107 protein-coding genes and 2 pseudogenes (1 of these 109 cut by a window edge) are annotated in these 112381 nt (G+C 65.1%); 51 read left to right on the top strand and 58 right to left on the bottom strand.

Annotation, left to right across the window (positions count from 1 at the left end; all coding sequences use genetic code 11):
- Together hpnD and VL15_RS31545 are read right to left on the bottom strand one after the other, a co-directional pair.
- A protein-coding gene (gene hpnD, locus VL15_RS31550) for a presqualene diphosphate synthase HpnD (protein ID WP_048250681.1) crosses the window boundary here: on the bottom strand, window positions 1-404 show its beginning. 445 nt of this gene lie to the left of the window's left edge; the window shows 404 of its 849 coding nt (coding positions 1-404); the start codon lies at window positions 402-404; the stop codon falls past the left edge of the window.
- A gap of 269 nt (window positions 405-673) precedes the next feature.
- Window positions 674-1006: a hypothetical protein gene (locus VL15_RS31545; RefSeq protein ID WP_048250680.1), complete on the bottom strand. Its 333-nt coding sequence runs from the start codon at window positions 1004-1006 to the stop codon at window positions 674-676.
- A gap of 190 nt (window positions 1007-1196) precedes the next feature.
- Here VL15_RS31545 and VL15_RS31540 point away from each other — a divergent pair, with 190 nt between their 5' ends.
- Entirely contained in the window at window positions 1197-2081 is an 885-nt protein-coding gene (locus tag VL15_RS31540; RefSeq protein WP_048250678.1) for an alpha/beta fold hydrolase, read from the top strand.
- A 50-nt stretch (window positions 2082-2131) separates the two neighbouring features.
- On the opposite strand, the gene VL15_RS31535 is transcribed toward VL15_RS31540, so the two are convergent.
- From VL15_RS31535 to VL15_RS31525, 3 genes are read right to left on the bottom strand one after another with little or no spacing between them, the layout of a single operon-like run.
- Window positions 2132-3070 carry a GGDEF domain-containing protein gene (locus tag VL15_RS31535; protein WP_048250677.1) on the bottom strand — a complete coding sequence of 313 codons (939 nt, stop codon included), beginning with the start codon at window positions 3068-3070 and terminating at the stop codon, window positions 2132-2134.
- The gene (locus VL15_RS31530) at window positions 3067-3693 is read right to left on the bottom strand and encodes a chemotaxis protein CheC (RefSeq protein WP_048250676.1); all 627 of its coding nucleotides are present in this window, start codon (window positions 3691-3693) and stop codon (window positions 3067-3069) included. Before VL15_RS31530 ends, VL15_RS31535 begins: the two co-directional genes overlap by 4 nt.
- Window positions 3686-4054 (bottom strand): response regulator, encoded by a 369-nt coding sequence (locus VL15_RS31525; RefSeq protein ID WP_048250675.1) that lies wholly within the window; start codon window positions 4052-4054, stop codon window positions 3686-3688. Before VL15_RS31525 ends, VL15_RS31530 begins: the two co-directional genes overlap by 8 nt.
- 469 nt (window positions 4055-4523) lie before the next feature.
- Here VL15_RS31525 and VL15_RS31520 point away from each other — a divergent pair, with 469 nt between their 5' ends.
- On the top strand, window positions 4524-6770 hold the full coding sequence (locus VL15_RS31520; protein ID WP_048250674.1) for a hybrid sensor histidine kinase/response regulator: 2247 nt from the start codon (window positions 4524-4526) through the stop codon (window positions 6768-6770).
- A 60-nt stretch (window positions 6771-6830) separates the two neighbouring features.
- Here the strand turns inward: VL15_RS31520 and VL15_RS31515 are convergent, their stop codons facing one another.
- Complete coding sequence (locus VL15_RS31515; RefSeq protein ID WP_048250672.1) at window positions 6831-7385, bottom strand: NADPH-dependent FMN reductase; 555 nt, start codon at window positions 7383-7385, stop codon at window positions 6831-6833.
- Between the two features lie 367 nt (window positions 7386-7752).
- On the opposite strand from VL15_RS31515, the gene VL15_RS31510 reads away from it, so the two are divergent.
- Window positions 7753-8352: an RNA polymerase factor sigma-70 gene (locus tag VL15_RS31510; protein ID WP_048250671.1), complete on the top strand. Its 600-nt coding sequence runs from the start codon at window positions 7753-7755 to the stop codon at window positions 8350-8352.
- Window positions 8330-8545 (top strand): zf-HC2 domain-containing protein, encoded by a 216-nt coding sequence (locus VL15_RS40925; RefSeq protein WP_080971015.1) that lies wholly within the window; start codon window positions 8330-8332, stop codon window positions 8543-8545. The genes VL15_RS31510 and VL15_RS40925 overlap by 23 nt, the downstream gene beginning before the upstream one ends.
- A 118-nt stretch (window positions 8546-8663) precedes the next feature.
- Here the strand turns inward: VL15_RS40925 and arsC are convergent, their stop codons facing one another.
- Window positions 8664-9023 carry an arsenate reductase (glutaredoxin) gene (gene arsC, locus VL15_RS31505; RefSeq protein ID WP_048250670.1) on the bottom strand — a complete coding sequence of 120 codons (360 nt, stop codon included), beginning with the start codon at window positions 9021-9023 and terminating at the stop codon, window positions 8664-8666.
- Window positions 9024-9993: 970 nt separating this feature from the next.
- Between arsC and parA the strand changes: the two genes are divergently transcribed.
- Both parA and VL15_RS31495 read left to right on the top strand, forming a co-directional pair.
- Entirely contained in the window at window positions 9994-10656 is a 663-nt protein-coding gene (gene parA, locus VL15_RS31500) for a ParA family partition ATPase (RefSeq protein ID WP_048250668.1), read from the top strand.
- 23 nt (window positions 10657-10679) lie between these two features.
- Window positions 10680-11741: a ParB/RepB/Spo0J family partition protein gene (locus tag VL15_RS31495; protein WP_048250667.1), complete on the top strand. Its 1062-nt coding sequence runs from the start codon at window positions 10680-10682 to the stop codon at window positions 11739-11741.
- 90 nt (window positions 11742-11831) lie between these two features.
- Here VL15_RS31495 and VL15_RS31490 read toward each other — a convergent pair whose 3' ends face one another.
- Window positions 11832-13199, bottom strand: coding sequence for a replication initiation protein (locus VL15_RS31490; RefSeq protein WP_048250666.1), 1368 nt, complete (start codon window positions 13197-13199; stop codon window positions 11832-11834).
- Window positions 13200-15021: 1822 nt separating this feature from the next.
- Between VL15_RS31490 and VL15_RS31485 the strand changes: the two genes are divergently transcribed.
- A complete protein-coding gene (locus tag VL15_RS31485; protein ID WP_048250664.1) occupies window positions 15022-16203 on the top strand; it encodes a DNA-binding protein in 1182 nt (393 codons plus the stop codon).
- Between the two features lie 136 nt (window positions 16204-16339).
- Here the strand turns inward: VL15_RS31485 and VL15_RS31480 are convergent, their stop codons facing one another.
- The 3 genes from VL15_RS31480 to VL15_RS31470 form a co-directional block, all read right to left on the bottom strand.
- Entirely contained in the window at window positions 16340-17353 is a 1014-nt protein-coding gene (locus tag VL15_RS31480; protein ID WP_048250663.1) for a tyrosine-type recombinase/integrase, read from the bottom strand.
- 101 nt (window positions 17354-17454) lie between these two features.
- On the bottom strand, window positions 17455-17832 hold the full coding sequence (locus tag VL15_RS31475; RefSeq protein ID WP_048250662.1) for a DUF2471 family protein: 378 nt from the start codon (window positions 17830-17832) through the stop codon (window positions 17455-17457).
- 130 nt (window positions 17833-17962) lie between these two features.
- Complete coding sequence (locus tag VL15_RS31470) at window positions 17963-18574, bottom strand: helix-turn-helix domain-containing protein (protein WP_048250660.1); 612 nt, start codon at window positions 18572-18574, stop codon at window positions 17963-17965.
- A gap of 161 nt (window positions 18575-18735) precedes the next feature.
- On the opposite strand from VL15_RS31470, the gene VL15_RS31465 reads away from it, so the two are divergent.
- Both VL15_RS31465 and tdh read left to right on the top strand, forming a co-directional pair.
- Entirely contained in the window at window positions 18736-19935 is a 1200-nt protein-coding gene (locus VL15_RS31465; RefSeq protein WP_048250658.1) for a glycine C-acetyltransferase, read from the top strand.
- Between the two features lie 13 nt (window positions 19936-19948).
- Window positions 19949-20977 (top strand): L-threonine 3-dehydrogenase, encoded by a 1029-nt coding sequence (gene tdh, locus VL15_RS31460; RefSeq protein WP_021163717.1) that lies wholly within the window; start codon window positions 19949-19951, stop codon window positions 20975-20977.
- Between the two features lie 398 nt (window positions 20978-21375).
- Here the strand turns inward: tdh and VL15_RS31455 are convergent, their stop codons facing one another.
- Entirely contained in the window at window positions 21376-21792 is a 417-nt protein-coding gene (locus VL15_RS31455) for a hypothetical protein (RefSeq protein WP_048250657.1), read from the bottom strand.
- Window positions 21789-22427 carry a GNAT family N-acetyltransferase gene (locus tag VL15_RS31450; RefSeq protein ID WP_048250655.1) on the bottom strand — a complete coding sequence of 213 codons (639 nt, stop codon included), beginning with the start codon at window positions 22425-22427 and terminating at the stop codon, window positions 21789-21791. Before VL15_RS31450 ends, VL15_RS31455 begins: the two co-directional genes overlap by 4 nt.
- A 182-nt stretch (window positions 22428-22609) precedes the next feature.
- On the opposite strand from VL15_RS31450, the gene VL15_RS31445 reads away from it, so the two are divergent.
- Window positions 22610-23215 carry a TetR/AcrR family transcriptional regulator gene (locus VL15_RS31445; protein WP_048250654.1) on the top strand — a complete coding sequence of 202 codons (606 nt, stop codon included), beginning with the start codon at window positions 22610-22612 and terminating at the stop codon, window positions 23213-23215.
- A gap of 64 nt (window positions 23216-23279) precedes the next feature.
- Window positions 23280-23759: a DUF1348 family protein gene (locus VL15_RS31440; RefSeq protein WP_048250652.1), complete on the top strand. Its 480-nt coding sequence runs from the start codon at window positions 23280-23282 to the stop codon at window positions 23757-23759.
- A 489-nt stretch (window positions 23760-24248) separates the two neighbouring features.
- On the opposite strand, the gene VL15_RS31435 is transcribed toward VL15_RS31440, so the two are convergent.
- On the bottom strand, window positions 24249-25334 hold the full coding sequence (locus VL15_RS31435) for a tartrate dehydrogenase (RefSeq protein WP_048250651.1): 1086 nt from the start codon (window positions 25332-25334) through the stop codon (window positions 24249-24251).
- 117 nt (window positions 25335-25451) lie between these two features.
- Here VL15_RS31435 and VL15_RS31430 point away from each other — a divergent pair, with 117 nt between their 5' ends.
- A complete protein-coding gene (locus tag VL15_RS31430) occupies window positions 25452-26375 on the top strand; it encodes a LysR substrate-binding domain-containing protein (RefSeq protein WP_048250650.1) in 924 nt (307 codons plus the stop codon).
- 138 nt (window positions 26376-26513) lie between these two features.
- Here the strand turns inward: VL15_RS31430 and VL15_RS31425 are convergent, their stop codons facing one another.
- From VL15_RS31425 to VL15_RS31410, 4 genes are all read right to left on the bottom strand, one after another.
- A complete protein-coding gene (locus VL15_RS31425) occupies window positions 26514-26978 on the bottom strand; it encodes a hypothetical protein (RefSeq protein WP_048250649.1) in 465 nt (154 codons plus the stop codon).
- Window positions 26979-27038: 60 nt separating this feature from the next.
- A complete protein-coding gene (locus tag VL15_RS31420; RefSeq protein ID WP_048250647.1) occupies window positions 27039-28256 on the bottom strand; it encodes a patatin-like phospholipase family protein in 1218 nt (405 codons plus the stop codon).
- A gap of 84 nt (window positions 28257-28340) precedes the next feature.
- The gene (locus tag VL15_RS31415; protein WP_048250646.1) at window positions 28341-29126 is read right to left on the bottom strand and encodes a 3-hydroxybutyrate dehydrogenase; all 786 of its coding nucleotides are present in this window, start codon (window positions 29124-29126) and stop codon (window positions 28341-28343) included.
- Between the two features lie 51 nt (window positions 29127-29177).
- Complete coding sequence (locus VL15_RS31410; RefSeq protein ID WP_048250644.1) at window positions 29178-29918, bottom strand: acetoacetate decarboxylase; 741 nt, start codon at window positions 29916-29918, stop codon at window positions 29178-29180.
- A gap of 440 nt (window positions 29919-30358) precedes the next feature.
- Between VL15_RS31410 and VL15_RS31405 the strand changes: the two genes are divergently transcribed.
- On the top strand, window positions 30359-30940 hold the full coding sequence (locus VL15_RS31405) for an undecaprenyl-diphosphatase (RefSeq protein WP_048250643.1): 582 nt from the start codon (window positions 30359-30361) through the stop codon (window positions 30938-30940).
- Between the two features lie 26 nt (window positions 30941-30966).
- Here the strand turns inward: VL15_RS31405 and VL15_RS31400 are convergent, their stop codons facing one another.
- The 3 genes from VL15_RS31400 to VL15_RS31390 all read right to left on the bottom strand — a co-directional run bounded on the left by VL15_RS31400 (window position 30967) and on the right by VL15_RS31390 (window position 32937).
- Window positions 30967-31200 carry a hypothetical protein gene (locus VL15_RS31400; RefSeq protein WP_048250642.1) on the bottom strand — a complete coding sequence of 78 codons (234 nt, stop codon included), beginning with the start codon at window positions 31198-31200 and terminating at the stop codon, window positions 30967-30969.
- 167 nt (window positions 31201-31367) lie between these two features.
- Window positions 31368-32189 carry a siderophore-interacting protein gene (locus tag VL15_RS31395; protein WP_048250640.1) on the bottom strand — a complete coding sequence of 274 codons (822 nt, stop codon included), beginning with the start codon at window positions 32187-32189 and terminating at the stop codon, window positions 31368-31370.
- 13 nt (window positions 32190-32202) lie between these two features.
- Window positions 32203-32937 (bottom strand): PadR family transcriptional regulator, encoded by a 735-nt coding sequence (locus VL15_RS31390; RefSeq protein ID WP_048250702.1) that lies wholly within the window; start codon window positions 32935-32937, stop codon window positions 32203-32205.
- A gap of 855 nt (window positions 32938-33792) precedes the next feature.
- Between VL15_RS31390 and VL15_RS31385 the strand changes: the two genes are divergently transcribed.
- The 17 genes from VL15_RS31385 (at window position 33793) to ansP (ending at window position 57885) form a co-directional block, all read left to right on the top strand.
- Window positions 33793-34794 (top strand): FHA domain-containing protein, encoded by a 1002-nt coding sequence (locus VL15_RS31385; RefSeq protein WP_048250638.1) that lies wholly within the window; start codon window positions 33793-33795, stop codon window positions 34792-34794.
- Window positions 34791-38828 carry a TOMM system kinase/cyclase fusion protein gene (locus VL15_RS31380; RefSeq protein WP_048250636.1) on the top strand — a complete coding sequence of 1346 codons (4038 nt, stop codon included), beginning with the start codon at window positions 34791-34793 and terminating at the stop codon, window positions 38826-38828. The genes VL15_RS31385 and VL15_RS31380 overlap by 4 nt, the downstream gene beginning before the upstream one ends.
- A 33-nt stretch (window positions 38829-38861) precedes the next feature.
- Entirely contained in the window at window positions 38862-39206 is a 345-nt protein-coding gene (locus VL15_RS31375; protein ID WP_048250635.1) for a BMA_0021/BMA_0022 family TOMM bacteriocin, read from the top strand.
- Between the two features lie 17 nt (window positions 39207-39223).
- Window positions 39224-39589: a BMA_0021/BMA_0022 family TOMM bacteriocin gene (locus VL15_RS31370; RefSeq protein ID WP_048250634.1), complete on the top strand. Its 366-nt coding sequence runs from the start codon at window positions 39224-39226 to the stop codon at window positions 39587-39589.
- Between the two features lie 75 nt (window positions 39590-39664).
- Window positions 39665-41902 (top strand): TOMM precursor leader peptide-binding protein, encoded by a 2238-nt coding sequence (locus VL15_RS31365; RefSeq protein WP_048250633.1) that lies wholly within the window; start codon window positions 39665-39667, stop codon window positions 41900-41902.
- A gap of 1071 nt (window positions 41903-42973) precedes the next feature.
- The gene (locus VL15_RS42250) at window positions 42974-43243 is read left to right on the top strand and encodes a hypothetical protein (RefSeq protein WP_155420334.1); all 270 of its coding nucleotides are present in this window, start codon (window positions 42974-42976) and stop codon (window positions 43241-43243) included.
- Window positions 43244-43314: 71 nt separating this feature from the next.
- Window positions 43315-44637 (top strand): 3-dehydroquinate synthase II, encoded by a 1323-nt coding sequence (locus tag VL15_RS31360; RefSeq protein ID WP_080971017.1) that lies wholly within the window; start codon window positions 43315-43317, stop codon window positions 44635-44637.
- Between the two features lie 9 nt (window positions 44638-44646).
- Entirely contained in the window at window positions 44647-45447 is an 801-nt protein-coding gene (locus VL15_RS31355; RefSeq protein ID WP_048250631.1) for a class I fructose-bisphosphate aldolase, read from the top strand.
- An 85-nt stretch (window positions 45448-45532) separates the two neighbouring features.
- On the top strand, window positions 45533-47923 hold the full coding sequence (locus tag VL15_RS31350) for an AMP-binding protein (protein WP_053077748.1): 2391 nt from the start codon (window positions 45533-45535) through the stop codon (window positions 47921-47923).
- Window positions 47924-47941: 18 nt separating this feature from the next.
- The gene (locus VL15_RS31345) at window positions 47942-48661 is read left to right on the top strand and encodes a methyltransferase (RefSeq protein WP_053077747.1); all 720 of its coding nucleotides are present in this window, start codon (window positions 47942-47944) and stop codon (window positions 48659-48661) included.
- 70 nt (window positions 48662-48731) lie between these two features.
- Complete coding sequence (locus VL15_RS31340) at window positions 48732-50507, top strand: FAD-dependent monooxygenase (protein WP_230684566.1); 1776 nt, start codon at window positions 48732-48734, stop codon at window positions 50505-50507.
- Window positions 50500-51258, top strand: coding sequence for a cupin domain-containing protein (locus VL15_RS31335; protein ID WP_155420333.1), 759 nt, complete (start codon window positions 50500-50502; stop codon window positions 51256-51258). The genes VL15_RS31340 and VL15_RS31335 overlap by 8 nt, the downstream gene beginning before the upstream one ends.
- A gap of 66 nt (window positions 51259-51324) precedes the next feature.
- Window positions 51325-52089, top strand: a complete 765-nt coding sequence (locus VL15_RS31330; RefSeq protein WP_048250630.1) for an SDR family oxidoreductase — start codon at window positions 51325-51327, stop codon at window positions 52087-52089.
- Between the two features lie 77 nt (window positions 52090-52166).
- On the top strand, window positions 52167-53882 hold the full coding sequence (locus tag VL15_RS31325; protein WP_048250628.1) for a GMC family oxidoreductase: 1716 nt from the start codon (window positions 52167-52169) through the stop codon (window positions 53880-53882).
- Between the two features lie 114 nt (window positions 53883-53996).
- On the top strand, window positions 53997-54746 hold the full coding sequence (locus tag VL15_RS31320) for an SDR family NAD(P)-dependent oxidoreductase (RefSeq protein WP_048250627.1): 750 nt from the start codon (window positions 53997-53999) through the stop codon (window positions 54744-54746).
- A gap of 67 nt (window positions 54747-54813) precedes the next feature.
- Window positions 54814-56049, top strand: coding sequence for an acyltransferase family protein (locus VL15_RS31315; RefSeq protein ID WP_048250626.1), 1236 nt, complete (start codon window positions 54814-54816; stop codon window positions 56047-56049).
- A 345-nt stretch (window positions 56050-56394) separates the two neighbouring features.
- A complete protein-coding gene (gene ansP, locus VL15_RS31310; protein WP_048250625.1) occupies window positions 56395-57885 on the top strand; it encodes an L-asparagine permease in 1491 nt (496 codons plus the stop codon).
- Between the two features lie 54 nt (window positions 57886-57939).
- On the opposite strand, the gene VL15_RS31305 is transcribed toward ansP, so the two are convergent.
- Together VL15_RS31305 and VL15_RS31300 are read right to left on the bottom strand one after the other, a co-directional pair.
- Entirely contained in the window at window positions 57940-58479 is a 540-nt protein-coding gene (locus tag VL15_RS31305; RefSeq protein ID WP_048250624.1) for a cytochrome b, read from the bottom strand.
- A gap of 190 nt (window positions 58480-58669) precedes the next feature.
- Window positions 58670-59620, bottom strand: coding sequence for a helix-turn-helix domain-containing protein (locus VL15_RS31300; protein WP_048250623.1), 951 nt, complete (start codon window positions 59618-59620; stop codon window positions 58670-58672).
- A gap of 345 nt (window positions 59621-59965) precedes the next feature.
- Between VL15_RS31300 and VL15_RS31295 the strand changes: the two genes are divergently transcribed.
- Entirely contained in the window at window positions 59966-61564 is a 1599-nt protein-coding gene (locus VL15_RS31295; RefSeq protein WP_048250622.1) for a GMC family oxidoreductase, read from the top strand.
- A gap of 48 nt (window positions 61565-61612) precedes the next feature.
- Window positions 61613-63103 carry an aldehyde dehydrogenase family protein gene (locus tag VL15_RS31290; protein WP_048250621.1) on the top strand — a complete coding sequence of 497 codons (1491 nt, stop codon included), beginning with the start codon at window positions 61613-61615 and terminating at the stop codon, window positions 63101-63103.
- Window positions 63104-63188: 85 nt separating this feature from the next.
- Here the strand turns inward: VL15_RS31290 and VL15_RS31285 are convergent, their stop codons facing one another.
- The 5 genes from VL15_RS31285 to VL15_RS31265 form a co-directional block, all read right to left on the bottom strand.
- Window positions 63189-64280: a porin gene (locus VL15_RS31285; RefSeq protein WP_048250620.1), complete on the bottom strand. Its 1092-nt coding sequence runs from the start codon at window positions 64278-64280 to the stop codon at window positions 63189-63191.
- 178 nt (window positions 64281-64458) lie between these two features.
- Window positions 64459-65181, bottom strand: a complete 723-nt coding sequence (locus VL15_RS31280) for an SDR family NAD(P)-dependent oxidoreductase (protein ID WP_048250618.1) — start codon at window positions 65179-65181, stop codon at window positions 64459-64461.
- Window positions 65159-66280: a 2,3-butanediol dehydrogenase gene (locus VL15_RS31275; protein WP_048250617.1), complete on the bottom strand. Its 1122-nt coding sequence runs from the start codon at window positions 66278-66280 to the stop codon at window positions 65159-65161. The genes VL15_RS31280 and VL15_RS31275 overlap by 23 nt, the downstream gene beginning before the upstream one ends.
- 1 nt (window position 66281) lies before the next feature.
- Window positions 66282-67586, bottom strand: coding sequence for an MFS transporter (locus VL15_RS31270; RefSeq protein ID WP_048250616.1), 1305 nt, complete (start codon window positions 67584-67586; stop codon window positions 66282-66284).
- 18 nt (window positions 67587-67604) lie between these two features.
- Entirely contained in the window at window positions 67605-68138 is a 534-nt protein-coding gene (locus VL15_RS31265) for a 2,4'-dihydroxyacetophenone dioxygenase family protein (RefSeq protein WP_048250615.1), read from the bottom strand.
- 176 nt (window positions 68139-68314) lie between these two features.
- Between VL15_RS31265 and VL15_RS31260 the strand changes: the two genes are divergently transcribed.
- A complete protein-coding gene (locus VL15_RS31260) occupies window positions 68315-69295 on the top strand; it encodes a helix-turn-helix domain-containing protein (RefSeq protein WP_048250614.1) in 981 nt (326 codons plus the stop codon).
- 87 nt (window positions 69296-69382) lie between these two features.
- Here the strand turns inward: VL15_RS31260 and VL15_RS31255 are convergent, their stop codons facing one another.
- From VL15_RS31255 to VL15_RS31235, 5 genes are all read right to left on the bottom strand, one after another.
- Window positions 69383-70948 carry a GMC family oxidoreductase gene (locus VL15_RS31255; protein WP_048250613.1) on the bottom strand — a complete coding sequence of 522 codons (1566 nt, stop codon included), beginning with the start codon at window positions 70946-70948 and terminating at the stop codon, window positions 69383-69385.
- 129 nt (window positions 70949-71077) lie between these two features.
- On the bottom strand, window positions 71078-72046 hold the full coding sequence (locus VL15_RS31250; protein WP_048250612.1) for a helix-turn-helix domain-containing protein: 969 nt from the start codon (window positions 72044-72046) through the stop codon (window positions 71078-71080).
- 235 nt (window positions 72047-72281) lie between these two features.
- Complete coding sequence (locus tag VL15_RS31245) at window positions 72282-73070, bottom strand: hypothetical protein (protein WP_048250611.1); 789 nt, start codon at window positions 73068-73070, stop codon at window positions 72282-72284.
- 215 nt (window positions 73071-73285) lie between these two features.
- Window positions 73286-74233 carry an aldo/keto reductase gene (locus tag VL15_RS31240; protein WP_048250610.1) on the bottom strand — a complete coding sequence of 316 codons (948 nt, stop codon included), beginning with the start codon at window positions 74231-74233 and terminating at the stop codon, window positions 73286-73288.
- Window positions 74234-74586: 353 nt separating this feature from the next.
- The gene (locus tag VL15_RS31235; protein WP_048250609.1) at window positions 74587-75207 is read right to left on the bottom strand and encodes a LysE/ArgO family amino acid transporter; all 621 of its coding nucleotides are present in this window, start codon (window positions 75205-75207) and stop codon (window positions 74587-74589) included.
- A gap of 106 nt (window positions 75208-75313) precedes the next feature.
- On the opposite strand from VL15_RS31235, the gene VL15_RS31230 reads away from it, so the two are divergent.
- Window positions 75314-76207 carry a LysR family transcriptional regulator ArgP gene (locus VL15_RS31230; RefSeq protein WP_048250607.1) on the top strand — a complete coding sequence of 298 codons (894 nt, stop codon included), beginning with the start codon at window positions 75314-75316 and terminating at the stop codon, window positions 76205-76207.
- 60 nt (window positions 76208-76267) lie between these two features.
- Here the strand turns inward: VL15_RS31230 and fnr are convergent, their stop codons facing one another.
- From fnr to VL15_RS31215, 3 genes are all read right to left on the bottom strand, one after another.
- Window positions 76268-77014, bottom strand: a complete 747-nt coding sequence (fnr, locus tag VL15_RS31225) for a fumarate/nitrate reduction transcriptional regulator Fnr (protein ID WP_048250606.1) — start codon at window positions 77012-77014, stop codon at window positions 76268-76270.
- Between the two features lie 103 nt (window positions 77015-77117).
- Window positions 77118-77585 carry a universal stress protein gene (locus VL15_RS31220; RefSeq protein WP_048250605.1) on the bottom strand — a complete coding sequence of 156 codons (468 nt, stop codon included), beginning with the start codon at window positions 77583-77585 and terminating at the stop codon, window positions 77118-77120.
- Window positions 77586-78193: 608 nt separating this feature from the next.
- Window positions 78194-78604 carry a DUF3005 domain-containing protein gene (locus VL15_RS31215; protein WP_048250604.1) on the bottom strand — a complete coding sequence of 137 codons (411 nt, stop codon included), beginning with the start codon at window positions 78602-78604 and terminating at the stop codon, window positions 78194-78196.
- 278 nt (window positions 78605-78882) lie between these two features.
- Between VL15_RS31215 and VL15_RS31210 the strand changes: the two genes are divergently transcribed.
- The gene (locus VL15_RS31210; protein ID WP_048250603.1) at window positions 78883-79116 is read left to right on the top strand and encodes a hypothetical protein; all 234 of its coding nucleotides are present in this window, start codon (window positions 78883-78885) and stop codon (window positions 79114-79116) included.
- A gap of 152 nt (window positions 79117-79268) precedes the next feature.
- Window positions 79269-80189, top strand: coding sequence for a serine O-acetyltransferase EpsC (gene epsC, locus VL15_RS31205; RefSeq protein WP_048250602.1), 921 nt, complete (start codon window positions 79269-79271; stop codon window positions 80187-80189).
- 44 nt (window positions 80190-80233) lie between these two features.
- Here the strand turns inward: epsC and VL15_RS31200 are convergent, their stop codons facing one another.
- From VL15_RS31200 to VL15_RS31190, 3 genes are all read right to left on the bottom strand, one after another.
- A complete protein-coding gene (locus tag VL15_RS31200; RefSeq protein ID WP_048250601.1) occupies window positions 80234-81037 on the bottom strand; it encodes an SDR family oxidoreductase in 804 nt (267 codons plus the stop codon).
- Window positions 81037-81666, bottom strand: coding sequence for a GTP cyclohydrolase I FolE (gene folE, locus VL15_RS31195; protein WP_048250599.1), 630 nt, complete (start codon window positions 81664-81666; stop codon window positions 81037-81039). The genes VL15_RS31200 and folE overlap by 1 nt, the downstream gene beginning before the upstream one ends.
- A 103-nt stretch (window positions 81667-81769) precedes the next feature.
- Window positions 81770-82696: a LysR family transcriptional regulator gene (locus VL15_RS31190; protein ID WP_048250695.1), complete on the bottom strand. Its 927-nt coding sequence runs from the start codon at window positions 82694-82696 to the stop codon at window positions 81770-81772.
- Window positions 82697-82812: 116 nt separating this feature from the next.
- Here VL15_RS31190 and pobA point away from each other — a divergent pair, with 116 nt between their 5' ends.
- The 7 genes from pobA (at window position 82813) to VL15_RS31155 (ending at window position 89744) form a co-directional block, all read left to right on the top strand.
- Window positions 82813-84045, top strand: coding sequence for a 4-hydroxybenzoate 3-monooxygenase (gene pobA, locus VL15_RS31185; RefSeq protein ID WP_048250597.1), 1233 nt, complete (start codon window positions 82813-82815; stop codon window positions 84043-84045).
- Between the two features lie 143 nt (window positions 84046-84188).
- Window positions 84189-84908, top strand: coding sequence for a 3-oxoacid CoA-transferase subunit A (locus VL15_RS31180; RefSeq protein WP_048250596.1), 720 nt, complete (start codon window positions 84189-84191; stop codon window positions 84906-84908).
- Between the two features lie 12 nt (window positions 84909-84920).
- Window positions 84921-85577 (top strand): CoA transferase subunit B, encoded by a 657-nt coding sequence (locus VL15_RS31175; protein ID WP_048250594.1) that lies wholly within the window; start codon window positions 84921-84923, stop codon window positions 85575-85577.
- Window positions 85578-85665: 88 nt separating this feature from the next.
- Window positions 85666-87039, top strand: a complete 1374-nt coding sequence (locus tag VL15_RS31170; protein ID WP_048250592.1) for a 3-carboxy-cis,cis-muconate cycloisomerase — start codon at window positions 85666-85668, stop codon at window positions 87037-87039.
- Complete coding sequence (gene pcaD, locus VL15_RS31165; protein ID WP_048250591.1) at window positions 87039-87824, top strand: 3-oxoadipate enol-lactonase; 786 nt, start codon at window positions 87039-87041, stop codon at window positions 87822-87824. The genes VL15_RS31170 and pcaD overlap by 1 nt, the downstream gene beginning before the upstream one ends.
- A gap of 10 nt (window positions 87825-87834) precedes the next feature.
- On the top strand, window positions 87835-88221 hold the full coding sequence (pcaC, locus tag VL15_RS31160) for a 4-carboxymuconolactone decarboxylase (protein WP_048250590.1): 387 nt from the start codon (window positions 87835-87837) through the stop codon (window positions 88219-88221).
- Window positions 88222-88385: 164 nt separating this feature from the next.
- Window positions 88386-89744, top strand: a complete 1359-nt coding sequence (locus VL15_RS31155; RefSeq protein ID WP_048250589.1) for an MFS transporter — start codon at window positions 88386-88388, stop codon at window positions 89742-89744.
- A 57-nt stretch (window positions 89745-89801) separates the two neighbouring features.
- On the opposite strand, the gene VL15_RS31150 is transcribed toward VL15_RS31155, so the two are convergent.
- Entirely contained in the window at window positions 89802-90050 is a 249-nt protein-coding gene (locus VL15_RS31150; protein WP_048250588.1) for a hypothetical protein, read from the bottom strand.
- A gap of 108 nt (window positions 90051-90158) precedes the next feature.
- On the bottom strand, window positions 90159-90776 hold the full coding sequence (locus tag VL15_RS31145) for a LysE family translocator (RefSeq protein WP_048250586.1): 618 nt from the start codon (window positions 90774-90776) through the stop codon (window positions 90159-90161).
- Window positions 90777-92121: 1345 nt separating this feature from the next.
- On the opposite strand from VL15_RS31145, the gene VL15_RS43345 reads away from it, so the two are divergent.
- A complete protein-coding gene (locus tag VL15_RS43345; RefSeq protein WP_230684565.1) occupies window positions 92122-92757 on the top strand; it encodes a Tn7 transposase TnsA N-terminal domain-containing protein in 636 nt (211 codons plus the stop codon).
- A gap of 266 nt (window positions 92758-93023) precedes the next feature.
- On the opposite strand, the pseudogene VL15_RS31140 reads toward VL15_RS43345, so the two are convergent.
- From VL15_RS31140 to VL15_RS31120, 5 genes and pseudogenes are all read right to left on the bottom strand, one after another.
- Window positions 93024-93653 (bottom strand): annotated as a pseudogene (locus VL15_RS31140) (IS110 family transposase); the annotation flags it as partial.
- 196 nt (window positions 93654-93849) lie between these two features.
- Entirely contained in the window at window positions 93850-97761 is a 3912-nt protein-coding gene (locus VL15_RS31135) for a Dyp-type peroxidase (RefSeq protein WP_048250585.1), read from the bottom strand.
- Between the two features lie 380 nt (window positions 97762-98141).
- Window positions 98142-98315 (bottom strand): annotated as a pseudogene (locus VL15_RS40900) (ISNCY family transposase); the annotation flags it as partial.
- Between the two features lie 64 nt (window positions 98316-98379).
- The gene (locus tag VL15_RS31130; protein WP_419188705.1) at window positions 98380-98850 is read right to left on the bottom strand and encodes a DDE-type integrase/transposase/recombinase; all 471 of its coding nucleotides are present in this window, start codon (window positions 98848-98850) and stop codon (window positions 98380-98382) included.
- Between the two features lie 1767 nt (window positions 98851-100617).
- Complete coding sequence (locus tag VL15_RS31120) at window positions 100618-101241, bottom strand: trimeric intracellular cation channel family protein (protein WP_048250583.1); 624 nt, start codon at window positions 101239-101241, stop codon at window positions 100618-100620.
- A gap of 578 nt (window positions 101242-101819) precedes the next feature.
- Here VL15_RS31120 and VL15_RS42900 point away from each other — a divergent pair.
- From VL15_RS42900 to VL15_RS31110, 3 genes are all read left to right on the top strand, one after another.
- Complete coding sequence (locus VL15_RS42900) at window positions 101820-101975, top strand: hypothetical protein (protein WP_164992070.1); 156 nt, start codon at window positions 101820-101822, stop codon at window positions 101973-101975.
- Window positions 101976-102507: 532 nt separating this feature from the next.
- The gene (locus VL15_RS31115) at window positions 102508-102693 is read left to right on the top strand and encodes a hypothetical protein (RefSeq protein WP_048250581.1); all 186 of its coding nucleotides are present in this window, start codon (window positions 102508-102510) and stop codon (window positions 102691-102693) included.
- The gene (locus VL15_RS31110) at window positions 102694-102960 is read left to right on the top strand and encodes a DUF1488 domain-containing protein (protein WP_048250580.1); all 267 of its coding nucleotides are present in this window, start codon (window positions 102694-102696) and stop codon (window positions 102958-102960) included.
- A 12-nt stretch (window positions 102961-102972) separates the two neighbouring features.
- Here the strand turns inward: VL15_RS31110 and VL15_RS31105 are convergent, their stop codons facing one another.
- The 9 genes from VL15_RS31105 to VL15_RS31070 all read right to left on the bottom strand — a co-directional run bounded on the left by VL15_RS31105 (window position 102973) and on the right by VL15_RS31070 (window position 106322).
- Complete coding sequence (locus tag VL15_RS31105; RefSeq protein WP_053077745.1) at window positions 102973-103314, bottom strand: hypothetical protein; 342 nt, start codon at window positions 103312-103314, stop codon at window positions 102973-102975.
- 47 nt (window positions 103315-103361) lie between these two features.
- Window positions 103362-103568 (bottom strand): hypothetical protein, encoded by a 207-nt coding sequence (locus tag VL15_RS31100; RefSeq protein ID WP_048250578.1) that lies wholly within the window; start codon window positions 103566-103568, stop codon window positions 103362-103364.
- Window positions 103569-103577: 9 nt separating this feature from the next.
- Entirely contained in the window at window positions 103578-103790 is a 213-nt protein-coding gene (gene rpsU / locus VL15_RS40895; RefSeq protein ID WP_080971012.1) for a 30S ribosomal protein S21, read from the bottom strand.
- A gap of 33 nt (window positions 103791-103823) precedes the next feature.
- Window positions 103824-104033 carry a hypothetical protein gene (locus tag VL15_RS31095; protein ID WP_048250577.1) on the bottom strand — a complete coding sequence of 70 codons (210 nt, stop codon included), beginning with the start codon at window positions 104031-104033 and terminating at the stop codon, window positions 103824-103826.
- A gap of 47 nt (window positions 104034-104080) precedes the next feature.
- Window positions 104081-104365, bottom strand: coding sequence for a hypothetical protein (locus VL15_RS31090; RefSeq protein ID WP_048250576.1), 285 nt, complete (start codon window positions 104363-104365; stop codon window positions 104081-104083).
- Between the two features lie 325 nt (window positions 104366-104690).
- Window positions 104691-104954, bottom strand: a complete 264-nt coding sequence (infA, locus tag VL15_RS31085; protein ID WP_048250574.1) for a translation initiation factor IF-1 — start codon at window positions 104952-104954, stop codon at window positions 104691-104693.
- A gap of 135 nt (window positions 104955-105089) precedes the next feature.
- A complete protein-coding gene (locus VL15_RS42895) occupies window positions 105090-105242 on the bottom strand; it encodes a hypothetical protein (RefSeq protein WP_196319646.1) in 153 nt (50 codons plus the stop codon).
- Window positions 105243-105493: 251 nt separating this feature from the next.
- The gene (locus VL15_RS31075) at window positions 105494-105697 is read right to left on the bottom strand and encodes a cold-shock protein (protein WP_048250570.1); all 204 of its coding nucleotides are present in this window, start codon (window positions 105695-105697) and stop codon (window positions 105494-105496) included.
- Window positions 105698-106037: 340 nt separating this feature from the next.
- Entirely contained in the window at window positions 106038-106322 is a 285-nt protein-coding gene (locus VL15_RS31070) for a hypothetical protein (protein WP_048250568.1), read from the bottom strand.
- A 746-nt stretch (window positions 106323-107068) separates the two neighbouring features.
- Here VL15_RS31070 and VL15_RS40890 point away from each other — a divergent pair.
- From VL15_RS40890 to VL15_RS31055, 4 genes are all read left to right on the top strand, one after another.
- Window positions 107069-107284, top strand: coding sequence for a hypothetical protein (locus VL15_RS40890; protein WP_080971011.1), 216 nt, complete (start codon window positions 107069-107071; stop codon window positions 107282-107284).
- 187 nt (window positions 107285-107471) lie between these two features.
- Window positions 107472-107744 carry a metal/formaldehyde-sensitive transcriptional repressor gene (locus VL15_RS31065; protein ID WP_048250566.1) on the top strand — a complete coding sequence of 91 codons (273 nt, stop codon included), beginning with the start codon at window positions 107472-107474 and terminating at the stop codon, window positions 107742-107744.
- A gap of 12 nt (window positions 107745-107756) precedes the next feature.
- Window positions 107757-109043: a CDF family Co(II)/Ni(II) efflux transporter DmeF gene (gene dmeF / locus VL15_RS31060; RefSeq protein WP_048250565.1), complete on the top strand. Its 1287-nt coding sequence runs from the start codon at window positions 107757-107759 to the stop codon at window positions 109041-109043.
- A gap of 2 nt (window positions 109044-109045) precedes the next feature.
- On the top strand, window positions 109046-109231 hold the full coding sequence (locus VL15_RS31055) for a DUF1289 domain-containing protein (RefSeq protein ID WP_196319645.1): 186 nt from the start codon (window positions 109046-109048) through the stop codon (window positions 109229-109231).
- An 88-nt stretch (window positions 109232-109319) separates the two neighbouring features.
- On the opposite strand, the gene VL15_RS31050 is transcribed toward VL15_RS31055, so the two are convergent.
- From VL15_RS31050 to VL15_RS31040, 3 genes are read right to left on the bottom strand one after another with little or no spacing between them, the layout of a single operon-like run.
- Window positions 109320-110054 carry a polysaccharide deacetylase family protein gene (locus VL15_RS31050; RefSeq protein ID WP_048250564.1) on the bottom strand — a complete coding sequence of 245 codons (735 nt, stop codon included), beginning with the start codon at window positions 110052-110054 and terminating at the stop codon, window positions 109320-109322.
- Window positions 110055-110077: 23 nt separating this feature from the next.
- Window positions 110078-110644: a hypothetical protein gene (locus tag VL15_RS31045; protein ID WP_230684564.1), complete on the bottom strand. Its 567-nt coding sequence runs from the start codon at window positions 110642-110644 to the stop codon at window positions 110078-110080.
- Complete coding sequence (locus VL15_RS31040) at window positions 110644-111789, bottom strand: glycosyltransferase (RefSeq protein WP_048250562.1); 1146 nt, start codon at window positions 111787-111789, stop codon at window positions 110644-110646. Before VL15_RS31040 ends, VL15_RS31045 begins: the two co-directional genes overlap by 1 nt.
- Between the last annotated feature and the right edge of the window lie 592 nt (window positions 111790-112381).

Below are 112381 nucleotides of genomic sequence, written 5' to 3'. Positions count from 1 at the left end.
GCGCTCGCCACGCGATCGCAGAACAGGTCGAGCGTCGGCTCGTCGGGCGCGCAGATATCCTCGACCGCGTCCATCGCCATCCCGTCGATCATCGCGTGGAAATCGTCGCGCTGCAGGTTGAACGCGCGGATCTCGCGGTCGAGCGCGGCCAGATGGCGCGGCGGCCGGCCCGCGAAGCACGCATCGATGTCCGCGCGCCAGCGATCGAGGCCTGCGGTGCGCTCGGCGCGCGGCAGGTCGCTGTCGGCAATGTCGTCGACCGCGCGGCAGAACGCGTAGACCTGGAACATCGCATCGCGCTGCACCGCCGGCAGGATGCGCATCGCAAGATAGAAAGAACTGCCCGATGTGACGGCAGCGGCGTCGGTTTCTTGTTCGTCCACGACGGAATTGGAAACGGCCAAGACAAGCTCCACGGAGACACCCACGCGGGGCGATTGAAGAAGCCATGCCCGGCTGGGATGGTCAGGGTGTCAAATGCGTGCGAGATATGCGAACGTTCGACGCAGACAGGCACAAAATACCGGCCGGAAGCCGGAATTGGGCGAAAGTATAGCAATCTTTGAAGTTCGATGGCGGACACGCGCCACGCTCGGCGGAGCGCCGGGAACCGCCGGCAGGCCGGCGCGGCCGACTTCGGCGGAAATGGACGCCGCGTGGCGCCGCTGGCCGGTCAGCCGTAAACGATGTCGCGCTGCAGATCGAGCGCGATGAGCCCCATTTCGCGCGTCAGCTGCAGCATCGAACGGCGTTCGAGGCGCGAGCCCATGAAACTCGTCACGCCGCCGTCGGGCTCCGCGGTGAACTGGAATACCGCGCCGCCGGTGCCGAACCACGCGCCCGGTACGTCGGGCGATTCCTGCCAGTCGATCTGCTCGAATATGCGCGCGATCCCCGCGCGCACCAGGTCGCCGGGGCCGATCGGCGGCGCGATCTCGCCCAGGTCGTCGAGCGAATAGGGGCCGGGTTTGTTCGGCTTCCGATAGAAGAGATAGTCGACGTTCATGGGGAGCAATCGGGGCAAAGCATCAAATTAGCGCGCTTCGGCACAAATTCATATCGGATCCGGACGAAATGTGGCCTGCACGAGACAAGAGGGACGGATCGTGGCCGGCCGCGCGATCGCACCGTGCGTTCGCGTTTGATTGCGTGCGGGTTCGTCTAAGATGGGACCTTTCTCAAAGCACACGGACACCATGGAGACGAACGTAAGCGCCACCCCGCAGTCCGACCATCCCGTTTTCGTGCTCGTGCACGGCGCCTGGCACGGCGCGTGGTGCTACGCGCACCTCGCCGCGGCACTGGCCGCGCGCGGCTACCTGTCGATCGCGCGCGACCTGCCCGCACACGGCATCAATGCCCGCTTTCCCGCGTCCTACCTCGAACGGCCGCTCGACAAGGACGCGTTCGGCGCCGAGCCGTCGCCGGTCGCGAACACGACACTCGACGATTACGCGACGCAGGTGATGCAGGCCGTCGACGACGCGTACGCGCTCGGCCACGGCAAGGTCGTGCTCGTCGGGCACAGCATGGGTGGCCTCGCGATCACGGCGGCCGCCGAACGCGCGCCGGACAAGATCGCGAAGATCGTCTATCTCGCGGCATTCATGCCCGCATCGGGCGTACCGGGCCTCGACTACGTGCGCGCGCCGGAAAACAAGGGCGAGCTGCTCGGCCCGCTGATGCTCGCGAGCCCGCGCGTCGCCGGCGCGCTGCGCATCGATCCGCGCAGCGGCGACGCCGCGTATCGCGACCTGGCGAAGCGCGCGCTGTATGACGACGTGTCGCAAGCCGACTTCGAGGCCGTCGCGAACCTGATGACCTGCGATGTGCCGGCCGCGCCGTTCGCGACCGCGATTCCGACGACCACCTCACGGTGGGGCGCGATCGATCGCCACTACATCAAGTGTCTGCAGGATCGCGTGATCCTGCCTGCGCTGCAGCAGCGCTTCATCGACGAAGCCGACGCGTTCGCGCCCGGCAATCCGACCCACGTCCACCAGCTCGACAGCAGCCATTCGCCGTTCGTGTCGCAGCCGGCCGTGCTGGCCGGTGTGCTCGCCGATATCGCAAAAAGCTGAACGCGGCGTGGCGCGCCGCAGCCGCTCCGCGCAATGCGGGGCGGGCGCGCCTACGCGTAGGCGACCGAGCGGTCGCGCCCGAGCCGCTTCGCGCGATAGAGCGCCGCGTCGGCCTCGTTGACGAGCACGTCGCTGGTCGGCGCACCCGTCTTCGCGCACGCGCCGCCGACGCTCGCCGTCACCGGCACGCTGACGCCCTCCGCATCGACCGGCTCGCTGCCGATCGCGTCTCGCACCTTGTCGGCCACCCGCATCGCCTCGTCGAGACTCGTGCACGGCAGCAGCAGCGCGAATTCCTCGCCGCCGAAACGGCCGAACGTATCCTGCGCGCGCACGATCGACGCGACGCGGCGCGCCGTCTCGCGCAGCACGGCGTCGCCGGCCGCATGCCCGAAGCGGTCGTTGATCGTCTTGAAATGGTCGAGGTCGAACAGCAGCACCGACATGTCGCCGCCGTAGCGCTGCCAGCGCGCGAATTCGTCGCCGAGCCGCGCCTCGAAGAAGCGCCGGTTCGCGATGCCGGTCAGCCCGTCGCGATTCGCGTGTTCGCGCAGCTTCGCAACCGCTTCCTCGCGCTCGCGCTGCATCACGCTCACGTGCGTGACGTCCGAGATCGTCACGCACACGGCCTCGACGTCGCGGCCGCGCGTGAGCGGCATGAACGTGCAGTCCTGCTGCATGTAGTCGACGCCGCCGGTGATCGGCCGGTCGTGCTCGAAGCGGAACAGGTAGGGCCGCTGCTCCCACGAGCTGAATGCAAAGCTGCCGAGCTGGAACACGCTCTCGAGCTTGCGCGACAGCCACGCGAGCGGCAGCTCCGGAAAGCAGTCGAACAGGTTGCGGCCGATCACGTCGGCGGCCGGGATGCCGCTGTGGTCCTGCATGAAGCGATTCCACATCAGCACGGTCATCGAGCGGTCGAGCACGAACAGGCCGAAGCCCACCCGCTCGATCACGAGGTCGCTCAGCGACGGGGCGGCGGCCGTCATAGCGCGGACAGCAACGCGTCGAGCGCGTCGCCCATCAGGCGCATCGAATCCTCGGCCATCAGCATCACGAAGTGGGCACGGAACGCATGATCCTCGAGCCCGAAGTTCACCTCGAGCAGCAGCGCGACGCTCCACGCGAGCACGGTCGGCTGGAAGACGTCGTCGAACGACACGTTCGACCCGAGCAGCCCCGGCGGAAAGAATACGGGCTTGCGGCCGAGCTCGTCGAGGATCGACGCGACGCATGCGCCCATCAGCACGTTCGCGACGTCGAGCACGACTTCGTCGGGCGTCGCCATCCCGCCGTACACGCCGTCGCCGAACGTGCGGTCGACGACCGTCGTGAGTCGCGCGACGCTTGCGGTGCGGCACAGCACGATCGCCTCGCCCTTGATGTCGGAGCGAAAGCCCTGGCGCACGGCGGTCACGTTGTCGTGAATGCCCGTCATCTCGCGCAGCGCGTCGCCCGCATCGGCCGCTTTCACGACGCGCACGCGCGGCACCGACAGCTCGATGAAGCGCCCGAGCAACAATGCAAGCCGCGCGGCGGCGCGGCCCATCGCAAGGTTGGCGATCTCCTGCAACGCGTCGCGTTGCTCCGCCGTGAACACCGATTCAGGCATACAACCCATACTCCTTGAGAATGGGCAGCAATGCCTCCGACGTCACGGGCTTGGCAACGAATGCGATCGCGCCCAATTCGCGCACGCGTGCTTGCGCCTGCGGCTGGATATCGGCGGATACCACGATCACGAACGTGTTCAGATCTTCGTGGCGCAGTGTCTCCAGGACCTGATATCCGCTCATGTCGGGCATCGTCAGATCCAGAAACATCACGGAAGCTTTGCCGTCACGATAGAGCGCCAAGGCCTCGCGACCATTCGTTGCATACGCGACGTCGACGTCCCAGCCTCCCGGCAGCGCCTTTGTCAGAAGTTTGCGAGCGAGCAGGGAATCGTCGGCAATTACAATCGGCAAAGGCATGGAGCGAAGCGGTATACGGAATGGTCTCTCTCGCGTTAACGACCGCGCGGCGCACTTCTTGAGGCGTCATGCGTTCGGGCGCAGGCAACCGCCTTGCGGCCGCGCGCGGGCGCCGCGAGCGGGTGCGCGCGACGCACCACGCGGCGAACGCCGGCGGGCGCATATTTCTGTCATTGGGAAAGCAAGGCGCGATTCTCGGAGTAAACCGAAGGCGATGCAACTCGCCATATTCACCATTTCGAACAGAATCGATCCGATCGCGCGTCATTCCGAAAACAGCCGCGACCATTTTTGAGATATGTACGCAAAATTTTTCCTTGTGTACGTTTGCGCTGCCGGATTCGTCGCGTTTTCAATCTGACAGTTGCCCCCTGTCGAAATCGACAGGATCGCGCGCGTACGGGGCCGCGCAGCGGGCCATCGCAACTCGTTTATGATGGCAGACACCTCCGCCTCACCCGCTTCCTCGATGACGTCCGAACGGCCTGCCGACTCCCGCGCCCCCGCCTCCACTCCCGCCGACGACTGGCAGGACGACGGAAGCTACGCGGCCGGCGCGCCCGAGCACGATTTCGCGGTCCGCCGCGTGACGCTGATCGTGCTGCTCGTCGCGGCGATCGTACTGCCCTGCATCTACGTGATGGTGATGGCGTACAACGACCTGCAGGCGCGCGAGGCCGCCGCGAGCGACGTGACGATGCGCACCGTGCGCGTCGCCGAGGAGCACGCGCTCAAGGTGTTCGACCTGAGCGAAACGCTCGATGCGCGCATCGTCGACCTCGTGCAGGACATGGACGACGCCACCGTGCGCAGCAAGGAATCCGACATCCACGAAGCGCTGAACACGATCGGCGGCGGTTATCCGCAGGTGGCCGCCGTGTCGATCTTCGGCGCGAGCGGGATGCTGCTCGCCAACAGCCTCTACTATCCGGCGCCGTATGCGTCGATCGCGAACCGCGACGACTTCGCCGGCATCCGCGACGGCAAGGTCATCGAACACATCTCGCGGCTGATGATGGGGCCGCTCAAGCTCGAGAACATTCCGGTGTTCAACACGGGCGTCGCGCGGCGCCATAGCGACGGTTCGTTCGCCGGGATGGTGTCGATCGCGCTGAAGTCGTCGTATTTCAATGCGTTCTATCGCGACCTGCTCGGCGGCGCGAGCACGCCGATGACGATGGCGCTCGCGCGCTCCGACGGCGCGGTGATCGCGTCGTATCCGCCGCCGCCGTCGCTCGCGCACACCGATCGCACCGTCACGTTCGGCGACACGCGCAACGATCCGCGTGCCGGCGTCGTGCGTGTGCGCCACGACGGCGCGAGCAGCGAGATCGTCGCGTACCGCCAGGTCGGCAGCTATCCCGTCTACGTGACGTGCGCTTACCGCACGTCGGCGATCTGGCATGAATGGTACGAACACCTGAGCGTGCTGTTCATCTCGATGTTCGCGCCGTCGGTCGCGCTGTGGTCCGTGATCTGGCTGTCGCTCAAGCGGCTGAAGGCGGAAGAGGAGGCGTGGGACCGCTGGCAGGCGGAAGCGTCGATGCGGCGCTCGATCGAATCGGCGTACCGGCAGTCGCGCAAGATGCAGGCGCTCGGCAACCTCGTCGGCAGCGTCGCGCACGACTTCAACAACCTGCTGATGATCATCTCGAGCAACGTGCAGATCGCGCGGCGGCGCGGCGTCCAGCATCTCGACAAGGAACTCGGCGCGATCGAACGCGCGCTGAAGAACGGGCAGTCGCTCACGCGCCAGCTCCTCGGCGTCGCACGCAAGCAGCCGCTGCACAACGAGACGATCGACGTCGGCCAATGGGTCGGCACGTGCCGCGAACTGCTGAAGACGTCGCTCGGTTCGAAATCGTCGCTGGTCGTCGCGATCGAGCCCGGCGTCTGGCCGATCCGCGTCGACGTCGCGGAGCTCGAACTCGCGGTGATCAACCTCGCGGTCAACGCGCGCGACGCGATGACGACCGGCGGCCGCTTCACGGTCGGCGCGCGCAACGTGACGCTGCGCCGCGAGGACGGCTTTCCGCTGACCGGCGATTTCGTGCAGATCTCGCTCGACGATACGGGCTCGGGCATGGCGCCCGACGTGCTCGCGCGCGCGTTCGAACCGCTGTTCACGACGAAGGCGCAGGGAATGGGAACGGGGCTCGGCCTGCCGCAGGTGTTCGCGTTCTGCGAACGCTCGGGCGGCCTCGCGACGATCGACAGCGCGGTCGGCGCCGGCACGTCGGTGCGCCTCTATCTGCCGCGCGCGCATGCCGAGGACGTCGTTGCGCGACCGCAGGCCGCCGTCGTCCACGACACCAGCGCGCTCGCCGGCCTGCACGTGCTGCTCGTCGAGGACAACAGCGAAGTCGCGGCCGGCACGGAAGCGCTGCTTTCGCTGCTCGGGCACCGCGTGACCTATGCGCCCACCGCCGACGACGCATTGCGCCTGATCGAGGGCGCGGCCGCGAACGACGCGTTCGACCTCGTGATTTCGGATATCCACATGCCGGGCAGCCTGAACGGCATCGACCTCGCCGAGGCGATCGACAAGCGGCCGGGGAAGCTGCCCGTGATTCTCGTCACCGGTTATGCGGAGGAGCTCGACCGCACGCGCACCGTCAACGTCCGCGTGCTGTCGAAACCGTTCGACATTGCGCTGCTCGACGAGATCCTGCTGGGCTTCCGCGAAGCGCGCGACGCGCGGCACGCCGGTGCGTGACCCGCGGTGTGCGGGCCGGCGCCGGCTGCGTGAACGGGCGCGACGATCGGGCTGACGCCGTCAGGCCGACTTCAGCAGGCGCACCCAGCCCGCGTAACGATCGACGAAGCCCTGCAGGAACTTGCGGGTGTCCTCGCTGACGATCTGGCCCTGCTCGTCGATGCGCGCCGCGTCGTGCTTGATGAACATCTCGGGCTGGCCGAGCGTCTTCACGTCGAGATACGCGAGCACGTTGCGCAGGTGCTGTTGCGCCAGCGCGGTGCCCGTCGCGCCCGGCGATGTGCCGAGCACCGCGCCCGGCTTGCCCGACCACGAGTTGGAACCCCACGGGCGCGAGCCCCAGTCGAGTGCGTTCTTCAGCACGCCCGGAATCGACCGGTTGTACTCGGGCGTGACGAACAGCAGCGCGTCGGCGGCTTCGATCGACTGCTTGAAACGCTTCGCGACTTCCGGGAAATCCGCGTCGTAGTCCTGGCTGTACAGCGGCAGTTCGCCGATCTCGACGAACTCGAATGAAAAATCGGCGGGGGCGAGCGAGATCACGGCGTGCGCGAGCGCGCGGTTCCAGGAAGCGCGGCGCAGACTGCCGACGACGACCGCAATACGATAGGACATGGAATTCTCCTTCCGGTGAGTGAGGAATCGAATCGATTGCTTCCGAACAGGCGACAAAGGTCTGTTTATAGGCAAGCCAGCCCGCGAACCGCCCGACGGGGCCGTCAGGCCGACTTTCCACAAGGTTTTCCACAGAAATTGTGGATAACTCGACCGTTATGTTCTGATGTTACAGATTGCCCGCCGCGCGGCGCCGTCGACGCGCGATACGGGTTTCGGCAAGCATAACGCAGCGCGCCGGCCGGTTTCGTGAATGCGTGACGGAACATCCGTTGCAGGCCGGCACCGTGACCAGTAAGCTGCTCGCACCACGACGCGCCCGCTCTTTGGCGCAAGCGCGATCGCTTCGAGACACTGCCACCCAGACATGCCGTCCGCGTACGACGACCCCGACTATCTCGCGCAACTGCGGCGCGACCTGCTGCGCTTCGCGCGACTCCAGCTCCGCGATACCGACGCGGCCGAAGACGCCGTGCAGGAAGCACTGACCGCCGCGTGGTCGCACGCGGGCGATTTCGCGGGACTGTCGGCCCATAAGACCTGGGTGTTCGGCATCCTGCGCAACAAGCTGATCGACGTGCTGCGTGCGCGGCAGCGGACGGTGAGCCTGTCCGCGCTCGACGCCGAGCTCGACGGCGAATCCGTGCTCGATCGCGAACTGTTCAAGGAAAACGGGCACTGGGCCCCGCATACGAAACCGCACCCGTGGCCGCGCCCCGAAACGCTGCTGCAGCAGCAGCAATTCTGGACGCTGTTCCAGGTTTGCCTCGACCACCTTCCGGAGCAGATCGGGCGCGTGTTCATGATGCGAGAATTTCTCGATGTCGAGATTACGGACATCTGCAACGAATTGACGCTGACGACGAATCATTGCAGCGTGCTGCTGTATCGAGCGCGCACGCGCCTGCGAACCTGCTTGAGCGAAAAAGGACTGACGACCGAAGATGCTGCCGGGGAAATGTACTGACGTGACGCGCCTGCTGTCGGATGCGCTCGACCGCCATCTGACCCTGCATGAGCGCCTGCAGGTGCGCGTGCACCTGCCGACCTGCAGCGGATGCAGAGCCTATCGTGGGCAGATTGCGCTGCTGCGGACAGCCGCGAAAGCGGCGGCAGGGCGGGGGCCTGGCGATGATGGCACGTCGTCAGGAAAGGACTAGACGCGCGTTGCGACTATCGTCCGGACGGTGGGTGGTATGCTGCCCGGCGATCGCGCCGGCTTCGATTGCCGATGCATGCGCCGGGCCGATGCAATAAGAAAAATACGCCGGGCAAGAATTATTCGAACAGCGCTTGCACCGCTTCGGGCGGACGACCGATGGCCGCCTTCCCGCGATAGACGACGATGGGGCGCTGCAGCAGGATCGGGTGAGCGACGATCGCCGCGTAGGCTTGCGCATCGGTCAGATCCGCGCGGGCCAGATTCAGCATCTTGTACGGTTCCTCGCCGTCGCGGAGCATGTCGCGAACCGGGCGGCCAAGCTGCCGATGCAGCGTTTCCAGTTCCTCGATCGTCGGCGGCGTCTTCAGGTACTCGACGACGTTCAACGGCGTACCGGCGGTATTCAGCGACTCGACCAACGCAAGCGTCTCGCGCGACTTCGAGCATCGGGGGTTGTGGTAGATCGTGATCATCATTCAGGCCTGGATGGAAGAGCCCTGTATTGTAGCCAGTCTGTATCGGGTGTCTCGGCGAGGCGGCCGCGGCGAGATCGGGTGCGGATTCGATGCTTCGCTGGAGCGGAGTGGCAACGCTTGCGGTGTTGGGGTGAGCCACGAGAGGGGAGAGCCATCGGGGTGCGCGTCAATGCATTGATGTGTTTATGCGCATAAAGTCGGGGGGCCCGTTATCCGGGATGACGGATGTGGGCCGGCGAGCGAACGCATCGCGATCGTCGTGTCGGGCCTTGAGGGAAGCAGACGGCAAGTGGGTACGTCGGTGGGTTTATGCGCATAAAGCGTGTGATGGCCGAGTGAGGTACGTCGCGGATTCATGGTGTGCCTGAGTGCCGAGGCTTCTTCGGTATCGACGCGATCACTGCGCCGATAGGCTACCTCGTCAGTGCATCGCTTCGTACCGGACTTGAGGAGGTCGGCACGTGATCCGTCGTCCCTCGTGATCCATCGCCCCGGTTTATGCGCATAAACGTAGCGTCCCAACAGCCCGTTGTGCTGAGGCATACGGGTTCGATGGCGCACCTCGAAGCTGCGTACATGGCTAGGGCACGCAGCTCATAGTCCACGCTCGTGAATGCCAGACCGTCCCTGCACGCGGTTGAACGCCTCGATCTCCGCTGAGTTTATGCGCACAAACTCACCAGCTCCGAGCCCAAACAGCCCACCTCCCGCCGAAAGGGCAGAGCACTCCGATATCGCAGCAACCCGCCGCGCGCGTCGACGATGCGCCTCGTGATGACCAACGATCGAGTGGCGCATCGACGCCTCCCGGCATCGGCTACGCGATTCGATCGCGCCACCAACCACCGCCGGTTCGTTTATGCGCATAAACCGATAGCCCGAACGGCTAACGCATAGTTGCCGAACGACAATTTCATTGAAATATAAATATCGTCCTGTAGAATTCCAACGACCAAAATAGGAGTGAAAATTGGCCGCGGAAATCATTGCAGTCACTCAACAAAAAGGTGGCGTCGGCAAAAGTACGATTGCCATGCACCTCGGCGCCGCGTTCCATGAAAAAGGGAAGCGCGTCCTCGTCATCGACGCAGACCGTCAAAACACGCTGGTTCACTGGTCGAGCGCATCCGGTGACAGCGACAACGGCATTCCGTTTCCGGTCGTCAACCTTGCCGAAGCCGACGGCCAGATCCATCGCGAGATCAAGAAGTTCATCAACGACTACGACATCATCGTCGTGGACTGCCCGCCGTCGATCACCGAGAAGGTATCCGGCGTCGTCCTGCTCGCCGCATCGATTGCCGTGATCCCGACTTCATCGTCGCCGGCCGATTACTGGTCGAGCGTCGGGCTGGTCAAGCTGATCCAGCAAGCGCAGGTCATGAACGAAGACCTCCGCGCCGTCTTCCTGCTGAACAAGACCGAAGAGAAGCGCATGCTGACCCGCGAGCTCAAGCGCGCGCTCGAGGAGCTCGGTTTCCCGCTGCTGAAAACGCAGATCCCGACCCGGGAAGCGTACAAGCAGGCGATGGCGCTCGGTCAGACCGTCCTGCAGATGAACGATCGCGGCGGCAAGCTGGCCGCCACCGAAATTCGCGCATGTGCCGACGAAATCGTCGCCATGCTGCCCTGACTTTATGCGCACAAAGGAGTCACATGAAACCTTCCCAATTTGCAAAAGGATTCCAAGCGCGCCCGGATATCACGACGAGCGAGAAGCGCACGGCGCTCGATCGACTCAATGCGATTGACGGCATCGTCAAATCCGAGACGCCCACTCCGGCTCCGACCAAGTCCGCAAAGAAAGACATCGCGCCGCCGCCCGCTCCGGAACTCACGTTCGATCCGTCGATCGACGAGTCGCCGCAATATCGCGCGTGGCGCCTCGAGAACCGCTATGCGCCGGGACAGGTCATCGAGCTGGCGCTGAAGGCGATCAAACATAGCCCGTTCAACCCGCGGCACTTCTATCTGAAGTCGTCGATTGCCGAACTCGCGGTCAACCTCGCGAAACAAGGGCAACAGCAGGCGATCCACGTGATCCCGGATTACGACAACCCGGGCACATATTTCGTCAGCGATGGCGGCCGCCGCGTGCGGGCGCTGAAAGAGGCGAACAAGGAATCGGTCAAGGCGATCGTGATCGACGTGCCGATCGGCATCCAGAGCTACAAGCTCGGTTACGACCTCAACGTCCAGCGCGATTCGCAGACGGTGTTCGACAATGCCGTCGTGTGGCGCCGCTTCCTCGACGACAAGCATTTCCAGAGCCAGAAGGAGCTCTCCGAGCATCTCGGCCTCGACGAGTCGACGGTGGCGGTCGCGCTGTCGATCGGCAAGTTGCCGGAAGCGATCATGCAGGAAATGGTCTCGCGTCCCGATCGCTTCGGTTCGAACATGGCGTATCAGGTCGGCCGCTATCACAATGCGCGCGGCACCGAGGCCACGCTGCGGCTGATCAACAAGATCGTGTCGGACGATCTCAGCACGCGCCAGGTGTCGGACATCGTCAAGGGCCGCGTCGCGGCGCAGGAAACGCCGAAGGTCGTGGGCCGTCAGCGCTACGCGCAGCGTCTCGAGATCAAGCTCGGCGGCAAGTCGGTCGGCGACCTGAAGTCGTATGGGGAAGACCGCATCGAATTGCGCCTGCGCGGGCTCCCGAAGGACAAGCGCGACGCGATCCTCGAGCAACTCGAGCGGATGCTGTTGTCGGAGTGATGGAAGCGGCCGGCAGGGCCTGGTGAGACGCCGGGCCCGCCCGATCGAGCGGGCGGCCGGCGGCGGCCCGTCAGCGGGCCTGAGCGGGCGTCAGGCGGCCCGCGACTGGTTCAGCGTGAACGACAGCAGGTCGCCGTCTGTCGGCTCGCCCCAGGTCTTCTGGGCCAGCCAGTCGAAAAAGGCCGTCTCGGCCAGCTTGGAATCGAGGCCGCGCTTGCGCCAGTCATCGCGCAGATGCGTGCCCATCGTCGGCAGCGCCTCCGATTCGAACGACTCGCGCGCCACATCGCGTTCGGCGTCGCCCTGCTCTTCGTACAGCACCTTCGCTTCCTTGCGGCGGAACGCCGCGAATTCGCTCAGCAGGCGTGCCTTCAGATCGTCCGGCTGGGCCGCTGCGACTTTCGCGGACGGCGTGCCGGCAGGCAGCGCGTCGACGGACTCGACCGGCGGCGCATAACCCTTCTTCAACGCATCCTTGAACAACGCCGGCGCGCTGCGCACCGGCGGCAGCGTCGTGCTGCGCATCCGCTGCTCGGTCATCTGCAGCGCGGCGCGAATCCGGTTTTCCTCGCTGTCCGCGTACAGCGTCTGCGCTTCCTTCAGCGGGATCCCGAGCTTCACCATCCGGTCGACCAGCGTGCTGTCGAACACGTTCGGGTGTTCGTCGAGCGCGAGCATCGGCTGCTTGCGCTCGGTCACGCGGAACTGGATCTCCGCGACCCGGCGCCCTTCGCGGTGCTCGATCAGCTCGACGAAGATATTGGTGACTGCGTTGACTTCCGCGATCGCGGGACGCAGATAGTCGCGCTTGAAGTACTTGTACTCGCGCTTCGCCTCGTCGCCGGCTTCGGTATCGGGCGTGCCCGACAGGATCGGCCGCCACCATTCCCACTGCTCGCGCATCGTCAGGTGGCTCGGGTTCGTCAGATAGCGCACGCAGATTTCGTACAGCGCGAGACCGGCGCTGCTGCGGAGCTGGCTCTGGAACTGCAGGCTCAGGCGCGCGTACTGGACCGGGTCGAGCAGCTTCTTCTTGATCTTGGGCGCGAACGAGAATTCGACCCACACGCGGCGGGTCGTCGGATCCTCGAGAATTTCCGCGTCGGCGATCAGCGTCGAGATCCCCCACTTGCGGCCCGGCTTCTGGCTCGACGTGCCCGTGCTCCATTCGACCTGCACCGACACCATGCGGCGCAGGTGTTCCTTCACCAGCGCGGTGTCGTTCGAATCGAAGGCTGAGTTGGCGACGATATCCGACAGCAGCGCGCGATACGTATCGCCCGAGTCGTCGGCCTGCTGCGCGACTGCCAGCAGGACGTTGAACAGCTTGCGGGTCAGGAGCGTGATCTTGCCGCTCTTCGGCTGAATTGCGATCGCCTCGACGGCCTTGCGCAATTCGGCTGAGCTGGCACTCACCACATCCACATCGGTTTTCTTGGCGCGCTTCGTCGTGGCCATGCGTCGGGTCGGAGAGGAAGTTTTCCGGAAGGATAGCGCCTGTGGTGATGTGCGTCCAGAACGACATGCTCACCATAGCCGGTGAAGCGCGCGTGCAAAACGGCACTCACCCCAAGCGCTCCCGAAAACGCTCACCGGTCCGGAATTGCAGCGTTCCGGACTCGTCCAGACGTGCTGCGGGATGCGCCGATTCACAGAATTTCACCTGTGCGCGACACGTGCGGAACACGCTCCCGTATCGGCTCACCTTTCTATTTGTCGTAATTTTGCGACTGCCCAGCCGTGAGTTCGGCACAGGGTTGCGATTGCACCTCGCCATGCGTCCCCGATCGCCCCGCATCGGGCTGTATGCATGTACAGGCACGGCTCGCCGGGAGATCGTCATCCGCTCCGGCATCCGGAAAGACGCCTTCGAAGCCGGCCTGTGCCGCTCGCCCAGGCATGCTTTGCCGGCCCGGGCGCGCATTGTACAGCGCACCAATCCTATCGGGTCCCGAAAATACTCACCTTGAGCACAGCTTGTTGTTTCGATCGGATGGCGACAAACGCCCGGCGCACGCGGGATTCGCTACCAGAGCCTCCCGAAAAGCCTCACCTTATTGAAAAAATGCGGCACAGCAACGCCCACGAGAACGACTCCCGAAAAACCTCACCGTAACCGCCTCGGTATCAAAAACCCCAATGCCTTCCGATACTTATGCGCAGAAGGCATTTGGCTGTGCGTCGCTGGGATCCCCCGAAAAGCCTCACCTTTCGACGGAAATCCTTCATACGACAACCGCGTGTCGCCCCCCGAAAAATCTCACCTGTGCCAAAAAGTGGCACAGCAAAAACGAGAATTCTTCCAGTCCTGGCGGGCTTTTCGGCGAATCCGGCCGTTCACATGTCCCGAAAAGCCTCACCTTTGACCATTTTTCGAGCAAATACCGTTCCCGAAAACGCTCACCTGTGACCGGGATCTCAGGCTGTGATAGATGCCCCGAAAAAGCTCACCTCAACAGGATAGGGGCAGGAAAACCCGGATTTTCCTCCCGAAAAGTCTCACCTTTAGTGCATCACAGGCCCCGGAGAGCACTTTTGCTGTGCAAAATGGCGTCCGGCTCCCGGAAATCCTCACACCCAATTCCCGTGGAGTCCCGTGAAACCTCACCTTTCGTAAAAACTGCCCAAAAGATGGGCAGAATCGGGGCGCAAAGAGGGTCCCGCAAATTCTCACCTATGTCTGCACAGGCAGAAAACTGTGCAGGCAGGCACAGCGCGGGTTCTGTGGCTGTGCGGCCCCGAAAACTCTCACCTTTGGGAAATCTCGTGTTTCACTGTGATCCCGAATCCCCTCACGACCTTTCCTGCAACGGCTCACGCAGCTCCCCGAACCCAATCACTTCAGCTCCCGCAGAAGATCACCTTGGCTCCCGTAAAACTTCACCTTGCCGGCCGGAAACCCTTGCTACATAAGGATGTGCCGTGGCGTTAACGTTTTTAACTAAGGGTTCAAGGGTGTTTACTTCTAATACTCTCAAGACATGGGCCGACGAGTTTTCCACAGATACCCCAAACCCTGAACACCCACAGGCAATCGGTTCCGTTGTCATGTGAAACAAATGCCGGATTTCTGGGTCTGCTGGAAAATGCTTGTGCTACAAGGACTTGGCTGACTTTCTTCGCTTTGTTTCACGGAATCCTGGACCACGTTCATCCGGATTGGCTCACAGATCCGATTTCTGTGCACAGCGACGTAAATTCACAACGTCGATCCGAAATAGGTATCAAAGAATACGTATTTCGTTATGATTGACACAATTCAATGTCTGTGAGCTCTGCCATGACCCTGGACGAAATGCGCCAAGTCATTCGGGACGAACTGGAATCGCTGCGTGCAAGCGGCGCGCGGCGCCAGGAATTGTCGCTGCACGCATGCAAGCGCCTGTTCTTCGATCTCGGCATCCGGCCGTCCGCCGCCAACGTCCGCGATCTCACCCAAACCGGCAGCGCCAGCGACATCCCGAAAGACATCGACCATTTCTGGGAGCGCATCCGTTCCGCGTCCAAGATCAGGCTTGACGGTGCGGCGATCCCGAAGGCCGTCGAGGAAAAGGCCGGCGCGTTGCTCGGCGCACTATATGAAGAAGCGTTGAAAGCGGCCCGCGACAGTCTCGATGGCGATCGCGAGCAAGTTCGCGCCGGCATCGCCGACGCCGAACAACGGTTGCGCGACGCGACGGTGCGCCAGGAGACGCTCGAAGGCGCGCTCGCCCGCGGCGAAACCCGGAACGAGCAATTGCAGGCGCGCGTGACCGAACTCGAGGTTCAGCTCGCGTCGCAGACGACGCACGGTTCGACAAACGAAGCGACGTTGCTCACCACAGTCGCCCGACTGGAGAAGGAGCTGACCGCGGCCGCCGGCCGTATCGACGCCGAGCAGGCGCAGAACGCCACGCTGCGCGATCGCATCGATGCGCTGCAAGCCGAATTGCAGCAACGCACCGAGCACTACGCGCAGCAAATCAAGGACGCGGTGGCCGAAGCCGAACGCCGCGTGAAGCCGATGCTGGTCGAGCTGGATTCGCTGCGCAGCATGGCGTCGACCTACCAGAGCGGTTTGCGCGACGTTCAGCGCAAGGAATTCGATTTCCTGCAGCAATTGAGCTCGGCCAAGGCTCGCGCCGATCGGCTCGAAGAACAGTTGCGCACGCAGAGCGATGAACTGGAACGGGCGACGCGCGACGTGAGTTCGTTGCGCGCGAGCCGTGAAATGAATCCGGAAATCGCCGTGCTGATCCGGCGCCTGGCCGATGCCGGGCAACTGGATGCGGACGCGTTTTCCGCGATCGGGACCTCACTGGATTCCGAGATTACGGTGCCGACTCAGTGCCCGCATTGCGATGGCGAGCCGGAACTGTCGCATGGTGAAGAGGGTTTTGAAGTGGCGTGCCCCGAGTGCGAGCACGCTTCAGGCGCATGGCCGTCTCGATTCGAAGCCGTCGCGCGCTTTACGCATACCTGACCCGCGGATCGGCAGCACCGCACAGGCAAGACGGTCCGGCGCGCTTGAGGTGAGGTTTTTCGGGAGAGGTGGAACGGTGAGGCAGCGCCACGCAAGGCTGCTCACGGATCGCTTCGCGTGAGCAGCCGTTTCCGGATCAGTGAGTTTCATCGCTGTCGGACGCGTCACCGTCAACCAGCCCGTCGCGCCAGTTTTTCCAGGCGCGATGCAGGCGGTTCGACGAGATCGGCCGCATGAAGCCCAGCCATTTGCCGACCCGTTCGGGCGGCACATCGTTTTCGAATAGTTCGGCCGCGTAGGTATTACGCAGCGTCTGCGGGCTCGCGCGAGCGGTGCGTGACGACGTGAGCCCGGCCGATTCGACGATCGCGTCGATGGCGCGCAGCATCGTCGCCTTGTGCATCGGCCGCCCGGCATGCGATGCCGGGAACACGAGTTCCCCCGGAATTTCCTGGCGCTTGCGTTCGGTGAGCCATGCCTCGAGCAGCGCGATCGCGAACGAGGCGAGATGGGTTTCGCGCGCGAAATCCGGATGCGTCGCCTGGATCTGCAGCGACGTGTTGCTTGTATTGATGCAACTAATCGTAAGTGCGCGCGCTTCGCCGGTTTTAATGCCGGCGCCGAGAAATGCCGCCACGAGCGCGCGATCGCGGCGCTCCTTCCAGTATGCGGAACCCGATACGCCGATCGGCGAAAACAGATACGCGAGCAACTTCGCGCGTTCGGCCGGCGTCAGGAAACCGGTCGGTTCGTTGTCGCGCGCCTTGCGCCAGCTTGCTTCGCCATCCTGAGCGATGAAGCGGGCCGGGTTGGTCGATGCGTATTCGGTGCGGCGGATGTGATCGAGCACCCGTTCGATCAGCCGAAGATAGCGCATTTTCTGGGTTTTCCGGATCGGCAACTCACCGACGAAGTTCGCGATCGTTGCCGTATCGACCGTGGCCAGATTCTTTTGATGCGTGCGCAGCCACGTGAGAAACGCGCCCCATTGGGTGCGATAGACGTCGGCCGACGAGCGGCGATAGTCCTGCATGGCCAGCCACGCGTCGAATGCGGCTTCGGGTGAGGCGATCCAGTCGGATGCGCCGCGATCGAACAGATCCTTTTCTTCCGGGCGTGCGGGGGTGTCGGGAGAGGCGGGAAGGGACATGTGATTTATTCCGTTAGTTGCGTATATAGTAGCCCTTTCCGCAACGTCTCGGGCAGCAAGAGGCTGGACAAGCCGCCATGCGCGGCGGCCCGGGTTGGCGGTCAGTCGCCCCACGCCTTGGACGGACGGTGAGCGCGCTCGCGAGACGCGGTGTCGTGCGACGTTGCCGCGGCTTCGTACGCGAGCACCGCGAACGAAAAAACGGCAGGCAGCGCATTCGAGCGCCCGAAGTCGATCGGATCGTCCGTTTCGGGAAACGTCATGTCCGACGGCCGTTCGAACAATTGACGCATGCCGGCCTCGTGGCGGCTGGCAAAGCCGAGATCGGCGAGCGCCTCGGCTTCGATGGCGTGCAGCAGGCGCCACGTCAGCGGCACGCGCTGACGGATGTAGCGCCCGGCAATATGGCGGACGATCAGCTCGAGGTCGTGCGCGGCAGCCTTGAAGCTGAGCGCGGCCAAATCTTGTTCTTCTGTCATTGCAGGCTCCTGTCGACCGGGGCGGGCGCCTCGGTGCGCCAGCTCCGGCCCATGCATGGCGGAATGTCCGTATACTGTACAAATATACAGTCTTTTCCGCAACTGGCCCTTTGGCCAGCTATACGCGCCGTCAGCGGTGTATCACGATCAACAGTGCCCGCGCTTCGGCCTTGCCGGGGTTGCGGATCGCGTGCGGCTCGTCGGCCGGGTAGCGCGCGGTGTCGCCGGCCTTCAGGCGCCGGCTTGCCGCGGCGGCCTCGATCTCCATCGCGCCTTGCAGCACGGTGAGGTGCTCGCGCGTGCCGGGTTCGTGTGCGTTCGATACCAGCGCGCCGCCGCCCGGCAGCGTCAGCTCGTACCACTCGAACTTGCCGGCGAGGTCGATCGGGCCCCACACGCGCAACTGGTACCGGCCGTCGTGGCCGGCGAGCGTCGGAATGTCGTGCGGGCCGTCTACGCGGATCGTCTCGGGCGCCTTCGGCTGCGAGAACAGCTCGTCGAGTGTGATGCCGAGCGCGTTCGTCAGCCGCCAGGCCACGGCGATGGTCGGATTGGCCTTGTCGCGTTCGATCTCGGAGAGCATCGATTTCGATACGCCGGCCGCGCGCGACAGGTCGTCGAGGGTCAGCTTGCGCTCGTTGCGCAGCCGCTGGATCTGCTCGCCGACACGCGGCGGCGTGGCGGCCGGCTGCGGAGGTGCGGCGCTGGCAGGCGTGCGCCGCGATCCGGAGGAACTTGCCATTTGGATTCCGTTCGCTTAGAGTTGTTCGGTATTTCGAATTCTAGTTCGGAATATCGGATAAATGCGGTCAACCGAACGACCGACTATAACAGTAGCAGGCCGTTGCGCCGCCGCCACGAGCGGCGCGCCGCGGAATGCGAATCCCTGTCAGGAGCTTTGCGATGCGTGATGCTTTTCTCGCCCAGGTGCGCGGGACGCTCGACCAGATCCGCGCGGACGGTTTTTACAAGACCGAGCGCGAGATCGCGAGTCCCCAGGCGGCGGCCGTGCGGCTCGCCGGCGGTGCCGGCGTGCTCAATTTCTGCGCGAACAACTATCTGGGGCTGGCGAACGATCCGCGCCTGATCGGCGCGGCGAAGGCCGGCCTCGACCAGGACGGCTTCGGCATGGCATCGGTGCGCTTCATCTGTGGCACGCAATCCGTGCACAAGCAGCTGGAAAGCGCGCTGGCCGCGTTTCTCGGCACCGAGGACAGCATCCTCTATTCGAGCTGCTTCGATGCGAACGGCGGGCTGTTCGAGACGCTGCTCGACGAGAACGATGCGGTGATCAGCGATGAACTGAACCACGCGAGCATCATCGACGGCATCCGCCTGTGCAAGGCGAAGCGCTTTCGCTACCGGAACAACGACCTGTCCGACCTCGAGGCGAAGCTCAAGGAAGCCGATGCGGCGGGCGCGCGCCACAAGCTGATCGCGACCGACGGCGTGTTCTCGATGGACGGCATCATCGCCGACCTGAAAGGCATCTGCGATCTCGCCGATCGCTACGGCGCGCTCGTGATGGTCGACGATTCGCACGCGGTCGGCTTCATCGGCGCGAACGGTCGCGGCACGCCCGAGCACTGCGGCGTCGAAGGCCGCGTCGACATCATCACGGGCACGCTCGGCAAGGCGCTCGGCGGCGCATCGGGCGGCTATGTCGCCGCGCGCCGCGAGGTCGTCGAACTGCTGCGCCAGCGCTCGCGTCCGTATCTGTTCTCGAACACGCTCACACCGAGCATCGCCGCGGCATCGCTGAAAGTGCTGGAACTGCTCGGCAGCGACGAAGGCGCGAAGCTGCGCGAGCGCGTGCGCGAGAACGGCGCGCGTTTCCGCGAGCAGATGACCGAAGCCGGCTTCACGCTCGTGCCCGGCGCGCATCCGATCATCCCGGTGATGCTCGGCGACGCGCAGCTCGCGACGAACATGGCCGACCAACTGCTCGGCGAAGGCGTCTACGTGATCGGCTTCTCGTTCCCCGTCGTGCCGCGCGGCCGCGCGCGCATCCGCACGCAGATGAGCGCCGCGCATACGCCCGAACAGATCGACCAGACGGTCGCCGCGTTCGTGCGCGTCGGCAAGTCGCTCGGCATCATCTGACGGAGGCTCGACCATGAAAGCACTGGCAAAGCTCGAGCGCGGCCCCGGCCTTACGCTCACCCGCGTGAAGCGTCCCGAAGTCGGCCACAACGACGTGCTGATCAAGATCCGCCGTACGGCGATCTGCGGCACCGACATCCATATCTGGAAGTGGGACGACTGGGCGCAGAAGACGATTCCCGTGCCGATGCACGTCGGTCACGAATATGTCGGCGAGATCGTCGAGATGGGCCAGGAAGTGCGCGGCTTCGCGATCGGCGATCGCGTGTCCGGCGAAGGCCACATCACGTGCGGTTTCTGCCGCAACTGTCGCGCGGGGCGCCGGCATCTGTGCCGCAACACGGTCGGCGTCGGCGTGAACCGCGAAGGCGCGTTCGCCGAGTATCTGGCGATTCCGGCGTTCAACGCGTTCAAGATTCCGCCCGAGATCTCCGACGATCTCGCGTCGATCTTCGATCCGTTCGGCAATGCGACGCACACGGCGCTGTCGTTCAACCTCGTCGGCGAAGACGTGCTGATCACCGGCGCGGGCCCGATCGGCATCATGGCCGTCGCGATCGCAAAGCACGTCGGTGCGCGCAACGTCGTCATCACCGACATCAACGACTACCGGCTGGAGCTCGCGCGCAAGATGGGTGCGACGCGCGCGGTCAACGTCGCACGCGAGTCGCTGCGCGACGTGATGACCGACCTGCACATGACCGAAGGCTTCGACGTCGGTCTCGAGATGTCGGGCGTGCCGAGCGCGTTCACGAGCATGCTCGAGGCGATGAACCACGGCGGCAAGGTCGCGCTGCTCGGCATTCCGCCCGCGCAGACGGCGATCGACTGGAACCAGGTGATCTTCAAGGGGCTCGAGATCAAGGGCATCTACGGCCGCGAGATGTTCGAGACCTGGTACAAGATGGTCGCGATGCTGCAGAGCGGCCTCGACCTGTCGCCGATCATCACGCATCGCTTTGCGGCCGACGATTACGAGAAAGGCTTCGCCGCGATGCTGTCCGGCGAAAGCGGCAAGGTGATTCTCGACTGGACGGCCTGAGTGCCGAAGGGGCAGCGCGGCTCGTTCGCCGCCTGCCCCGCTTTCGTTTGCCGCTGCGTTTTCGAAGCCGGAACGCACGCATCCGGGCTTGAGGTGAGATTTTTCGGGAGCTGTGTTGGCGTGCCGAATCGCGACGCGATCGCGCATCGGTGACCTGCAATCGCACGTTCGCTTCACCTGTCGGAGCCGGCCTGCCGCTTCCGCATCGCTTCCCCCATCACGCCATCCGGCGCCTGTTTCTCCTCTTCCGCGCACTCCCCTGCTTCGCTTGCATGGCGAACATTCGCTGCGCAACGTACGCGATGTCTTGCCGAACCGCGACGCCAACCGTGAGCCCGCGAGCCTCGTTGCAACTCACTCATGCGCGATGCAGTCGGCATCGTGCGGTGCGCGGACCGCTACTTGATCCGTTCACCATTCAACCCGCGCGGGTCGAGCTGAAGACTCAACACGACGAGCCAGCGTTTCGGGCACTGCGGCGCCACGTCGATCGGATCGCCGTGCGTGCCGGGAACCGTGACGAACCCGTGCTGGGCCGCGAACTGATAGGCGCGTAGCGCATCCGCCTGCAGCCAGAAGCTGACGAGCGCGCAGGTCACGAAGCGGAACAGCAGCAAGGTCGCGGCTTCCGGCGCGAAGCCGGCCGCGACCAGCAGGCTCTCGAACGTGAGCGTCAGCACCTGCGCAACCGCGATCGTGATGAGCGTCAGCTTCATCACGCCGCGCAGCCGCAGCGCCGCACGCACGCGTGCTTGCCTCACGTCGAGGTGCGCGCGATCGTCGCCGCCGTCGTGCTTCGGCCTATCGTGTTTCATGATGCCGCACCGGCTTGCCGCGCGACGTCGATCTGCGTCGTGTCGCTGGCAGGCATTCGGCCGTACGCGACGCCGACGGATTTGCACAGGATCGTGCTGTCGTAGTTGTGTCCCGGGAAGCGCATCACGTCGACCGGTTGAAATCCTTCGCGACGATAGAAATCGACGAGCCGGACCGCCGCGTACGGCGCGTCGAGCGCGAGGTGCGTCGCGCCGCGCGCGGCGGCCCGCCGCTGTGCGAACGCGAGCAGCGAACGGCCGATGCCGCGATCCTGCCAGACGGGATCGACGGCCAGCTGGCCGAGCGTCGCGACGCGCCGGCTGCGATACGGATCGCAGCGGGAATCGGGATCGTGCGAATGCATCGTCATCGTCGCGACCAGATGCGCGTTGCCGAGCGCGACGAAGCACTCGCTGGTGAGCACGCGCTCGCGCGTCGCCGAGGCCGGCTGATCGACGCACGGACAATTGAAGCCCAATGCGCCGAGCGGTGCAAACGCGCGATGCAGCAACGCGGTCAGCGCGTCGTACGAATCGCTGCGCGGGTCGAAGCGCCGCACGACGACGCGGCCGTCGAGCCGCTTCGCATAAGCCGCATAGGCGCGCGCGGGGCGCGCGGATTCCGGTCGCTGCATGATGTCCTTTCGCCCAGACAGGGTGACCGAAGTGTAGTGAGCGTCACATATCCGCTTCAAGAAAAAATGTCGTAAACGCGGCGGGCCCCGTCGCGCGCTCACCCCGCGGATCAGCCCTCTCGCCGACAGGGCTTTTTCACACGGGTGTTGACGGTGGAGAACGATCGTTCTACCGTAAACCCATGAACACACATCACGACCCCTCCGGCGAACCAGGCGTTCGCGACCGGCTGCTCGATGCGGCCGAAGCGCTGATTTATTCGGGCGGCATCCACGCGACCGGCGTCGATGCGATCGTGAAGCGCTCCGGCGCCGCACGGAAAAGCTTTTATTCGCATTTCGAATCGAAAGAGGCGCTGGTGGTGGCCGCGCTCGAACGCCGCGACGAGCGCTGGATGCGCTGGTTCGTCGACGCAACCCATGCGCGCGGCAAGACACCGCACGCGCAACTGCTCGGCATGTTCGAGGTGTTGCGCGACTGGTTCGGGCAGCCCGACTTTCACGGCTGCGCGTTCCTGAACGCGTCGGGCGAGATACCCGACGCGGACGATCCCGTGCGCGTCGTCGCGCGGGCGCACAAGGCACGCCTGCTGGCGTTCGTACGCGAGCGGTTCGATGCGTATGCGGACGAAACAGGCATCGAACGCCGCGGGCTCGCGCGCATTGCGCGTCAGTGGCTCGTGCTGATCGACGGCGCGATCGGCGTGGCGCTCGTCAGCGGCGATGCAAACGCGGCGCGCGATGCGCGCGCGACAGCCGAACTGCTGCTCGACACCGTTTCGCGGTAGTCGATGCAGCGAATCCGAACCGGCCGCGGGCGTCCGCGGCCAGAACCCTGAACAGGAGCAACCCATGTCCGATTCCCCCGAAGTCCGTCCGCCCGTTCCGCCTTTTACGCTCGAATCGGCGCGCCAGAAGGTGCGCGCCGCCGAGGATGGGTGGAATACGCGCGACCCGCAGCGCGTGTCGCTCGCTTATACGCCGCAAAGCCAATGGCGCAATCGCGCGGAATTCGTGACCGGCCGCGACGAGATCGTCGGGCTGCTGCAGCGGAAATGGACGCGCGAACTCGATTACCGGCTGATCAAGGAGCTGTGGGCGTTCGGCGGCAATCGCATCGCGGTGCGCTTTGCGTATGAATGGCATGACGACGCCGGCAACTGGTTCCGTTCGTACGGCAACGAGAACTGGGAGTTCGACGAAAACGGCCTGATGGCGCATCGTTACGCGTGCATCAACGACCTGCCGATTCGCGAGAAGGATCGTCTTTATCATTGGCCGCTCGGCCGCCGTCCGGACGATCATCCCGAGCTGTCCGACCTCGGGCTGTGAGATTCGCGTCCGTTCAACGGATCGTCGGACGCATCACCCGGGTTCGATGGTGAGGAAATTCGGGAGCTGCGCGCCAAAGGTGAGGTTTTTCGGGACGAGGTGAAATGTCGCGTCGGACTGTGTGTTTCGAGCCGATCGACGTGGCATCGCATCGTGCATGCGGGACCTGTCGTGCACATCGGTATCGCGTGATGCAAGTGTCGACGTGCAACGGTGTGCTTCACCGCGCGGTGCATCTCACCCATCGAGCGGATTCGACGCTGTGTTGACGATCGGTGTGCGTGCACGTGATGTGCCACTCACCGATCGAATCGATTGCGACGAGAGACAGCGCAAGCAGTGCGCGTCGCGGTGTGTCGTTGCTCACCGCTCGACTTCACCGCGCGCGCATCGGAACCTGAACGGGTGCGCAAACACATCGCGTGTTGCTCACCGCCGGCTGATTCGTGAAACCGTGCCCGGCGCGATCGCTCGCGCCGGGTTCGACTGTCAGCCCGCAATCCGCGCGGCGATCGCCTCGCCCACTTCCTGCGTCCCTGCATGGCCGCCGAGATCGCGCGTATGCGGCCCGGTGCGCAGCACGTCCTCGATCGCGGCGACGATCGCATCGTGCGCTTCGCGTTCGGGGCCCGCGCCATTGCCGAGGAAGTCGAGCATCATCGCCGCCGACCAGATCATCGCGACCGGATTCGCAATGTATTGCCCCGCGATGTCGGGCGCGGAGCCATGCACGGGTTCGAACAGCGACGGAAACGTGCGGTCGGGGTTGAGGTTCGCCGACGGCGCGATGCCGATCGTGCCCGTACAGGCCGGCCCGAGATCCGACAGGATGTCGCCGAACAGGTTCGATGCGACGACGACGTCGAAGCGGTCCGGCTGCAGCACGAAGCGCGCGCACAGGATGTCGATGTGCTGCTTGTCGACGGCGATCTCCGGATAGCGTTCGGCCATCTCGGCCGCGCGCGCGTCCCACCACGGCATGCTGATCGCGATGCCGTTGCTCTTCGTCGCGACGGTGAGGCGCTTCGCGCGCCGCTGCGCGAGTTCGAACGCGAATTTCAGCACGCGCTCGGTGCCGTGACGCGTGAAGATCGACTGCTGCATCACGACTTCGCGCTCGGTGCCTTCGAACATCGTGCCGCCGACCGACGAGTATTCGCCCTCGGTGTTCTCGCGCACGATCATGAAGTCGATGTCGCCCGCACGGCGGCCGGCAAGCGGAGACGGCACGCCATCGAACAGGCGCGCGGGCCGCAGGTTGATGTACTGGTCGAACTCGCGGCGGAATTTCAGCAGCGAGCCCCACAGCGAAATGTGATCGGGCACCGTCGCGGGCCAGCCGACCGCGCCGAACAGGATCGCGTCCATGCCCGACAACTGCGCCTTCCAGTCGTCCGGCATCATCTTGCCGTGCTGCGCGTAGTAGTCGCAGCTGGCCCAGTCGATCTGCACGAAATCGAAACGAATGCCGAAACGCGCGGTCACGGCGGTGAGTGCGCGCAGGCCCTCGGGCATCACTTCACGGCCGATGCCGTCGCCGGGGATCACGGCAATTCTGTAGGTCCTGTCGGTCATGCAAAGCTCCTTGGCTGGTCGGCCGGCTGCCGGGGGATGCAGCGGCGCGTCACGTCATTCTATTTATTTCCATCTGGATTAAAATCGCGCGAAAGGTTAATCGACTTTCCACGAATCGTGAACAAATCGCCGAACCTCGACGACCTGCGCGTGTTCAGCCTGGTCGTCCGCCTGACGAGCTTCAGCGCGGCTGCCGAGCAGCTCGCGGTGTCGCCCGCCTATGTCAGCAAGCGCATCGCGTTGCTCGAGGCGCAGCTCGGCACGCGCCTGCTGCATCGCTCGACGCGCCGCGTGACGGTCACGGAAGCCGGCGAACGCGTGTTCGCGCGCGCTGAAAAGATTCTCGACGACGTCGATCATCTCGTCGAGGATGTGTCGACGACGCGCACGGTGCCGCGCGGCACGCTGCGCATTTCGAGCAGCTTCGGCTTCGGCCGGCACGTCGTCGCGCCGGCGCTGCTCGACTTCACGGTGCGCTACCCGCAACTGAACGTGCGCCTCGACCTGTTCGACCGGCTCGTCGACGTCGCGGGCGAAGGCTACGACCTCGACGTGCGCATCGGCGACGACATCTCCGATCATCTGATCGCGCGCCGCCTTGCCGCGAACTACCGCGTGCTGTGCGCAGCGCCCGACTATCTCGCCAGGCGCGGCACGCCGCGCTCGCTCGCGGATCTCGCGTCGCACGATTGCCTTGCGATCAAGGAGCGCGATCACCCGTTCGGCGTCTGGCGGCTGAACGTGCGAGGAGAAACGGCAACGGTGAAGGTCGGCGGCGCGCTGTCGACGAACCACGGCGAGGTCGCCGTGCAATGGGCGCTGGCCGGACGTGGGATCGTGTTGCGCTCGATCTGGGAAGCGGGGCCGCTGATTGAACGCGGCGCGTTGTGTCGCGTGCTGCCGGACGCCATCCAGCCCGCGAACATCTGGGCCGTGTATCCGGAACGCGTCGCAGCGTCGGCGAAAGTGCGCGTGTGCGTGGATTTTCTGGCGGAGACGCTGGCCGGTCTGAATGCCGCAGCGAGTGACGATACGGCCTGAGAACGGCCAAAGGTGAGCTTTTACGGGAAGTTGAACCGCGCGTGCCTGGCGGCGCGTTTTACGTCGAAACGTGAGCGGCGCGACGCCGTGCAAATCACCGTTGAACCTGCGTGACGACGGCGCCGGTCGATTCGTCCGTCACAGCCGGTTGTCCTTCGCGAGCATCAGCACGCGCGCCCAGCGCTGCGCATCGCGCTTGTCCGTCATCGGCAGTTTCCATTCGCTGCGCACGGCGTCGCGCACGCGCACGACGAGATGCCAGCGGCCGCCGATCGGCGCGGCCTGGCAACCGTCGAGCTGCGACAGCGTATAGCGGCCGTCCGCGCCGTCATGCGACAGCCACAGCAGCCCCTGCGTCGCGGACACGCGCAACTCGCCCCACGCGCGATGCACGACGTGGGTCCAGCCTTCTTCCTTCGTGTTCGGTGCAATGTCGCGGCGGCGCTTGATCCACCACGCGACCAGCGCGAGCAGGATCGCGGCGGCGAGCACGGCGGCCGCGATCGCGACCGGCTGGCCGAACTGCGCGGCGATGACGTGAAACAGGTGAACCGCGCCCCATCCAGCAGCGATGAGCGCGAACAGTGCAATGAAAATCGGCATGTCTGATCGGAGAAGAGGACGGATCGGCGCATGCATCGCGCCGATCCGTCGCGCAGCGCATTACCGGCGGCGGTGAATGTCGTGCGTCACGAAGCCCGCGTCGTTGTTGGGCAGCGCGAGGCCGTCCTTCACTGCGAGCGTCTTGCGGATGTCGTCGAGACCCGCGGACCAGTGGTCGCGCATCGTCGACAGACCGAACTGATAGTCCTTGTAGTGATGCTCGTACGCCTTCTGCTGGTAGATCAGGTGCTGGATGTTGTACTTCTTGCTGCACGACATCGCATCGGCCTCGACGCACCACGGATCCGCCTTGCGCTGCGCTTCAGGCACCTGGTCGAGCACGTGGCGCAGCACGTTGCGGTAACGCTGTTCGCGCTGCAGCGTGTCGGTGACGAAACGCGTGCGGCTCGAATACTGCACGTCCTTCGTGCGTTCGGCGACGTCGGCCATCGTGCGCGGCAGCGGCCCGCGCGCGCTCCACAGGTCGACTTGGAACGCGAGCGTGTCGCGGCGCGGCCGGGCGCGGAGCACTTCCATCAGCGGCGTGTTCGACACGACGCCACCGTCCCAGTAATACTCGCCGTCGATCTCGACGGGCGGGAACGCGGGCGGCAGCGCACCGGACGCCATGAAGTGCTCGGGCGCGAGGCGAATACGCGAGTTGTCGAAGTACACGAAGTTGCCGGTGCCGACGTTGACCGCGCCGACCGATACGCGCGTCTCGCCCGAATTGATCCGGTCGAAGTCGCACAGCTTCAGCAGCGTCGCGCGCAGCGCCGACGTGTCGTACCAGCTGATCTTTTCAGGATGGTCGGACACGCCCGGCAGCGGCGGCGGGAAGCGCGGCACGAAGAAACCCTGCTGGCCCTGCATCATCGCGCTGGCAGCCTGCGACGCGGTGAAGAACGTGCGGATCTGGTCGATGCTGTTGAACAGCGCGAATTCGAACGCGGCCGGAATCGTGGGAAAGAACGCCGGCTGGCAGATCGTTTCCCAGAATTCGCGCAGGCGCTCGACGCGATGCTCGGGCGCATTGCCGGCGATCAGCGCGGTGTTGAGCGCGCCGATCGAGATGCCCGCGATCCAGTCGAGCGGAACGTCCGCCTCGTGCAGCCCTTCGAACACGCCGGCCTGATACGCGCCGAGCGCGCCGCCGCCCTGCAGGACGAGCGCGATCGTCTCGTACGGCAACGACCGTGCAGGGGCCGGCGCGCCGGCTTCGTGTTGCAGGTCCGCCGCGTCGACGGCCTGCTTTTCTGTTCGGGCGTGCGGCTTCATCAATTGCTCCGGGAAATCCCGCCATGGATGGCGGAGAGGAAAGGCAAGGTGCGGGAATTGCCTCCCGTCAGGGAGGCGAGGACGTTACTGCATGAACCAGCCGTGGCTAACGACGAACGACTGGCCCGTGAGCGCGGCGCTCGGGAACGCCGACAGGAACAGCACCGTCTGCGCGACGTCCTGCACCGTCGTGAACACGCCGTCGACCGTGTTGCCGAGCATCACCTTCTTGATCACTTCCTCTTCGCTGATGCCGAGCTCCTTCGCCTGCTCCGGAATCTGCTTGTCGACCAGCGGCGTGCGCACGAAACCCGGACACACGACGTGCGAGCGCACGTTGTGCTTCGCGCCTTCCTTCGCGAGCACGCGGGCGAGGCCGAGCAGCCCGTGCTTGGCCGTCACGTATGCCGACTTCAGCGGCGACGCTTCGTGCGAATGCACCGAACCCATGTAGATCACGACGCCGCCGCGATCGTCCTTGTACATGTGCTTGAGCGCGGCCTTCGTCGTCAGGAACGCACCGTCGACGTGGATCGCCTGCATCTTCTTCCAGTCGGCGAACGAGTAGTTCTCGATCGGGTTGACGATCTGGATGCCGGCGTTCGACACGAGGATGTCGACCGAGCCGAACGCTTCGGCCACTTTGTCGATGCCGCTGTTCACGGCTTCCTCGTTCGTCACGTCCATCGCGACGCCGATGGCCTTGCCGCCCGCCTTGATGATCTCGTCGGCGACCGCATTCGCGCCGTCCTGGTTCAGGTCGGCGATCGCGACGGCCGCGCCTGCCTTGGCGAGCTCGAGTGCGATTTCCTTGCCGATGCCGCTTGCGGCGCCCGTGACGACTGCGGTCTTGCCATTCAGGTTGCTCATTTCGAATTCCCGTGGTGAAAGGTTTGACAGGGAGAAAGGACTGCGGACGTGTTACTGAGCCAGGTAATCGTAGACGACTTCGCCAAGGCCCAGTGTCAAATCTGCGACGAGGTGCCGGGCTTCGACGATCTCGAGCACGGGCAGGTCGGCCACGGGCGCGAGCGCGTGCGGCGCCAGCTCGAGCGATGCGGGCCCCGTCCACGCGCCCTTCATCTTGATGTCCTGCAGGTAGTAGCGCACCAGTTCGCAGACGCGCGCGGTGCCGTCGACGTGCGGAATGATCTTCAGCAGGAAATTCGGGCCGGCGAGACGCTTCGTCTGCTCGTCGATATCCAGTTCCTTGTGCTTGTAGCCCATCGTGCCGGTCGCGACGCGCACCTTGCCGTAGTCGAGCGTGCCCAGGAGGTGGTCGGTGTTCACGTGCAGGGTGGGCGATGCGAGCTTCTTCGGGAAGCCCCACAGCTCGCGGCCGCCGGCGATCGGCGGGTGATCGTCGAGATACATCGCGAGCGTGTAGCCGCCCGGCTGGCCGTTGTATTCGACGGGAATCACCTGACCGCTTTCGGTGTAGTCGCCGAAGCCGGTCGAATCGGCCATGCGAATGAATTCGTAATGTACGAGCGGCTCGGTGACCTGCAGCGGCTCGGGGACAATTTCACGGAGACGATCCGGATCGGTGCGATACGTGATGATCAGGAACTCACGGTCGACGAAACGGTAGGGGCCCATCGGGAAGGCAGGGCTGGTCAACGGCATCGCAAACGCTTTCGATCGGACATCGCTGGTTTTCATGCGGACTCCTTGTTGTTGATCGCTTCGTGGATGAGTGCTCGTAATCGTATGCCTGTGCGTTGCCGTTGTGCGATGCCGCATTTGGAATTAATTGTTGCCGATTTCAAAGTATTTGCGGCGTAAATATTGAGGCGAACGATGCAAACGGCTCGGATGGCGCCTGGCGGCCCGATCTTCGCACACGTCGATGACGTCACGATGTGAAAAAGGTGAGCCTTTACGGGATGCTGGGTGAGCCTTTTCGGGAGACGGTCGCGCGGAAATATGTCAATTGTGTGAACTTGTGATGCGGTGCAGGCTCTAAGTGCGTTCGCCGCTGCGGGTGGGCCCTGTCCCGTATGCCCGCCGAATTAAGCATCGCTTAAGCGGGCGCCCCCTAGCATCGTTCGTGTCCGACCGGGCAACCGGTCGAAATCTTTACGTCCCACGCAACCGGATTCATGCAGAACCTCAATCTCACCCTCTTTTCCGCCATCAACGCCGGGGTTGCGCCGCAGCCGGGCGTGGCCCGCCTCGCCATCTTCGCCGCCGACTGGCTCGTTTATGCGCTGCCCGCGATGCTGTTGCTGACCTGGCTCTTCGGCGCGCGCCCGACGCGGCGCCAGGCGATCGAAGCCGGCGTCGGCGTATGCGTGGCGCTCGCGCTCGCGCAGGTGATCGGGCATTTCTGGTTCTCGCCGCGCCCGTTCATGGCCGGCGTCGGCACGCAACTGATTCCGCATTCGCCGGACAGCTCGTTTCCGAGCGATCACATGACGTTCGCGTGGAGCCTGGCGGTCGGCCTGATGCTCGGCGGCACGACCCGGCTCACCGGGTTCGTGATGGCCGCGATGGCCGTGGCGATTGCCTGGGGGCGCGTCTACGCGGGCGTGCACTGGCCGTTCGACATGGCGGGCGGCGTGCTGGTCGGGACGGCCGGTGCGCTGGCCGCACACTTGTACGGGCAACGCGTGACCGCGCTGCTCGAACGGCTCGGCGATTCGGTGCATGCGGTCGTGATGGGGCGCCGGCACGCGCCGTAAGCGGAAGGAAGTCGGGCAGGAGGCCGTCAGCCGGGCGTGCCGGGCGTGCGGGCCGGTTCGGCCGCCGCGGACGGGCCGCCGCCCGCATCATGCAGTTCGGGTGTATCGGCCGGATGCTGCGCGGCGTCGCGATCAAGGGCGCTTTCCTTCAGGATCGCGCACATCGCGACGAACAGCGCGAGTACGACTGCGGCGAGGCCGCAATAACCGGCGATCTTCAGGTTGCGAAGGAAAGGCGAAGCGTGGCTTTCTTTTGTCATGACCGGGCGCTCCTGGGCGGGCTGCGGCGGCTGTCGCCTGACAGCGGCGTCGCAGACATACATATATACCAGCCGCGATGCCGATGCCAAGCCCGCCGGTGCGCCGGCGCCACGGTCGTATCACCCGTCGGTCTGCCGGATGCCCGTATGCCGGATGCCCGTACGCTTCAGTCTTCCAGCGTTTCGTGTACGGCCGCCGCGCCGCGCTTCCAGTAGGCCGCCGCGCGGATGCGCGACTTGTCGACACCGCGCTCGCCGGTCAGGTGCTGGCGGACCGCGCGCATCGACAGCGCCTCGCCGGCCGCCCACACGTAACCGTCGCCCGACGGCGGCAGCGGCAGCTCGCGGACCGCATCCTGCAGCACGTCGCCGTCCGCCGCGTCGGCTTCGGCGCGGAAGCGCCAGATTTCATGCACGTCGGCGCGCGTATCGAACGAGATCTGCGCGGTGCGATCCGCGACTTCCAGCACGACCGCCGCGCGCGTACCGGCCGGCAATTCCTCGAGACGCCGCGCGATCGCCGGCAGCGCCGTATCGTCGCCGATCAGCAGATGCCAGTCGAAACCGGTCGGGACGACGAACGAACCGCGCGGACCGCCGATGCCGAGCCATTGGCCGACGCGCGCTTGCGCGGCCCACTGCGACGCGGGGCCCGGATGGTTCAGCACGAATTCCAGATCGAGCTCGCACGCGGCGCGGTCGAAGCGGCGCGGCGTGAAGTCGCGCGCGACGGGCTTCGGCTCGCCTTCCGGAAACTCGGGGCCGTTCGCGCCGAGCGTCGGCATCGCGGGCCGTTCGGCGCCAGGCGGCGGGAAAAACACTTTAACGTGGTCGTCGAACGACGCAGATTCGAAATCCGCGAGATCGGGGCCGCCGAGCGTGACGCGCAGCAGATGCGGCGTCGCGGCGTGCACGCGCAGCACCTGCAGCAGGCGGAACTTGAGGGTGTGGCGCACGCGGGTCACGGTGCGCTCGGATGTGTTCTGCATCAATCCGTACTCCTTATATGTTGGCGGGCGGCGCGGATGACGTGTCGGTGCCGCCTTCGATTTCGGCCGTCGCGCGGCGCATGATTGCCGCGATGCGGCGCTGTTCGTCGGGGCCGGCTGCGCTCTTGTGCAGCAGCGCCCGCTTGAGCGCGACGCGCGCCTCGACGAACTCCGGCAGCCAGCCGGCCTGCGATTCGTCCTGTGCTTCGTTGCCGGCCGATTCCCCGGCGAAAGCGCGGCGCATGAACTCCATCTTGCGCGCGAGGTGCGTGAGGCGTGCGAACAGCGTGTCGACGCGTTCGCGTTGCGCGTCGAGATGCACGCGGCCGGCGTCGGTCAGCGCATAACGTTTGCGGTTGCCTTCCGCCTGCGACGCGACGAAGCCGCCTTCCTCGAGATACGTGAGCGCCGGATACACCATGCCGGGGCTCGGGCTGTAGAAACCGTTCGAACGCGTGTCGAGCGCCTTGATCAGCTCGTAGCCGTGGCTCGGTTGCTCGGCGACCAGCGCGAGCAGCAGCAGCTGGAGATCGTCGGAGCTGAACTGGCGGCCGCGCGGCATGCCGTCGTCGCCGAAATCGCCAAAGCCGCCGCGCCCGCCCCGGCCGCCGAACGGGCCGCCACCGAACGAATCGTGGCCGCGGCGGTGGCGGCCGATCGCGTGCCAGAGACCGGCGAACCAGTCAGGGCCTGCATGCGCACCTTGCCCGTCGCATCGGGCATGGCCGCGGAAGTGGTTGTGTCGCATGATCGTGTCCTGTATGTCGTAAAACATATCTAAAGATATATATCGAAAGATAGAGCGTCAAGGGGATTATTTGGGGTGGGATGGAGGAGCGGCCGCGGCCGTCTGCTTGCGATGAGGATCCCCGCCGATGCGTTCCGTCAACCTCCTGGGCGGGCCGATCCTGACGACCGGACGGTTGGACGATCTGGCGGTCGGCGCAAGATCTGATTTCGCAGTGGCCGCGAGCTATTAATCGAAAGGCACAGCCGTGCCGACCCTTATTCGACTACCGAAGACACATCGAGAAACTTGTCGTGACGCAACGCCTTGGTGAAATAAATGAGTCAATGCTGTTTTTCAAAACACTGGCGATCATTATTTAAATTGCCGGAATGTTTTTTTAAGCCGATTGAAATGAATTAATTGATTTCCGTTTCATCAAACAGAATTTCCGTGCCAGCAAATGTATTCAAGTCGGGCGCATCATTCAATGTGATTTCACCCAGCCAACGTACGTCGGCCATGGATCGCGCGTCGATGAAGATTTTCGACCCTTTATTTGCAGCCCGGAAATTCGCCGAAAATGTAAAGCATTGCAATATAAAATCCCGGATCGAGTATTCCGGTTGCGATGCGCGATTTTATTTGGCAGGATTTTCATCAAGTTGCTCGGTTTTAAAACGGCGAAACGGTCGGCAATTCTATTAACCGAAATAACACGTGCCGGATGAGCAACGATTCGAAAGGAAGCTGACGAGAAAACAGGTAACGAGGCGGCGAACAGTCGAGATTGTTCGCGATCAATGAATCAATCGCTTGCCCGGCAGCGCCGATGCGTTACTCGGGCGATCCGGGCGAATCCGACACGGGGCGGCCATGGCGATACTCAAGAACGATACCTCCGGAGAAGCATGCCTGCTCCGCGCGTATCACGTGTTCGGGCGCGATGCCGCACGCTGCGACACGGTCATCCGGGATGGGTCGGTGTCCCGCGTCCATGCCCATATCCGCTGGATCGGCGGCTCATGGGAACTCCACGATCACAGCAGCAACGGCACGTCGGTATCGGGTGTGCCGTTGCGCGACGGCGAGCATGTGGTGCTGCAACAGGGTGACGTGATCCGGTTCGGCAGGGCCGGTGTCGCGCCGTGGCGCGTCGAGGCGCTCGACGATCCGGCCGATACGCTATGGCCGGTCCGGGGTGCCGCGCCCCCGATCGTGCTCGCGTCACGGCAGATCCTGCCGGCACACGCCGCGCAGCCGGTCACGATCGTCCGGTCGCCGGCCGGCGAATGGCTGTGCGACGACACGTTGCCGCCGCGTGCGCTCCATGACGGCGATGAAGTGTCGACTGGCGGCATCACGTGGCGCCTGGCCCTCGTGCGCAGCGGCTCGACGGTGATGCTCGCCGCGCCCGCCGATCCGGCCGTGCCGGCGCAATTGCTCGAGTTCTTCGTCAGCCGGAACGAAGAACACGTGCGGATGCTGCTGCATGTCCGCGGCGGCGTGGTCGACCTCGGCGAGCGCGCCCATCACTACAGCCTCGTGACGCTTGCCCGCGCGCGCTCGGCCGACATGCAGGCCGGCTACGACGCCGCCACGCAAGGCTGGATCGAACTCGACCGGCTGGCGCGCATGCTCGGCATCGATACGTCCCATGTCAACGTGCAGATTCACCGCGCCCGGGCCCAGTTCGCGGCGCTACCGGGGCTGGATGGGAGCCAGCTGGTCGAACGCCGGCGCGGCAGCGTCCGGTTCGGCGATTTTCCGTTCCGCGTCATGCGCGGCGAGCACCTCGAATGCCAGTCGGTGCCGGGCGTCCAGCCGCGTATCGGCGCACCTCGTCCGGCGCCGAGCCTGGTCGCCCATTACTCGTGAACACGGGAGAACCGGCCGTGTTGCTGACCCCGTCCCGTGCGCCCGTCGTGCAGGAAGCACGTGAACCCCGGCAGCCCGCCGCGCCTTTCGCGGAGCTGGCCGGCACCCGGCATTACCGGCTCGGCGCGCTGCTCGGCGAAGGCGGCAATGGCGTGGTGTTTCGCGCGACCTGCGGCGAGACGGGGCAAGCGGTCGCGATCAAGCTGATGCGGGATGACGCCGCGCGGACCGTGGCGGAGCGCACGCGCCAGCGTGCGCGCTTTCAGCGCGAGACGAGCCTGTGCGAGGCGCTGCGGCACCCGAACATCGTCGCGTTGCTGGACCAAGGGGAAGCGCCCGACGGCCGGCTGTTCGCCGTATTCGAGCTGGTGCAGGGCCGGACCCTGCGCGACCGGCTCGCGGCGGAGGGGCCGCTGTCGGCCGTCGACACGGGCCGGCTGATGACGGAGGTGCTGGACGCGCTCGCGGCCGCGCATCGGCAGGGCATCGTGCATCGGGACCTGACGCCGCAGAACATCGTGATCACGATGGCCGAAAACGGGCCGCACGCGAAGCTCCTCGATTTCGGCATCGGCGCGTTGTTGCCCGGCACGGAAGACATCGCGCGCCAGACCGCGACGCTGGCGACCGAGGTGCTCGGTTCGCCGCCCTATTGCGCGCCCGAGCAATTGCGCAACGAGCCGCCGACGGCCAGAACCGATCTGTATGCGTGGGGCCTGATCGTGATCGAATGCCTGACGGGCGAGGTCGTCATGCACGGCGCGAGCGTGGCCGACATTCTTTATCAGCAGCTCAGTCCGGTGGATGTCGCGCTCCCGCCGTCGATCGCGTCGCATCCGCTCGGCTCGGTATTGCGGCGCGCGCTGAGCAAGAACCCGGAGCAGCGCGCCGCATCGGCCGACGAACTCGCGGTGCCGTTTCGCGCGCTCAACTTCGCCGCGCTCGTCGGCCAGTTCGATGCCAGCCGCACAAACGTGCAGACACGTCCGCGCCCGTTCGCGCCGCGCAGCGAGACGATCGCGATGGTTGGCGAGTACCGGCAGATCACCACGCTGTGCTGTTGCGTGACGATCACCGGCGTGGGTCGGCAACGCCACGCCGGAACCGATCACGGCGACTTGCTCGACGGTTACGAGGAGCAATGGCTGACGAAGTGCGCCGATATCGCCGTCGGTTATGGCGCGCAGGTCGACGGACGGCTCGGCGACACGCTGCTGTTCCATTTCGGCCTGCGTGGCGACATCGACCGGCCGGCGCGCCGTGCCGCGCGCGCGGCACTCGACATGGTACGGGTGACCGAGCGCGCACGGCTGCCGACGGCGGCCGGCGGCCGCGCCGGTGACGAAAGCTGGCGCGTCGAAGTGGCCGCCGCGATTCACGTCGGGCAAGTTCTCGCCCATGCGTCGCGCATGTCGGGCGTATCGACGCCCGCGGCGGCGGCGCGGCTGCTGCGGCTTGCCGGGCCCGGGCAGATCCTGATCAGTGACGATGCGCGGCTCGCGCTCGAACGGCATGCCGACTATCGGCCGACCTCGTTGCGGCTGGCGCGGGCGGGCCTCGTGCCGCAGCCGGTTCATGAATTGCTCGGCGAACGTCGTGCCGATACGCCGTTCGATTCGCTCGACGCCGGCATGCGGGCGCCGATGGTCGGCCGCGCACGCGAATTCGACGCGCTGATGCGCGCGTGGCAGGAGACGCTCGGATGGCATCGTCGCGCGACGCGCGGCGAGCCTGCGCCGCGCGGCGTGCCGCGGCTCGTCGTCGGCGATGCGGGAATCGGCAAGTCGCGCCTCGTGCACGAGCTGTGCGAGGCCGTCCGGGTCCAGGGCCATACCTTCGCGCATTGCGGATGCCTGCCCGAGCGGGAAAATCATGCGCTGTTTCCGATCCTGCGATTTATCGGCGCGCATTGGCATATCGACGCCGACAGCCCGCCCGGTGTCGCGCTCGCGGCGATCGACACCATGATCGCGCCGCTCGAATGCGATCATGCGGCGGCCCGTGTCGCGCTTGCGACCTGGCTGGGGCTACCCTGCGATGCGAAGGGGTTTCTGTGGTCGAGTGCGCGCGAACAGCACGCGCTGTTCGACGTCCTCGAGCAACTGATCGTGTCGCTCGGCAACGGCGCGCCGGTGCTGCTCGTGGTCGAGGACGTTCAGTGGATCGATCGCTCGACCGAGGACTTTCTTGCGTACCTGCAGCGCTCGCCGCGCGCGGCGGCCCTCGGCATCGTGTACACGTCGCGCCCCGTCAAGCTCGGGCGCTGGCGCGGCGCGGCCGAACGCCTCGTGCTGCGCCGCCTGCCGCGCGACGACGCGCAGCGCCTGATCTCGGCGTGTGTGGGCCACGGCACGCTCGATCCGGCCTGGCTCGACCGGCTCGCCCATCGCACGGCGGGCATCCCGCTGTTCATCGAGGCCGTCGCGCGCGAGTTGACGATGAGCGGCGCGGACGGCTCGCTCGCGGAGCTGCGGGCAACCGACCCTTATCCGCTTCCGCTCAGTCTCGGCGGCATGCTCGGTCTCGCGTTCGACCGGATCGACGACGCGCGCGACACCGCGCAGCTCGCCGCGACCATCGGGCTCGAGGTGGATGCGCAACTGCTCGCCGACGCATCGCCGCATGATCGGGCCACGCTCGACGCGCATCTGCGGCTGCTGCTCGAAGAGCGGATCGTGTATGCGCAACATCGGCGCGATCGCGTGTTCTATTCGTTTCGCCACGCATTGATTCGCGACGCGGCGTACGAATCGATGCCGCCCGCCGTGCGGCGCGGCAACCATGCGCGCGTCGGTCGCGCGCTGCTTGCGGAAGGCGATCGAGGCGCCGGTGCGCATGCGTTCGGCGTTGCCGGACACTTCGCGCGCTCGGGTGCCTTCGCCGACGCGATCGTCCACGGTATCGACGCGGCGCGCCGCGCACTCGAACGTTCCCGGTATGACGACGCGATCCGCTACGGGCAGTCGGTGTTCGACTGGCTTGGCAACGCCGACTACGCGCAGCGCGAGCACGACAGCGCGCGCATTCGCGCCACGTTGACGCACGCGACGATGGCACGGTTCGGCTGGGCGGATCCGCAGGTGCGCGAGCATGCGGAGCAACTGTTGCGGCAGATGCAGACGCTCGACGACCCGGCGCTCGAGATCAGCGCGCTATGGACGCTGTCGACCTACTACCACGTCGCGGGCGATCGTCCCACCGTGCGCGGGATCGGCACGCGGCTGGACGCGCTCGCGACCGAGCGCGGCGATGCCGGCGTCCAGGTCGCGGCGGACGCGATGCGCGGCATGAGCCTGTGGGTCGACGGCGACTATACGCGCGCCCGCGCCGCGTTCGACGCCGTGCTGGCCGGCTACGACGTACGGCGCGACGTGGACCATCGGCGCCTCCTGGGGATCGATACGCGCGCGTGGACGATGGCGTCGCTCGCGAGCGTGCGCTGGTGCATGGACGACGATCCGCAGGCCTCGCTCGTGATGGCGCGCGACGCGGTGTACTGCGCGACCTGCCTCGACCATTTGCCGACGCTCGGCGTCACGATGATGTACCTCGCACGCACGTACCAGCTGGCGGGCGATCGCGACGCCGCACGCACGCTGTCGGAAGCGATTCTCCGTCTGTCGGAGGTGCATCGGCTGCGCGCGGTCGAGCACTACGCCGCGATCATGCTTGCGTGGGCGCAAGGGGATCGCGCGGGCATCGTCACGCATCTCGACGCGCAGCGGCAATCGGGCGGCCTGCTCGGGCTGACCTACTACGCGTCGCTGCTTGCCGAACTGGACGCCGGGCGCGGCGACTACCCTGCCGCGCTCGCGCAGATCGAGCAGTGCCTCGCGTGGTGCGAGTCGACCGGCGAACGGTATTACGAAGCACAGCTGCTGCTGAAGAAGTGCGAGTACTTGCGCCGCGCCGATCCGCGATGCGGCGGCGTGGCCGCGCTGGCCGCGTGCCGGCGCGCAATCGAAGTTGCAACGACGGCGGGCATGGGCCGCATTGCCAGGCTCGCCGAAACGATGTTGCAGTCGTTGCCGTAAGTGGTTCCATTCATCAATCAGGAGAACATACTGATGAGCACGGATAATCGATTACCGACGTACGAAGAGTTTCTCGAATACCGGGCAACCGTCATTCGGGCGATAGCGCTCGCGTGGCATTCCAAAGCGTTTCTCGACGAACTCGAGGCCAATCCGATCCACGCGCTGCGCGAGCATTTCAACTATCACTTTCCGTTCGATCTCGACCTGAAGGTGCAGACCAAGTCGTCGGCCTGGACACCGGGCGTCAACGGCGACTGGACGGCCGGCCAGAAAAACAAGCTCACGTTGTTTCTGCCGCCCGCGCCGGCGAACGAGAAGCACTTCGCGCAGGCGCTGGCCGCCTACAACGCGAACCACATCACCATCATGGAATGAGGTCAGGGGAAACCGACATGGCAAAGGAAAACGCTAATCCGACGCTCGAATCGATGCTGGAGTTTCAGAAGGTCTATCTGCGTGCGATCGCGCTTTCATGGCGAAACCCGGACTTCAAGGACGAGCTGCTGAAGAAGCCGCTGGACACGCTCGCGAAATACTTCGGTTACCAGTGTCCGTGGATCATCGACATCGAGGTCGTCGAACCACCGGACGGCGATCATGGCTGGAGGGACCACGGGAGGGACGGCGGGAGCTGGCACCTGCCGCGCAACGTGATGACGGTCGGCATACCGGAAAAGCCGTTGAGCCGGGACGAAGAGGCCGTTGCACTCGCGGCGTACAGCGACGCCGGGTCGACTTACCTGTTCACCTGCTGCTGATCCGGCGCGGTCGCGCCGCGCACAGTCGCGCGGCGCGACCGCGATGTTTGCTTACCCGCTGCACGGAACCAGACGATGCTTGATGACTTTTCGCGCGTGTTGCGCTTCAAACCGCATTTGCTCGTGCTCGATGCGGGGCCCGAGACGCTGTTCGTCGTCGATGAATTCAAGCGCGCGATGCTGTCCGGCGCGCACTTCGTGCAGATCGCCGCCTGCTTGCGGGCGCGGATGACGATCGCCGAGATCGTGGCATCGCTCGCCGGCAGTTTCGGAGAATGGGACGTGCTCGCGCGGCTCGATCACCTGGTGCAGCGTGGGTACCTGCGTGCCGACTCGCCGCACGACGATGATGCGGCGCGCGGCTTCTTCGAGCGCGCCGGACTCGACGGCGACGCGGCTTGTGCGCACGTCGTTCAACTGCGTGTTGCGGTCGAGGCGTTCGGCGTCGACGATGCCGCGCTCAGGCGCGCGTTCGACACGGCCGGCATCGAAGTCGTGCCGGACGCCGAATTGACCGTCGCGATCACCGATACGCACGACCGCGACGATCTCGCCGCATGCGCCGCCCGCACGGCGGCGCGTGGCGGGGCATTGCTCGTCGTCGCGGCCAGTGGCGTGCAGACGCTGATCGGACCGTTGCTGGCCGGCGGCGGCGCGTTGGCCGACGCGCCGTGCATCGAATGCGTGCGCTACTGGATTCGCATCAACCGGCCGGTCGAGGCGCTGCTTGCACGCCATCACGGCAGCGACGCGACGCATCTGCCGCCGGCCGCCTCGCGCGCCGGGGCCGCCGCCGCGGCGGCGCTGGTGGCGGCGACGGTCGAGCAGATCGCGGTCAACCGCACGGCGTCGGAACGGCTGCAAACGCATATCGTGGCGCAGCGCATCGACACGTCGACCGCCGAGCGGCACCGCGTGACGAGGCGTCCGCAATGCCCGTGCTGCGGCAATCCCGCGTGGATGGGCGAACGGGCGGCGCATGCGCCGCGGCTCGCCGACCACGCGCCGTTGATCCGTACCGACGGCGGCTACCGTACCGCCGATCCGCAACAGGTGTTTGAGCGTTATGCGCATCTGATATCGCCGGTCAGCGGCGCGATCGCGTATCTGCACCCGATGCCGAAGCGACACGCGGGCCTGCGCAAGGTCTATGCGTCGGGCTTTCTCGTGTGCCCGGCCGCCGTCCCGGGCAGCAACCGGTTCGACAGGCTCTGCTCCGGCAAGGGCCGCACCGACGATCAAGCCCGTGCGAGCGCGCTATGCGAGGCGCTCGAACGATTCAGCAGCGTGTATCAAGGCGACGAGGCGACGCTCACCGGAAGCATCGAAAGCCTGCTTGCCGATCTGGCATGCGACGCCGTACCGATTCACGTGAACGATCTTCAGCAGTTCAGCGAACGGCAATTCGACGCGCGCGATGCGATCAACGCGTTGACCCACGATGTTCGAAAGCAGGTGCCGCCGCGTTTCACGGCGCACGACGTCATCGACTGGACGCCGGCCTGGTCGCTCGTGACCGGCAGGCGCCATCTGGTACCGCTGAGCTACTGCTATGCGGAAACGCCCGACAGCGCGCAGGCTCATGCCGCATGCGTGCACAATCCCAACGGCTGCGCGGCGGGATCGAGCGTCGACGAGGCGATTTTGCAGGGCATGCTCGAATTGATCGAACGCGATGCGGTTGCGATCTGGTGGTACAACCGGATCCCGCGCCCCGGCATCGATCTCGCGAGTTTCGACGATCCGTATTTCGATGCGCTCGTGCGCGAGTATGCGACGTTCGGATGGCGTTTGTGGGCGCTCGACATCACCACCGATCTCGGGGTGCCGACCGTGGCCGCGCTGGCGGAAAATCCGCAAGACGGGCGGTTCTCGATCGGCTTCGGCTGCCATCCGGACGGTCGAATCGCGGTGCAGCGGGCGCTGACCGAAGTCAACCAGTTGCTCGATATCGCAGCGGATGCTCCGCACCCGTGGGATCGCGACAAACTTTTGGCAACCGGTTTCCTGTATCCGGCGAACGGCGTGCGCTGCACGACGCGCGCGACATGGCAGCCGATCGACGCTGCATCGTTGCCCACGGCGCTTACGCATTGCGTCGGGCGCATCGCGGAGGCCGGCATGGACGTGCTCGTCGTCGACAAGACGCGGCCCGACATCGGCTTGTCCGTGGTGCAGGTCATCGCGCCGGGGCTGTGTCATTTCTGGCCGCGTTTTGGCGCGCGACGGCTCTACTCGGTTCCGGTGGCGCTGGGTTGGCGCGCGCAGCCGTGCGTCGAACAGGCGCTGAACCCGGCACTGCTGTTTCTGTGACTGGACCGATGGCCCTTTCGTGGCAGCGGAAGGGCCAGGTCTCCACGGCGATGACTGGCATGAACGGTTCGCTCCGCATCGTTCGATGACCGTTAGCGCCCCCCGGCGATCGTCGCTCGGCCTCGGGAAACGTGCCCGAAATCTCCGTCTGGATGAGCACACCGAACTTCTTCCAACATGTCCGGAGAAAACCCGTTGCACGTTATTAATATGCCTGATGATATGGACACCATATCAATATAAAAATCTGTATTCCTGATATTCAGGTTGACGCGAACGTGACCAACATCAAACAGCCACGCCAATGCGGCGGCGCGCACGTGCGTCCGTTCGCGGACGATCTCCGATAAGCGGATCCCACGCATCAGGTACAGGCGTCGGCACGCCAGCTCCGCGCATGCCAACGCCGCTGCCCCGGGGTGTCCGCTGCTTCCTCTTCCGGCGCTGTCCGGCCCCTTTTTTCCACCGCCCGTCAGGCAGCGACCGCCCGGTCCGCACGCGCATTGCCATCCTGAAATCGAGCGTATTTCAGCGATAGAAAATCATGCTCCGCGTCAATAGCGTTCTTGCTCTCTCATTCCGATAAATTTTTTTGAGATGTTATTCAATTGCAGAGCAACTTCCATTTACACTAGCGACGCGATGCCAATGAAGTTGAAGGAATGTGAATAATTCGCCGGATCAAGCCGTCTTAAAGAGGGTTGATCGTGCGGAGGAGATACGTTTATTCCGTAATGCTGAAAATATCGGCTGCATTAAATCGGTTCAGGAAATAAATCGATTTTCGCATCTCGAGTAACTAACGAAATCATTGTTTCGTCATGTGAAGCGATGCGCGCATCCAGGGTTTGACGAGTGGCGATGACCTGCCGGCGAGAGACGGCAGCGTGAAACGAGAAAGGCATGCCTGCCGGGGCGGCGCTGGTGCTGGCCCGGGAGCGGAGTTGCTGACGAATTAATCACCGCGGAATCGTAGGGAGTTGAATCATCCGATTCGCCTTGCCTGGGCATTGGCGAATGGACATCTTCGGTCGCTGCATCGAGTGCATACGTTTTTCCGACGAGTCAATGATGAATGAATCGCCGCAAATCCGTTGGGTGGTTGAATTTTTCGATTCGTCAAATATTCCGAATCACGGATACATATTTTTCAGCTGCCGCAAAAGTTACATCTGTTATCCGGGAAAGCCAATTGGCTTTACTCCCGACGGTATGGCTGCGGCAATCGCCGCGTTGCGTCACTGCCTGAAACAGGCGCCACCGAGAGAAATACTGATTTCCAATAAAAAGATCGACCGTGTCTCGCAGTCAGGGATGCCTTGCGAGCTGGTTCAGGCTTGAGCGTCGACAGTTCGTGGCATGGCGCCAGTAGCCGCGCCGTGCCTTTGTTTATCCACCTGGAGAGGATGCGCATGAGCAATGCGAGTGTGACAGCGAAGATCAAGGAAACGCCCGCGCCGAAAGAACCGACGACGATTCCGACTCCGTTCGAGACTCAGGAGACGGTTGCGAAGCGGACGTCGGTGAAGTTGACCAATGTATCGGCGAACGGCCAGTCGAAGCGCGCGGCCCTGGACGGGCAACTGGTGTGGTACGACACGGCGCAACTGGCCCGGCCGCATCCCGACGACAGCATGTTCGTGCGGGTCGTCAATTCGCTGTACAGCGGCGTGGTGATCTACCCGGACAACGCGGCCAACCTGCTGCCGGCCATTCCGGCCCGGATGAGGATCGTGCTCCGCCTGCGCAATGCCGCGGACATCAACGCGTTTCGGGAAGGTCCGCTGTTCGCCGAGTTCAAGGACGACGGCAAGCGCCGGCGCAGCGTGGCCTGTGCGGATATCGCGGCGCTGCGGCAACTGGGCGCGGAAGGCATTTCGACCTGCTACACGAGCTACGTCGACGATCGCGACAGCCTGCTCGGCGCCATCAACGACGGGCTGGGGTTCGACTATCTGTGGATCCGTTTCCGTGACCCGACCAACATTCCGCTGGAACTGGTGATCGCGTCGCTGCAATCGACGGGCACGATCCTGATGAAGGAAATCAACGAGCCGACCAATGTCGACGACGCGATCGTGTCGTACGGCGTGATGGAGTATGGCGCGGAAGGTGTGATCTTCTCGCCGCGCGACCATCAGGCGATGACCTCGTTCCTCGAGCAGATGGCGGACGCGGAACACGAGAACCTGTCGATCCAGACCGGCACGGTGATCCAGAGCCGCCCGGTGGGCATGGGCTACCGCGCATGCATCGATACGTCGACGCTGTTTGCGCCGGACGAGGGGATGCTGGTGGGCAGCACGTCGCAAGGCGGCCTGCTGGCCTGTCCGGAAGTGTTCTTCCTGCCTTACATGGAGTTGCGTCCGTTCCGCGTCAACGCGGGGGCCGTGCATTCCTATGTCTTCAATACCGGCAACCGCACCGACTACATGAGCGAGCTCAAGGCGGGCTCGCCGGTCATGCTCGTGAATGCGAAAGGCCGCGTACGGCGCGCGACGGTGGGCCGGATGAAGATCGAGCAACGTCCGTTGCGCCTGATCGAGGTGGAGTTTCCGGGCAAGGAGCGCGTCAACGTCCTGATGCAGGACGACTGGCACGTGCGCGTGTTTTCCGACGCCGCCAAGCCGCTCAACATCTCGGAACTGAAACCTGGCGACAAGGTACTGGGCTACGTGACGGAGCCGGGGCGTCACGTGGGCATCAAGATCAACGAGACGATCATCGAACAGTAGGAGACGTCGATGGGCTACGTCGGTAGAAAACTGAGAGAGCGCCGGATCCTGTTCCCGGATTCGCAGCGCGGGCTGATCGTGCCGGTGGACCATGGACTGACGCTGGGTCCGATTGCGGGCATCCAGGCGACGGAGGCACTGGAAAGCTGGGTCGGCAGCCGCGACCTCAGCGCGGTGCTCGGTCACAAGGGGCTGATCGAGCGCCTGATCGTGCGTCAATGCCTGCATCCGGCAACGGGCGTGATCGTGCATCTGAACGGCATGGCGAGCCTGTCGCCCGATGCGGACACGAAGATCATGGTGGCCGATATCGACACGGCGTTGAAGCTGGGCGCGGACGCGGTGTCGATTCAGGTGAACTTCACGGCCAGCAATTTCGCGCACAACTTCGCCATGCTCGGCGCGGTGACGGACGCGGCGCATGCCGCCGGGCTGCCGTTGCTGACGATGCTGTACGACAAGGTGAAGGCGCCGACTTCCGCGGAACGTCTGGCCCGCCTGCATCACCTGGTGCGGGTCGTGACGGAGCTGGGCTCGGACGCCGTGAAGCTCGCGTATGCGTCGGTGGACGAGATTGAGGAGCTGGCTTCCGTTCACGGACGCGACATCCGGATCTTCTTCGCGGGCGGCGAAAAGGCGGACGAGGAGGTGCTGGTCGCGATGTCGCAGGCTGCGATCCGGCATGGCGCAACCGGCCTCTGCATCGGCCGGAACGTGTTTCAGCATGCGCGGCCGCAGGCGCTCCTCAGGAGGCTGGCGGACAGCGTAAAAGGCCGGTCCGAGCAGGTGGCCGAACTCGATGTCGTGTGATTCCGTTCGCCGCGCCATTGGGGCGCGGCCGTGGAGAACCAATCCGATGAATGCAATGAACGATCGACCGGCAGCGGGGCAGGTCATGACCGACCCCATGCAGCTGTCGCAGCTTTGGGCAGACATGTTTCCGGAAGGGCTGCTCGAGGAGCTGGGCGCGAACCCGTTTCTCGCGGCGTGCCGCGACGGCACCGTCAGCGACGCGCAATTGCGCGGCTTCCTGATTCAGCACCAATATTATTCGCAGTACTTCACGCGTTACCTGTGCTCGCTGATGGGCGGCCTGACCGAGCTGAACGAGTTCAAGGCGCTGTCGCACAACCTGGCCGAGGAGTTGCTGGGCGACGGCACGGACCAGGTGTCGCACGCGGAACTGTATCTTCAGTCGATGGACGCGATGTCGGCGGCGCCGCGCAGCCTGCCGATGCTGTCGAGCACGCGCGCGCTGATCGACGTCATGTTCCTCTATTGCCGCGGCGCCGATCCGCTGGACGGCCTGGCCGCGCTGTGCCTCGGCGCGGAAGCGATCGTGCCGATCGTCTATGGCCCGATCCTGGACGCGCTGCGGCACCGCGATGCGCCGCTGCAGGCCACGCGATTCTTCCAGATTCACGTCGAGGAGGATGAGCAGCACGCGATCGTGATGCGCGAAATCATCGACCGGATGCTTGCCGAGAAGCCCTACCGGCGTGCGCGCGTGATCGCGGTCGGCGAAGAGATGGTGCGGCGCCGGATGGCGATGCTGACCGAGCTGCTGTCGTATCCGGGCGAGGACGCGCCCGATACCGACGCCCGCTTGCCCGAACCCGAACTGGCCATGCTGCGCGCCGATGCGTCGCTGGGCAGCGGCAACTTCGTCGATCTGTGCCTCGCGCTGAATCCGGCGAAGGAGGTCGAGTTCCTGCAGCTGGACAAGCCGGTGAACTATGGCGATGGTGTGCCGGTCCGGGCATTCAGCCTCGCGACCCTGCAGCAGTATCGCGCGGCGCTGGCGGACTGGTACCTGGGCCAGGGCGTGGGCCGCGGCGACGTGGTGGCCGTGTGCGTCGAGGACGGCATCGCGCCGTTTCTCCACTACCTCGCGCTGACGAGCCTCGGCGCCGCGATCGCGCTGATCAATCCCGCGATGCCGGCCGAAGTGGGCGCGGCGTACATGAGCGAGAACGGCTTCGACACGCTGGTGGCGGACACGCACACGCAGGCGACGAGCGCATTCGTGCAGCACTGGCGCGCGTCGAACGCGGGCCGGCTGGTGGACGCATCGCGCGCTGCGCTGCGCCGCGATGCGCACTTGCCGGCCTGGTGGCCGGTGGCGCCGGAGGATTCGACGCTGGTGATGCTGAGCCATACGTCGGGCACGACCGGGATCCCGAAAGCGGTGCGCTTCGAGCACCGGCAATTCTTCATGGGCAAGCGGGCCCGCATCGGGCGCTTTGCCGAGGGCCCGGACGAGCGGCTGCTGACGGCGCTGCCGCAATCGCATTCGGCGGCGATCAGTCATCTCGAAACCGCCGTGCTGCATGGCATTCCGACCTACGTGATGGGGACGCAGGAAGGCGACGCGGTGCGTGCGGCCATCCGCGCGTTTCGTCCGACCACGGTCGTCGCGTTCCCGAAGACCTACATGCAGCTGGTCGAGGGCGGTGTCGGCGCGCGTGAATTCGACTCCGTCCGGCGCTGGTTCAGCATGGGCGACGCGGCGCACCAGAGCCATACGCGCCGTCTTCTGGTCGGCGCGCCGGAATCGCGCTTCATCGATGCGTTCGGCAGCTCCGAACTGGGCATGGCGCTGTTCCGCTGTGAATCGACCGCCGCCGCGCTGGCGCCGCAACGCGCGATCGGCCGGCCGGTGGATATCGCGGTCGCGAAGATCCTCGATCCGGTGACGGGCCGCGAAGTGGCGCCGGGCCAGCGCGGCCTGCTCGCGGTGCGTGCGCCGACGATCACGTCGGGGTACTGGCAGCAGCCGGAGCGTACGGCCGGGGCATGGCAAGGCGGTTATTTCCTGACCGGCGACGTGGCGTACTGCGAGGACGGCATCTTCTATCAGATCGACCGCGAAGTCGACGTGGTCGAGACGGCGGCGGGCCGGCTCTATACGTTGCAGCTGGAGGAAGTGGCCCAGCAGGTGGAAGGCGTGTGCGACGTCGCCGTGGTCGGCGTGGGCGGCGGCACGGCCGACGATCCGGCGCTGCTCGCGCTGGTGCTGCCCGACCGGCACGCCGGCGATCCGGCGAGCGTGGCGGACGGCGTGCTCGAGGCGCTGCTTGCCGAATGCGGCGCGGTGCTGCCGGAACGCGGCGTGGCCGTGGCGATCGTGCGCAGCCTGGCGTTCCTGCCGGTGGGCGCGACCGGCAAGGTGCTGAAGCGGCTGCTGCGCGATTCGGCGGGTTCGCTGCTGCGCCAGGCGTTCGACGGTGCGGCCGGGACGCGCGACGTCCTGTATGTCGCGCGCGGTTCGGCCGCGCGCGTTTGAACAACGGATAGGCGACACATGAACGATCAAGACTACGAATCCGACGCGTTTGCATCGGTGCGGCGCCGGCTGGCCGCCGCCGAGGCGGACGGCATCGTCCACTACGTGTGCGACGGCCGCAGTTTCGAAGTGCATGCGGGGGTGTTCCCGCCGACGCATTTTCAGTCGACGGGCATCTTCACGCGGCACCTGCCGTACCGCCGCGGAGGCAGCTTTCTCGAAATCGGCTGCGGCGCAGGCGTGACGTCGGTGATGGCCGCCCTCTCCGGTTGCGCGCGGGTCGTCGCCGCGGACATCAGCGCGGCCGCCGTGCGCAACACGCAGGCCAACGTGCTGTTGCACGGCGTGGCGGACCGGGTGTCGGCGCGGGACGGCGACCTGTTCGACGTATTGCAGCCCGGCGAGCGGTTCGACCAGATCTTCTGGAACTCGAATTTCGTGTTCGTCCCGGAAGATTACGTGTTCGAGAAGCCGATCCTGCAGGCGTTCTGCGACGCGGGGTACCTCGCGCATCGCCGGTTCCTGCGCGAGGCGTCGCAGCACCTGACGCCGGACGGGCAGTTGCTGATCGGCTTCAGCAGCCTCGGCGACGAACGGGCGCTGACGGACATGCTGGCCGAACACGACTACTCGTCGACGATCGTGGCGTCCGCTTACGGTGAAGGGGCCGGCGCGCACCGCTACGACATCCTGCGGCTGTGGCCGGGCGGGCAGCCGTCCGCGGTCGACGCGGCGTGAATCCGGAGCGTGCATGTCGAACGCCGCATGTGAAGCGCGCCCCCGGGCCGGAACGATGCACGAGCGTCCCGTGGCGATCGTGGGCGGCGGCCCGGTAGGGCTGTTGCTCGCGTTGTTCCTCGATCGCCATGGCATCGCGTCGGTCGTGTTCAACCGGGAATCGGACAGCCGCTGGCATCCGAAGGGAAGCACGCACAATTCCCGGACGATGGAGCACTACCGCCGCCTCGGCATAGCGGATGCCGTGCGCGCGCTGGGCTTGCCGCCCGATCATCCGCGCGATGTCGCGTATTTCACGCGGCTCGCCGACTGGGAGTTGGCGCGGCTCGAGATGGGTTCGGAGTGCGAACGGACGCAGGCGGCGCGTACTGCCGAAGACACCGACCAGGTGCCCGAGCCGCTGCTGCGCGCGAACCAGATGTACGTGGAGCAGTTCCTGCTCGCCCATGCGCGCACCCGGCCGAACATCGACTTGCGGTTCGGCTGGTGCGTGAGCCGGTTCGAGCAGGACGAAGCGGGTGTCACGCTCGACGCGCAAGTCACGGATGGCACGGCGCCGGGCGAGTCATGGCGGGCCGCGTACCTGGTCGGCTGTGATGGCGGACAGAGTTTCGTGCGGCGTGCGCTCGGCATTCGTTATCTCGGCCCGAGCGGTGCGAGCGACGGGTTTCTGAGCGGCCGGATGATCTCGAGCCATGTGCGGATTCCGGCGCTGCATCGCGAACTGCTCAAGGGGCGCGAGTCGTGGATGTACAACGTGATGGCGCCCGGCTCGCGGATGCTGCTGATCAGTCTCGACGGAGCGGACGAGTTTCTGCTGATGTCGAAGGCGGACGACGAGGACGGGCTGCCGGACGATGCGGCGGTGATTCGCCGGATTCGCGAAGGGGTCGGCCGGCCGGTCGAGGTGGACGTGCTCGCTCACGCGCCGTGGCAGGGCGGTGTCGCGCTGGTGGCGGAGCGTTACTCGGACGGGCGCGTGTTCCTCTGCGGCGACGCCATTCACCTGTTTTCGCCGACGGGCGGTTTCGGCATGAACACCGGCATCGACGACGCCGCGAACCTGGCGTGGAAGCTGGCGGGCGCGGTGCAAGGCTGGGGCGGCACGGCATTGCTTGCGAGCTACGAGGCGGAGCGCCGGCCGATCGCGCTGCGCAACACGGCGGCGGCGCGCCGGCTGACGCAGCGCGTCGGCGAGGTGCAGGTTCCGGCGGAAGTGGAAGCGGCGGGCGCGCAGGGCGACGCGGCACGCGCGCGGATGGGCGAAGCACTGCAGGCGTTTCGTGCGCAGTTCGAAGCGATCGGCGTCGAGCTGGGGGCGCGATACGACGGCTCGACGATCGTCTGGCCGGACGGCATCGCGCCGGACGACGACCCGCTGACCTACCGGCCAAGCAGCGTGCCGGGCGGCCGTCTGCCGCACCTGTGGCTGACCGGCGCGGACGGTGTGCGCCGTTCGGTATTCGACCTGCTCGGCGCGGGTTTCACGTTGTTGCGGGTGAGGACGGCGGCCGAACCGCCAGCGCCCGACGACGGCGCGGCGCGGCTCGTTGACGCCGCGCACGCACGCGCCATTCCGTTGTCGATCGTCGAGATCGTATCGGACGCGGCGCCGGTGTTGTACGAGCGGCGGCTGGTCCTGGTTCGGCCCGACCAACATGTCGCGTGGCGAGGCGACTTCGTGCCGCGCCACGCAGGCGAATTGCTCGATCGAGTGGCCGGGCGTGCGACCGGTTCGGCCGCCGTTGGGCATCGGGTGCCTGACCACGACGACATGATCCGGCATCCGGCCGGCGCAGCACACGGGTTTAACACGGAAGTTCAACTGAGGAGCGACCATGAGTGAAATGCTGGAGGAAGCGCAAACGTCGACCGGGTCGGCCGATCACGCCGGTTCGCAGCACCACCGGGCGGATTACGACGTCGAGTCGGACTGGGCGGAAGACGCGCAGGCCAACGCGGCCGCCTTCGCGCTTGTCGAGGACGACCCCGAGCCGCTGGTCGTCAACGGCGAGCCGGAGGGCGCGTCGATCAAGTTCGTCCGCACCGGCGACAGCACGGGCGGCCGGTATCTGATGGCGAAGGTCGAGATTCCGCCGGGATCGGGGCCGCCGCTGCACCTGCATACGTTGACCGACGAGTGGTTCTACGCGCCGGAAGGCGGCATCGTGATGCTGATGGGCACGAAGAAGTACAAGGACCTGGACCAGCCGCCGAACATCGCCGGGCGCGACACGATCCGGATGATCCCGATGAAGAAGGGCAGCCTCGTGTTCGGTCCGCGCAATCACATCCACGGTTTTCTCAACGTGTCGGACAAGACCGTCGTCGTGCAACTGGTGTGGACGCCCGACACGCCGGGCGAGTCGCTGCTCGGTTACTTCAAGTCGATCGCGAAGCCCATGCTGCCGGGCGTCAAGGGCGCGCTGAACAACCCGATCGTGCAGCTGAAGGCCGTCAGCGAGGCGCGTGAATTCGGGATGATGTTCAGCACCGATTTCTGGAGCTACGCCGAGAAGGTCGAGGAGGGCGTTGCTCCGTTCGGCAAGAACCTGCCGGGCCTGATCAAGCTGTTCAAATCGGGCGAAGGTTCGTGAGTGAAAGCGCCGGACGCATCTGCCGGCGTGATCTGTTAATACGCAATGCTAATCAAGGTAAAGAAAATGACTCTTCTCGCTGACAAGACCGCAATCGTGACGGGCGCCAGCTCGGGTATCGGCCGCGAGGCGGCGAAGCTGTTCGCGAAAGAAGGCGCGAGCGTCGTCCTGGTGGCGCGCCGTGCGGCGCAGCTCAACGCACTGGTCGACGAGATCGCCGGATTCGGCGGCAAGGCGATTGCATTGGCGGGCGACGTGAAGGACGAGCGTTGCGCGAAGGAAGCCGTCGAACTGGCCGTCGGCAAGTTCGGCGGGCTCGACGTGGCGTTCAACAATGCCGCGACGATGGGCGCGCTCGGCAGCGTCACCGACATCACGCTGGACGGCTGGCGCGACACGCTCGAAACCAACCTGACGAGCGCGTTCCTCGGCGCGAAGTATCAGATTCCGGCGCTGCTCGCGCGCAAGCGCGGCTCGCTGATCTTCACGTCGTCGTTCGTCGGCCACACGGTCGGCTTTCCGGGTATGGCCGCATACGCCGCGAGCAAGGCGGGGCTGGTCGGCCTGACCAAGACGCTCGCTGCCGAGTATGGCCCGTCGGGCCTGCGCGTCAACGTGCTGATGCCGGGCGGGACCGACACCGAAATGGGTCGCGAAGCGGCCAGCACGCCGGAGCAGAAGGCGTTCGTCGAGAGCATTCATGCGCTGAAGCGGATGGCCAATCCGGAAGAGATCGCGAAGTCGGCGCTGTATCTCGCGTCCGACCTGTCGAGCTTCGTGACGGGAACGGCGCTGCTCGTCGAAGGCGGCGTGTCGATCACGCGCACCTGATCGGTGTCCACCGGGCGGCGCGATCGCGTCGCCCGTTCATTCCACTTCCTTCTCCAATTCCAATTGCCGGGACGACCATGAGTCACGAGGCCGAGCACCATCCGCAGCATCCGCAACTGAACGATTCGAACCCCGGCAGGCCCGGGGGCCGCCGGGCGTTTCTGGGGAAACTGGCCGCGCTGGGCGCGGGGGCTGCCGGGATCGGCGAGTTCAGCCATTTCATCGATGCGGCCGAAGCCAGCCAGACCGGGAAACTGCGCGACAGCTACGACTACGTCATCGTCGGCGCCGGGTCGGCCGGGTGCCTGCTGGCCGACCGGTTGTCCGCGTCGGGCGCATCGGTCCTGTTGATCGAGGCGGGCAGCAACCAGCTGGGCCAGTCGAAGGTCGCACTGGTCGCCGACTGGTTGAGGAATCTCGGCAGCGATACCGACTGGGCGCGCACGAGCGTGCCGCAGGGGCAACTCGATGGCCGGCAGCAAGCGTCGCCGGCCGGGAAGACCTGGGGCGGTTCGGGCAGCATCAACGCGATGATCTGGCTGCGCGGCGATCCGCGCGATCATCGCGCGTGGCAGCAACTGGTCGGTCCGGAATGGAATCCGGCCGAACTGAATCGCGCCTACCTGCAGATGACGCAGGCCTCGCGCACCTGCGGCACCGCCGCCGGCCACGTCACGGTCGGCCGTTATGCCGACGCGCATCCGCTCACCGCGGCCTATCTCGCGGCCGGCGTGTCGACGGGCCTCGGGCAGATCGAGCTGAACGCCGGCCGGCGGCTCGACGGCACCGGCGTGACCGAAGTCAACGCCACCGCCGACGGGCACCGTTCCGGGCCGGCACAGGCATTCCTGGCGCCCGCGCTGGCCCGGCCGAACCTGACGATCCTGTCGAACGCCGTGGTTTCGAAGCTGGTCCTGCAGGGGACGGCCTGCCGCGGCGTCGAGGTGCGGCTCGGCGCGTCCGCGCTCACGGTCCACGCGACCCGCGAGACGATCGTGTCGGCCGGCACCGCCGTGTCGCCGCAACTGCTGATGCTGTCCGGCCTCGGGCCGCTCGACCAACTGGCGCCGCTCGGTATCCAGGTGCGGCAGGACATGCCCGCCGTCGGCCGCAACTTCCACGATCACTTGCTGTTGAGCGTCACGTACAAGGCCCGCACGGCGATTGCGCCGCAGGTGTCGAACGGCGTGTCGACGATGGCGTATTACGGCGGCACGGCGGTCAGCGCGCCGACCATCCAGGTGGCCGGCATGCAATATCCGTTCGGCGGCTCGCTTGCCGCGGGCGAAGGCTACACGCTGATTCCGTTCCTCGCGAAGCCGCGCAGCCGGGGAACGGCCCGGCTCGTCAGCGCGGACCCGCGTCAGCCGCTGGCGCTCGATCCGAACTACCTGGCCGAGGCGATCGACCGCGACACGATGATCGCGGCACTCGACCGCACGCTGGCGCTCGGCGCGGCGCGCGCGCTGGCGCCGTACAACGGCGGACTGCAGTCGAGTGCGCCGCTCGCGACGCGTGCGGACAAGCTCGCGTTCATCCGGCAGAACGCCGCGCCTGGCCTGCATTTCGTCGGCAGCTGCGCGGCAGGCCGCGATCCCGCCACGAGCGTGGTCGATGCACGGTTCCGGGTGTGGGGCATCCAGAACCTGCGCGTCGTGGACGCTTCGGTGATTCCCGAAGTGCCCGCGGTCAACATTCAGCCCTCCGTATTGACCGTCGCGCAGCTTGCCGCGAATCAGCTCCTTGCCGAGGCACGCGCAAGCGGTGTGACGGCTGCGGTCGCGGCCTGCTGAGTCGGCAGCGTCGAACGTTCCACGCCGGGGCTGCCCCGGCGGTTTCGGGCCGCTCATCGCACGCATCGGCACGCTGCGCGGCCTCTTTCCCATTCATTGCTGGAGACATCGCAGATGAAATCACATCTGGGCAACAAAACCGCGCTGGTCACGGGTGCGTCGCGGGGCATCGGACGCGCCACGGCGCTCGCACTCGCGCGCCAGAACGCATACGTACTCGTGCATTACTCGACCGCGGCGGCGGAAGCGGAAGCCGTGGTGGCAGAAATCCGGGCGGCGGGCGGGCGCGCCGATGCGCTCGCGGCCGATCTCGGCACGGCGGACGGCCCGCATGCGCTGGCCGCCGCGACGCGCGAGGCCCTCGACGGCCGCCTCGATATTCTGGTCGCGAACGCGGGCATCGCGATGAACGCGTCGATCGACGACATGTCGGTCGACGATTTCGACCGGCTGTTCGCGGTCAACGTGCGCGCGCCGTACTTCCTGACCCAGCAGTTGCTGCCGTTGATGGGCGAGGGCGCCAGCATCGTCCTGCTGTCGTCGCTCGGTGCGCGTTCGGCGGTGGGCGAGATCTCCGCGTACGCGGCGACGAAAGGCGCGATCGACACGCTCGTCAAGCACTTCGCGCAGGCGCTCGGCAGCCGCGGCATTCGCGTGAACGGCGTCGCGCCCGGCGTCGTCGACACCGACATGTCGGCATTCGTGCGCAGCGACGCGGGCCGCGAACAGGTCTTCAAGCTCCAGGCGCTGCAGCGGGTGGCGCAGCCGGAAGACATCGCCGACGTCATCGCGTTCCTGGCGTCGGACGGCGCACGCTGGATCACGGGCGACATCGTCCAGGTAGACGGCGGCACCAAGCTGTAATCACGCGGCCCGGCGTGCCGGATCGCATGCGCTGCGCCGGCGCCGCCCTATCCGGACGGAGGAAATCATGAAGGCATTGCCGGACCATTCGGCGCTCGCGCACATCGTGCAGCGGACGCCGCGCAACCTGGAGCTGGATCGCCTGCGGGCAATCGCCGTGCTCCTGACTTGCTACGTGCACTGGCGCCAGGTGTTCTATCCGTGGATGTTCACGATGCAGTTCGGCGGGCCCGCGACCCCGCTGGATCTGCTGAGCAACGCGTGGGCCGGCGTCGACCTGTTCTTCGTGATTTCCGGCTACATCATCTCGCGCACGATCGTGAGCGAATTCGATGCGCTGCGCGCCGATCCGGGCGCGCTCGCGGCGCATGTCAAGGCGTTCTATGTGCGCCGCGCGTTCCGGATCCTGCCGGTTGCGTGGTGCGTGATCCTGATCGTGGTCGCCTGCGGGGCATACCTGAACGCGGGCGGCTATTTCGCCGGCACCACTTACAACCTGCAGGCGGCGCTGTCGATCTTCACGTACACGTTCAACTTCTGGCTGCCCGATCACAAGATCGCGCCGGGCGTGCCGCTCGCTCAGTACTGGAGCCTGTCGGTCGAGGAGCAGTTCTATCTCGTGTTCCCGCTGTTTCTGATGCTGACGCGCTCCACGCGGCAGCGGGTGCTGTGGCTTGCGCTCACGCTGCTCGCCGTCTCGGTCGCGATCCGCCCGTACCTGCTTGCCGATCCGCTCAAGGTGTTCTTCTATACGCAGACGCGCTGCGACGGCATGCTGTACGGTTGCCTGCTGTATCTGGCGACCACCCGACCCTGGTTCGCCGCGATACGCGTGAGCGCCCGCGGAAACGGTTATCTCGGCGGCGCCGTCGTGCTCGTGCTCGCGCTGGTGCTGGGCTCGATCACCGCGATCGGATTCGACAACGTCGTCGCGGTGCCGGTCGTCTGCATGCTGTCGGCCGCGCTCGTGTTCATGGCCGCATGCGAGGGCGGCGTCGTGGCGTTTCCGCAGCCGCTGCAATGGGCGTTCGATTGCATCGGCCGGCGCTCCTACTCGCTGTATCTCGTGCATCTGCCGATGTTCTTTCTGACGAACGAGCTGATGTTCCGGTACACGCGCGCTCACGAGATTGCCATCACCGCGCGGCTGTGGCCACAGTACACGCTGTTGATGGTGCTGCTCGTCGCCGGGGCGACGGAGCTGCTGTATCGCTGCGTCGAGCGGCCGATGATCGCGAAAGGCCGGCGTGTCGCGGCGGATGTGATCGAGTCGGCGCAAACGGCGTTGCCGAAGGCGGCTTGAGGGCTGGCTCGACACCGGCGCGGCAGCAAGTGCCGCGCCGGGCGACGCACGCGCGCTCCCGAATCCGCCGGAGCGCGCAGAATCTTTCGAATTCCTGACGTATTTCAAAATGCTTTCCGCCCGGGTCGCATGCGCGATTCGGGGCAGGGAAAGTCGAAATTTGCATAGCGTTTGTGAGTGGAATTAAGGCTGCATACGTTTGCGGTTGACGGTGCCGCGCGCGATGTCCGGCGTGCAGCGGCCTCGATGCGCGGCGTGATGGGGCATCGTGCGGCCGTGGGCGCCGCCGGGCCCGGATCGCGGTACGGTCCGAACGAAATCACGCAAGCACGAGAGGATGCAGTCATGGCATCGATTCCCGAACCCACGCCGAGCGGCGACATCAGCAAGCGGAACTGGCTCGAATCCCACGAGGCCGGTTATCACAAGACCCTCGGCAATCGACAGGTGCAGATGATCGCGATCGGCGGTGCGATCGGCACCGGTCTGTTCCTCGGCGCGGGCGCTCGCCTGCAGGCCGCCGGGCCGGCGCTCGCGATCGTCTACCTGGTGTGCGGCCTGTTCTCTTTCCTGATCCTGCGCGCACTCGGCGAACTCGTGATGCATCGCCCGAGCAGCGGCAGCTTCGTGTCGTACGCGCGCGAGTTTCTCGGCGAGAAGGCGTCGTTCGTCGCCGGGTGGATGTATTTCCTGAACTGGGCGATGACCGGCATCGTCGACATCACCGCGGTCGCGCTCTACATGCATTACTGGGCGCCGTTTTCCGGCGTGCCGCAGTGGATCTTCGCGCTGGTGGCGCTCTGCATCGTCGCGACGATGAACCTGATCGGCGTGAAGTGGTTCGCCGAGATGGAATTCTGGTTCGCGCTGATCAAGGTCGCCGCGATCGTGCTGTTTCTCGTGATCGGCTCCGTGATCCTGGGTACCGGCGGCCATGTCGCCGGCCATGACACGGGCATGCACCTGATCACCGACAACGGCGGGTTCTTCCCGCACGGATTGATGCCGGCGCTGGTGCTGGTACAGGGCGTGGTGTTCGCGTTCGCGGGCGTCGAACTGGTCGGCACGGCCGCCGGCGAATGCAAGGACGCACGCAAGGTGCTGCCGCGCGCGATCAACAACGTGATCTGGCGTATCGCCATCTTCTACGTCGCATCGGTCGTCCTGCTGGTCTGCCTGCTGCCGTGGAGCGCGTACAAGGCGGGCCAGAGCCCGTTCGTCACGTTCTTCGGCGCGCTCGGCGTGCCGGGCATCGGCTCGGTGATGAACCTGGTGGTGCTGACGGCGGCGCTGTCGAGCCTCAACTCGGGCCTGTATTCGACCGGGCGCGTGCTGCGCTCGCTGTCGATGGGCGGCTCGGCCCCCGCGTTCCTCGCACGGATGAGCGCGCAATCCGTGCCGTACGCGGGCATTCTCGTGACGGTCGCGATCTACGTGATCGGCGTGCTGCTCAACTATCTCGTGCCGTCGAGCGTGTTCGAGATCGTGCTGAACATCGCGTCACTCGGCATCATCAGCACGTGGGGCTTCATCGTCGTCTGCCAGATGAAGTTCCGCGCGGCGGTCAGGCGCGGCGAGGTGGACGACGTGTCGTTCAAGATGCCGGGCGCGCCCGTGACGTCGTGGCTCACGCTGCTGTTCCTGCTCGGCGTGCTGGTGCTGATGGCATTCGACTACCCGAACGGCACGTGGACGATCGCGTCGATCCCGCTGGTCGCGCTGCTGCTCGTGACCGGCTGGAAGTGGGTGAGCGGCCGCGCGCGCCGCGGGTCGCTCAAGCCGACGATCCCGTCGGTCGCGCTCACGCAGAACGTGCTCGAGAAGGGCGGCGACTGACGCAACGCGACGCGCTACGCTGGGCGGCCGCCGGCCGGATGCCGGCGCGCCCGCTCAAATGCCCATCCGCGCGGCCACCCCGTCGCGATCGATGAACTTGTGTTTCAGCGCGGCCACGACGTGCATGACCAGCAGCAGGCCGAGCGTCAGCACCAGTGCGCGATGCAGTGCATCGGTCAGCAGTCGCAACGGTTCGTCGCGGCCAACGAGCACCGGCAAATTCGCGATGCCGAAGAAACTGACCGGATGCGCGCCGGCGAGGCGGTGCACGTAGCCCGTCAGCGGCACGAGAAACAGCAGCAGGTACAGCACGCCGTGCAGCGCGCCGGCGATCCGCGCCTGCCATGACGGTACGCTGTCCGGCAGCGGCGCCGGCGTGTGCGTCGCGCGCCATACGAGGCGCGGCACGGTCAGCATGAAGATCAGGCTGCCGATCGACGCGTGATAGAACAGGATGCCGTTGAACTGCGGCGAGTTATGCGGAAACGTATCCATGTAGAGCCCGATCGACAGGTTCGACAGGATCAGGATCGCGATCGACCAGTGCATGGCGATCGCGAAGCGTGCGTAGGCGGCGTGATTGGGCTGTGACATGAGCGGTCTCGCGGTTTCGGGTGGGCGTCGCGCGCCCGCGCGTCCGGCGGCGGACGGCGTGGCGACCCCCGATATACCGGTGCCGGGCCGGATTTATTCCCGGTGCATGCATCGACCGCTGTTGCAGCGCATCGGTTACTTACGGCAGGCCGATAGCGGGACGGGGCGCCGCCGGAAACAGCGCGTCAAGTCAGGAACCCGAAATCGTTCGATGCGCGAGCCGGTAAGCGCCGGGGCTGCATCCGAACCGCGCCTTGAACGCGCGCCCGAAATGCGTGATGTCCGAGAAGCCGCATGCGATCGCCAGTTCCAGCAGATTCCGGTTGGTATCCGCCGGATCCTCCAGCGCGCGCCGGCTCGCCTGCAGCCGGTATTCCTGGATCAGGCTCTGCGGCGTCTGGTCGGTCGCGGCGAGCGCGCTGTAAAGCGTGCGTCTCGATACGTTCAACGCGCTCGCCAGCCGGTCCGGCGACAGGTCGGGGTCGTGGTAGTGATGCGCGAGATGGATTTCGGCATTCATGCGCAAGGCCGCACTGCGCGCGTCGGCGCCGGTGAGCGAATCGCCGGCTTCGCGGCGAATCACCGAATCGAGCAGCATCAGCGTCGACTGCTCGAAGCCGAACAGGCTTTCCGGATCGTTCGGCACCTGCCCGTCCATCAGAAAGTGGATGGATTGCAGCGCCAGCCGCGCATTGCCGACGGTCTGGCGAACCTGGACGCCCGCCCGCTCCACGAACCACCGCCACATCGTGCTGCTGCGCGGCGGCGTCAGCGCGGCGACGAAGCGTGACGCGTTCGCGGATTCGATCCGGTACGGCTGGGTCGCGTCGTAGATCACCCATTCCCCCGGATTCACGGTCGACGTCGTGTTGCGCTGCGTGATGCGGCTTTGCCCGGCGATCTGGAACAGGATCTTGTAGCAGTCGCTTTCCGTGCGCGCGGCCAGTGCGCGATCGCGGTCCACCCGGACGGCCGTCGTGTCCACCTCCGCCATGCGCAGCCCGCCCACCGATGCGACACGCACCGACATCCGGAAAAGCGGGCCGGTGTCGTGAAAAACCAGCGGCAGGAAACTGTCTGCGACGAGCTCGCGCAGGTTCGGGCTGCCGTTGGTGGCGCTGACGACGAGTTCATGTGCCATGGCCGGGAGAGGGAAGGTTCCGGGAACGCACCAAGGGTAATGCAAATGAATAAAGCCGGTACGGTCGCCGCGCCGTTCTGCACGCTGAGGCCAAAAGTGTGCACGCAACGCCGAGGTGCGCCGGTGACGCGCTTCTAGAATCGGAACGCGGTCGACAAGTCATCCGCCCGCATCGGGCTTTCGCCACCGCGATGCCCGCCGCGGCACGACCTACCGCACCGGCTGGCTCGCGCCATCAAGAACAACCATCGATTTTCAAGGAGACTCCGTCGAAGGCCAGGCGACGCACGTGGCGGCGGCACGCGCCGGCGAACGTCGTACGGACGACGGCGGGCGCATACCAGGATGTCCGATAGAACTTTCGACTACATCGTCATTGGCGCCGGGTCCGCGGGCTGCACCATCGCGACCCATCTCGTCGAGCGCCGCAAGGGCACCGTCCTGCTGCTGGAAGCGGGCGGCCACGACAAGGACCTGTTCATCCACATGCCGGGCGGGATCGCGAAGGCCATTCCGCGCCATACCTGGCCGTATGCCGCCGAGCCGTCGGACGACGTGAAGGGCCGGTCGATCGCGGTGCCGCAGGGGCGCGTGCTCGGCGGCTCGAGTTCGGTCAACGGGATGCTTTACGTGCGTGGGCACCGCAATGACTACGACCGTTGGGAGAACGAATTCGGCTGCAAGGGCTGGGGCGCCGACGACATGCTGCGCTATTTCGCGAAGGCGGAGAACAACGAGTCGCTGACGGCGCCTTATCACGGCAACCACGGGCATCTGCAAGTCACCGAGATCCGCTACCGGCATCCGCTTTCGCAGGCGTTCGTGCGGGCCGGCCAGCAGATGGGGCTCGATTACCTGGTCGACTACAACGGCGAGCGCCAGGAGGGCGTCGGGTTCTATCAGGCGACGATCTTCAACGGCGAGCGCGGTTCCACCGCCGCGACGTACCTGAAGTCGGTCCGGAACCGCGCTGAACTTTGCCTCGAAGTCGACGCGCTGGTCGAGCGCGTCGAGATCGAAGGGGGCCGCGCAACGGGGGTCTCCTATCGCCAGGGCAACCGGCGCGTGACGGCGCATGCGCGTGCGGAAATCATCGTGACGGCCGGCGCGATCGGTTCGCCGAAGATCCTGCAACTGTCCGGCATCGGGCCGCGCAACGTGCTCGACGGCGCGGGCGTCCAGGTGCGCCACGTGCTGCCGGTGGGCGAGAATTTCCACGATCACCTGCACATGTCGGTGAACGCGACGATCCGCACACCGGTGTCGCTGTACGGTCAGGACAAGGGATGGCGTGCGCTCAAGCACGGCATCGAATGGAAGTTGTTCCGCTCGGGCGTCCTGACTTCGCCGGTGCTCGAAGGGTTCGCGTTCGTCGATACCTGCGGGCAGGGGCAGCCGGACGTCCAGTTCCACTTCCTGCCGATCATCGATTCGTTCGACGATCCGATCGGCGTGACGCAGGGCCGGACGCACGGCATCACGATCAAGACGGGCCATCTGCAGCCGCATTCGCGCGGGCGCGTGACGATCCGTTCGTCGAACCCGGACGACCTGCCGCGCATCGACGGCCGTTACCTGGCCGACCGCCGGGACGTCGACGGCCAGATTCGCGCGGCGAAGCTCGCGCTGAAGATCCTGCGCCAGCCCGCGCTCGCGGCACACGTCGACGAGATCTTCTCGCCGGATTGCCCGCCCGACGACGACGCTGGAATCGAGGACTGGGTGCGCGGCGCGGCGAAGACGGTCTATCACCCGGTGGGCACGTGCCGGATGGGCATGGACGCGGCGTCGTCCGTCGTCGATCCGCAACTGCGCGTGCACGGCATCGCGGGGCTGCGCGTGGCCGATAGCTCGACGATGCCCAGCATCCCGAGCGGCAACACGAACGCGCCGACCATCGCGCTCGCCGAAAAGGCGTCGGACCTGATCGCCAGCGCGGCCTGATCGGGCATTTCATTCACATCGATTTCCGGAACTTCTGGAGGCAGGCAAATGGCATTGGTACAGATGCTGGACGAGGTCAAACGGTTTCTCGCGCGCGAGCACGGTCACTACATCGACGGCCGGGCAGTGGCCGGCAGCGGCGGCGAACGGATCGACGTACGCAACCCGGCCACGCGCGCGGTGATCGGTTCGGTCGCGCAGGCGACCGACGACGAGATCGAGGCTGCGATCGCGTCGTCGCATCGCGCGTTCCGCGGCGAGTGGGCGCAGGCGACGCCGGCCGATCGCGAGCGCATCCTGCTGCGGTTCGCGGATCTGATCGACGCGCACGGCGAGGAAATCGCGCAGATCGAAACCGCGCAGTCGGGCAAGCTGATCGGACTGTCGCGGGCGATCGAAGTCAGCTGGTCGGCCCGCTGGCTGCGCTATTACGCGGGCTGGGCCACCAAGATCGCGGGCGAAACGCTCGCGCCGTCGTTTCCGAGCATGAATGGCGAGCGGTACACGTCGTTTACGCTGCGCGAGCCGCTGGGCGTGGTCTTCGGCATCATCCCGTGGAATTTCCCGGTGATGATTCCCGTGTGGAAATTCGGCGCGGCGCTCGCGACCGGCAATACGGTGCTGATCAAGTCGTCGGAGTTCACGCCGCTCACGATGCTGCGCATCGCCGAACTGGGCACCGAAGCCGGGTTGCCGCTGGGGACGCTGAACGTCATCAACGGCGCGGGCAAGATCGGCGCGAAGGTCATCCGCGACCCGCGCGTGGCGAAGGTCTCGTTCACGGGCTCGGTGCCGACCGGCCGCATCATCGGCGAGGAAGCCGTCAACGCGAACTTCACGCGCTTCACACTCGAACTCGGCGGCAAGAACGCCGCCGGCTTTTTGCCGGATACGCCGGTCGAGAAGATCCTGGATGGCGTGATCGAGGCCGGGTTCCTGCACAGCGGGCAGGTATGCGCGTCGGCGGAGCGTTTCTTCGTGCACCGTTCGCAGTTCGACGAGGTGGTCGAGAAACTGAAGGCGCGGCTGGATGCGTTCCAGCCATCCGATCCGATGGACGACGCGGGAACGATCGGCCCGGTGTGCAACGAACCGCAGTTCCGCAAGTGCATCGATGCGTTCGACCGGGCCCGGGCGGACGGCGACACCATCGTCACGGGCGGCGGCGCTTATGCGCGCGACGGCTTTTACGTGAAGCCGACGATCGTTCTGCCGAAGTCGCTGCAATCGGACTCGTACCGCAACGAGATCTTCGGCCCGGTCGGCGCATTCGTGCCGTTCGACGACGACGAAGAGTTGATCGCGATGATGAACGACACGCCCTTCGGGCTGACCGCGAGCCTGTGGACGAACGATCTCTCGAAGGCGCTGCGCTATGTGCCGCGCATCGAGGCCGGCACCGTCTGGGTGAACATGCATACGCTGGTCGACCCGGCCGTGCCGTTCGGCGGCGCGAAGGGTTCCGGCATCGGCCGCGAATACGGCTCGTCGTTCATCGACGCTTATACGGAACCGAAATCCGTCACGATTCGTTTTTGAGTGCGTGGCAGGCGCGTTATCGCATGAAAGGCCGGTAACGCGCCGGTTCGATCGGGCCGGCGCAAACCGGCCGACCCCTTCTCCGTCAGAACCGCGTACTGAACCCGATCCGCGCGATCGACTGCAGCGCGCCGCTCGACGCGCCGTTCGCATCCATCACGCCGTTGATTTGCGCGTTGCTGCCGTGGCCGGTGCGCTGATGCACGCCCGCCACATACACCATCGTGCGTTTCGACAGCCAGTACTGGACGGCGGCCAGGATCTGATGCGCATGCGCGTTGTCGAGCGTGTCGTTGCCCTTCATGTACGTATAGCTCGCGCCGATTACCCACGCCGGCGACGGGTGCCACGCCGCGCCGGCTTCTGCCGACCACGCGCCCGCGCCGTTCTGCGCGTTGTGCACGGTCGTGACGAGCGCCTTCCCCGTGACCGTGCCGAGCGTGTAGTGCACACCCGCGCCCCAGTTGCGCACGCTGGTCGGCGGCAGCCCCGCCGACGCGCCGTATTTCTGGTTCGTATAGGCCGCGCCCGCGCCGAACGGGCCGTTGTCGTAGCTCGCGCCGACGCTGACCGTGTTGTTCGCGCCAACCGACCCCGCGACGTTGCCGAAGCCGTACAACGCGCCGAAGGTCAGGCCCGATAGCGACGGGCTCGTGTACTTGACCGAATTCGCGACGCGATTGCTGCCCGCGACGCGATCCCAGTCGAACGCACCGGTCGGGTTGTTCGGCAGCGCGAGCTTGTCGAACGGCCCGTTGCGAAAGCCGTACAGGCCGACGAGATCCTGCGCGATCTCGTTGCCGCTGGCGGCGAGCGAATCGACCATGAACTCGTACTGGTTGCCGAGCGTGAGCTTGCCGTAGCGGTCGTTCTCCAGCCCGACGTAGGCTTGCCGCGCGAACAAGCCGCCGCCGATGATCGAGCCGTTGCCGAGCGAATACTGGTTGACGAGCCGGAAGATCGCGCGCGTGCCCGCGCCGAGATCCTCCTTGCCTTCGAACCCGAGCAGGTTCGGAAAGAAGATGTTGTCGTCGAATTTCGGATTGCCGTGGCCGCCTTCGTTGCTGACATAACTGATGCCGGCATCCATCAGCCCGAACATCGTCACGCTGCTTTGCGCGAACGATGCAGCAGGAATCGCGCAGGCGGCGAGCGCCAGAAGGGTCTTTTTCGTCATCTCCAATGTGCTCCTCACATGTTTCCGATCGGATCGGATATTTTTGATTGGACTACTGATTGATATGATTAAACCTGACCGGGACCGATCCCGATTCAGGTGCAACCGAAAGGAACCGGATCGCGCACGCGGCAACGGCGGGCTGTCGCCTGTCCGCCGCTGCCTCGTGCGCGGCGCGCTAGACCGTCGAATACCCGCCGTCCGCCGGCACGACCGCACCGGTGACGAACGACGCGCCGGGCGAGCACAGGAACAGGATCACTTCCGCGACTTCGTCGGCCGTGCCCCAGCGCCCGAGTGGCGTGCGCTCGAGAATGCGGCGCGACGCCAGCGTGTCGGCCATCAGCCCGCTGCTGAGCGGCGTGTCGATCCAGCCGGGCGCGACCGCGTTCACGCGAATCCCGCGATCGGCCCACGCCTGCGCGAGCGAGCGCGTGAGCTGCGCGATGCCGCCCTTGCTCGCGCTGTATGCGGGGCGGTCCTTGCTGCCGAAATACGTGTACATCGACGCGATGTTGACGATGCTGCCGCCGTTCGCCGACAGCGCCGGCCGCGCGGCGTCGGATGCGCGCATCACCGACGTCAGGTTCACGTTCAGCACGAGCTCGAACTGGTCCATCCGGTATTCGTCCGCGTGCCGGCTGATGCCGACGCCGTTGACCAGCACGTCGAGCCGCGGCAGCGCGGCGATCGTGCGCGTCAGCGCATCGTTGTCGGTCACGTCGAGCTCCACGCACCGGATGCCCGCATGCACCGGCGCATGCGGGCCGCCGGCATCGAGCCCGAGCGCGACGACCGACGCACCCGCCTGCGCGAACCGCAACGCGGTGCGCGCACCGATGCCCGACGTGCCGCCCGTCACGACGACGGACCGGCCCTCAAACGCCCACTGACGACTCATGCTCGACACTCCCGATGGTGTGTGCGCGACGGGCAGGCCGTTGCGCGGGTGAAACGAGGATCTTGATCTGCGTGCGGTCGGCCAGCAGCGCGTCGAAGCCGTCGGTAACGGCCTCTTCCAGCGACACGGTGCGCGTGATGATCGACGTGAGATCGAGCGCGCCCGACGCGACGATGCGCAGCAGGTCTTCGTACGCATGCCGGTAGCCGACGCTCGCCGTGAAGGTCAGCTCGTCGTTGACCGCGCGGAACGCGTCGAAGCCCGCATGCGGCATCAGGCCGACCATTACGACGCGGCCACCCTTGCGCAACGCCTGCATCGCCGCTTCGAACGTGGCCGGCAGCCCGGCCGCCTCGAAACTCGCGTCGACGCCGAGCCCGCTTGTGGCCGTACGGATCGCGTCCTGCAGTTCGGAGGCATCGAGCGCGCGTGCGTCGAACGTATGCGTCGCACCGAAGCGCGTGGCGGCCGCGAGCCGTTCGGGCGATACGTCGACGGCCACGATCGTCGTCGCGCCCTGCAGCTTCGCGAGCATGATCAGCAGCAGGCCGATCGGCCCGAGCCCGAACACCGCGCAGGTCTCGCCGAGCCGCAGCGCGCCGCGCCGCAGCGCATGCAGCGCGACGGCGGCCGGCTCCATCACCGCGGCCTGCTCGAGACTCACGCCGTCGGGCAGCCGATGCAGCATGTAGGCCGGCACGACCGCGAAGTCGGCCATCCCGCCGTCGCCCATCAGGCCGGCGAAACCCATCGACACGCACAGGTTGTACGACCCGGAGCGGCAGTACGCGCACTGGTGGCAGCGATACTCGGGTTCGACCGCGACGCGATCGCCCGCGCGCAGCGCCGTCACGCCTTCGCCGACCTCGACGACGGTGCCGCAGAACTCATGGCCGAGCGTAAGCGGTGCGGTGCGGCGCGACAGCGGATGCGGTGCGTCGACCGGAATCGCATGCGGGCCGTCCGCATATTCGTGCAGGTCGCTGCCGCAGATCCCGCAGTACGCGACCGCGATGCGCACGTCGCCGGGGCCGACGCGCGGCGTGTCGATTTCCACCAGACGCACGTCGCGCGGGCCATGCCATTGAAGGGCTCGCATGTCATCGTCCTCCGAGGTTCTGCGCATCGAGGCGGTTCGCGGCGGCGCCGGCGAGCGCGCGCTTGCGCAGCACGGCGGGCGCGGTCTCGACGAGGCCGAACGACAGCACGCACGCGAGGATCGCGCCGGTGGCCGATGTCCACATCGCGAACTGCAGGCCGTACTTGTCGGCCGCGAAGCCGGCGACGGTCGGCGCGACGAAGCCGCCGATCAGCTCGCCGGCGCCCATGATCAGCCCGAGCGCGCTGGCGATCGAGCGGGGCGGCACCGTTTCGGCCGGGATCGTCGCCATGAACAGCGTGAAGCAGCCGAGGCCCGTGTAGGTCGCGAGCACGAGCGCGCAGAGTGCCCCCAGCGAGTTCGCGTGAATCATCGCGACCGGGCACACGGCGGCGATCAGCGCGAACACGATCATCGTCGGCTTGCGGCCGATCCGGTCGGAGATCGCCGGCACCGCGAAGCCCCAGAACACCCACGCGGCGCCGAGGCAGGTCATCACGACGCCCATGTCGGATGGCGACAGGTGACGGCTCTCGACGAGGAAGACCGGCGCGAACGAGATGATCACGATGAACCACGTGAGGAAGAAGCAGCTGATCAGCACGCAGAGCAGGATGTTGCGTTCCTTCAGCAGCGCCCAGCGGCTGATCGCCGTGCCACCGGCCGCCGGCGTGCCGACGGTGTCGGCCTGCGCATGCCGTGCGCCGCCGGGCGGTGTTTCGCGCACCCAGCGCCAGATGCAGAACGCGATCAGGAAGCCCGGGATGCACGACACGTAGAACGCGTTGCGCCAGCCATACGCGGTCGCGATGCCGATCACGACCGGCGGGCCGATCATCGCGCCGAGCAGGCCGGCGGCCGAGCCCTGCAGCAGGCCCATGTTCAGCCCGCGGCGGCTCGGCGTCGAACTCTCGACCATCAGCGATTGCGACAGCGGCAGCACGGGGCCTTCGGCGATGCCCATCAGCGCGCGAAATGCGATCAGGCTCGCGAAGCCGCCGACGAGCCCCGACAGCGCCGAGCACACGGAAAAGCCGAGCACGGCCGCGATCAGCAGCGGCTTGCGGGTGCCGCGCGCATCGGACCACGCGCCGGTCGCGGCGCCCGACAGCGCCCATGTGAGCGCGAGCGCGGACGACACCATGCCGAGTTGCGTGTTCGTCAGGTGCAGCTCGGCCGACATGAACGGGAACAGGAACGACAGCGCGAGGCGGTCGAAGAAGACGAAACCGAACGTCATGAACAGGATCAGCAGCAGCCGGTTCTCATACGTCCATGCGAGTCTGGGGGAGGGATGGGATGACATGGCGGGCCTCGTCACGCGTCAGCGGTACAGCTTCTCGATCGCTTGCGCGCCGAGGCCGACCTTCTCGTAATGCGCCTTGCACATCGCGATGTACGAGTGCACGTCGAAATAGCCGTCGGGGTTGCCGTCCTCGTCGAGCCAGATCAGCGGGCCCTTGACGATGAAGAACGCGCGCATCGGCTCGGGATGATCGAACGCGACGAGCGTGTGGCCTTCGCCCGGCGTCTCGTACACGAAATCGCCGCGCGTCGCGGTCCATTCGTGCTCCAGGTAGCCCCATTTGCCGGACAGCGTGTACGCGAACACCTCGTGCGGGTGATAGTGCCGGTTCACGAGCCCGGCTTCCTTCGCCATCAGGATGTCGCACCATTTGTTCTGCGACGGCGAGATCCACAGCGGCCGCGACGAAACCGTTTCGGTGAACGGAACGTAATAACGCTCGTCGTCGGTGGCCGCATTCGGGATATAGGCTTCGGGCAGCGCATCGGGCTTGAACGGATTGGCAATCGGCGGGATGTTTTGCCAGAATTCGGATACGGCTTGGTCGACCACGGTCTGTCTCCTTGTATGTCGGTGTCGTGGGCTCGACTTTAGCCAGCCGGTGCGCGCCGCTCTTGACTGGGCTGGACGAATTGCTTGACCGCGCCGGACATTGCACTGCACCAGAATCCAGACGAACCATCCCCCAATCCGTGCCGCTCGCACGACAGGCGCCCGCAGGAGGCGACGTGACGAATTCGACCGTTTTTTCACGCACGCGAGGCTCGACGGCCGACGTGCCGGCGCGCGACAGGATGGCGTACTGGGATGCGTTCAATGCGGCGACGCTGGTCGGCCTGCGCTGTTCGTCGCTGTCGCCGGCCGGGCTCGAAGTCGAGAAGACCGACATCGCGCTGCCGGGCCTCGGCATCGCCGACATCAGCGGCCGGGATCACGTGATCGAGCGCAGCCCCGCGCTGGTGCGCCAGTTGCCGAAGGAGTCGCTGTTCGCGTGCCAGATCCTGAGCGGGCGGGCGTATTTCATCCAGCGCGATCGCTGCCTGCTCGCGGAAGCCGGCGACGTCGTCGTGTACGACACGCGCGTGCCTTATCTGTTCGGATTCCTGACGCCGATGCGGCAGTTGCTGATCGATATCCCGATCACGACGTTCGACGACCGGCTCGATGCCGAGCTGGCGGCGCTGCCGCTGCGGATCGCGCCGAAGCCGGGCGCGGGCGCGATGCTCGGCGCGACGTTGCGCGCGAGCGTCGAGCGTTTCATGAAGGAGCCGGTCGAGCAGGACGCCGCACGTTTTGCCGAGTACACGCGCACGCTGATCGCGGAACTCATCGACGCGGAAGTGAACGGCGCGGGCGCATCGCGCGCGTCGCTGTCGTACCTGCTGACCGCGAAGCAGTACATCGCGACGCATCTCGGCGATCCGGAGCTCGGGCCGCAGGCCGTCGCCGATGCGGTCGGGCTGTCGCTGCGGCACCTGGGCCGGCTGTTTGCGGCGGAAGGCGAATCGATCACGCAGCACATCTGGTCGGAACGGCTGTCGCACGCGCATCGCGAGCTGACGGATGCGCGGCTGCGCAAGACCAGCGTCGGCGAGATCGCGTTTCGCTGGGGATTCTCGAGCCAGGCGCACTTCAGCCGCGCGATTCGCGAGCGCTACGGCGCGTCGCCGATGGCGCTGCGTGATGCGGCGCGCGCGGCTGAGTGCTGATCCCCGCAGGTTGAGGTGGTGGCGGCGCGTGTGTCACGCGCCGCTTTCGTTTCCGTTCCCGCTTTCGCCGTGACGCCGCGCGTGGCGTCAATCCGCCAGCATGAACTCGGCACAGCGCTCCGCGATCATGATCGTCGGCGCATTCGTGTTGCCCGACACGATGCGCGGCATCACCGACGCGTCGCAAATCCGCAATCCGTCAATGCCTTGCACCGCGAGGCGCGGCGTGACGACCGCGTTCTCGTCGTTGCCCATGCGGCAGGTGCCGGCCGGGTGGTAGACGGTTTTCGCGCGGCGCCGCACGTAGTCGGCCAGTGCCGCGTCGGTCAGCGTCTCGGCTTCGTGCACGATGCGCGCGAGCGACGGCGCGCGGATGATCCGCCGGGCGAGCGCGACGCCGCGCACGAGGCCGTCGACGTCGGCCGGGTCGGACAGTGCGCCACTGTCGAACCGGATCGGCGCGGCCGGATCGCTGGAGCGCAGTTGCACGGAGCCGCGCGAACGCGGCCTGAGCAGGCATGGGTTGATCGACAGGCCGTGGCCGGGCAGCGGTTCGCGATCGACGTCGCCGACGAGCGTCGGCAGCACGTGGAACTGGATGTCCGGCCGGCCGCTGCCGGTCGTATCGACGAACGCGCCGGATTCGACGACGTTCGACGTCAGCAGGCCCGTGCGGCACAGCATCCACTGCAGCCCGTGCCGCAGCGCCTTCAGCCCGCGATCCTCACCCAGCAGGCTGACCGGCGCGTGGCTGCGGCCGTAGAGCGACACTTCGAGGTGATCCTGGTAGTTCGTGCCGACGTCGCGGCTGTCGTGCAGCACGTCGATGCCGTGCGCGCGCAGGTGGGCGCCGGGCCCGATGCCCGACAGCATCAGCAGTTTCGGCGTGCTTAGCGCGCCGGCCGCGAGCACGACGTCGGTGCGCGCGGCCGCCGAACCCGTCGCGCCGTTTTCCATCCGCCACGCGACGCCGGTTGCGCGCCGGCCGTCGAACAGGATGCGCGTCACGCGGCAGCCGGTCAGCACGCGCAGGTTCGGGTGGCCGATCGCGTCGGCGAGATAGGTGGCCGCGGTGCTGCCGCGCTGCCCCTCGAAGATCGTCGTGTGATAAAAGCCGGCGCCATGCTGCGCGGCGCCGTTGAAGTCGTCGTTGTACGCGATGCCGGTTTCCTGCGCGGCCTTCACGAACGCGAGGCTCAGCGGATGCCGGAAACGCGTGTCGCCCACCTTCAACGGCCCGTCGGTGCCGTGGAACGGCTCGGAGAGCCGCAGGTGCGATTCGGCGCGCTTGAACACCGGCAGCACGTCGTCCCAGCCCCAGCCCGTGCAGCCGAGCGCGGCCCAGTCGTCATAGTCGGCGCGCGTGCCGCGCACGTACAGCATCGCGTTGACCGAGCTGCCGCCGCCGAGCGTGCGGCCCTGCGGCACGTAGGTCTTGCGGCCCGCCGCGCCGGGTTGCGGTTCGCTCTCGAACGTGACCGTGCGCCGCGTGCCGAGCACGCGGATGAAGGTCGCCGGAATCCGGATGAACAGGCTGTCGTCCTTCGGACCGTCCTCGAGCAGCAGCACGCGCCTGCCGGCCTTCACCAGCCGATGCGCGACCGTACAGCCGGCCGAACCGCCGCCGACGACGATATGGTCGTACGTCTCCATCCCGCTTCTTCTCCTTGCTGTCGGGCGGCGGAACGAGTGCCGCCGCGCAAGAAGCCAGCTTAGCGACCGGTATGCGGCCCCATTTGACCGGGACGGACACCGTGCTTGCCTCGCCGGGACACGGCGGCGCTAGCGCGCTTCGGCGGGCGCGCGCGTGTCGCTCGGCGTCTCGCCGAAGCGCGCGCGATAGCTGCGGCTGAAATGCGCGCTGTTGTTGAAGCCCCAGCGGAAGGCGATTTCGCTGACCGTCAGGTGCTTCAGCGACCGGTCGCGCAAGTCGGCGCGACAGCGTTCGAGTCGCCGCGCGAGGATGTAGCGCGTGAGCGGCATCCCTTCGATCTCGAACACGCGCGCGAGCTGGCGCGGCGACAGGTTGATTGCGCGGCTCACCGACTGGCTGTCGAGGTCGTCGTCGGCGAGATGGCTGTCGATGAAGGTTTTCGCGCGCGACAGCGTGTGGACGGTCGATTTCGTCGGCGACGCATCGCCGTCGCGCAGCCGCAGCGTCGACTGCACGAGCTCGAGTATCGCGGCGGCGCGCCGCTCGCGCGCGTCGGGCGTCGGCTCCTGCGGCGCGGCGAGCAGCGCATACACCTGCCGCACCGCCCATGACGCGACACCGTCGCCGCGGTCAATCTTGACGAGGCTGCGGTAGCGCCACGGGCCGACGCGCGCCTCGAACACGTCGCGCGGCACGTCGAGCACGGTCATCGCCATGTCGGCGGGAAAGCCGTGGCCGTACGGCATCGACGTGTCGTACAGGACGAGATCGCCGGGGCCGTGCTGCATGCAGTCGACGTCCTGGAACGTATAGCCTTGCCCCTCGTGCATCAGGCAGATGAACACGGCGTCGCGCTGGTCCGCATGGATGTTGTGCGACGTGCGCACGACCGCGTGCCGGTTCGCGACGATGTCGCATGCGCTGAACAGCCCGAGATCGCGCTTGCGCAGCGTCGCGTCGATGCCTTCCGACGATTTCCCGCTGCATTCGATCCGTACGAGCGTGCGGGCGACATGGTCGACCCAGAAGTCGACGCGCTCGGCGCCGCGTACGGCGCGCGTCGAGACCGTGACGATCCCCGTGCTGGTGTCCGGCATGACGTTCTCCCAATGACCGTCCGAGCCGCGCAGTCTCGGGCACGTCGAATGCCGCGGTCAATCCGTGAAAGACCCGGGGCGGGCGCGCAACGCCCTTGCAGCGGTGCGTTGCGGCTGCTCGCGCGATCGATGTCCGTTTGAGTCAACGGAAGCGGCCGTGGGAGTCAAAACGAGAGTGCGATTTTCAGCTAGATGGCGTGCGTATCGCTACGCGCAGCCAGCCGGTGTCGCCGGCTTACTTCGATGAAGACGGCGGCAGCCCGAGCGAAACGTCCTGCTCGTAGCCCATCTTGCTGTCGCGGAACTCGACGCTCACGTAGCCGACTCGCCGCGCGTCGGTGACGTTCGCATAGATCGACGTCATCACCATGCCCGCATCGCAGTCGAGCGGGATCGTGCGGTCGATGCGGCCCGTCGCGATGTTCACGGCCCGCAGCGATCGCATCGCGATGCCGCACGAGTCGGACAACGTATAGACGCCGACCAGCATGTGCGTCTTCGTGCGATACCACATCGGGATATCGACGGCGCCGTCGAGCTGGAGGTGATCGCGATCGTTGTCGTTCATGCGCCCGATTTCGTTCAGCGTGATCGGGAGCGTCTTGCGGCCGTCGTCCCAGGTGCCGGTCGCCGTCTTGCCGGTGAGGTTCAGCGCGATCGGGCACGGCTTCGGGTGTGACGGAGACACAGCCGGTACCACCGGCGCTTCGGCATTTGATGCGGCCGGCGACGCTTCGCACAGCGTCATGTGGCCGTCCGGTTCGCGGTGGCCCTGCAGCGGGATCGGCTTGCGATGCGCGTCGTAGTAGTAGCTGCCGTCGATACGCCAACGGCCCGCGTCGTTGCGGTCGAGTGCGTCGTAGGTCTGCAGCGACACATGGACCGGCGCATTGCCGATCGTGCCGGTGTAGTTCGCGACTTCGTACCAGCCTGCGTACGACGCGGCCGGCGCGCACGCGAACAGCGCGGCGAGCGTTGCGGCGAACGGGCGGGCGTAGCGGGAGCGGCGGGGGAGGCGGGTCATCGGCGGTCTTTGTGCGTGGTGTGGGTTCGAGCGCGAAGGACGCCGGCTCGGCCGTGTCGAGTCGCGCGGCTGCCGGGCGCACACCATTGTAGCCATCCGCCATTGCGGAAATTCCCGCATCCGCGCATGCGGTGACGCCGGAACGCACATGACCCAGGCCGGCCTCGGCACCACCGCATTGCGCGACGCCACCGGCCGGCCTGCCGCCGCCGGCTTCAGGCCGCGCTGGCCGCGTCGATCTGGCGGATGTCGTCCTGATCGAGCCGCAAGCGGATCGCTTCGCCGAGCAAGCCGAGCTGCGCGAGCGATGTCGCGCTCGCGATCGGCGCGGTGATCGTCGGCCGCGCGATCTGCCACGCGAGGGCGACCGCGGCCGGCTGCGTGTCGTGCTTCGCCGACACGGCGTCGAGCGCCGCAAGAATGCGCAGGCCGCGTTCGTCGAGATAGCTGGCAACGCGATCGCCGCGCACGCTCTTCTTCAGGTCGGCCTCGCTGCGGTACTTGCCCGACAGGAAGCCGCTCGCGAGCGCGTAGTAGTTGACGACGCCGAGCTTCAGGTCGCGCACGACCGGTTCGAGATCGCGTTCGTAGTCGGCGCGGTCGATCAGGTTGTACTCGGGCTGGATGACCTGATATGCGGGCAGGCCGTCGCGCTGGCTGATGTCGGCGGCTTCGCGCAGGCGTGCGCCGCTGTAGTTCGATGCGCCGATGATGCGTACCTTGCCCGCGTCGATCAGCGCTTGGTATGCGCCGAGCGTTTCTTCGAGCGGGGCCGTGTCGGCGAGATCGCGATGTGAGAAATACAGGTCGATGTAGTCGGTCTGCAGGCGGCGCAGCGAATCGTCGGCGGCCTTCAGGATGTTGTCCTTGGTCAGCCCCGCGCGTGCGGCCAGCAGCCCGACCTTGGTTGCGATCACGACCTGTTCGCGCTTGCCGGAGCGCTTGAGCCACTTGCCGATGATCGTTTCCGATTCGCCGCCGCTGTTGCCGGGCGCCCAGGCCGAATAGACGTCGGCCGTGTCGATGAAGTTGATGCCCGTCTCCGCGAGCGCGTCGAGCAGCGAAAACGATGCGTTCTCGTCGACGGTCCAGCCGAAGACGTTGCCGCCGAAGGCGAGCGGCGAAACCTGGATGTTTGACGTGCCGAGGGTGCGTAGTGCCATGTTCTGCTCCGATATCGATGGGTGATGGGATCGAACTGCGGGATGGGCCAAAACGATCGCGGCGAGACGGGGGCGCGGTGCGGTTCCGCCGTGGTCGCGGGACACCGGACATTCTCGCCGATCGATCGGATTCGTGCAGGCGGCGCGTCGCCGCGATGATGGGCGATGTGCGGCGAGTAGCGGACGGCTCGTCCGTTACGTGAGTGCGCCGTACCACTGCGTTCGATCGGGAGCGAATTTTTGTCGGCGGCTTGCGCGACGGGAGGCGAGCGGGAGGGCGGGCTGCCCCGACATTGCGCCGGAGCGGGCGGGAAGACGGGCGGCAAGCCGCCGCCGGTGCGACGGCAAGCCGGTCAGCGCAACTGCACCGCCGCGAGAAACAGCACCATGCTGCCGATCGCGCCGTCCAGCACGCGCCACGCTACGGCCTTGCGGAACCACGGCGCCAGCAGTCGCGCGCCATAACCCAGCGCAAGGAACCACACGACGCTGACCGTCATCGCGCCGATCGCGAACGCGGACCGCGCGCCTTCCGGCTCGCGTGCGCCGGCCGTGCCGATCAGCAGGAACGTGTCGAGATACACGTGCGGGTTGAGCCACGTGAATGCGAGCGTCATCAGCACGACCGCCATGCCGCTCTGCGGCGGCGGCGCGACCGCGTCGCCGCGCACGTCGAGCGTTTCGTGGCCCGGCTTGAGCGCACGGCGCAGCGCGTTGATGCCGAACCACGCGAGATACGCGAGGCCGACATACAGCACCGCATGAACGAAGGTCGGATAGCGTTCGACGAGCACGGACGCACCGCCGACGCCCGCGCCGATCAGGAGCATGTCCGACAGCGCGCACAGCAGCACGATCTTGCCGACGTGCGAACGCATGATGCCCTGCCGGAGCACGAACGCGTTCTGCGCGCCGATGGTGACGATGAGCGACGCGCACAGGGCGACGCCGTGAGAGAAAGCAAGCCAGTTCATGATGACAGCGATAGCAGCAGTAGACGGAATAATCGGGTAGCGCTAGTCTGCGGTCAGCATGAAAATAAGAGAAGCTAAATCACCTAATGCAGATTAAGGAAATCTAATGCTCGACTACGCCCTGCTCGATGCGCTCTCCGCGGTGATCCGGTACGGCTCGTTCGAGCGCGCGGCCAAGGAGCTGAACGTCACGCCGTCGGCCGTGTCGCAGCGCGTGAAACTGCTGGAGGAGCGCGTCGGCAGCGTGCTCGTCAAGCGCGGGCAGCCGTGCGTCGCGACCACGTCTGGCGCGCTGCTGTGCCGGCATACCGAGCGCGTGCAATTGCTCGAGGCGGAACTGGGCGGCCGGATGCCGGCATTGCCGGGCTCGATCACGAGCGCATGGCCGATGTTGCGCGTGGCCGTCAACGACGACAGCGTCGCGACGTGGTTTATCGATGCGGTGGGACCGTTCTGCACGGAGCGCGAGATGCTGCTCGACCTCGTGATCGACGACCAGGACTACACGGCGGCGCGCATTCGCGACGGCAGCGTGCAAGGCGCGGTGACCGCGCAGGCCGAGCCGATTCAGGGGTGCCGCTCGACGCGGCTCGGGCGCATTCGTTATCGCGCGGTGTGCTCGCCGGCATTTCACGAGCGCTATTTCGGCAAGGGCGTCACGCGCGACGCGCTGCGCCGCGCGCCGTGCGTGATGTTCAATCCGAAGGACGGGCTGCAGGCGCGCTTCATCCGGCGCGTGACGCGCGCAGATCTCGATCCGCCGCAACACTGGATACCGCACGTCGCGGGCTATCTGCGCGCATGCGAAACGGGGCTGGGATGGGGAATGTGCCCGGACCGGATGGTCGATCGCCAACTGGCGGCGGGCGAACTGGTCGACATGTCGCCGGGACGAACCACCGACATCGATCTTTACTGGCAGAGCTGGCGCTTGTCGATCGGCTGGCTCGACGATTTCAGCGCGGCGCTCAAGACGCGTGCCGCGCTGTTCCTCGATTGATCGATGGCGTGATGCAGGGGACGCCGACGGCGCGCGACAGGCGCGCGCCGGGCGGCATCATCAGACTTGATGCAGGCCGTCGAAGTCGACGATCTGGACGTGGCGGCCCTGCATTTCGATCAGGCCGCGCTTCTGGAATTTCGACAGCGTGCGGCTGACCGTTTCGAGCGTCATGCCGAGATAGCTGCCGATGTCTTCGCGCGTCATCCGCAGGTTGAATTCCGACGGCGAGTAACCGCGCTTCAGGTAGCGCGACGACACGTCGAGCAGGAAAGCGGCGACACGTTCTTCGGCATTCAGCGAACCGAGCAGCATCGTTTGCGACGTTTCGCGCACGATCTGTTCGCTCATCAGCTTGTGCATGCGCAACTGCATCGAGCCGGCTTCCGAGCACAGCGTCTTGAGCGCGCTGTACGGAATCACGCAGACGGAACTGTCTTCCAGTGCGACCGCGGTGCGCGGATGCGTGTCGTCGCAGATGCCGTCGAGGCCGAGCGCTTCGCCCGCGAGATGCAGGCCTGTGACCTGTTCGCGGCCGTCATGGCGCGTCGCGACGGTTTTGAGCGAACCCGAGCGCACCGCGTACAGGTTGTCGAATGCGTCGCCTTCGCGGAACAGCGCTTCGCCGCGCTTGACGGGGCGAGCCGCGCAGATGACCGACTCGAGGCGACTGAGTGCTTCGGGCGCCAGGCCCTGCGGCATGCACAGGTGCCGCATTGCGCACGACGAGCAGTGCGCGGCCTGGCGAGGAGCCCAACTGCCGGTATGAGGCGTGGCGGCGGGACGTGTAGCGACGGGCGTCAGCATGATCGTTTACTCCGGCGTTGAATCGACGGAATCATTGTCCCACCGCAAATTGCCGCTGTCGGGTGACAAAACGTCGCGACCGGGCGCGCATGCCGAACGCCGTTCAGGCAGGTTGCTCGTCGACGGTGGCGGCCGCCGGAATCAGCAGCACGGGCAGCGTCGCGTGGCGCACGCATTGTTCGGCGATGCTGCCGAGCACGAGACGGCGGAACCCACGGCGGCCGTGCGTGCCGAGCACCAGCAGATCGGCGCCGAATGCCTTCGTGCCTTCGAGGATCAGCGACGACACGTCGTTGAGCGACGTCGCTTCGTTCAGCCGCGTCTCGCCTTTCACGCCCGCTGCCTGCATCAGCTTCGTGAAATCCTTTGCGAGTGCGTCGCCCTGCGCGACGAGTTGATCGCGCAGGATGGACGGATCGTAGCCGGGCACGTTGTAGTAGATCGCGGCGTTCTCGACGACGTAGAACGGTTGCAGCTCGGCGCCGTGCGCTTTCGCGAGCGCCAGCGCGGCATCGAATGCATGGCGGGACGTGTCGCTGCCGTCGACGGCAACCAGAATACGCTTGTACATAGTGTCTCCGAGTGGCGGGTTGAAACGAAGTCGGCCGGGTGGCCGATCAGGCTCAGCATTGCTGCGAGGCAGAGTAAACCAATGGCGGGGACTTTGCAGTGCGGTGCCGGTCCTGCCGCGCGGCCGCGATGCTTCGGGTGGTGCGGCGCGCGACCATGCACGCGATGCATACTGCAGCTGCGCTGCGCTGCGCTGCGCTGCGCTGCGCGACGCGTGTCGCATGGTCGGGTCGCATCCGTGGTCGGTGCAGTCTCCGCGAGGCGCTCGACAATCGAACGTATGACGAACACGGATGAAGACCGCATCGTCGCGAGGAACGAATGCGCGGGCATCGAAATCGCGCATCGCGACGCACGCATGCCGGTTCGACACGGCACAACAGCCAGGCTAACGAACCTCACGCATCGTTATTCAACCGCAACCGCGCCGTTTCGACATGACTTCGATCAACGCATGTGCGTGATCGCGATGCGCGGCATGCATCGATCCGCCGATGCCGATGCGCGGAATCGTTCGCTCGAGCACCCGTCGCGCGTGCCGATCCATAACCATCGGCTGTCGACCGACGCCGGTTTGCAAACGAACGATCGATTCAAACGCCGCGCCGGCTACTTCGGCATGGCCGTCAACTCGATCACGCGCTCCGGCTTCCGCCCGTGGCCGGGCCAGTACGCGCTGCCGTACATCCGGTGGACGGGACCGAACTGCGCATCGTCCGCGGGCGACGGCGCGGCGAAGCCTTTCTCGATCACCACGTAGCCCGCGCGCAGCGCGAACGCCGGATGGTTGCCGCCGGGGCGGCTGTCGAAACCGGCGAAGCCGTCGCCGGCTTCGGGCACCGCATTGACGAGCGACGCGTTGCTGCCCGTGATCTGGTCGGGCGAGATCGGCCCGCCGCCGGCGAGCAGCCACGCCTCGCGGTTCTTGCCGTCGGTGTCGACCGTGCTGTCGTGGGTGTCGTCGTTGTCGATCTCGACGCTGTGCGGATGCGCACGACCTGTTTGACCGGATGATTCCATCACGGCTCTCCTGGCGGCGAAGCGGTCCGGATCGAAGCAAATCCCGTTCCGGGCATGACGGGAAAAGGCGCGCGGGCGATCGCCGCGGTCGCGCGGCGCGCACTGATTTGTCGTGATTTATTTCAGCTAGAAGACGCGTTTTCTACAGAGTATGATTCTTTTCCTGCGAAGCGGCGACAGGGGATGCGATCTCGCCGCCTCTGCCCGCGCCGGGGCGCCGCAGCACCCTTAAAGACGGGTAGTGAACAACAAAGCAAGGGACTAGAGGTGGCGGATTCATGCAAGCGACTACTGCGTTCACGCACCGCGGTTATCTGTTGAACTGCGCGCCCGCGCGCGCCAGCGACGGTTCGTTCAAGCCCTACGTCGTGATCTCCCGATCGAGCGACGGCGAGCTGGTTGCGAACCGTTTTTTCCCGATCGAACTCCAGTTCAACGACGAAGATGCCGCGATCGCGCACGCGCGCGACTGGGCCGTGCGCTGGATCGACGCGAGCAGCATCACGATTTGATGCGGCCACCCGCCCGCGGCGTCGGCCGCCCACGGCACCGGCCGCCGGCCGATTTCCGGCGTGCCGCTTCCCGACACAAAACGCGGTAATCTTGCGGAACCCGTCACTTTATTAGCGGCCGTGCGACCGAGCGCGGCCGCGTGCATTGGCCTATGTCGACATCACCCGCCCGTCAGTGGGGCCTCGAAGAAATCGTCACCGGATTGCGCGAGTCGCGCGAGGAACTCCATCGCACGCGCCATCCGCGCGGCATCCGCGAACTGCCGTCGCGCGATGCGATCTGCAAGATTGTGACCGGCCTGCGCGCGTCGATGTTTCCGACGCATTACGGCGCGCCGGATCTGACCGACGAAAGCGTCGACTATTACGTCGGCCATACGCTCGAAAGCACGCTGCGCGTGCTGTCCGAACAGATCCGCCGCGCGTTGCCGTTCCTGCCCGAGCATGCGGACACGCCGTTCGCCGAGCTCGACGAACGCGCGTTCGAGATCGCGCGCGAATTCGGCCGCCAGTTGCCGGCGGTCCGCGCGCTGCTCGTCAGCGACATCCAGGCCGCGTACGCAGGCGATCCGGCCGCGCAGCACATCACCGAGATCCTGCTGTGCTATCCCGGCGTGCTGGCGATGATGCACCACCGGCTCGCGCACGCGCTGCACCAGCTTGGTGTGCCGCTGCTCGCGCGATTCATCAATGAAATCGCCCACTCGGCCACCGGGATCGACATCCACCCCGGCGCGCAGATTGGTCCGAGCTTCTTCATCGACCACGGCACCGGCGTCGTGATCGGCGAGACGGCGATCATCGGCGAACGCGTGCGCCTGTACCAGGCCGTCACGCTCGGCGCGAAGAGCTTCCCGGCCGATGGCGAAGGCGCGCTGGTCAAGGGCAACGCACGGCACCCGATCGTCGAGGACGACGTGGTGATCTACGCGGGCGCGACGATTCTCGGCCGCGTGACGATCGGGCGCGGCTCGGTGATCGGCGGCAACGTGTGGCTCACGCACAGCGTGCCGGCCGGCACGAGTGTCGCGCAGGGCAAGGTCCGCGAAGGCGGGAGCGCCGAGAAGCCGTAAAGCCGTGGCGTGGTGCACGGCGCACGGCCGCCACGGCGCGCGCGTCAGTGCTTACCGGCGGGCGAGCGGTGCTTGTACAGCACGTCCTGGTCGACGCGGATCAGGTTCTGCCCCGCATCGACGACGAAATCGACGCCGTTGTATGCATTGCCCGTCAGCAGCAGGATCGCGCTCGCGACGTCGTCGGGGCCCGCGATGCGCGCGAGCGGCGTCGATGCACGGCTCGCGTGTTCGAAGTCGGCCTGCGTCTGGTCGTCGCTCGGCAGCATCAGCCCCGGGAATACCGCGTTCACGCGCAGCACGGGTGCCGACGACAGCGCGAGCATCTGCGTGAGGTTGCCGAGCGCGGCTTTCGCGACCGTGTAGCTGAAATGATCGCGGTGAAAATTTTCCTTGATCTTCTGGTCGACCACGTTCACGACGACGCCCTGCGTGCCGGCCGCGCGGGCCCGTTCGTAGAACGCGCGCGTGAGCAGGATCGGCGCACGGCAGTTGACCGCCCACGCCTGGTCGAACGCTGCGAGGTCGAAGCTCGGGAAGTGGTCCTGCCAGAACACCGACGCGTTGTTGACGAGCACGTCGAGGCGCCCGAAGCGCGCATAGACCTGGTCGATCAGCGCGGTGATCTGCGCGGCATCCGACAGGTCGGCGTGCAGCGCGATCGACTCGTGCCCGCGTTCGGCGATCGCGCGGGCCGCCGCCTGCGCGGCATCGGCCGAACGGTCGTAGTGCACCGCGGTGCGATAACCGTGCGCGGCGAAATACTCGGCGAACGCGCGCCCGGCCCGGCGTGCGGCACCGGTCACGAGCACGACGGGCGCGTGCGCCGTTTGCTTCGTCGACTCCATTACGTATTCGTCAGGTTGACTGAAGAAGGATTGGCGACGATCGACAGGAATTCGCGCCGCGTCGACGGATCGGTGCGGAACGTGCCGAGCATGCGCGACGTGACCATCTCGACGCCCGGCTTGTGTACGCCGCGCGTCGAGATGCACTGGTGCGCGGCTTCGAGGATCACGCCGACGCCCTTCGGCTGCAGTACGTCGAACAGCGTATCGGCGATCTGCACGGTCATCTTTTCCTGGATCTGCAGGCGCTTCGCGAACGCGTCGACGAGGCGCGCGAGCTTCGAGATGCCGACCACGCGATGGTTCGGCAGATACGCGACGTGCGCGCGGCCGATGATCGGCACCATGTGATGCTCGCAGTAGCTCTCGAAGCGGATGTCCTTCAGCACGATCATCTCGTCGTAGCCGTCGACTTCGCTGAACGTGCGCGCGAGGATGTCGCGCGGCTCCAGCGCATAACCGGCGAAGAACTGCTCGTACGCGCGCACGACGCGGGCGGGCGTGTCGAGCAGGCCTTCGCGTGCGGGGTCGTCGCCGGCCCAGCGCAACAGCACGCGCACGGCGTCTTCCGCTTCTTCACGGCTCGGTCGGGACGCGGCCGGCTCGGGCCGCGCGGATTTTTTACCCATGTAGTGGCTCCATCGAAGGCCGCCCGGGGCGGCCGATATCCGGCAATTGTTTCATGCTTTCGCGGGTCGTGCGTGCCAGCGCAAACAGGCTAGGCCCTGGCACTCACTTCGGCCATTCGTCCTGTTCGTCGTTGAACAGCGACGCGACGACGCCGCGCAGCCACGCGGTGCGCGGATCGTTGTGGTACTTGCGATGCCAGTGCTGCTTCAGGTCGAAGCGCGGCAGCGTGAGCGGCGGCTCGACGGGCACGATGAACGCGTGCTCGGCCGCATACGCATAGCCGATCGCATGCGGCACCGTCGCGATCAGGTCGGTGCGGCTCAGGATGAACGGCAGGCTCATGAAGTGCGGCGTCTCGAGCACCGCGCGGCGCTGCATGCGCTGCTTCGCGAGATATTTCTCGAGCACCTCCTGGCTGCGGCCTTCGGCGCGTACCACCGCGTGCCCGCAGGTGAGGAACTGCTCGACCGTAAACGGCGGCGCCTGTTCGAACGGATGGCCGCGCCGCATCAGGCAGACGAACCGGTGCGTGAACAACCGTTGCTGGAAGAAGTTGTTGCCGTCGAGGTCGGGGAAGTAGCCGACCGCGAGATCGATCGAGCCGGCTTCGAGGCCGCGCCCGACTTCGTCGTGCGCGAGCGAGACCGAGCGCAGGTTCGCGTGCGGCGCGCGCGTCGCGAACGCCTGCAGCAGCTTCGGCAGGAACACGATCTCGCCGACGTCCGACAGCGCGATCGAGAACGTATGCGTGCTCGCGGCCGGATCGAAGTCGTGCGGCGCGACGAGGCCGCGCTCGATTTGCGCGAGCGCGTCGCGTGCGGCCGGCAGCAGCGCGAGCGCGCGCGGCGTCGGCTCCATCCCGCGCGACGTGCGCACGAACAGCGGATCGCCGAAATACTCGCGCAGGCGGCCGAGCGCCGTGCTCACGCGCGGCTGGCTCACGCCGAGCAGGTCGCCGGCGCGGCTCACGTTGCGCGTGTCGTCGAGCGCGACGAGGTACGGAATGAGGTTCAGATCGAGCGTGTCCATCACCGGGCCAATATCTCTAAAACGTATACAACATATCTCCTGAATCGCGTTGCCGCATAGTCGGGAAAGCGCTCAAATGTGTTCCACGATTCGAATTAATGTTCTGGAGACGAACAATGCGCACCCAAGTCGCGATCATCGGCGCCGGTCCGTCCGGCCTTCTGCTTTCCCATTTGCTGCGCCTGCAAGGCGTCGATTCCATCCTCGTCGAAGCGCGTTCGCGCGAATACTGCGAGAACCGCATCCGCGCCGGCGTGCTGGAGCAGGGCACGGTCGACACGCTGAACGAAGCCGGCCTCGGCGACCGGATGCGCCGCGAAGGGCTCGAACATCACGGCATCGAGCTGCTGTTCTCGGGCCAGCGCCACCGCATCGACCTGTCCGCGCTCACCGGCGGGCGCGCGATCACTGTCTACAGCCAGCATGAAGTCGTGCGCGACCTGATCGCGGCTGGTGTCGAGCATGGCCACGCGATGCACTTCGAAGTCAGCGACGTCACGCTGCACGACGTCGAGGGCGAGCACCCGTTCGTCACGTTCAAGCATGCGGACGGCCGCGCGGACCGCATCGACTGCGACTACATCGCCGGCTGCGACGGCTTCCACGGCATCGCGCGCCAGACGATCCCGGCCGAGCGGCTGAACACGTTCGAGCGCGTCTATCCGTTCGCGTGGCTCGGCATCCTCGCCGACGCGGCGCCGTCGCTCGACGAACTCGTCTACGCGCATCACGACAACGGCTTCGCGCTGTTCTCGATGCGCTCGCCGACGGTCACGCGCCTCTATCTGCAGTGCAAGCCCGACGAGGACCTCGCCGAATGGTCCGACACGCGGATCTGGGACGAATTGCACACGCGCTTCTCGAACGACACGGGCTGGACGCCGACCGAGGGCCGGATCACGCAGAAAAGCGTGACGCCGATGCGCAGCTTCGTGTCGGAGACGATGCAGCACGGCCGGCTGTTCCTCGCCGGCGACGCCGCGCACATCGTGCCGCCGACCGGCGCGAAGGGGATGAACCTCGCGGTCGCCGACGTCCGCGCGCTGTCCCGCGCGCTCGGCGCGCGTTACCGGACGGGCGACACGACGCCGCTCGATACGTATTCGGCGACCTGCCTCGAACGCGTATGGCGCGCCGAACACTTCTCGTACTTCATGACGAACATGCTGCATGCGTCGCCGGAGGACTCGCCGTTCGTCAATCGCCTGAAGTTTGCCGAGCTGAAATATGTGACGCGCTCGCGGGCCGCCGCGCAGTCGCTCGCCGAAAACTACGTCGGGTTGCCGTTCGACGACGCGACGGCCCCCGAGGCAACCCGCCTTGACAACGCGCTGTGCACGACTCTATGATCGGCCCATCGTTCGCTAATCGAATCTAGGTTCGAATAGCGAACAAATACCGGAGTCGAGATCGGCCCCGGCGCGGCACGCGAAACGCGCGTGTCCCCTCGACAGGCCGCGCATCGTGCCGCGGGTTCGTATCAGGAAGAGACATGGTCAACAAGATTTTCGAATCGCTTCAGTCGGCGGTTGCCGACGTCCACGATGGCGCGACAATCATGATCGGCGGCTTCGGCACGGCCGGCATGCCGTCCGAGCTGATTGACGCGCTGATCGAACAGGGCGCGCGCGACCTGACGATCGTCAACAACAACGCGGGCAACGGCGAGACGGGCCTGGCGGCGCTGCTCAAGGCGAAGCAGGTGCGCAAGATCATCTGCTCGTTCCCGCGCCAGAGCGACTCGCAGGTGTTCGACGCGCTGTACCGCGCGGGCGAGATCGAGCTGGAGCTCGTGCCGCAGGGCAACCTCGCGGAGCGTATCCGCGCGGCGGGCGCCGGCATCGGCGGTTTCTTCACGCCGACGGGTTTCGGCACCAAGCTCGCGGAAGGCAAGGAAACGCGCGTGATCGATGGCAAGCAGTACGTGTTCGAAACGCCGATCCACGCCGATTTCGCGCTCGTGAAAGCGTACAAGGGCGATCGCTGGGGCAATCTCGTGTATCGCAAGACCGCGCGCAACTTCGGGCCGATCATGGCCAGCGCCGCGAAGGTCGCGATCGTTCAGGTGTCGGAAGTCGTGCCGCTCGGCGGGCTGAACCCGGAACACATCGTGACGCCGGGCATTTTCGTCCAGCGCATCGTCGAGGTGCCGCAGGCCGCGCACGCGGCCGAGCTGGCCGCCGAACATGCTTCGTCGCACGCCGCGGCTTAAGGAGATATCCAGATGAAACGACTGACCCGCGATGAAATGGCCAAGCGCGTCGCCCAGGACATCCCCGAAGGCGCGTACGTGAACCTCGGCATCGGCGTGCCAACGCTGGTGGCGAACCACCTCGACCCGAGCAAGGAAATCTTCCTGCACAGCGAGAACGGGCTGCTCGGCATGGGCCCCGCGCCCGCGCCCGGCGACGAAGACGACGAACTGATCAACGCCGGCAAGCAGCACGTGACGCTGCTCACGGGCGGCGCGTATTTCCACCATTCCGATTCGTTCGCGATGATGCGCGGCGGCCACCTCGACTACTGCGTGCTCGGCGCGTTCCAGGTGTCCGCGAACGGCGATCTCGCGAACTGGCATACCGGCGCGCCCGATGCGATTCCGGCCGTCGGCGGCGCGATGGATCTCGCGATCGGCGCGAAGCAGGTGTTCGTGATGATGGAGCACCTGACGAAGCAGGGCGAAAGCAAGATCGTCGCGCAGTGCTCGTATCCGGTCACCGGCGTGCAATGCGTGAGCCGCATCTACACGGATCTCGCCGTGCTCGACGTGACGGCCGACGGCCTCGCGGTGAGCGAGATCTTCACCGACCTGTCGTTCGACGAACTGCAGAAGCTGACCGGCGTGCCGCTGATCGACGCGACGCAAAAGGCCGCTGCCTGAACCGGAGGCGTGCCGGCGCGCGCGTTCGTGCGCATGCCGGCACGCTTGGGTAGACAATAGGCGCACGCCGTTTCCCTCATCTGATGCCATGTTCGAAGACAGCGCCCGCCTGACCTCCCTCATCTGCGGCACCGAGCCGCTCAACCGGATCTGGTCGCCCCGCGCGACGATCCAGCGGATGCTCGACGTCGAGGCCGCACTCGCGCGCGCGCTCGCCGCGCAGCAGGTGATTCCCGCCGCCGCGGTCGCGCCGATCGAACGCGCGTGCGACGCCGGCCGGCTCGACGCCGATGCGCTCGCGCACGGTGCGGCGCTCGGCGGCAATCTCGCGATTCCGCTCGTCAAGCAGCTCACCGCGCAAGTGAAGGCCGACGACCCCGAGGCCGCGAAGTTCGTGCACTGGGGCGCGACGAGCCAGGACATCATCGATACGGCCACCGTGCTGCAGCTGCGCGACACGCTCGATGTGCTCGAGCCGATGCTCGACGAAGTGTGCGCATCGCTCGCGGCGCTCGCGCGCACGCATCGCGCGACGCCGATGATCGGCCGCACCTGGCTGCAGCAGGCGCTGCCGATCACGCTCGGCCTGAAATTCGCCCAATGGCTCGATGCACTGCTGCGCCATCGCGCGCGCTTCGCCGAATTGCGCACGCGCGTGCTGGTGCTGCAATTCGGCGGCGCGGCCGGCACGCTCGCAAGCCTGCGCGAGCACGCGCGCGGCGTGACGGCCGCGCTCGCGGCCGACCTGCGGCTCGCGGCGCCGGCCGTGCCGTGGCATACGCAGCGCGACCGCATCGCGGAAGCCGCGTCTTGCTTCGGCATGCTGATCGGCACGCTTGGCAAGATCGCGCGCGACGTGTCGCTGCAAATGCAGACCGAAGTCGGCGAGCTCGGCGAACCGGCCGCTGCCGGCAAGGGCGGTTCGTCGACGATGCCGCACAAGCGCAACCCGGTCGGCTGCGCGGCCGTGCTGACCGCCGCCGTGCGCGCGCCGAACCTCGTCGCGACCGTGTTCGCGGGGATGGTCCAGGAGCACGAGCGCGCGCTCGGCGGCTGGCAGGCCGAATGGGAGGCGCTGCCCGACCTCGCGCGCCTGACGGGCGGCGCGCTCGCGCAGATCGCGCAGATCGTCGCGGGGCTCGACGTCAATACCGAACGCCTTGCCGCGAACCTCGACCTGACGCACGGGCTGATCCTCGGCGAAGCCGTGATGCTCGCGCTCGGCGACCGGATCGGCCGGCTCGATGCGCATCACGTCGTCGAGCACGCGTCGAAGGAAGCCGTGCGTACCGGCGCAACGCTGTTCGACGTGCTCGCCGCCGATGCGACCGTCTCGGCGCACCTGTCGCGCGACGTGCTCGCGCGGCTGCTCGATCCCGCACATTACGTCGGCGAGGCGCAGGCCTATGTCGACGCCGTGCTCGCGCTGCATGCGGGCACGACCCAACCAGGAGAACATTGATGCCTTTCGCCACTGTCAACGGCGTGAAACTGCATTACCGGATCGACCGTGCCGCGCGTGACGACGCGCCGTGGCTCGTCTTCTCGAACTCGCTCGGTGCCGACCTGCAGATGTGGGCGCCGCAGATCCGTCCGCTCACGCAGCACTTCAACATCCTGCGCTACGACACGCGCGGCCACGGTCATTCCGACGCGCCGGCCGGTTCGTACACGATCGAGCAGCTCGCCGGCGATGTGATCGGCCTGCTCGACCACGTCGGCATCGCGCGCGCGCATTTCTGCGGGATCTCGATGGGCGGGCTGACCGGCGCCGCGCTGGCCGCGCGCTACCCGTCGCGCATCGTTCGCGCGGTGCTGTCGAACACCGCCGCAAAGATCGGTTCGCCGGAAGTGTGGGCGCCGCGTGCGCAGAAGGCGCGTGCCGAAGGGATGGCCGCGCTCGCCGACGCCGTGCTGCCGCGCTGGTTCACCGACGCGTTCGTCGAACGCGAGCCGCGCCTGTTCGACGCGATCCGCGACACCTTCGTGCATACCGACAAGGACGGTTATGCAGCGAACTGCGACGCGCTGAACGCGGCCGACCTGCGCGACGAAGTGAAGGGCATCACGCTGCCGGTGCTCGTCGTGACCGGCGCGAAGGACATGTCGACGCCGCCCGACCAGGGGCGCGCGCTCGCGGCCGCGATTCCCGGTGCGCTTCACATCGAATTCGATGCCGCGCATATTTCGAACATCGAGTGCACCGGCGGCTTCAACCGCGCGCTGCTCGATTTCCTGACCGCGTGAGGCTACTGCGATGGACGACCAGGAACGTTATGAAGCAGGGATGAAGGTGCGTCGCGCTGTGCTCGGCGACGCGCACGTCGACCGTTCGCTCGCGAACCGCACCGAGGTGACCGACGAATTCCAGAGCCTGATCACGCGCTATGCATGGGGCGAGATCTGGACGCGCGACGGCCTGCCGCGCCATACGCGCAGCCTGCTGACCATCGCGATGATGGTGGCGCTGAACCGCGGCGAGGAACTGGCGCTGCATCTGCGCGCCGCGCGCAACAACGGCGTGACGCGCGACGAGATCAAGGAAGTGCTGCTGCAGACCGCGATCTATTGCGGCGTGCCGGCTGCGAATTCCGCGTTCCATCTCGCGGACAAGATCTTCAAGGAACAGGACGAGGCCGGTTAAACACCGGCGGTAACCCGATCGCGCGGCCCGCTGATGTCGGCGGGCCGTCGACGATGCAATAACGCGCCGGCAGAGTATCGGCGCGCGGCGCACCGGATGGCCGGTGCGCGAACAAGGAAAAGCGCGGCTTCGAGGTCGCGTTATATACATCTAGGAGACTCGCGATGAATCGCGCACCCGTGGTCGATGTCCAGACCTTCATCAACGAGCAGCCGTTCGGCGGCTTTCAGTGGCTCGTGTTCCTCATGTGTTTCGTGATCGTGCTGCTCGACGGCTTCGATACCGCCGCGATCGGCTTCATCGCGCCGTCGCTGCTCGGCGAATGGAACCTCACCAAGCCCGATCTCGCACCCGTGCTGAGCGCCGCGTTGTTCGGCCTTGCGTGCGGCGCGCTCGTGTCGGGCCCGCTGTCCGACCGGCTCGGGCGCCGCTCGCTGCTGCTCGGCTCGGTGTTCCTGTTCGGCGTCGCGTGTTTCGTGTCCGCCTTCTCCACCACCATCGGGCACCTGACGATCCTGCGCTTCGTCACCGGCGTCGGGCTGGGCGCGGCGATGCCGAACGCGGTCACGATGATGGGCGAGTTCTGCCCAGACAAGCGCCGCGCGACCGTGATCAACCTGATGTTCTGCGGCTTTCCGCTCGGCGCCGCGTTCGGCGGTTTCCTGGCCGCGTGGATGATTCCGCATTTCGGCTGGCGCAGCGTGCTGATGCTCGGCGGCGTGACGCCGCTGCTGCTCGGCGTGCTGTTGCTGCTGAAGATGCCGGAATCGGTGCGCTTCATGGTCGCGAGCGGCCAGACGGTCGACAAGATCCGCGCGACGCTCGCGCGCATCTCGCGCGACGCGCTGAATGCCGGCTCGTTCGCGATGACCGAAGCCGCGCCGCAGACGGGCAGCAAGGGCCTCGGTGTCGTGCTGTCGCGTTCGTACATCGTCGGCTCGGTGATGTTGTGGATCGCTTACTTCATGGGCCTCGTGATCTTCTACGCGTCGATCAACTGGATGCCGATCCTGCTGAAGGATGCCGGCCTGACGCCGAAGAGCGCGACGCTGATCTCGGCGCTGTTCCCGCTCGGCGGCGTGGGCGCCGTGCTGTGCGGCGTGCTGATGGACCGTTTCAACGCTAACCGCGTGATCGCCGTGTGCTACGCGCTGACCGCCGTGAGCGTGTATGCGATCGGGCAGGCGGCCGGCAACGTGGGGCTGCTCGTGCTGGTCGTGTTCGTGGCCGGCGTGCTGATGAACACCGCGCAATCGTCGATGCCGGCGCTTGCCGCCGCGTTCTATCCGACCGAGGGGCGCGGCACCGGTGTCGCGTGGATGCTCGGCGTCGGCCGCTTCGGCGGGATCGCCGGGTCGTTCCTCGTCGCGGAACTGACGCGCCGGCACTTCTCGTTCGCGGGGGTGTTTGCGACGATCGCCGTCGCGGGCCTGCTCGCGTGCGTCGCGCTGTTGGTCAAGCAGATGGCGCGGCCGCATGGCGTCGCGCAGCCTGCCGGCAAGATCGAGTCGCTCGGGCATTGAGCGACGCGCGGGCCGGTGCGATGCGCCGGCCCGCGGTGAGCGGCGTCCTTCGCGCCGTTATTCTTCCGCGTCGTGTTCCTTGACGAAGTTGCGCAGATACGCGCGCAGCGCGGCCTCCCGGCCGCGATGATCGGCGAGGTTCGCGGCGCCCATCTCCTCCTCTTCACCGAACAGCGTGGGCGGCGCGCAGTAAGTGCCGACTTCGATGTTGTCGCGCAGCACGCGGATGTCGTGCGTGAGCGGGTGATACTCGGCGACCCAGTGCATCCCCTCGATGTGTTCGCCCGTCCTCAGCAATGGCTTCATCGGCGTTTCTCCCGGAAGCAGCGGCGGAACCGGCGAAGCGGCTGCGCGCGCCCGTACCAAAAGGGTACGCCTGCATCGCGTGAACCTCAACGGGCGCGCTGTGAGCGCTCACTGCGGCAGCAGGTGCACGACGAGCGGATACAGCGACAGGATCAGCAGCACGGCCATCGTCACGTTGAAGGTGCGCAATGCGCGGCGGTTCGACAGGAAGCGCCGCAGGCCGAGGCCGAACGCGGCCCACAGGCAGATGCACGGAAAGCCGATCAGGATGAACACGACGGCCATCCACGCGGCGTTCATCCCGTAGTCGGCGGACAGGCGGACCGTCGTCGCGGCGGTCAGCACCATCATCCAGGCTTTCGGGTTGACCCACTGGAACGCGGCGGCCTCGATGAACGTCATCGGCCGCGGCTTGGCGCCGTGCGCCTTCACTTCGCCCGACGTGCCGATGCGCCACGCGAGGTACAGCAGGTAAGCGACGCTCGCGGCTTCGAGGATCGTGTACAGCACCGGCATGCGCTTGAACGCTTCGCCGAGGCCGAAGCCGACGCTGAGCATCAGGATCGCGACGCCGATGCTGATGCCGAACAGGTGCGGCATCGTGCGGCGGAAACCGAAATTCACGCCGGATGCGAGCAGCATCGTGTTATTGGGGCCGGGCGTGATCGACGTGACGAGCGCGAACAGCATGCCGGCGGGCAGCGCGCTCAGGGTGAGGAATTCCATCGCGGATTCTCCATTCGGTTCGAGACTGGGATGGAGATCAGTTTAGCGACGGTTGACGGTACAGTACCGGTACAGTTGGTTTGACGATTGCCGGTACGGGGAGGAGGTGGGTTGTTGTCGGTTCTCGAATGACCTGTCTGTTGTCTCGCAGAAAAGATGTCCGACTTCTCAATATGTTGTCTCTGAATAATTGATTGCCCTTTCGACCAATCTTGATTCATTGTCAAGGTATTTCATCTGTCATGGAAAAAATATTTCAATTTCAATGATTGTGTGAAATTTTCAATGCGGAAGATGCTTGAGTTGTATGCTTGCATTTAGATAAGTGATTGCTCACTATCAAGGGTGTCTGAGGATGGTGTGACACCGACGAGCGCATAAGCTGTCGAGCTGTGAGCGCGCGATCCGAGACGGAGTGTCGTCGAGTATTGCCACTTGCGCAGTCATGACAAATCAAATAGATCGATTGCAATGCCCGGTCATCTCGGGCAGTGCCTACGCGCTTTATAGATCCTTTGCTCAGGATCACCTGCCGGAGGATACGCATCGCGTCAGCGATGTGGCGGACCCTCAGACGAGCTCTTGCCCAACCAGGGCGGGAAATGTACCCCGTGAACTCGTTAATGAGAGGCGCGCTTCCGGTCGCGTATCAGCATGACTTCATGTCCTTCCGCTACGTCTTCCGTTTTTCCTATTGATTTCTCAGGCCGTGCGCAGCTCTCGCGTCTACAGGAGTTGTATGGCGAGCTGATTCCGCCGAATGCACTGTGGCGAGAACTCGGCTACGAGTCCGTTGACGCCTTCCGACAAGCCGCACATCGCAATACCTTGCCGGTGCCGGCAGTGCGATTGCAACATCGGCGAGGGGTGCATGCATATTCCAAGGACGTGGCGCATTGGTTAGCCACGATCGTAGATGCACAGCGCGGAGTGCCAATGCATGGATTGGATGCGTGACACAGAATCGATACTGACGCGCGCGCTGACGATTGGCTGAGTTAGCCAACGGCACAAAAACATTCTCGGCCACGTGGAACATGGGCGAGTCTTACATTCCGGCAGAAGCCGTACATGCTTCATACCTTGGTCGAACCCGCTTACGAAACAGGAGGCGCTAATGCCATAAAGTGAAAAAGCCAATCACATCAGAGATGGACTGGCTTCCTCGTCCGCGCGGAACGCGGCTGTACTACGGTCTCGACAACCTCAGTATAGCTACTTCCCCGGTCGAGTCAATCCTGTTCGTCTCCTCGGTTCGTGAACTTTTTGTTCACGCTGTCGGCGCTCGTCCATACAAACCAAGCGCCCTTCCCAGGTGTCCTTGCCGGACACAGGAGACGTATTCATGCCTTCGAAATTTTCGCGGTCGGGTACAAACTTCCGGGGTTTCTTTCCTTCCGTCAAAAACCAGTGTCAGGTGCCTTGGCACTCACTCGGTGAACAGGCCGCATGTTTGCTACTTGAGTTCTCTCCACAAGTAACGCGCTACCGAAGCTGCCAAGACAAGCAATTCGAAATCTGCGGCGATGGCGACGCCTTCGGGTACACGCCAGATTATGAAGTCATCCTACGCGATGACGAAATTCAGTATGTCGAGATCAAGCCACGTAGAGAACTTCGGCGCCCGTCGGTTGCCGATCGCCTGGCCCGTGCAAGATCCACTTTAGCCAACCTTGGATGTCCCCTGTCCATATGGGACGAATCCATTACCCACGCATGGCCACGCCACGACACGCTTAAATTGTTGCGTCCGTGGCGGGGCAGGATGACTGACGCCGACGTGTTAGATACACGCGAAAGAGTCGCGCACGTGCAACCCGGCACAGTGCGATCACTTGTCCATCTTGCTCGTACTGAAGAACGGGCCCTGATGTGGATAGCAAACAGCGCGGCGGGGATCGATGTCGATCAGCCGTTTACGCGAGATTCGGAAATTCTCGTTGGACAATCGGAGATCCAACATGCGCCGATTTTTGCTTAAAACGGGGGTGACGTTCGTCGAAGGGGATATCAAGTGGCGCGTTCTGAATCGCTTGCCCGACGGTCGGATCCAGCTGGAGTCTCAAGTGGCGGACATTCTGCGTGTCGACGAAATTGAACTCTGGGGGCGCCACGAGTCAGGCGTCTGGCAAGTTGACCGCGACAGCATTGCAGAAGTGGGTGCTCAGCCGATCACGGTTCGACGTCGAGATGCTTCGACCTTCAAGGACGATGACGTACGAATGGGGACGACGCGACTTTCCTACATCAGAGAGGTGCTCGCGAATCGATGTGTCGGTCGGCGCCATATCGAAGAAGTGCTCGCGCGGGTAGCGAGGGATTTGAACGACGAGCATATGCCAGCAGCGCCCAGATTGTTCGCGCCATCTTGTTTGCGAGTGCAACAGCCACAACGTTAGTTGGTCGTCGAGACAGCATCTGACGCAAACGCTCCGGCAAGTGCTTTGAGCTCGAGATGACCGATCGCGCGCCGTGGATCAGCAACGTCCGCAGATAAACGTCACCGCGTTTGCTGATCCCACCGAGCTTGATCTTACCTCCCGAGCCGTTCTGCCGTGGCACGAGACCGAGATAGGCGGCAAACTCCCGCCGCGAGCGAAACATTCTTGCCTGTCCAATGACCGAAACCGCGGCAGTTGCCGTGAGCACGCCCACGCCTGGAATCTCCGAGATGCGCAGGCATGCATCGTCATTGCGCCGCCAATTGAGAATGCGTTGCTCGATCCGAGCAATCTGCTCATCGAGCGCACGGAGTCGCGAAAGCTGATCCTGCAGGCTGTCTAGCAACTCGTCGGCCAGTGACGCCAGCGCGGCTTTGGCGGCGTCGATCGATGCACGACGGCCTTGAGGCAACACGACGCCGAACTCGTAGAGCAATTTCAGGATTGGAGACCAGGCCAAGATCGACGTCGATCCGCCTCTCGCCATGTGGAACGACTGAGATGACCAGGACGGCTCCATCCGATTACCTGGCACGAGCCGCGGCTACCGCCGACCGCCACGAACATCCGTTGGTACACAAATCATCCCATGCAGATGGGTCTTCTGCATGGGATGCGCTTCGTCGAGCTACCTATCGCCCCACATGAAACGGACATTGCCTGCCCGGATCCGCTTTCACCTCCTCCGGCAAGGAAACGGGACGCCGCCGATGTTGCTCCTGTATCACCGGAAACACCGATGTGAAGAAGTTCGTCCAGCCGCCGGTGCGAACGCGAAGCAAATCGTATTTCTCAGGCGAGCCGATTGCATCGGCGAAGGTGTCCGGGTTCGCCACGGTCACGGTCAAAATGTTGGATCCCTTTCCTTGCGCAAATTGACGCAGAACTTGCTTCAATTTCTCGGCCGGGAAATCCTCGGCGATATTGAAGTCGCTCGGTGCGCCATCGGACATCAGGCTCGAGCCGCTCCCTTCAAAGCCTGCCAATGCTTCGGCGAAGCCGGCGTACTGATGCTCGACCGGCAAATCCGCCGGACTCGGCGCCGCGCTCATGTCGGAGGCGACCGTCGTGCCCGTTCGTCTGCCGTCCGCGCTGGCGCCGTTCCAGGCTCCCATCTCCACATGGTTTTCAAATGTGCCGACGCCGGGCTGAATCTGAATTCCGAACGGATGATCGGCCGTCCCGTATTTGCTCGCGAAGCTCTGCAGGGTGTCGCGCAGCTGCGGCCAAGGCTGGGTAAACGTCTCGATCGAAATCTGCGCCACCAGCTCGACGATGGTATTGCCGAAGGCGTCGATTTCCGCATGGCCGCGGCCGTAGCGGGGCAGTGACAACGCCACTTCGCGCAAGCGCTTGAAACGGTCGGCGCGCGCCGTGATCCGGCTTTCCCCTGCGAGCTTGCTGATGAAGGGCTCCGTCATCTTGTAGCCCCAATCGCAGCACAGGCATTCCAGCAACTCGGGCAAGGTGGTGACGGCGGTCTCGTCGTCGAACACCAGGCGCTTGATCGCGTACAGGGAGTTGATGGTGGAGCTGAGCGCAATATAGCAAGGGCCATAGATGTTGTACTTGGCCCCACCGCTGTAGAAATCCAGGCCTTTGGCCAGGCAGTCGTCCATCAACGCATTCAGGATCGGAGACGGGCAATACTGGGTATTGTTGCCGTAGCTCATCAACTGGCCGTTGAACGCCTTGCGGTTGAGCCATTCGAAATGCTGCCGATACAACGCCAGCAACGCGTCGAAGCTTTCGATCTGCTCGGCGGGCCTCGTGGTCAGCGATACCGTTTGGCCGAACAGATAGCTTTGGCCCGCGCTGGAATAGGTCCTGCCTTGATTGAGCGCGCACTCCAGCGGCTGCAACGTGGAAAAGCCGCCTAGCGAGAACCAGTTTTCGCCGGGGAACTGGGGCTCGTAGCAGCCGTCGCACGCATAGTTCTGCGCCGATTTCATCTCCACGGCCGACCGCCACGCCTTGTTGCCTTGCAGCGGCTCGCCGCCGACGTCGTCGCCGCTGCGCCACAGGCCCTCGATGAGCGTCTCGTCGTTCAGCAGGATAGGATGCGCGCCGCCCGATAGTATCGCGTGCGCGGCTTCTTCCAGGATCTCGTCCGGGATGTCCTTGCGGGTGCGCAGCGACAGGCAGGGCGCATTGAGCGGCAAGCGGCCGGATGCGCGGATGAACAGGCGGGTTACGTCGTTGTAGGCCGGCTTGGTCTTCGCCATATCCGTCTCGCCGTCCGCCACGGTCCCACCGACGGTGATCTGCTGGATCCATTGACCGAGCGAAGCGCCCTGCGGATAAGGTCCGGAGCTGCCGCCCATCGCCAGATTGCCGAACGGCTGATGGTCTTCCATGAAGATGCGGTTCTGTTGGATCTTTTCGTCGAGCTTGATGTAGAAGGCGTCGATGATCTCTTGCGCTTCCTCGAGCGTGATGGCGTCCCGGTCGAGATAGGGTTGCAGCAGTTGGTCCATGCGGCCGAATGCCGTCGGCTCGCCGTTCAAGTGCAGGCAGGTGTGCAACGTGAAAATGAATTGCACCGCTTCGACGAAGCTGCCGGGTTTTTCCGTCGCGAGCTTGCGCATGCGCCGTTCGATGGCCGTCAGATTCTGCTGCTCCCACGCTTGGCCCGGCTGCATGTCCTGCGCCATCTGCTTGGCCAGATCGGCATAGTTCATGAAGTACTCGGAAATACCTTGCAGCGCCAATGCCGTCGATTGATAGAGCTCCCGCTGCTGCTGGGTGGCGGCCTTCCTTTCGTATTGCGCGACCTCGTTCAACAGCCCGCTAAGACCAAGGTCGAGGGCTTTCCGGTAATCGGGAATGACGTGGCCGACGCCGGAGGCTTCGCTCAAGTTGGCAAGGAACCCGTTCAAGCGCTCGGCTTCGCTCAGGTATTTCATCACGTAGCGGCCTTCGCCCAGCGTCAGGTTTGGCATGGCTCCGACGATGATTTCCTCGGGGAAGATGCGGAAGGTGTCGGAGCCGTACACCACGGTCCCTTCTTCTTCCTTCGCTGCGGAATACGGGATCAGGCGGCCGTCGCTCAAGTGGATGCGCCGGCCGCGGAAACCATATTCCGGCGACGTGAACAGGTGAAGGCTCAGGCGGATCGCCCAGCCCTTGCGCAACATGATGGATTCCCGCATGACGTCGGCCGGCTTGCCGGGCAAGTCGAACTGCGCCATGTAATACGCGATGTCGTGCTCGATTTCTTCCTGCTTGCGGTTGAAGTACCAGTTGTCTTGCCACAGCGAGAAAGCATTCTCGAGCAGGCTCAGTATCCGGTTCGACGGCGCCTCGAAATAGTCGCTGCGTTTATTCAGCTTGGTCGCCATGTTGAACAGGTAGTTGCTATGGTTGTAGTACATCAACCCGTTCTCGGAGGCGACCGTGAAGTGGCGATCCAGCCTCGACCAGTCGACGCCCGGAAATTTGTCCCACGTGCCGCGATTCAGCGCATCGAAGTTATTGGCATAGGCGTCGTCGTCCAGCAGCCCGAGATCCTGCAGGCTGGGAACGAAGAAGAATCCTCCCAGGTCCGAGCGCAGATGATTGAACAGACGGTCGTTCATGAAACCATGAACGGCGCCGATCTGGTTTTGCATGACATCCTCGAGGATGCCGATCTCCTTGGCAAAGCCGGCAAAATAGATGCCTTCCTCATCGGCGGCGGTCACGGACTTCGGGTTGCGAAAGGTCGTGCCGGTTTGCGCGTTGCCGAAAGGCAGGCCCAGGCGCAGCACCGGCGTGGTGTTGCCGAACTCGTCCTGCACGCGCGACGCCTTGATGTGCGAGCGGGTATCGCGGTCGGGGATGATGGTGTCGTCGGTTTTTCTGCCAATCAGATCTTCGATTTGATCTTCCGACATCATGTTGATTTGATCCCAGTTGATCAGGAATCGCTGCGACAGAACGAACGACGCGCCGAAGTGCTCGACATCGTCCACGCCGACAATCGAATGTTTCGCGAGCGAGATCGGATCGGACGGATTGTTCAGGTTCTCGGCAAAGCGGCAACCGAGCACTCTGCCGCCGTTCGGCTTGTCGCTGCCGCCTGATTTGCTGGCCGCGCTTTGATGAAACGAATCACGGGTGTTTTCGCGCAGCCAGTTCTCGGTCAATTCCAGCACGATGTCGCACGCTTTAGCGTCGTCGCTCTTGATGTGGAACCAGAGGTTTGCCTCCGAATCCTTGAAGTTGCCGTTGGACGCGTCGAAGACCTTCGAGCGGAGGGGATGATCGTCCTGCGGGTAGCGCAGCCGCATCCCTTTGGGCAGGGGCATCTTCTCCTGCTCGCAAATCAGGGCCCAGTTTTCGAAGGACACGCCGGCAACCAACGTAGTGTTCTTGCTGCCGAGCCGCGGGTCGGTGTTGATCTCGCGCCGGACCTCCTGCATCAGCATCGCAAGCTCGCTTCGGGTAATCGGATTCTTGAGCCAGAAACTCGAAAAAATCGCGAAAGGCGCGGGGTAAACCAGGCCGCGTTGCGTATGTTTCCAGACCTCGGTGAAACGCTCATTGAATGTCAGTTCACTCATGATCGTATTTCCTGATTAAGGTGGATGCTTGTGGGAACCGTTCGGAGTTGCTGCCGCGCCTGAGACAATGGGTTTTGTCGCGATAGCCCATTTCGGGGCGAGCACGGTCGATATGAGAAGGAATGCATTACGAACGCAGCGGGTAAAACAGTTCAGCAGAAGTTTGTTGGGCGCCGTTTTTTTTCATTTGCCCTTTTCCGAAGAGGAACGAACAACGTGGTTGCACCGAGATCCCAGCACGGGCCTCTTAAAGTATGGAAGAAATATTCCGTTCTGAAACTGGTAGAGATGACAGGCTCAAAGGTGCCCCAAAATCGAGTGTAGTTTGGTGCAGCGGGAGTCTGTCGCATCGCCGCGCTCTTCGCGAACTCGTGCGAGCGCACGTACACCAGCAGCGTGCAGGCCGCCGCGCGTTCCTCGAACCATCGATGGTCGCTGCCGTCGATCTGGATCAGCTCGCCCAGACACGCCCGGCGCGCTCTCGGCTGATAAACCTTCGGCGGTCGCTGCCGGCGCGGCACCCATAAACCAGCCTCCGTCATCAGCTTCCTGACCGGGTATTGTCAACTTGTTCGGCGGCCGGACAAGCAAGGACGTGTGAAGCGGGTATCGATCGCCTTACGCCGGCATGCGGACGCATGCAGCCCTTTCCCAGGCCGCGAAGGCCTGGGCACGTGCCTCGCGTTTGCCCTGCGCGTTGCGACTGTAGCGGCACCCCATGAACAGGTTCGAAACCTGTCCATGGGCCGAGGCAAATCGTTGCAGCTGGCGCGCCGATTTGAACCGCCGCATCACCTTCTCACGCACCCGAGTCGGCTGGTGCGAATTTTCCGCCCGGTTGTTCAATCCCTTGTGCTGCCGATGCTCGACGTTCAGACCCAGTTCGTTGTTCGCCGCCGCGTAGCTGCGCAGTTTGTCCGTCACCATCACGCGCGGGTAGAGGCTCATGAAATCGGCGCTCAAAGGCTGCAGCTCAAAGTCCGAACGGCGTCTTTCAGCATCTTCAGTTGCAACGCCTTGTTGGGTGGCCGCGGGGACGGCGCGCGAGCAGTATGCCTGTGTGTCTGCGACTTGAAGAAATGATCCCACAGCGCCTCATGCCTGGGTGACGTGAGTGGGCAAGTCTCCCAAGGGCACAGGGTCCATCCAGTCCAAGTTCGATAGGCATACGCCGCAGATCGGATCACCGCCACCTTCCTGATTGATCGGCTGAAAGACCTGCTGGATGAAACCACACTCAACGCACTCGCCCCGCTCCGCCCGAGCCAGCACAACCAGTGCTGGCTCCCCGGGCTCACGAGGGGGGATAGACCAGTGGGTGGCTCCCCAACGCATTGCATCTTCTACCGTGGTCGTCACTAGTTGAAATGACTGCGTCAGACGAAGTGGTTGTCCCCTAGGTACAAGCTCGCGCTGTGAGGCAAACCGCAGAAGGGCCAATAATCGCTCTCGTGTCGACCCCTCGAAACTCCAGCCGCTCTCCTGTGCTTGCTCCAGCACGTTGAGTGCGATAGACAGCCGTCTGGTGCCAACGACCTCGTCGCAAAGCCGGCGAGCCTTGTCGGCTTTCTCTGCGAGATTTTGCAGTTCTACTTGGATAAGAAGGGAGGGCTCAAATTGCAGCGCTGCCTTTTTCCCATTGCATGAGCTGCATGCCGGCATCCAATTTTCGAACGAGTTTAGATCGAACGAAGCGGGGAGGCCAAGCGCCGACTTAGCAGCGTTAAATAGTGAGGGACTCTCGAGAAGGTGCTCGGGCAAAACATGGTCGACTACCATTGAGGTGAGGTCGAGTGGGGCCCTGCACAGATAGCACTTCATGCCATGTGCCAAGAATATCGCGTATCGTTGCGCGCTGGAGAATTTATACCTCGACATGATCCAATCCTTCGTCACCTCACCGTAAGGAAAATGGCATCTGCTCGTCTGCCCAACGCGATACAGCCACCTGATTGATCCGTGATTTGGGCGATTCTTCTGAATACCCAAATGTTGCCAGAAATCCGTCTATGTCGGGCGACCGCTCATGGCGGACTGCTGCCTGATGCACCTTGCATGAACCACGGCGGCATCGACATAAGGCGACCGGTTGAATCCGCCACTACAAAGCGACGTTCGGGCTCAGCTTGCGCAACGACCGCCATACGTATAGTGGTCATTCGCTCATTCAACTTCACTAGTCCTTGGTCATTGTGGCCACTTGTTTGCGAAGATACGAGCGAAGGTTGGTTTTTCTGAGAGCCGCGAGCGCCGCTAGTACCTCGGAACTAACTTGTGAAACTAATTGCGCTTGTCCACACAGCCCCTGATTCTTCATTGCGTCAAGCAAGTACGCCGTGCGCGTCATACTACGCATCAAGAGCCGATTTTAAATAATCGCCACCTTTGCAGATCGCCTTGGCGATCAGAAAGCAAAGATTGATGACTTAAGTAAGCAAGTCGACGACCAGCGTCTGGAGTTGCAGAAGCTCCGCCAGCAAGTTGTGACTAGTAACGGCGAAGGCATGAACTGGTCGAAACTGCGGGGGCGGTGTTGAGTTGTAGGCTAGATCAGGATCCATGGCAGATTGCTCGATGCACACTGTTTGCACATTTATAGCGCAAGCAGATCGCTGCCGCGGGTGTTGAGGCGCACTTCCACGGCGCTGCTTGTTGCCAAGTGTCCGTCGAGATGCCCAGGCGAGGCCGTGACAATCCCAAAGACGACTTCTCTGAGAATTTCCGTGGCCAAGGACATCTTTTCTGAGACGAGAGACATGCAGTTTTCTCAAAAAAGATGTCCAAGTCCTTGATCTGTATAGAGGGCCAAAGACACCTTTTCTGAGAGCCCACATCCGCAGTCGCGATACGTCATCTTTATCCGAGCTGCGCGCGCGGCAGATGCCAGCCATAGCGTACGGCGGTGAGCCGCAGCGCAAAGCAAGCGATGCCCGCGCCCACTGCCGCAACGACAGGCGGCAAACCTGCCCGGCGACCAGCGACGACGAGCGCTCCGCCGACGAACGCCGCGCTCGCGTAGATGTCGCTTACCAGAACCGTCGGCACACGCGCGAGCAAAAGGTCGCGCACCACACCACCGCCGACGCCCGTCACGACGCCCATCAGCGCCGCGATGAACGGACCGATCCCGTATTCGACCGCCTTCTGCGCGCCGGCGACCGCAAACAACGCGAGCCCGGCCGCGTCGAGTGCTATGAGAATGTAGTCGGGAATGCCAAGGATTTGCGCGTGAAACGCGAAGGTGACAAGCCCCATCGCGAACGCCAGCGCGGGATAGCGCCAGTCGCGGATTGCGTTCGGCGGCGCTGCACCGATCAACAGGTCGCGGACGACGCCGCCACCGAGCGCGACAGTGAACGCGATGACCATCACGCCGAGCAGATCGAGGCCGCCGCGCATTGCGGCGACCGCGCCTTCGATAGCGAACACCGCCGTGCCAGCCAGATCGGCTGCGAGAACGAGCTTCGTCGTAGTTTTCATTGAGCGCAGAACAGAAGAACCCGCGCATGCGCGCGGACGTTGGAGCGCCACCGGTTTCCGAGTCAGGCTGTTGGCGAGGCACGCCGGTGGTTACGAGGCGTTCCCCGATGCCGAACCGGGTCGGGAAGATCGGTGGTGGTCAAACGAATCGTACGTGAATCGAATCCGGAACTCGACGCGACTCAGCTGAGCCCCTTGAACTGCAGGTTGAGCCGATCGTGATTGTACGTGTGGCATGCGCAGGCTTCGCAAGGCGAGACGAGGTGGGCTACATAGTGATGAGCCGCGATGACGCGTCTGCCGACCGGTGAGGCAATCACGCTGCCACGCAAATCCTGAGCGTCAGCCGCGAGACAGCCGACGGGAGGTCAGCAGAAGCCGACCAAAGGCAGGCCCTTTTTGTCTGGCGTACTCGGAAATCGACCGGAACCGAAGCGACGCAGGCGGCCTCTACTCGACCGCCCTGCCAGAGAACCGCAGATTGTTCTCCTGAGGGACAGAAGCCGGGCCGGGCGCTGGTTTCCGTGAGTGCATCACCTACAATGTAAAGATGGTCGCGACCTGGTAAGGAGGCTGCCATGACTCAGTCAATGATTAGCTTTGTGGTTGGCCTGGCGGTCGTATTGGCCATCGCGGTGATGCTGGCGGCACGTTACCTGCGCGACCACAAGGGCGAAGGGATGGCTCAGTGGCTCGATGCACATCACATGGGCTGGATGCACCACAGGCATTGATGGCGCGATCGAGGAAGCCGTTCCGATCCCGCGCTGCAGAGCAGTGACGACAGTTGCGCGCCGCGTCGAATACGCCGCCGCGCGCACTGCGCCTCATCGGGTCGTGTGGCCGTGAAATATGTCGGCCGGCGGCCGCCATGTCCGGGTTGATGACACGCGTGTGGCGCGAGGGGGATCGTGCCGCTCATGTCGCTGATTCGAATAGCGCTTGCGTGGCCGTGATATAGGGCGCATTCTCATGAGGTTCGAGGTGCGCGACCGGTCGTTTTATTTCGACTCCTTAAGTTTCCCCCCAGTCCGCACGGCTCCGCAGAAAGCTCACCCCCCACGATCCCGCGTGCGAACGTCGAAGCTGCGAACTTCGCGCGTCAACCCGGCCTCGCCATGAGGCTCGATCCGGTAGTTCAGTGCGCAACAGAGGCCGTTGGCGGCAAGCCCGCGGGTAAGTCGTCCGTGCTCCCTGCAGGGCGGACGATGAAATTCAGTCGCCGCGACGGTCCTGACATTTGAAATTCATTTTTCGGGAACCGGCATGCCCAAGCAAACCGAACGGAAGTCAGCCACGCCCGTCAGGCACAACGACTACGTTGACGCACAAAAGTCTCGTGCGTTGGCCCTGAAGCGCGCGGATATCGAGCGTGCCGAAAAGCGGCGCGAAAATGACGCGCGCATCAACGTCAACGCGAGCAAGTGGCGTTATATCTGCCAGGAGGATTAGATGGGGAAAAGCGACGCGACACTCAACTTTCCTAATCCCAGTCGCACCTACGACATGTCCAGGCACTGCGTGTGCTTCTGGGGTTACGACAATGCTCGCGAGATTACCTTTCTGGTCGACGATACGATGCTGGCGAAGCTGAATTCCGACCTGGATTCCAGCGAGCCCGCATTGCTGGCGGCGTTCGATCGCAACCGCGACCGGATCCTGGGACTCGCCAGGGAACTGTACAAGGGCGGTGCCCAGAACCGGTACATGATCTCGTGAGCGCGGCCCTGATCAGACCTGCTCGCGAAGGTAGCGGACGCACTTCCTCCGCAGACTCAACCGATCCGCGAGCGGGTTTCGCGGCGGGAACGTCGGGTCTTTCGCCACACCAGGCGATGATTCCGAAAATGCAGCGTTGTCGACCGGGCGGACTGACTTCGCGATCTGAAGGGATGCGTGGCCTATCCAGACACGATCGCGCCACTCACATTTGGCGCGATGGACGATAAGCCATGCTTGCAGCGATTCGACGAGCTGAAACGGCGACAGCCACTCGCGCGTCTTCCTTTCGGTGGCGAGTTGCAGGACAACGAGAAAACAGAGCAAATCTACGTACTTGGTCGGGACGCGCATAGTCCATCTTCTGGTTGTCGACGCTCGCGAGTGTGCCGGCGTGGGCATCATCCCTGAATGCTGAGCGCCTTCTCGATCGCGGCAATCAGTTTGAACGCATCGTCCCGCCCGATCAGAAAACCGCGGCTGGTGTACTCACATCCGAAGGCGTAGAAGCTCGGCAACAGTGTCACCATGTCTTTCTGTCGATCGAAATCGACTTCGCATTTCGTCAGCGGGAAAAACGGCGGTGCTTCGCCCGGCATGTTGTACACGATGCGCTCCTAGTACATTTTGCGAGGCGGCAACAGACGCTTTGCCCGCAGGCGTTGCCTTGCAACGGCGCTGGCTTTTTTCCGCTTGCGCTCCGTCGTGGGTTTTTCATAGCCGGTGCGACTGCGCAACTCCCGGATCAGCCCGGTTTTCTCGATGCTGCGTCGGAATCGCCGCAGCGCGACGTCGATCGGTTCGTTGACCTTGAGTGTGACTGTTGTCATGTAGATCCTGGTTGAGAGCGTTTGGACGGAAAATTAGCCGAGTCGTGTCATGACGGCACTCGCTATCTCGTCGGACTCGAACTCCGAATATCCGGCTCCGATCGATAGCGCGCGTACCGCCGCGAACATCTGCAATTCTTGTTGATGGCACTGCGCGGAGTCGGCCGTTCCGGCGGGCAGGTTGGCGTCGGTCCAGGTGACCTCGCGCCGCGTGACCAGACCGAGTAGTTCGTCGATGATCATTTCGTCCTCCAGATTGCCGACACATTGCGCTGCGTTGACGAATCGCGTCAGAGCCCGTTGGAAAAGAAGCCCTGTTTGTCGCGGTTGTCGTCGATGATGTTCTCGGCGTAGCGCAGCGACGCACGGCGTGCATCGCCGGCGTTGTTGAATGGCGCGTTGTCGCGCAATCTGAAAGTCTGGCTCTGCGTCAGCGTGTCGGTGGTACCGCGAAGGCAAATCTTGACTGCCGCGTCGAAGCCGGCGTCGTAGTTGTGCGGACTGCCGTTCGGTGCCGGCGTGTGAGGGTAAATCAGTGGATAAATCTCGAATCCACGGTAGACGTGCATGCTCATGGCAAACTCCTGGCGTTCGGCCACGGCGACTCGCATGGGCGAACACATCCGGCCCGTATCGCCGTTACAGGGCGCGCCGGTGGGGTGAAAGGGACAACGTTGCAGCGCGGAGGCGGGGCGATGCAGCAAGAGGGCAGATGGAGGGCGAGCGCTCGGAGGGCTGGTGATCGCTCGGATTAACCCATCATACGCGCATCGATTGTTGGACGCCCAATTTATTCCGGATTGCGTGCAACAACGCACGCGCGTGCGGCCCATGGACACGCGGTGTCGGGTTGGGCGGCGGCACCGTCGCTTGGTCGGCGCGACGATACCCGCGATCCGGTTAGCGTCGCACGAATCGCCTTGGCGAAGCGGTCGATGCGTGCTCGTCCTTGTGCCGGAAATTGATGCGGCCCTTGGTCAGATCGTAGACGGACAACTCCAGCCTTACCCGGTCGCCTGCGAGGATCCTGATACGGTGGCGGCGCATGCGGCCCGATGCGTATGCGGCAACGATCGCACCGTTTTCCAGTGTCACGCGGAACCTGCTGTCCGGAAGGACTTCGTCGACGACGCCGTCCAGTTCCAATAGCGCTTCTTTTGCCAAGCCAGTTCTCCAATCAAGGCGATTGCCTGCATTCGGAGGCAAGGCCGTTGCGACTACCGGACCACGCTGGCTTCGGCGCATTGCACGACAGCGGTGGCTGTCAGTTCGAAACGCAGCGGTTGGCTCGATTCGCTATTACGGAGCAAGCGGGCGCTTTTTCGGGCGCGTTTTCGTGACGGTGGGAGACTTGGGCGGCACCCAGTTCAATGCCGTGCCGAACTTCGGCAGCGTCACGGCAGGCTTGGTGCGCGGCGGCACCTTGTTACTGCGAGATGGACTGCTGGTCATGCGGGTTCTCCTGCTGCGCCGCTTGCGCGATCATATGAACGGGACCCGTTCGATCACGCACGCGCGGCTGGACACGCGCGCTGCGAGGGGGTTTGGAGCATCTGCCTGCGCGCAGGTTCGACGCCCCGATGCGATACGGATGGCCCGGTTGGGCCTGCATCGAGGCGTGTAGCGTCCGCAATAGCGATGCGTATGTTCATGGAGCGGCAGTTACATGCCGCTCCATGAACAGGGCTGACGGCTTTGGGCGCTTAAACGGGGGTAATGTTCGACGCTTGCAGGCCCTTGGGGCCGTTCTTCGTTTCGTAGCTGACCTTCTGGCCTTCGGCGAGGGTCTTGAAGCCGTCACCACGAATTTCCGAGAAGTGCGCGAACAGATCGTCGCCACCTTTGTCGGGCGTGATGAAGCCGAAGCCCTTGCTGTCGTTGAACCACTTGACGGTACCGGTATCCATGTTAGATCTCCTGAGAATGGACGTGCGTATGCGCCGCGAACGGACGCGGGGGAAAAATAATCAAGGAGGGAGAGGACAACGAATACCGCAGGCCGCGGTCAATGATGGGCAGCAATCGCGCTTCTTGAATACTTCAGCGACCGACAGTACGCCTCGTCAAGAGGTGTGTCAAGCGCTTTCGGCCGAGGGGCAGAACGATCGACCGTCGATCGGTCGTCATCGATTTCGGATCCGATTGAACCGCGCCGCGTTGGGCGGAGCTTCGGCGCTCGAGAGGGTGAGGCCACGCTTGCGAAGGTCAACTGAAATCCGCTCAGCTCCATGCCGGCCCGCGGCAGCGTCACAACGTTGTCAGCAAACGCAACTGATGCTCGGTCTCGGTTCCAGTGATCAACGCAAAGGACCATGTTTCCCGACGCTCGGTCACGGAAAGGCCTTCGGCGTCGGAGAAGATGTTCCACGCGACGTCATCGACATGCGCGAACGTTCCGCGAGCTCGCGCGAACGCGCGCAACAGCGGGCTCGCTTCGCGGCGGAGCACCAGCCGGTCCGCATTCAACACATAGGGGGGCCAGCCGTCACGAAGGACGAGGTAGTGGGGAATGGAACTGCGGTCGATATTCATGGGTGGCGCTGTCTGTTCCCGGGGGACTTACGTTAGCCGGTCCAACTCGTGTCAATGCAGTTCCTCGAGCAAAGCGTTCGATGTGAACGCGGAAGACCGTCGGTGACGTGCTTCTCGTTCGTGCGTTGACGCTGCTCGATTCGCACGACGTCGCGCGAATCCCCCTGTTGATATCCCCGGCTGGCACCAGCCGGGAAATGTCGGGGAAGGCTGGCTCCACTATACGCGCAGCCGTCGTGATTCGGGCCCCCTGTCGTGCGACGGCATGCTTTGGCGGCGGGCGCTCGCAGGAAATCTCGCTATGCAAATTTATAGAACGGCGTACCATCGAATCGTTGGTTGACCTCTGACCGGTTCCAACGCATTACTCGGCGTGCTCCTCTTGATGCGACCGGGCCTCTCATCGTATCGGGTGAAAGGCGACTGATCGCGCGGGCACCCGCGAATCGTGTTCGACACCCCTCTCTTGTCCCACCGCCTGGGGGCGGCTCCGAAGGTATTCCGGAGTATCGGGCTTCCCTCTCTACCCAGGGGCGGCATTTCGCTCGCTGGTCTGTCCGTGACCATCGCCACGAGGTCGACGCGGACGCTTTCCTGAGATTCGTACCGGCTGCGCGCTGAAGCCGGATGGCGAGTGGCGAATCCAGTCAGGAAGCCGGCCGCTTCATGGTGCGTGGCCAAGTTCAACACGTTCTTATGCTGCTCCCGCGACAGCTTGGTTCGCGGCAACCGAACGGGAGGAGAAAATGCCTTTCAATTCGACACGGTTCCGAATCGATCCGACACCACGCAGAGCTGATGGAGAGTTCATCGCGCATGTGAGGATCACCACGATTCTTTTGGACGGAGGCGAGTGTGAAGTCCACGCCAGCGGCGATCTGGCCGGCTTCGATGCGCGTGATGACGCGGTTGCTTACGCGAAACAGTGGGCAGAAGGATGGCTGACCGCCCAATTCGGTTGATGGCGACGGGCACTTCGTCCGAAGTGTTCGCCGCCGGGATCGAACCGCCATGCGCACGTGCAGCGGCGGTCGAGCACCGGTGGTTCGCCATTCAAGTCCTACCTTTCATCTCGCTGAATATACCCCTACCCCCTATATGGATGATCCTTTCCCGATATACTCCCCCCGGGTATAGGAAAGGATCGCCATGAGCCACACCATCAAGGAAAAGCAGAAGCTGCTGAACCGTGTCCGCCGAATCAAGGGGCAGGTCGAAGCCATCGAACGCGCGCTGGAAGAAGAGCGCGGTTGCAACGAAATTCTCCAGCTCATCACGAGCGGCCGCGGAGCGATGAACGGCCTGCTCGCGGTCGTGCTCGAGGATCACATCCGCAGCCATCTCGTCGATGCCGAGGGGCACGAGGACGAGGGCAGCGCGACCGAGCAGCTGATCGAAGTCGTTCACAGCTACTTCAAATAATCGGGGGTAGGGATGAGCGACTTCAGAAACGACGCCTTCGGCGCAGGGCACGACCATATCTTTCTCGGTGCCGCACACGAGCAGAACGAGCGCAGGACCTGGATGGTCATCGGGCTGTGCGCGGCAATGATGGTGGCCGAGATCGTCGGCGGGTCGATTTTCGGCTCGCTGGCGCTGATCGCGGACGGGCTGCACATGTCGACGCACGCGGGCGCGATGCTGATCGCCGCGCTCGCGTACACCTATGCGCGCCGGCATGCGAGCGACCCGCGATTCGTGTTCGGCACGGGCAAGCTCGGCGACCTGGCAGGCTTCACGAGCGCCATCGTGCTCGCGATGATCGCGCTGCTGATCGGCTATGAAGCGGTCGCGCGTTGGCTCGCGCCCGTTCCGATCCATTTCGGCGAGGCGATTCCGATTGCGGTTGCCGGCCTGCTCGTCAACATCGCGAGCGTCTGGTTGCTGAGCGGCGACCATCACGGGCACAGTCACGGGCACCACCACGGCCATCACCACGGGCAAGGGCATGACGATCATGACCATGGCCACGAGGAGGAGGTGCACAAGGTCTTCGATCAAAGCGGTGCGTTCGCCGTGTCGATCTTCGAAGACGGCGTGCCGCCGGTGTTCCGGATCGCGCCGGCGCTTGCCGGTGCGACGCTCGGCGACGTCACGACGGCATCGATCACGACGATTCGCCCGGACGGCACGCGGCAGGCGTTCGCGCTGAGCATGCGCGGCGCGTGCCTGGAGTCGGTCGAGAACATTCCCGAGCCGCATGAATTCAAGGCCATTGTCCGGTTGAACGGGCGCGAGCACGAGCTGGCGTTCGAGGAACACGACCATGGCGCGTCCGCGGCGGCGGCGCGCGATCACAACATCCGCTCCGCCTATGTCCACGTGATTGCCGACGCGGCGGTCTCCGTGCTGACGATCGTCGGGCTGTTGCTCGCACGCGCGTTCGGCTGGCTGTGGATGGACCCGCTGGCCGGCATCATCGGTGCGCTCGTGATCGCGAACTGGTCATACGGATTGATGCGCGACACCGGCGGGATCCTGCTCGACATGCGTTCGGATCGCCGGCTGACGGACAACGTGCGCAGCGCGATCGAAGGCGGCGGCGACACGATCAACGACCTGCACGTCTGGCGTCTCGGGCCGGGCCACATGAGCGCGGTCGTGTCGGTGACGACGGACAACCCGAAACGGGATTCGCGCTTCTATCACGGCCTGCTTCAGCGCTTCAAGGATCTGTCGCACGTGACTGTCGAAGTCGTGCCGGCGGCGCGGGGGCAATAAGCATGGCGGTCAAATCGCCTTGCATCGACGTGTGCTCGTTCGACGGCAGGACGGGCTACTGCGTGGCGTGCCTGCGCACGCGGGACGAAGCGCGCGGGTGGAAGAAGATGACGGATCATCGCCGTCACCAGGTCGTGAACGACCGGGGCCGCCGGCAGGCGAAACTGGCCCGGGAAACGTCGGACTGATCACGCACGCGCCGCGATTCCGGCGGCGTCGGCCGGATCGCATGCGGCGCTGCGGCCTTTCACCAAGCCACCGGCGCCATTCCCGACCCTACCCGCGCCCCCGAACCTGCCACCGCGCACATTTGAACAACAACCGCAGCGCACCGACACCACCCGCCACCGGAATCCGCGGCAGCAGAAACGGATCGTTGGACGCATCGGCGCAGCCGCGCCGGGTCGTCGTCGCATTGCCGTAGCCGGCAGCGGCGACCTGGTCGCGGACGCGCGCGTCCTGATTGCCGTACGGATAGCAGAACGATTCGACGCGCTGGCCGCTCAACACCTCGAGCTGCCGCTTCGATTCGGTCAGTTGAAAGTCCGACACGTAGGTCGGCACGTGCGGCAGCGCGATGTGATCGAGCGTATGCGAGCCGATTTCATGACCGTGATCGCGCCACGCGAGCATGTCGTCGCACGTCATGAGCGGCGAGCGTGCGGTATCGGCGCTCGCATCCCAGTCGTTCTCGCCGCCGAACCGGCCGGCGACGAAATAGCAGGTCGCGGTGAACCCGAGTTCGTCCAGCACGGGCATCGCATGTGTGAGCACGTTGACGAAACCGTCGTCGAACGAAATGCCGAACACTTTCCCGCTGCGCTCGCCGCGAAGATACGGCTGCAGTTCGCGCACGCTCAGGCCGCGGTAGCCGAGCCGCCTGAACAGCGTCATCTGGCGGCGGAACGCGTCGGGCGCGACGCTCAGGCCGCGCAGCCGATCGGACGGCGGCGGAAGCGGGCGTATCTGGTGATACATCAGGATCGGATAGCGGGTGGCGGACAGCAGCATCGGCGGATCGCGAGAGCGGAGGATTACGCGTCCTTGCGGAAAATCCGCAGGGTCTTGAAGTCGCCGACCTCGACGAAATCGGCTTGCGCGGCCCATCGCGCGATGATCGGCTCGGCCTTCCGGTAGGCGGACGAGCCCTTGTAGAACAGCAGGTGCCCTTCGCGAGCGGTATGGGCCGCGAACAGGTCGAGCACCTCTTCGTCGGTCATCGCGCCGTAACGGCTGTTCGCCTCGTCGCGGAACTCGCACAGATGGAACAGCGTGACGACGTCGAACGACGGCAGCAGGTACGAGTTGCTCGTATAGATGTCGCCGAAATACGCGAGATAGGTCTTGCTGATCTCCGGTTGCCGCGTGACGAGATCGACATACGACTTGTATTCCTTCGGCGAGGCCGTCACGCCGAAGACGGTGTTGTTCAGGTGCGGGCGCGCGCATTCGACGCCGACATGGTGATGGCCGCCGGTGCCGAAGTGATAGATGCGCATGCCCTTGAGGCGAACGGATTCCAGCCATTCGATGAAATGCACGTCGCACGGACATTCCTGTGTCCGCAGGTCCCAATACTTCTTCCAGATATTCATCGGCATTACAGGGATCTCAAGGGTGTCCCCCAACGATAGGGGTTGTGTCGAATCGATTTCTGATAGACGGACAAGGTTGCATCGACGAATTTGTCGAACGAGAACTCGCGCTTGCCTTTCAGCTGCGCGCTGCGCCCCATCGCGCGGACGCAGCCGGGCTCGCTCACGATCGCGCGCAGGATCGCCTCGATCGCTTCGGGCTCGCGCGGTGGGACGACCCATCCGTCCACACCCGGTTCGACGTTTTCGGGCAGTCCGCCCACGCGCGTCACGATCGCGGGGCAGCCCAGCGACATCGCTTCGCGGCACGCGTACGACAGGCTCTCGTGGTACGACAGGACGAACGACACGTCGATGATCGAGAACGGCGCCCTGACGTCGTCGAGCCGTCCGGTGAACGCGGTGCGCGACGCCATGCCGTGCCGCGCGATCTGCTCGCGCTGCTCGCCGGACGGCTCCGCGCCGACCAGCAGCACGCGAAACCGCTCGCGCTCGCGTTCGGGCAGGCGGCCGAGCGCCGCGATCAGGTCCATCCAGCCTTTTTCCGGCGCGGTGCCGGCGCTGCTGCCCAGCACGATCGCGTCCGCGCCGGACGATCCGAACAGCGCGATCTTGCGGCTACGGATCTCGTCGCCCGCCAGTCGCTCCGCGGCCGTTCGGCGCACGCCATGCTTGACGACCGTGACTTCGCCGTACGGCGACCGGAGCGCGAGCATGCTCGCCACATAGTCGCTGACCGCGATGGTGTGGTCGGTTGCGAGCCGCGCGCGCAGCAGGTTGCCGAAGCTGTCGGCGCGATACGTGTTGTGCTTGGTCAGCACGACCGCGGGCCGGTACCGGCACCCGAGCAGGGCCAGCATCACCTGCCGGTGATCGGCGGACCCGTTGACGTGAATGACGTCGAAGCGCTCGGAGACGATCAACTGGCGCAGCCGGACAAGCTCCTGGCACAGCCGGTTCCAGCGCGGCTTGAATTCCATGTCGAAGATGGCCACGTCGGGGCTGTCCTTCAACAGGCGCGACAGGCGGCTTCCCTGCGGCGACGCGACGGTCACGCGGTGATGCCGGCTCATCGCGGCGGCGAGATCGCGGACGTAAGTATCCTGACCGCCGCCGTAGTCGCCGTGGAAGTTGGTGTACAGAATGTTCATCACGATGCCGATCCTTCCCGTTCATTCATTGCGAGGATTGCTGATGAGGCGAACGACTCGCTTTGTCCGGAGCAATGACTCGACCGCGGTTTCGCGTTTCCGACGCGCGATTGCGCAATGACGTTGGGCATTGCGGCAATCGAAATATTTCGAAATATTACATACCGGTTACGCGCGGGTGTGTCGAGGTGTGAGCATCTTTGTGAGGTTGTGTCGCGATCGTCTTTCTGTGTCGTCGTCGGTCGTCGTCGGCCGGCACGGGCGGCCTGTCGGTCGAGGTCGCGGCGCCGGATGGCCGCTCGCGCCGTTCGGCCGGATTGCGACAAAACCCGCCTTTCAGGCGCCGAACGGACGCGGATCAACCGGCGCGGCTTTCAGATTTGAAAGCCGGCGCGCCATTTGCGTTAGAATGCCCCCCCTGCCACGTGAGTTCCGATTCGCAGCCGGACGCGAATGATGTTCCCGCCGTTAGAAGCACACGCTTTGTAATTTGGATTACTAATGAAGAAGAGACACAACATCACGAAGTACATCATCGTCGCGATGATTCTTGGTATCGCCGTGGGTTACGCGTGCCACAGTGCGTTTCCCG

It is taken from the genome of Burkholderia cepacia, from assembly GCF_001039005.1.
Lineage (GTDB): Bacteria > Pseudomonadota > Gammaproteobacteria > Burkholderiales > Burkholderiaceae > Burkholderia > Burkholderia theae.
Note: the sequence above shows the minus strand (reverse complement) of the source record. Positions and strands in the feature narration are given on the sequence as shown.

What these genes read in the sequence shown, in the direction of transcription:
- VL15_RS31545 (WP_048250680.1), bottom strand. Translation starts at nt 1,006, where the DNA reads ATGAACGTCGACTATCTCTTCTATCGGAAGCCGAACAAACCCGGCCCC.
- VL15_RS31540 (WP_048250678.1), top strand. Translation starts at nt 1,197, where the DNA reads ATGGAGACGAACGTAAGCGCCACCCCGCAGTCCGACCATCCCGTTTTC.
- VL15_RS31535 (WP_048250677.1), bottom strand. Translation starts at nt 3,070, where the DNA reads ATGACGGCCGCCGCCCCGTCGCTGAGCGACCTCGTGATCGAGCGGGTG.
- VL15_RS31530 (WP_048250676.1), bottom strand. Translation starts at nt 3,693, where the DNA reads ATGCCTGAATCGGTGTTCACGGCGGAGCAACGCGACGCGTTGCAGGAG.
- VL15_RS31525 (WP_048250675.1), bottom strand. Translation starts at nt 4,054, where the DNA reads ATGCCTTTGCCGATTGTAATTGCCGACGATTCCCTGCTCGCTCGCAAA.
- VL15_RS31520 (WP_048250674.1), top strand. Translation starts at nt 4,524, where the DNA reads ATGACGTCCGAACGGCCTGCCGACTCCCGCGCCCCCGCCTCCACTCCC.
- VL15_RS31515 (WP_048250672.1), bottom strand. Translation starts at nt 7,385, where the DNA reads ATGTCCTATCGTATTGCGGTCGTCGTCGGCAGTCTGCGCCGCGCTTCC.
- VL15_RS31510 (WP_048250671.1), top strand. Translation starts at nt 7,753, where the DNA reads ATGCCGTCCGCGTACGACGACCCCGACTATCTCGCGCAACTGCGGCGC.
- VL15_RS40925 (WP_080971015.1), top strand. Translation starts at nt 8,330, where the DNA reads ATGCTGCCGGGGAAATGTACTGACGTGACGCGCCTGCTGTCGGATGCG.
- arsC (WP_048250670.1), bottom strand. Translation starts at nt 9,023, where the DNA reads ATGATGATCACGATCTACCACAACCCCCGATGCTCGAAGTCGCGCGAG.
- VL15_RS31495 (WP_048250667.1), top strand. Translation starts at nt 10,680, where the DNA reads ATGAAACCTTCCCAATTTGCAAAAGGATTCCAAGCGCGCCCGGATATC.
- VL15_RS31490 (WP_048250666.1), bottom strand. Translation starts at nt 13,199, where the DNA reads ATGGCCACGACGAAGCGCGCCAAGAAAACCGATGTGGATGTGGTGAGT.
- VL15_RS31485 (WP_048250664.1), top strand. Translation starts at nt 15,022, where the DNA reads ATGACCCTGGACGAAATGCGCCAAGTCATTCGGGACGAACTGGAATCG.
- VL15_RS31480 (WP_048250663.1), bottom strand. Translation starts at nt 17,353, where the DNA reads ATGTCCCTTCCCGCCTCTCCCGACACCCCCGCACGCCCGGAAGAAAAG.
- VL15_RS31475 (WP_048250662.1), bottom strand. Translation starts at nt 17,832, where the DNA reads ATGACAGAAGAACAAGATTTGGCCGCGCTCAGCTTCAAGGCTGCCGCG.
- VL15_RS31470 (WP_048250660.1), bottom strand. Translation starts at nt 18,574, where the DNA reads ATGGCAAGTTCCTCCGGATCGCGGCGCACGCCTGCCAGCGCCGCACCT.
- VL15_RS31465 (WP_048250658.1), top strand. Translation starts at nt 18,736, where the DNA reads ATGCGTGATGCTTTTCTCGCCCAGGTGCGCGGGACGCTCGACCAGATC.
- tdh (WP_021163717.1), top strand. Translation starts at nt 19,949, where the DNA reads ATGAAAGCACTGGCAAAGCTCGAGCGCGGCCCCGGCCTTACGCTCACC.
- VL15_RS31455 (WP_048250657.1), bottom strand. Translation starts at nt 21,792, where the DNA reads ATGAAACACGATAGGCCGAAGCACGACGGCGGCGACGATCGCGCGCAC.
- VL15_RS31450 (WP_048250655.1), bottom strand. Translation starts at nt 22,427, where the DNA reads ATGCAGCGACCGGAATCCGCGCGCCCCGCGCGCGCCTATGCGGCTTAT.
- VL15_RS31445 (WP_048250654.1), top strand. Translation starts at nt 22,610, where the DNA reads ATGAACACACATCACGACCCCTCCGGCGAACCAGGCGTTCGCGACCGG.
- VL15_RS31440 (WP_048250652.1), top strand. Translation starts at nt 23,280, where the DNA reads ATGTCCGATTCCCCCGAAGTCCGTCCGCCCGTTCCGCCTTTTACGCTC.
- VL15_RS31435 (WP_048250651.1), bottom strand. Translation starts at nt 25,334, where the DNA reads ATGACCGACAGGACCTACAGAATTGCCGTGATCCCCGGCGACGGCATC.
- VL15_RS31425 (WP_048250649.1), bottom strand. Translation starts at nt 26,978, where the DNA reads ATGCCGATTTTCATTGCACTGTTCGCGCTCATCGCTGCTGGATGGGGC.
- VL15_RS31420 (WP_048250647.1), bottom strand. Translation starts at nt 28,256, where the DNA reads ATGAAGCCGCACGCCCGAACAGAAAAGCAGGCCGTCGACGCGGCGGAC.
- VL15_RS31415 (WP_048250646.1), bottom strand. Translation starts at nt 29,126, where the DNA reads ATGAGCAACCTGAATGGCAAGACCGCAGTCGTCACGGGCGCCGCAAGC.
- VL15_RS31410 (WP_048250644.1), bottom strand. Translation starts at nt 29,918, where the DNA reads ATGAAAACCAGCGATGTCCGATCGAAAGCGTTTGCGATGCCGTTGACC.
- VL15_RS31405 (WP_048250643.1), top strand. Translation starts at nt 30,359, where the DNA reads ATGCAGAACCTCAATCTCACCCTCTTTTCCGCCATCAACGCCGGGGTT.
- VL15_RS31400 (WP_048250642.1), bottom strand. Translation starts at nt 31,200, where the DNA reads ATGACAAAAGAAAGCCACGCTTCGCCTTTCCTTCGCAACCTGAAGATC.
- VL15_RS31395 (WP_048250640.1), bottom strand. Translation starts at nt 32,189, where the DNA reads ATGCAGAACACATCCGAGCGCACCGTGACCCGCGTGCGCCACACCCTC.
- VL15_RS31390 (WP_048250702.1), bottom strand. Translation starts at nt 32,937, where the DNA reads ATGCGACACAACCACTTCCGCGGCCATGCCCGATGCGACGGGCAAGGT.
- VL15_RS31385 (WP_048250638.1), top strand. Translation starts at nt 33,793, where the DNA reads ATGGCGATACTCAAGAACGATACCTCCGGAGAAGCATGCCTGCTCCGC.
- VL15_RS31375 (WP_048250635.1), top strand. Translation starts at nt 38,862, where the DNA reads ATGAGCACGGATAATCGATTACCGACGTACGAAGAGTTTCTCGAATAC.
- VL15_RS31370 (WP_048250634.1), top strand. Translation starts at nt 39,224, where the DNA reads ATGGCAAAGGAAAACGCTAATCCGACGCTCGAATCGATGCTGGAGTTT.
- VL15_RS31365 (WP_048250633.1), top strand. Translation starts at nt 39,665, where the DNA reads ATGCTTGATGACTTTTCGCGCGTGTTGCGCTTCAAACCGCATTTGCTC.
- VL15_RS42250 (WP_155420334.1), top strand. Translation starts at nt 42,974, where the DNA reads ATGAATGAATCGCCGCAAATCCGTTGGGTGGTTGAATTTTTCGATTCG.
- VL15_RS31360 (WP_080971017.1), top strand. Translation starts at nt 43,315, where the DNA reads ATGAGCAATGCGAGTGTGACAGCGAAGATCAAGGAAACGCCCGCGCCG.
- VL15_RS31355 (WP_048250631.1), top strand. Translation starts at nt 44,647, where the DNA reads ATGGGCTACGTCGGTAGAAAACTGAGAGAGCGCCGGATCCTGTTCCCG.
- VL15_RS31350 (WP_053077748.1), top strand. Translation starts at nt 45,533, where the DNA reads ATGACCGACCCCATGCAGCTGTCGCAGCTTTGGGCAGACATGTTTCCG.
- VL15_RS31345 (WP_053077747.1), top strand. Translation starts at nt 47,942, where the DNA reads ATGAACGATCAAGACTACGAATCCGACGCGTTTGCATCGGTGCGGCGC.
- VL15_RS31335 (WP_155420333.1), top strand. Translation starts at nt 50,500, where the DNA reads ATGAGTGAAATGCTGGAGGAAGCGCAAACGTCGACCGGGTCGGCCGAT.
- VL15_RS31330 (WP_048250630.1), top strand. Translation starts at nt 51,325, where the DNA reads ATGACTCTTCTCGCTGACAAGACCGCAATCGTGACGGGCGCCAGCTCG.
- VL15_RS31325 (WP_048250628.1), top strand. Translation starts at nt 52,167, where the DNA reads ATGAGTCACGAGGCCGAGCACCATCCGCAGCATCCGCAACTGAACGAT.
- VL15_RS31320 (WP_048250627.1), top strand. Translation starts at nt 53,997, where the DNA reads ATGAAATCACATCTGGGCAACAAAACCGCGCTGGTCACGGGTGCGTCG.
- VL15_RS31315 (WP_048250626.1), top strand. Translation starts at nt 54,814, where the DNA reads ATGAAGGCATTGCCGGACCATTCGGCGCTCGCGCACATCGTGCAGCGG.
- ansP (WP_048250625.1), top strand. Translation starts at nt 56,395, where the DNA reads ATGGCATCGATTCCCGAACCCACGCCGAGCGGCGACATCAGCAAGCGG.
- VL15_RS31305 (WP_048250624.1), bottom strand. Translation starts at nt 58,479, where the DNA reads ATGTCACAGCCCAATCACGCCGCCTACGCACGCTTCGCGATCGCCATG.
- VL15_RS31300 (WP_048250623.1), bottom strand. Translation starts at nt 59,620, where the DNA reads ATGGCACATGAACTCGTCGTCAGCGCCACCAACGGCAGCCCGAACCTG.
- VL15_RS31295 (WP_048250622.1), top strand. Translation starts at nt 59,966, where the DNA reads ATGTCCGATAGAACTTTCGACTACATCGTCATTGGCGCCGGGTCCGCG.
- VL15_RS31290 (WP_048250621.1), top strand. Translation starts at nt 61,613, where the DNA reads ATGGCATTGGTACAGATGCTGGACGAGGTCAAACGGTTTCTCGCGCGC.
- VL15_RS31285 (WP_048250620.1), bottom strand. Translation starts at nt 64,280, where the DNA reads ATGACGAAAAAGACCCTTCTGGCGCTCGCCGCCTGCGCGATTCCTGCT.
- VL15_RS31280 (WP_048250618.1), bottom strand. Translation starts at nt 65,181, where the DNA reads ATGAGTCGTCAGTGGGCGTTTGAGGGCCGGTCCGTCGTCGTGACGGGC.
- VL15_RS31275 (WP_048250617.1), bottom strand. Translation starts at nt 66,280, where the DNA reads ATGCGAGCCCTTCAATGGCATGGCCCGCGCGACGTGCGTCTGGTGGAA.
- VL15_RS31270 (WP_048250616.1), bottom strand. Translation starts at nt 67,586, where the DNA reads ATGTCATCCCATCCCTCCCCCAGACTCGCATGGACGTATGAGAACCGG.
- VL15_RS31255 (WP_048250613.1), bottom strand. Translation starts at nt 70,948, where the DNA reads ATGGAGACGTACGACCATATCGTCGTCGGCGGCGGTTCGGCCGGCTGT.
- VL15_RS31250 (WP_048250612.1), bottom strand. Translation starts at nt 72,046, where the DNA reads ATGCCGGACACCAGCACGGGGATCGTCACGGTCTCGACGCGCGCCGTA.
- VL15_RS31245 (WP_048250611.1), bottom strand. Translation starts at nt 73,070, where the DNA reads ATGACCCGCCTCCCCCGCCGCTCCCGCTACGCCCGCCCGTTCGCCGCA.
- VL15_RS31240 (WP_048250610.1), bottom strand. Translation starts at nt 74,233, where the DNA reads ATGGCACTACGCACCCTCGGCACGTCAAACATCCAGGTTTCGCCGCTC.
- VL15_RS31235 (WP_048250609.1), bottom strand. Translation starts at nt 75,207, where the DNA reads ATGAACTGGCTTGCTTTCTCTCACGGCGTCGCCCTGTGCGCGTCGCTC.
- VL15_RS31230 (WP_048250607.1), top strand. Translation starts at nt 75,314, where the DNA reads ATGCTCGACTACGCCCTGCTCGATGCGCTCTCCGCGGTGATCCGGTAC.
- fnr (WP_048250606.1), bottom strand. Translation starts at nt 77,014, where the DNA reads ATGCTGACGCCCGTCGCTACACGTCCCGCCGCCACGCCTCATACCGGC.
- VL15_RS31220 (WP_048250605.1), bottom strand. Translation starts at nt 77,585, where the DNA reads ATGTACAAGCGTATTCTGGTTGCCGTCGACGGCAGCGACACGTCCCGC.
- VL15_RS31215 (WP_048250604.1), bottom strand. Translation starts at nt 78,604, where the DNA reads ATGGAATCATCCGGTCAAACAGGTCGTGCGCATCCGCACAGCGTCGAG.
- VL15_RS31210 (WP_048250603.1), top strand. Translation starts at nt 78,883, where the DNA reads ATGCAAGCGACTACTGCGTTCACGCACCGCGGTTATCTGTTGAACTGC.
- epsC (WP_048250602.1), top strand. Translation starts at nt 79,269, where the DNA reads ATGTCGACATCACCCGCCCGTCAGTGGGGCCTCGAAGAAATCGTCACC.
- VL15_RS31200 (WP_048250601.1), bottom strand. Translation starts at nt 81,037, where the DNA reads ATGGAGTCGACGAAGCAAACGGCGCACGCGCCCGTCGTGCTCGTGACC.
- folE (WP_048250599.1), bottom strand. Translation starts at nt 81,666, where the DNA reads ATGGGTAAAAAATCCGCGCGGCCCGAGCCGGCCGCGTCCCGACCGAGC.
- VL15_RS31190 (WP_048250695.1), bottom strand. Translation starts at nt 82,696, where the DNA reads ATGGACACGCTCGATCTGAACCTCATTCCGTACCTCGTCGCGCTCGAC.
- pobA (WP_048250597.1), top strand. Translation starts at nt 82,813, where the DNA reads ATGCGCACCCAAGTCGCGATCATCGGCGCCGGTCCGTCCGGCCTTCTG.
- VL15_RS31180 (WP_048250596.1), top strand. Translation starts at nt 84,189, where the DNA reads ATGGTCAACAAGATTTTCGAATCGCTTCAGTCGGCGGTTGCCGACGTC.
- VL15_RS31175 (WP_048250594.1), top strand. Translation starts at nt 84,921, where the DNA reads ATGAAACGACTGACCCGCGATGAAATGGCCAAGCGCGTCGCCCAGGAC.
- VL15_RS31170 (WP_048250592.1), top strand. Translation starts at nt 85,666, where the DNA reads ATGTTCGAAGACAGCGCCCGCCTGACCTCCCTCATCTGCGGCACCGAG.
- pcaD (WP_048250591.1), top strand. Translation starts at nt 87,039, where the DNA reads ATGCCTTTCGCCACTGTCAACGGCGTGAAACTGCATTACCGGATCGAC.
- pcaC (WP_048250590.1), top strand. Translation starts at nt 87,835, where the DNA reads ATGGACGACCAGGAACGTTATGAAGCAGGGATGAAGGTGCGTCGCGCT.
- VL15_RS31155 (WP_048250589.1), top strand. Translation starts at nt 88,386, where the DNA reads ATGAATCGCGCACCCGTGGTCGATGTCCAGACCTTCATCAACGAGCAG.
- VL15_RS31150 (WP_048250588.1), bottom strand. Translation starts at nt 90,050, where the DNA reads ATGAAGCCATTGCTGAGGACGGGCGAACACATCGAGGGGATGCACTGG.
- VL15_RS31145 (WP_048250586.1), bottom strand. Translation starts at nt 90,776, where the DNA reads ATGGAATTCCTCACCCTGAGCGCGCTGCCCGCCGGCATGCTGTTCGCG.
- VL15_RS43345 (WP_230684565.1), top strand. Translation starts at nt 92,122, where the DNA reads ATGCCTTCGAAATTTTCGCGGTCGGGTACAAACTTCCGGGGTTTCTTT.
- VL15_RS31135 (WP_048250585.1), bottom strand. Translation starts at nt 97,761, where the DNA reads ATGAGTGAACTGACATTCAATGAGCGTTTCACCGAGGTCTGGAAACAT.
- VL15_RS31120 (WP_048250583.1), bottom strand. Translation starts at nt 101,241, where the DNA reads ATGAAAACTACGACGAAGCTCGTTCTCGCAGCCGATCTGGCTGGCACG.
- VL15_RS42900 (WP_164992070.1), top strand. Translation starts at nt 101,820, where the DNA reads ATGACTCAGTCAATGATTAGCTTTGTGGTTGGCCTGGCGGTCGTATTG.
- VL15_RS31115 (WP_048250581.1), top strand. Translation starts at nt 102,508, where the DNA reads ATGCCCAAGCAAACCGAACGGAAGTCAGCCACGCCCGTCAGGCACAAC.
- VL15_RS31110 (WP_048250580.1), top strand. Translation starts at nt 102,694, where the DNA reads ATGGGGAAAAGCGACGCGACACTCAACTTTCCTAATCCCAGTCGCACC.
- VL15_RS31105 (WP_053077745.1), bottom strand. Translation starts at nt 103,314, where the DNA reads ATGCGCGTCCCGACCAAGTACGTAGATTTGCTCTGTTTTCTCGTTGTC.
- rpsU (WP_080971012.1), bottom strand. Translation starts at nt 103,790, where the DNA reads ATGACAACAGTCACACTCAAGGTCAACGAACCGATCGACGTCGCGCTG.
- VL15_RS31095 (WP_048250577.1), bottom strand. Translation starts at nt 104,033, where the DNA reads ATGATCATCGACGAACTACTCGGTCTGGTCACGCGGCGCGAGGTCACC.
- VL15_RS31090 (WP_048250576.1), bottom strand. Translation starts at nt 104,365, where the DNA reads ATGAGCATGCACGTCTACCGTGGATTCGAGATTTATCCACTGATTTAC.
- VL15_RS42895 (WP_196319646.1), bottom strand. Translation starts at nt 105,242, where the DNA reads ATGACCAGCAGTCCATCTCGCAGTAACAAGGTGCCGCCGCGCACCAAG.
- VL15_RS31075 (WP_048250570.1), bottom strand. Translation starts at nt 105,697, where the DNA reads ATGGATACCGGTACCGTCAAGTGGTTCAACGACAGCAAGGGCTTCGGC.
- VL15_RS31070 (WP_048250568.1), bottom strand. Translation starts at nt 106,322, where the DNA reads ATGAATATCGACCGCAGTTCCATTCCCCACTACCTCGTCCTTCGTGAC.
- VL15_RS40890 (WP_080971011.1), top strand. Translation starts at nt 107,069, where the DNA reads ATGCCTTTCAATTCGACACGGTTCCGAATCGATCCGACACCACGCAGA.
- VL15_RS31065 (WP_048250566.1), top strand. Translation starts at nt 107,472, where the DNA reads ATGAGCCACACCATCAAGGAAAAGCAGAAGCTGCTGAACCGTGTCCGC.
- dmeF (WP_048250565.1), top strand. Translation starts at nt 107,757, where the DNA reads ATGAGCGACTTCAGAAACGACGCCTTCGGCGCAGGGCACGACCATATC.
- VL15_RS31055 (WP_196319645.1), top strand. Translation starts at nt 109,046, where the DNA reads ATGGCGGTCAAATCGCCTTGCATCGACGTGTGCTCGTTCGACGGCAGG.
- VL15_RS31050 (WP_048250564.1), bottom strand. Translation starts at nt 110,054, where the DNA reads ATGCTGCTGTCCGCCACCCGCTATCCGATCCTGATGTATCACCAGATA.
- VL15_RS31045 (WP_230684564.1), bottom strand. Translation starts at nt 110,644, where the DNA reads ATGCCGATGAATATCTGGAAGAAGTATTGGGACCTGCGGACACAGGAA.
- VL15_RS31040 (WP_048250562.1), bottom strand. Translation starts at nt 111,789, where the DNA reads ATGAACATTCTGTACACCAACTTCCACGGCGACTACGGCGGCGGTCAG.